General features: G+C 55.3%; 109 protein-coding genes, 1 tRNA gene and 1 pseudogene (2 of these 111 only partly in view). 62 read left to right on the forward strand and 49 right to left on the reverse strand.

The genetic code is table 11. The features are described 5' to 3' along the window. The 3 genes from ACR42C_RS02085 to bsmA all read right to left on the reverse strand — a co-directional run. Positions 1–577, reverse strand: the 5' portion of a protein-coding gene (locus tag ACR42C_RS02085) for a methyl-accepting chemotaxis protein (protein WP_166709862.1). It extends 1,355 nt beyond the left edge of the window; the window shows 577 of its 1,932 coding nt (coding positions 1–577); its start codon is at positions 575–577; its stop codon lies off the left edge, out of view. 171 nt (positions 578–748) lie between these two features. Then, positions 749–1,036, reverse strand: coding sequence for a DUF1471 family protease activator YjfN (gene yjfN, locus ACR42C_RS02090; protein ID WP_045134420.1), 288 nt, complete (start codon positions 1,034–1,036; stop codon positions 749–751). 136 nt (positions 1,037–1,172) lie between these two features. Continuing rightward, positions 1,173–1,502, reverse strand: coding sequence for a biofilm peroxide resistance protein BsmA (gene bsmA / locus ACR42C_RS02095; protein ID WP_028015263.1), 330 nt, complete (start codon positions 1,500–1,502; stop codon positions 1,173–1,175). Positions 1,503–1,639: 137 nt separating this feature from the next. Here bsmA and yjfP point away from each other — a divergent pair, with 137 nt between their 5' ends. Further along, positions 1,640–2,362, forward strand: a complete 723-nt coding sequence (yjfP, locus tag ACR42C_RS02100) for an esterase (RefSeq protein ID WP_192984715.1) — start codon at positions 1,640–1,642, stop codon at positions 2,360–2,362. On the opposite strand, the gene ulaR is transcribed toward yjfP, so the two are convergent. Continuing rightward, positions 2,359–3,114, reverse strand: coding sequence for an HTH-type transcriptional regulator UlaR (gene ulaR / locus ACR42C_RS02105; RefSeq protein ID WP_024907324.1), 756 nt, complete (start codon positions 3,112–3,114; stop codon positions 2,359–2,361). The two genes, yjfP and ulaR, sit on opposite strands and share 4 nt — an antisense overlap. A gap of 110 nt (positions 3,115–3,224) precedes the next feature. Continuing rightward, positions 3,225–4,289 carry an L-ascorbate 6-phosphate lactonase gene (gene ulaG / locus ACR42C_RS02110; RefSeq protein WP_006810379.1) on the reverse strand — a complete coding sequence of 355 codons (1,065 nt, stop codon included), beginning with the start codon at positions 4,287–4,289 and terminating at the stop codon, positions 3,225–3,227. A 359-nt stretch (positions 4,290–4,648) separates the two neighbouring features. Here ulaG and ulaA point away from each other — a divergent pair, with 359 nt between their 5' ends. From ulaA to ACR42C_RS02140, 6 genes are read left to right on the forward strand one after another with little or no spacing between them, the layout of a single operon-like run. After that, a complete protein-coding gene (gene ulaA / locus ACR42C_RS02115; RefSeq protein ID WP_080328803.1) occupies positions 4,649–6,049 on the forward strand; it encodes a PTS ascorbate transporter subunit IIC in 1,401 nt (466 codons plus the stop codon). 12 nt (positions 6,050–6,061) lie between these two features. Then, the gene (ulaB, locus tag ACR42C_RS02120) at positions 6,062–6,367 is read left to right on the forward strand and encodes a PTS ascorbate transporter subunit IIB (protein WP_003856022.1); all 306 of its coding nucleotides are present in this window, start codon (positions 6,062–6,064) and stop codon (positions 6,365–6,367) included. A gap of 9 nt (positions 6,368–6,376) precedes the next feature. Continuing rightward, complete coding sequence (gene ulaC / locus ACR42C_RS02125; RefSeq protein ID WP_061099468.1) at positions 6,377–6,844, forward strand: PTS ascorbate transporter subunit IIA; 468 nt, start codon at positions 6,377–6,379, stop codon at positions 6,842–6,844. Between the two features lie 12 nt (positions 6,845–6,856). Next, positions 6,857–7,507, forward strand: a complete 651-nt coding sequence (ulaD, locus tag ACR42C_RS02130) for a 3-keto-L-gulonate-6-phosphate decarboxylase UlaD (RefSeq protein WP_017694667.1) — start codon at positions 6,857–6,859, stop codon at positions 7,505–7,507. 9 nt (positions 7,508–7,516) lie between these two features. Then, positions 7,517–8,377 (forward strand): L-ribulose-5-phosphate 3-epimerase, encoded by an 861-nt coding sequence (locus ACR42C_RS02135; RefSeq protein ID WP_116343606.1) that lies wholly within the window; start codon positions 7,517–7,519, stop codon positions 8,375–8,377. Next, positions 8,370–9,056, forward strand: coding sequence for an L-ribulose-5-phosphate 4-epimerase (locus tag ACR42C_RS02140; RefSeq protein ID WP_316379809.1), 687 nt, complete (start codon positions 8,370–8,372; stop codon positions 9,054–9,056). The genes ACR42C_RS02135 and ACR42C_RS02140 overlap by 8 nt, the downstream gene beginning before the upstream one ends. Before the next feature lie 141 nt (positions 9,057–9,197). Here the strand turns inward: ACR42C_RS02140 and yjfY are convergent, their stop codons facing one another. Then, positions 9,198–9,473 (reverse strand): DUF1471 family protein YjfY, encoded by a 276-nt coding sequence (gene yjfY / locus ACR42C_RS02145; RefSeq protein ID WP_116343604.1) that lies wholly within the window; start codon positions 9,471–9,473, stop codon positions 9,198–9,200. Positions 9,474–9,813: 340 nt separating this feature from the next. Between yjfY and rpsF the strand changes: the two genes are divergently transcribed. From rpsF to ACR42C_RS02170, 5 genes are all read left to right on the forward strand, one after another. After that, positions 9,814–10,209: a 30S ribosomal protein S6 gene (gene rpsF / locus ACR42C_RS02150; protein ID WP_014068637.1), complete on the forward strand. Its 396-nt coding sequence runs from the start codon at positions 9,814–9,816 to the stop codon at positions 10,207–10,209. A gap of 6 nt (positions 10,210–10,215) precedes the next feature. Continuing rightward, positions 10,216–10,530, forward strand: coding sequence for a primosomal replication protein N (gene priB / locus ACR42C_RS02155; protein WP_028015270.1), 315 nt, complete (start codon positions 10,216–10,218; stop codon positions 10,528–10,530). Positions 10,531–10,534: 4 nt separating this feature from the next. Continuing rightward, entirely contained in the window at positions 10,535–10,762 is a 228-nt protein-coding gene (gene rpsR / locus ACR42C_RS02160) for a 30S ribosomal protein S18 (RefSeq protein WP_000135199.1), read from the forward strand. 41 nt (positions 10,763–10,803) lie between these two features. Beyond that, positions 10,804–11,253 carry a 50S ribosomal protein L9 gene (gene rplI, locus ACR42C_RS02165; protein ID WP_006810372.1) on the forward strand — a complete coding sequence of 150 codons (450 nt, stop codon included), beginning with the start codon at positions 10,804–10,806 and terminating at the stop codon, positions 11,251–11,253. A gap of 151 nt (positions 11,254–11,404) precedes the next feature. Further along, the gene (locus tag ACR42C_RS02170; RefSeq protein ID WP_320720126.1) at positions 11,405–12,334 is read left to right on the forward strand and encodes a DMT family transporter; all 930 of its coding nucleotides are present in this window, start codon (positions 11,405–11,407) and stop codon (positions 12,332–12,334) included. A gap of 46 nt (positions 12,335–12,380) precedes the next feature. Here the strand turns inward: ACR42C_RS02170 and ACR42C_RS02175 are convergent, their stop codons facing one another. Further along, on the reverse strand, positions 12,381–13,025 hold the full coding sequence (locus ACR42C_RS02175) for an OapA family protein (RefSeq protein WP_163330679.1): 645 nt from the start codon (positions 13,023–13,025) through the stop codon (positions 12,381–12,383). Positions 13,026–13,258: 233 nt separating this feature from the next. Here ACR42C_RS02175 and bamJ point away from each other — a divergent pair, with 233 nt between their 5' ends. Both bamJ and cycA read left to right on the forward strand, forming a co-directional pair. Continuing rightward, positions 13,259–13,879, forward strand: coding sequence for a BamJ family beta-barrel-assembly machinery protein (gene bamJ, locus ACR42C_RS02180; RefSeq protein ID WP_008502892.1), 621 nt, complete (start codon positions 13,259–13,261; stop codon positions 13,877–13,879). A gap of 311 nt (positions 13,880–14,190) precedes the next feature. Then, complete coding sequence (cycA, locus tag ACR42C_RS02185; RefSeq protein WP_316379806.1) at positions 14,191–15,600, forward strand: D-serine/D-alanine/glycine transporter; 1,410 nt, start codon at positions 14,191–14,193, stop codon at positions 15,598–15,600. 86 nt (positions 15,601–15,686) lie between these two features. Here the strand turns inward: cycA and ytfE are convergent, their stop codons facing one another. Continuing rightward, complete coding sequence (gene ytfE, locus ACR42C_RS02190; RefSeq protein ID WP_320720124.1) at positions 15,687–16,349, reverse strand: iron-sulfur cluster repair protein YtfE; 663 nt, start codon at positions 16,347–16,349, stop codon at positions 15,687–15,689. 244 nt (positions 16,350–16,593) lie between these two features. Between ytfE and ACR42C_RS02195 the strand changes: the two genes are divergently transcribed. Next, a complete protein-coding gene (locus ACR42C_RS02195; RefSeq protein ID WP_479984687.1) occupies positions 16,594–18,243 on the forward strand; it encodes a methyl-accepting chemotaxis protein in 1,650 nt (549 codons plus the stop codon). A gap of 79 nt (positions 18,244–18,322) precedes the next feature. Here ACR42C_RS02195 and ACR42C_RS02200 read toward each other — a convergent pair whose 3' ends face one another. The 3 genes from ACR42C_RS02200 to ACR42C_RS02210 all read right to left on the reverse strand — a co-directional run bounded on the left by ACR42C_RS02200 (position 18,323) and on the right by ACR42C_RS02210 (position 21,118). After that, a complete protein-coding gene (locus ACR42C_RS02200) occupies positions 18,323–19,288 on the reverse strand; it encodes a DMT family transporter (RefSeq protein WP_479984688.1) in 966 nt (321 codons plus the stop codon). A gap of 75 nt (positions 19,289–19,363) precedes the next feature. Further along, on the reverse strand, positions 19,364–20,188 hold the full coding sequence (locus ACR42C_RS02205) for an AraC family transcriptional regulator (RefSeq protein ID WP_233003404.1): 825 nt from the start codon (positions 20,186–20,188) through the stop codon (positions 19,364–19,366). 81 nt (positions 20,189–20,269) lie between these two features. Then, entirely contained in the window at positions 20,270–21,118 is an 849-nt protein-coding gene (locus ACR42C_RS02210) for an SDR family oxidoreductase (protein WP_479984689.1), read from the reverse strand. Between the two features lie 84 nt (positions 21,119–21,202). On the opposite strand from ACR42C_RS02210, the gene ACR42C_RS02215 reads away from it, so the two are divergent. Next, entirely contained in the window at positions 21,203–21,589 is a 387-nt protein-coding gene (locus ACR42C_RS02215; protein ID WP_116343595.1) for a winged helix-turn-helix transcriptional regulator, read from the forward strand. 86 nt (positions 21,590–21,675) lie between these two features. On the opposite strand, the gene ACR42C_RS02220 is transcribed toward ACR42C_RS02215, so the two are convergent. Then, positions 21,676–23,619 (reverse strand): bifunctional 2',3'-cyclic-nucleotide 2'-phosphodiesterase/3'-nucleotidase, encoded by a 1,944-nt coding sequence (locus ACR42C_RS02220; RefSeq protein ID WP_316379802.1) that lies wholly within the window; start codon positions 23,617–23,619, stop codon positions 21,676–21,678. A gap of 189 nt (positions 23,620–23,808) precedes the next feature. Here ACR42C_RS02220 and cysQ point away from each other — a divergent pair, with 189 nt between their 5' ends. Then, positions 23,809–24,549, forward strand: a complete 741-nt coding sequence (cysQ, locus tag ACR42C_RS02225; protein ID WP_116343593.1) for a 3'(2'),5'-bisphosphate nucleotidase CysQ — start codon at positions 23,809–23,811, stop codon at positions 24,547–24,549. Here the strand turns inward: cysQ and ACR42C_RS02230 are convergent. Continuing rightward, entirely contained in the window at positions 24,543–25,100 is a 558-nt protein-coding gene (locus ACR42C_RS02230; protein ID WP_479984690.1) for a YtfJ family protein, read from the reverse strand. The genes cysQ and ACR42C_RS02230 overlap by 7 nt on opposite strands. Positions 25,101–25,424: 324 nt before the next feature. Here ACR42C_RS02230 and ACR42C_RS02235 point away from each other — a divergent pair, with 324 nt between their 5' ends. Next, the gene (locus ACR42C_RS02235; protein WP_008501430.1) at positions 25,425–25,631 is read left to right on the forward strand and encodes a DUF1107 domain-containing protein; all 207 of its coding nucleotides are present in this window, start codon (positions 25,425–25,427) and stop codon (positions 25,629–25,631) included. 76 nt (positions 25,632–25,707) lie between these two features. Here ACR42C_RS02235 and paeA read toward each other — a convergent pair whose 3' ends face one another. The 6 genes from paeA to ACR42C_RS02265 form a co-directional block, all read right to left on the reverse strand. Next, on the reverse strand, positions 25,708–27,045 hold the full coding sequence (gene paeA, locus ACR42C_RS02240) for a polyamine export protein PaeA (protein ID WP_028015283.1): 1,338 nt from the start codon (positions 27,043–27,045) through the stop codon (positions 25,708–25,710). A gap of 194 nt (positions 27,046–27,239) precedes the next feature. Further along, positions 27,240–28,787 (reverse strand): MFS transporter, encoded by a 1,548-nt coding sequence (locus ACR42C_RS02245; RefSeq protein WP_479984691.1) that lies wholly within the window; start codon positions 28,785–28,787, stop codon positions 27,240–27,242. Positions 28,788–28,865: 78 nt separating this feature from the next. Next, positions 28,866–29,888, reverse strand: coding sequence for a Gfo/Idh/MocA family protein (locus ACR42C_RS02250; RefSeq protein ID WP_116343590.1), 1,023 nt, complete (start codon positions 29,886–29,888; stop codon positions 28,866–28,868). Positions 29,889–29,900: 12 nt separating this feature from the next. Then, on the reverse strand, positions 29,901–30,968 hold the full coding sequence (locus ACR42C_RS02255) for a Gfo/Idh/MocA family protein (RefSeq protein WP_479984692.1): 1,068 nt from the start codon (positions 30,966–30,968) through the stop codon (positions 29,901–29,903). Then, positions 30,965–32,149 (reverse strand): Gfo/Idh/MocA family protein, encoded by a 1,185-nt coding sequence (locus ACR42C_RS02260; protein WP_116343588.1) that lies wholly within the window; start codon positions 32,147–32,149, stop codon positions 30,965–30,967. The genes ACR42C_RS02255 and ACR42C_RS02260 overlap by 4 nt, the downstream gene beginning before the upstream one ends. Positions 32,150–32,165: 16 nt before the next feature. Beyond that, positions 32,166–33,317 (reverse strand): Gfo/Idh/MocA family protein, encoded by a 1,152-nt coding sequence (locus tag ACR42C_RS02265; protein WP_316379799.1) that lies wholly within the window; start codon positions 33,315–33,317, stop codon positions 32,166–32,168. A 193-nt stretch (positions 33,318–33,510) separates the two neighbouring features. Here ACR42C_RS02265 and ACR42C_RS02270 point away from each other — a divergent pair, with 193 nt between their 5' ends. Next, a complete protein-coding gene (locus ACR42C_RS02270; protein ID WP_116343586.1) occupies positions 33,511–34,569 on the forward strand; it encodes a LacI family DNA-binding transcriptional regulator in 1,059 nt (352 codons plus the stop codon). On the opposite strand, the gene msrA is transcribed toward ACR42C_RS02270, so the two are convergent. After that, on the reverse strand, positions 34,570–35,211 hold the full coding sequence (msrA, locus tag ACR42C_RS02275; RefSeq protein WP_116343585.1) for a peptide-methionine (S)-S-oxide reductase MsrA: 642 nt from the start codon (positions 35,209–35,211) through the stop codon (positions 34,570–34,572). 223 nt (positions 35,212–35,434) lie between these two features. Between msrA and tamA the strand changes: the two genes are divergently transcribed. The 3 genes from tamA to ACR42C_RS02290 are packed head-to-tail and all read left to right on the forward strand — an operon-like array spanning position 35,435 to position 41,288. After that, a complete protein-coding gene (tamA, locus tag ACR42C_RS02280) occupies positions 35,435–37,168 on the forward strand; it encodes an autotransporter assembly complex protein TamA (RefSeq protein ID WP_116343584.1) in 1,734 nt (577 codons plus the stop codon). Beyond that, on the forward strand, positions 37,165–40,941 hold the full coding sequence (gene tamB, locus ACR42C_RS02285) for an autotransporter assembly complex protein TamB (RefSeq protein ID WP_479984693.1): 3,777 nt from the start codon (positions 37,165–37,167) through the stop codon (positions 40,939–40,941). The genes tamA and tamB overlap by 4 nt, the downstream gene beginning before the upstream one ends. A gap of 2 nt (positions 40,942–40,943) precedes the next feature. After that, positions 40,944–41,288, forward strand: a complete 345-nt coding sequence (locus ACR42C_RS02290; RefSeq protein ID WP_008501424.1) for a gamma-glutamylcyclotransferase family protein — start codon at positions 40,944–40,946, stop codon at positions 41,286–41,288. A 54-nt stretch (positions 41,289–41,342) separates the two neighbouring features. Here ACR42C_RS02290 and ppa read toward each other — a convergent pair whose 3' ends face one another. Beyond that, complete coding sequence (gene ppa, locus ACR42C_RS02295) at positions 41,343–41,873, reverse strand: inorganic diphosphatase (protein WP_041911466.1); 531 nt, start codon at positions 41,871–41,873, stop codon at positions 41,343–41,345. A gap of 309 nt (positions 41,874–42,182) precedes the next feature. Here ppa and ytfQ point away from each other — a divergent pair, with 309 nt between their 5' ends. The 5 genes from ytfQ to ACR42C_RS02320 all read left to right on the forward strand — a co-directional run bounded on the left by ytfQ (position 42,183) and on the right by ACR42C_RS02320 (position 48,466). Continuing rightward, a complete protein-coding gene (gene ytfQ, locus ACR42C_RS02300) occupies positions 42,183–43,139 on the forward strand; it encodes a galactofuranose ABC transporter substrate-binding protein YtfQ (RefSeq protein ID WP_021240696.1) in 957 nt (318 codons plus the stop codon). A 135-nt stretch (positions 43,140–43,274) separates the two neighbouring features. Then, positions 43,275–44,777, forward strand: coding sequence for a galactofuranose ABC transporter, ATP-binding protein YtfR (gene ytfR / locus ACR42C_RS02305; RefSeq protein WP_233003414.1), 1,503 nt, complete (start codon positions 43,275–43,277; stop codon positions 44,775–44,777). Between the two features lie 10 nt (positions 44,778–44,787). Continuing rightward, positions 44,788–45,813: a galactofuranose ABC transporter, ATP-binding protein YtfT gene (ytfT, locus tag ACR42C_RS02310; protein ID WP_162874996.1), complete on the forward strand. Its 1,026-nt coding sequence runs from the start codon at positions 44,788–44,790 to the stop codon at positions 45,811–45,813. After that, positions 45,800–46,801: a galactofuranose ABC transporter, permease protein YjfF gene (yjfF, locus tag ACR42C_RS02315; protein ID WP_166709927.1), complete on the forward strand. Its 1,002-nt coding sequence runs from the start codon at positions 45,800–45,802 to the stop codon at positions 46,799–46,801. Before ytfT ends, yjfF begins: the two co-directional genes overlap by 14 nt. Positions 46,802–46,894: 93 nt before the next feature. Beyond that, on the forward strand, positions 46,895–48,466 hold the full coding sequence (locus ACR42C_RS02320; protein ID WP_316379796.1) for a methyl-accepting chemotaxis protein: 1,572 nt from the start codon (positions 46,895–46,897) through the stop codon (positions 48,464–48,466). On the opposite strand, the gene ACR42C_RS02325 is transcribed toward ACR42C_RS02320, so the two are convergent. Both ACR42C_RS02325 and fbp read right to left on the reverse strand, forming a co-directional pair. After that, positions 48,438–48,794, reverse strand: a complete 357-nt coding sequence (locus ACR42C_RS02325) for a helix-turn-helix domain-containing protein (protein WP_320720151.1) — start codon at positions 48,792–48,794, stop codon at positions 48,438–48,440. The two genes, ACR42C_RS02320 and ACR42C_RS02325, sit on opposite strands and share 29 nt — an antisense overlap. A gap of 150 nt (positions 48,795–48,944) precedes the next feature. Further along, positions 48,945–49,943 (reverse strand): class 1 fructose-bisphosphatase, encoded by a 999-nt coding sequence (gene fbp, locus ACR42C_RS02330; RefSeq protein WP_023310178.1) that lies wholly within the window; start codon positions 49,941–49,943, stop codon positions 48,945–48,947. Positions 49,944–50,140: 197 nt separating this feature from the next. On the opposite strand from fbp, the gene mpl reads away from it, so the two are divergent. Next, the gene (gene mpl, locus ACR42C_RS02335; RefSeq protein ID WP_479984694.1) at positions 50,141–51,520 is read left to right on the forward strand and encodes a UDP-N-acetylmuramate:L-alanyl-gamma-D-glutamyl-meso-diaminopimelate ligase; all 1,380 of its coding nucleotides are present in this window, start codon (positions 50,141–50,143) and stop codon (positions 51,518–51,520) included. Positions 51,521–51,614: 94 nt separating this feature from the next. Here the strand turns inward: mpl and yjgA are convergent, their stop codons facing one another. Then, positions 51,615–52,166: a ribosome biogenesis factor YjgA gene (yjgA, locus tag ACR42C_RS02340; protein WP_116343576.1), complete on the reverse strand. Its 552-nt coding sequence runs from the start codon at positions 52,164–52,166 to the stop codon at positions 51,615–51,617. A gap of 95 nt (positions 52,167–52,261) precedes the next feature. On the opposite strand from yjgA, the gene pmbA reads away from it, so the two are divergent. From pmbA to ACR42C_RS02400, 12 genes are all read left to right on the forward strand, one after another. Then, positions 52,262–53,614 carry a metalloprotease PmbA gene (pmbA, locus tag ACR42C_RS02345; RefSeq protein ID WP_059354955.1) on the forward strand — a complete coding sequence of 451 codons (1,353 nt, stop codon included), beginning with the start codon at positions 52,262–52,264 and terminating at the stop codon, positions 53,612–53,614. A gap of 40 nt (positions 53,615–53,654) precedes the next feature. Next, positions 53,655–54,041, forward strand: coding sequence for a cytochrome b562 (gene cybC, locus ACR42C_RS02350; protein WP_116343575.1), 387 nt, complete (start codon positions 53,655–53,657; stop codon positions 54,039–54,041). Positions 54,042–54,357: 316 nt separating this feature from the next. Next, complete coding sequence (locus ACR42C_RS02355; RefSeq protein ID WP_116343574.1) at positions 54,358–54,696, forward strand: glycine dehydrogenase; 339 nt, start codon at positions 54,358–54,360, stop codon at positions 54,694–54,696. Positions 54,697–54,706: 10 nt separating this feature from the next. After that, complete coding sequence (locus tag ACR42C_RS02360) at positions 54,707–55,069, forward strand: SFCGS family glycine-rich protein (protein WP_006810339.1); 363 nt, start codon at positions 54,707–54,709, stop codon at positions 55,067–55,069. 2 nt (positions 55,070–55,071) lie between these two features. After that, positions 55,072–55,371, forward strand: coding sequence for a DUF4312 family protein (locus ACR42C_RS02365; protein ID WP_008501409.1), 300 nt, complete (start codon positions 55,072–55,074; stop codon positions 55,369–55,371). 23 nt (positions 55,372–55,394) lie between these two features. Further along, the gene (locus ACR42C_RS02370; protein ID WP_008501408.1) at positions 55,395–56,171 is read left to right on the forward strand and encodes a DUF4311 domain-containing protein; all 777 of its coding nucleotides are present in this window, start codon (positions 55,395–55,397) and stop codon (positions 56,169–56,171) included. Positions 56,172–56,184: 13 nt separating this feature from the next. Continuing rightward, positions 56,185–56,826: a DUF4310 family protein gene (locus tag ACR42C_RS02375; protein WP_024907276.1), complete on the forward strand. Its 642-nt coding sequence runs from the start codon at positions 56,185–56,187 to the stop codon at positions 56,824–56,826. Positions 56,827–56,868: 42 nt separating this feature from the next. Next, positions 56,869–58,002 (forward strand): amidohydrolase/deacetylase family metallohydrolase, encoded by a 1,134-nt coding sequence (locus ACR42C_RS02380; RefSeq protein WP_479984695.1) that lies wholly within the window; start codon positions 56,869–56,871, stop codon positions 58,000–58,002. Further along, positions 57,986–59,104, forward strand: coding sequence for a DgaE family pyridoxal phosphate-dependent ammonia lyase (locus tag ACR42C_RS02385; RefSeq protein ID WP_479984696.1), 1,119 nt, complete (start codon positions 57,986–57,988; stop codon positions 59,102–59,104). Before ACR42C_RS02380 ends, ACR42C_RS02385 begins: the two co-directional genes overlap by 17 nt. Next, entirely contained in the window at positions 59,101–59,841 is a 741-nt protein-coding gene (gene dagF, locus ACR42C_RS02390; protein ID WP_479984697.1) for a 2-dehydro-3-deoxy-phosphogluconate aldolase, read from the forward strand. Before ACR42C_RS02385 ends, dagF begins: the two co-directional genes overlap by 4 nt. A gap of 36 nt (positions 59,842–59,877) precedes the next feature. Then, positions 59,878–61,014, forward strand: coding sequence for a lactonase family protein (locus ACR42C_RS02395; protein WP_479984698.1), 1,137 nt, complete (start codon positions 59,878–59,880; stop codon positions 61,012–61,014). 19 nt (positions 61,015–61,033) lie between these two features. Then, a complete protein-coding gene (locus ACR42C_RS02400; RefSeq protein WP_233003419.1) occupies positions 61,034–62,944 on the forward strand; it encodes a BglG family transcription antiterminator in 1,911 nt (636 codons plus the stop codon). A gap of 32 nt (positions 62,945–62,976) precedes the next feature. Here ACR42C_RS02400 and nrdG read toward each other — a convergent pair whose 3' ends face one another. The 5 genes from nrdG to ACR42C_RS02425 all read right to left on the reverse strand — a co-directional run bounded on the left by nrdG (position 62,977) and on the right by ACR42C_RS02425 (position 70,623). After that, a complete protein-coding gene (nrdG, locus tag ACR42C_RS02405) occupies positions 62,977–63,441 on the reverse strand; it encodes an anaerobic ribonucleoside-triphosphate reductase-activating protein (protein WP_163330704.1) in 465 nt (154 codons plus the stop codon). 96 nt (positions 63,442–63,537) lie between these two features. Further along, positions 63,538–65,676, reverse strand: a complete 2,139-nt coding sequence (nrdD, locus tag ACR42C_RS02410; protein WP_163330705.1) for an anaerobic ribonucleoside-triphosphate reductase — start codon at positions 65,674–65,676, stop codon at positions 63,538–63,540. Positions 65,677–66,046: 370 nt separating this feature from the next. After that, a complete protein-coding gene (locus ACR42C_RS02415) occupies positions 66,047–66,619 on the reverse strand; it encodes a PTS sugar transporter subunit IIA (protein ID WP_116343564.1) in 573 nt (190 codons plus the stop codon). Position 66,620: 1 nt separating this feature from the next. Beyond that, a complete protein-coding gene (locus tag ACR42C_RS02420; RefSeq protein ID WP_479984699.1) occupies positions 66,621–69,215 on the reverse strand; it encodes a glycoside hydrolase family 38 N-terminal domain-containing protein in 2,595 nt (864 codons plus the stop codon). A gap of 10 nt (positions 69,216–69,225) precedes the next feature. After that, entirely contained in the window at positions 69,226–70,623 is a 1,398-nt protein-coding gene (locus ACR42C_RS02425; RefSeq protein ID WP_479984700.1) for a PTS fructose transporter subunit IIC, read from the reverse strand. A gap of 179 nt (positions 70,624–70,802) precedes the next feature. On the opposite strand from ACR42C_RS02425, the gene ACR42C_RS02430 reads away from it, so the two are divergent. Then, positions 70,803–71,462 (forward strand): MurR/RpiR family transcriptional regulator, encoded by a 660-nt coding sequence (locus ACR42C_RS02430; RefSeq protein ID WP_233003423.1) that lies wholly within the window; start codon positions 70,803–70,805, stop codon positions 71,460–71,462. An 8-nt stretch (positions 71,463–71,470) separates the two neighbouring features. On the opposite strand, the gene ACR42C_RS02435 is transcribed toward ACR42C_RS02430, so the two are convergent. From ACR42C_RS02435 to treR, 4 genes are all read right to left on the reverse strand, one after another. Continuing rightward, positions 71,471–72,217: an oligogalacturonate-specific porin KdgM family protein gene (locus ACR42C_RS02435; protein WP_479984701.1), complete on the reverse strand. Its 747-nt coding sequence runs from the start codon at positions 72,215–72,217 to the stop codon at positions 71,471–71,473. Between the two features lie 135 nt (positions 72,218–72,352). Then, on the reverse strand, positions 72,353–74,008 hold the full coding sequence (gene treC, locus ACR42C_RS02440) for an alpha,alpha-phosphotrehalase (protein WP_320720098.1): 1,656 nt from the start codon (positions 74,006–74,008) through the stop codon (positions 72,353–72,355). A gap of 51 nt (positions 74,009–74,059) precedes the next feature. Further along, entirely contained in the window at positions 74,060–75,478 is a 1,419-nt protein-coding gene (gene treB / locus ACR42C_RS02445; protein WP_116343620.1) for a PTS trehalose transporter subunit IIBC, read from the reverse strand. 130 nt (positions 75,479–75,608) lie between these two features. Then, positions 75,609–76,556, reverse strand: coding sequence for a trehalose operon repressor TreR (treR, locus tag ACR42C_RS02450; RefSeq protein ID WP_116343559.1), 948 nt, complete (start codon positions 76,554–76,556; stop codon positions 75,609–75,611). A gap of 391 nt (positions 76,557–76,947) precedes the next feature. Between treR and mgtA the strand changes: the two genes are divergently transcribed. Both mgtA and ACR42C_RS02460 read left to right on the forward strand, forming a co-directional pair. Then, positions 76,948–79,656, forward strand: a complete 2,709-nt coding sequence (mgtA, locus tag ACR42C_RS02455) for a magnesium-translocating P-type ATPase (RefSeq protein WP_320720097.1) — start codon at positions 76,948–76,950, stop codon at positions 79,654–79,656. Positions 79,657–79,822: 166 nt separating this feature from the next. Continuing rightward, on the forward strand, positions 79,823–82,207 hold the full coding sequence (locus ACR42C_RS02460; RefSeq protein ID WP_320720095.1) for a beta-N-acetylhexosaminidase: 2,385 nt from the start codon (positions 79,823–79,825) through the stop codon (positions 82,205–82,207). A 95-nt stretch (positions 82,208–82,302) separates the two neighbouring features. Here ACR42C_RS02460 and gbpA read toward each other — a convergent pair whose 3' ends face one another. The 5 genes from gbpA to ACR42C_RS02485 all read right to left on the reverse strand — a co-directional run bounded on the left by gbpA (position 82,303) and on the right by ACR42C_RS02485 (position 85,898). Further along, a complete protein-coding gene (gene gbpA / locus ACR42C_RS02465; protein WP_316379785.1) occupies positions 82,303–83,754 on the reverse strand; it encodes an N-acetylglucosamine-binding protein GbpA in 1,452 nt (483 codons plus the stop codon). 137 nt (positions 83,755–83,891) lie between these two features. Then, a complete protein-coding gene (gene ridA, locus ACR42C_RS02470) occupies positions 83,892–84,278 on the reverse strand; it encodes a 2-iminobutanoate/2-iminopropanoate deaminase (RefSeq protein ID WP_116343965.1) in 387 nt (128 codons plus the stop codon). Positions 84,279–84,352: 74 nt separating this feature from the next. Then, entirely contained in the window at positions 84,353–84,814 is a 462-nt protein-coding gene (gene pyrI / locus ACR42C_RS02475) for an aspartate carbamoyltransferase regulatory subunit (RefSeq protein ID WP_023310197.1), read from the reverse strand. Between the two features lie 12 nt (positions 84,815–84,826). Beyond that, the gene (gene pyrB / locus ACR42C_RS02480) at positions 84,827–85,759 is read right to left on the reverse strand and encodes an aspartate carbamoyltransferase (RefSeq protein WP_116343964.1); all 933 of its coding nucleotides are present in this window, start codon (positions 85,757–85,759) and stop codon (positions 84,827–84,829) included. 34 nt (positions 85,760–85,793) lie between these two features. After that, entirely contained in the window at positions 85,794–85,898 is a 105-nt protein-coding gene (locus tag ACR42C_RS02485; RefSeq protein WP_116343963.1) for a pyrBI operon leader peptide, read from the reverse strand. On the opposite strand from ACR42C_RS02485, the pseudogene ACR42C_RS02490 reads away from it, so the two are divergent. After that, positions 85,878–85,995: pseudogene (locus tag ACR42C_RS02490) on the forward strand (hypothetical protein). The gene ACR42C_RS02485 and the pseudogene ACR42C_RS02490 overlap by 21 nt on opposite strands. Before the next feature lie 3 nt (positions 85,996–85,998). Here ACR42C_RS02490 and ACR42C_RS02495 read toward each other — a convergent pair. From ACR42C_RS02495 to arcA, 5 genes are all read right to left on the reverse strand, one after another. Continuing rightward, on the reverse strand, positions 85,999–86,478 hold the full coding sequence (locus ACR42C_RS02495; protein WP_003863366.1) for an arginine repressor: 480 nt from the start codon (positions 86,476–86,478) through the stop codon (positions 85,999–86,001). Between the two features lie 80 nt (positions 86,479–86,558). After that, on the reverse strand, positions 86,559–87,962 hold the full coding sequence (locus tag ACR42C_RS02500; protein WP_166709957.1) for a YfcC family protein: 1,404 nt from the start codon (positions 87,960–87,962) through the stop codon (positions 86,559–86,561). Between the two features lie 47 nt (positions 87,963–88,009). Continuing rightward, on the reverse strand, positions 88,010–89,014 hold the full coding sequence (argF, locus tag ACR42C_RS02505) for an ornithine carbamoyltransferase (RefSeq protein WP_193358606.1): 1,005 nt from the start codon (positions 89,012–89,014) through the stop codon (positions 88,010–88,012). A 126-nt stretch (positions 89,015–89,140) separates the two neighbouring features. Beyond that, positions 89,141–90,052, reverse strand: coding sequence for a carbamate kinase (gene arcC / locus ACR42C_RS02510; protein ID WP_063144040.1), 912 nt, complete (start codon positions 90,050–90,052; stop codon positions 89,141–89,143). Positions 90,053–90,062: 10 nt separating this feature from the next. Then, the gene (arcA, locus tag ACR42C_RS02515; protein ID WP_166709959.1) at positions 90,063–91,283 is read right to left on the reverse strand and encodes an arginine deiminase; all 1,221 of its coding nucleotides are present in this window, start codon (positions 91,281–91,283) and stop codon (positions 90,063–90,065) included. 675 nt (positions 91,284–91,958) lie between these two features. On the opposite strand from arcA, the gene ACR42C_RS02520 reads away from it, so the two are divergent. From ACR42C_RS02520 to ACR42C_RS02540, 5 genes are all read left to right on the forward strand, one after another. Next, positions 91,959–92,411 (forward strand): YhcH/YjgK/YiaL family protein, encoded by a 453-nt coding sequence (locus ACR42C_RS02520; RefSeq protein ID WP_479984702.1) that lies wholly within the window; start codon positions 91,959–91,961, stop codon positions 92,409–92,411. Positions 92,412–92,654: 243 nt separating this feature from the next. Next, on the forward strand, positions 92,655–93,563 hold the full coding sequence (gene yagE / locus ACR42C_RS02525) for a 2-keto-3-deoxygluconate aldolase (RefSeq protein WP_479984703.1): 909 nt from the start codon (positions 92,655–92,657) through the stop codon (positions 93,561–93,563). 14 nt (positions 93,564–93,577) lie between these two features. Then, the gene (gene yagF, locus ACR42C_RS02530; protein ID WP_479984704.1) at positions 93,578–95,545 is read left to right on the forward strand and encodes a xylonate dehydratase YagF; all 1,968 of its coding nucleotides are present in this window, start codon (positions 93,578–93,580) and stop codon (positions 95,543–95,545) included. 226 nt (positions 95,546–95,771) lie between these two features. After that, complete coding sequence (locus tag ACR42C_RS02535) at positions 95,772–97,154, forward strand: MFS transporter (RefSeq protein ID WP_192981829.1); 1,383 nt, start codon at positions 95,772–95,774, stop codon at positions 97,152–97,154. Between the two features lie 11 nt (positions 97,155–97,165). Next, positions 97,166–98,776 carry a glycoside hydrolase family 43 protein gene (locus ACR42C_RS02540; protein WP_479984705.1) on the forward strand — a complete coding sequence of 537 codons (1,611 nt, stop codon included), beginning with the start codon at positions 97,166–97,168 and terminating at the stop codon, positions 98,774–98,776. Positions 98,777–98,780: 4 nt separating this feature from the next. Here ACR42C_RS02540 and xynR read toward each other — a convergent pair whose 3' ends face one another. The 3 genes from xynR to argL form a co-directional block, all read right to left on the reverse strand. Next, positions 98,781–99,539, reverse strand: a complete 759-nt coding sequence (gene xynR / locus ACR42C_RS02545; RefSeq protein ID WP_233003434.1) for a DNA-binding transcriptional repressor XynR — start codon at positions 99,537–99,539, stop codon at positions 98,781–98,783. A gap of 138 nt (positions 99,540–99,677) precedes the next feature. After that, positions 99,678–100,682: an ornithine carbamoyltransferase gene (argF, locus tag ACR42C_RS02550; RefSeq protein ID WP_010427327.1), complete on the reverse strand. Its 1,005-nt coding sequence runs from the start codon at positions 100,680–100,682 to the stop codon at positions 99,678–99,680. Then, a complete protein-coding gene (gene argL, locus ACR42C_RS02555) occupies positions 100,652–100,747 on the reverse strand; it encodes a putative translational regulatory protein ArgL (RefSeq protein WP_213375672.1) in 96 nt (31 codons plus the stop codon). Before argL ends, argF (ACR42C_RS02550) begins: the two co-directional genes overlap by 31 nt. A 99-nt stretch (positions 100,748–100,846) precedes the next feature. Here argL and rraB point away from each other — a divergent pair, with 99 nt between their 5' ends. From rraB to ACR42C_RS02615, 12 genes are all read left to right on the forward strand, one after another. Next, complete coding sequence (gene rraB / locus ACR42C_RS02560) at positions 100,847–101,272, forward strand: ribonuclease E inhibitor RraB (protein WP_006810300.1); 426 nt, start codon at positions 100,847–100,849, stop codon at positions 101,270–101,272. Between the two features lie 46 nt (positions 101,273–101,318). Further along, the gene (gene miaE, locus ACR42C_RS02565) at positions 101,319–102,077 is read left to right on the forward strand and encodes a tRNA isopentenyl-2-thiomethyl-A-37 hydroxylase MiaE (protein ID WP_479984706.1); all 759 of its coding nucleotides are present in this window, start codon (positions 101,319–101,321) and stop codon (positions 102,075–102,077) included. A 30-nt stretch (positions 102,078–102,107) separates the two neighbouring features. Next, complete coding sequence (locus ACR42C_RS02570; protein ID WP_479984707.1) at positions 102,108–102,830, forward strand: topoisomerase II; 723 nt, start codon at positions 102,108–102,110, stop codon at positions 102,828–102,830. 106 nt (positions 102,831–102,936) lie between these two features. Beyond that, positions 102,937–103,021: transfer RNA gene (locus ACR42C_RS02575), tRNA-Leu, on the forward strand. A 189-nt stretch (positions 103,022–103,210) separates the two neighbouring features. Then, positions 103,211–104,458 (forward strand): tyrosine-type recombinase/integrase, encoded by a 1,248-nt coding sequence (locus ACR42C_RS02580; protein ID WP_479984708.1) that lies wholly within the window; start codon positions 103,211–103,213, stop codon positions 104,456–104,458. Between the two features lie 111 nt (positions 104,459–104,569). Continuing rightward, on the forward strand, positions 104,570–105,439 hold the full coding sequence (locus tag ACR42C_RS02585) for a DUF6387 family protein (RefSeq protein WP_479984709.1): 870 nt from the start codon (positions 104,570–104,572) through the stop codon (positions 105,437–105,439). 120 nt (positions 105,440–105,559) lie between these two features. After that, a complete protein-coding gene (locus tag ACR42C_RS02590) occupies positions 105,560–105,763 on the forward strand; it encodes a helix-turn-helix transcriptional regulator (RefSeq protein WP_001523831.1) in 204 nt (67 codons plus the stop codon). Positions 105,764–106,145: 382 nt separating this feature from the next. Continuing rightward, positions 106,146–107,351 (forward strand): tyrosine-type recombinase/integrase, encoded by a 1,206-nt coding sequence (locus ACR42C_RS02595; protein ID WP_097410462.1) that lies wholly within the window; start codon positions 106,146–106,148, stop codon positions 107,349–107,351. A gap of 1 nt (position 107,352) precedes the next feature. After that, entirely contained in the window at positions 107,353–108,666 is a 1,314-nt protein-coding gene (locus ACR42C_RS02600) for a tyrosine-type recombinase/integrase (protein WP_479984710.1), read from the forward strand. Then, entirely contained in the window at positions 108,663–110,294 is a 1,632-nt protein-coding gene (locus ACR42C_RS02605; RefSeq protein WP_479984711.1) for a DNA-binding protein, read from the forward strand. Before ACR42C_RS02600 ends, ACR42C_RS02605 begins: the two co-directional genes overlap by 4 nt. Continuing rightward, positions 110,295–110,693: a hypothetical protein gene (locus ACR42C_RS02610; protein ID WP_001052044.1), complete on the forward strand. Its 399-nt coding sequence runs from the start codon at positions 110,295–110,297 to the stop codon at positions 110,691–110,693. 97 nt (positions 110,694–110,790) lie between these two features. Next, a complete protein-coding gene (locus ACR42C_RS02615) occupies positions 110,791–111,204 on the forward strand; it encodes a hypothetical protein (RefSeq protein ID WP_001523821.1) in 414 nt (137 codons plus the stop codon). A gap of 58 nt (positions 111,205–111,262) precedes the next feature. On the opposite strand, the gene ACR42C_RS02620 is transcribed toward ACR42C_RS02615, so the two are convergent. The 3 genes from ACR42C_RS02620 to ACR42C_RS02630 form a co-directional block, all read right to left on the reverse strand. Continuing rightward, the gene (locus ACR42C_RS02620; protein WP_001523820.1) at positions 111,263–111,928 is read right to left on the reverse strand and encodes a hypothetical protein; all 666 of its coding nucleotides are present in this window, start codon (positions 111,926–111,928) and stop codon (positions 111,263–111,265) included. Positions 111,929–112,233: 305 nt separating this feature from the next. Beyond that, positions 112,234–113,511: a relaxase/mobilization nuclease domain-containing protein gene (locus ACR42C_RS02625; RefSeq protein ID WP_117056697.1), complete on the reverse strand. Its 1,278-nt coding sequence runs from the start codon at positions 113,509–113,511 to the stop codon at positions 112,234–112,236. After that, positions 113,511–113,924 carry a hypothetical protein gene (locus tag ACR42C_RS02630; protein WP_479984712.1) on the reverse strand — a complete coding sequence of 138 codons (414 nt, stop codon included), beginning with the start codon at positions 113,922–113,924 and terminating at the stop codon, positions 113,511–113,513. The genes ACR42C_RS02625 and ACR42C_RS02630 overlap by 1 nt, the downstream gene beginning before the upstream one ends. 301 nt (positions 113,925–114,225) lie before the next feature. Here ACR42C_RS02630 and ACR42C_RS02635 point away from each other — a divergent pair, with 301 nt between their 5' ends. Next, on the forward strand, positions 114,226–114,276 hold the start of the coding sequence (locus ACR42C_RS02635; RefSeq protein WP_117054171.1) for an N-6 DNA methylase. Its footprint extends 1,806 nt past the window's final position; the window shows 51 of its 1,857 coding nt (coding positions 1–51); it begins with the start codon at positions 114,226–114,228; its stop codon lies off the right edge, out of view.

The following is a 114,276-nucleotide window of genomic DNA, read 5'->3' on the forward strand; positions in this document are numbered from 1 at the left end:
CGGGCTGGTACTGGGTGATGTAGCGTTTGCCAAACAGGAGCGCCAGGCCGCGGTAGACTTCACCTTTGCTGACGGCGGCAAACGCCGGGCTGCTCGCGTCCAGAACGGTTCCCATGGCGCGATCGCCGTTCTCTTTGCGCAGGGAAGTGGCAACGCGAATGAAGTCGTTACCGCTGCGAACAAACAGCGTGGAGATTGCTCCTGTACGACTCAGAAAGTCATCAGAAAATGTCGTGTTTTCATGGAGTTCAGCGTCGCCCCCTTTCAGCAGGGGAACGGTGAGCCCGTTAATGGTCCGGGTCTGATTAGTATCGACGCTAAACGGCTGAGGCAGAAATGTCGTAAACAGTCTGGTATAGCTTTCGACTTCCTCGCTCAGGCTGGTATTAAACATCTGCACCATGTCGACCATACCGGTGGACTGATTATGCAGATCTTCTACCGCGAGGGCTTCAAGCTGCTGGCTGGCTTTTTGGCTGAGCAGGAAAGTGAAAAGCAGAAACAGCGTGGCGACACTGACGCCCGTCAGCAGCGACAGCTTTGTTCCAAGGCCCGCACGGCGGAAAAAATTGATCATAAATTGCTCATCATTGAAAAGGTATGGTTCTTCAACGGCAGAGCGGAGATTACGTTTACTGAATTAATGTAACAAAATGTTATTTTATTGTTTTTGAGTGGTTTTAAAATAGATAAAAAATTTGCAAAAACGAAAAGCCACTAAAAATAAGTGGCTTTTATCAGGAAGGACTTATACGTAGAGAATGGCCTGTACCCGCCAGTGATCGATATGGTTATCTTCCTGCATCTGGATGATGCGATACCATGACGCGCCCTGTTCATCGGCCTTTAATGCCACGATACGTTCAACGTCTTGCGGGCTCCCCGAAATGTTATTGACGGAGATATGGCCTATTTCATTCAGACCCGTTACGCAATCCGCACTGGCGAATTCTGCTGACTGCGCGGTGGTGCTCACAAGGCCTGCTGAGAGCAACAGAGAGGTCAAAGCAAGAGTTCGTTTCATCGTCAGCTCCATTTCACATATTTCCGGTATCCGCCGGGCAATCCTTCGCGAATAAACTCCCATTCCTTGTCGCTGGCATGGAGTTTATTGTGGACAGGAAAATGTCTATGGACGCAAAGCAGTGTAAATGTCGTTCAAAGGTAAACCATTATTTTCGGTACAAAATGGCTTGTGAATACCACTGTCCCGTTATGATGGTTTCGTCGATCATAATAATGACGTAATAATCTGCTTTGGCGGCGACGGCTTGTGCCTTTATTGCGTCTTCTGCGTCATCCGGCGAACCGCGAACCAGCGCGGAGACGGTGCCCATTCGCTGTAATCCTTCCGTCTGATTACGACGAATCTCCTGCGGATGATCGGCAACCGGGGGAGCGGGTTGCGGTGTACCCTGCAGTGCGCTACAGCCGCTGAGCAGAAACACCAGCAATAAAGCAGCAAACCTGTGCATAACCATATCTCGTTTCCTGTTAGCCATAGTGTAGTTGTCTGCGAATTTAGTTTTGGGGGAATGTTCCCGAAGTGTTATCTGGTACGCTATTTTCGAATGAAAATAGCGTCAAACCGTAACCCAGTTCTCAACATTATGAATCATTCATTCGTACAGGGTCGACAATGATTGAAATTGAAATACGCCATCTCGGTGAACATGAAATTTTACATGCCGTGCCGGCAGGAAAACGTGATAAACCGCTGCCGGTTGTGGTTTTTTATCATGGGTTTACCTCATCTAAACTGGTTTACAGCTATTTTGCGGTGGCGCTGGCGCAGGCGGGTTTTCGCGTGGTGATGCCGGATGCCCCTGACCACGGGGCGCGCTTCACGGGCGATGGACATGCGCGGCTTGGGCAGTTCTGGCACATTCTGCACGGCAGCCTGACCGAGTTTGCCGGGCTGCGCGATGCGCTTTATGAGGCAGGGCTGGTGGCCGATAATCGGCTGGCGGTGGCCGGGGCGTCGATGGGCGGTATGACGGCGCTGGGGATTATGACGCATCATCCTGACGTGATGTCTGTCGCCTGTCTGATGGGCTCGGGCTATTTTACCTCGCTGGCGAAGACGCTTTTCCCCCCTCAGGATTTAACGCAAATTGCGGCGATGCTGGCAGAGTGGGAAGTGACCCGGGCATTGCCGCGCCTTGCCGATCGCCCGCTGCTGCTGTGGCACGGTGATGCGGATGATGTGGTGCCGCCGGACGGAACCTTCCGCCTGCAACAGGCGTTAAAGAATGAAGGACTGGACGCTAATCTGACCTGTTTGTGGGAATCGGGCGTCCGCCACCGCATCACGCCAACGGCGCTGGACGCCACGGTGGCATTTTTCCGCCAGCACCTTTAAACGCGCAGGACTTTGACGCCCTGATCTTCCAGCTTCTGGAGGATCTCGGGGTTCGCCCCTTTGCCGGTGATCACCATGTCGATCTGTTCTGCGCGGCTGAACAGCATGCCTGCGCGTTCACCGACTTTGCTGCTGTCGACCAGCACTACGAGCTTGCCCACAACGTTAAGCATGTTTTGTTCCGCCATTGCGGTCAGCATATCGGTTTTATACAAACCGTCAGCGGTCAGGCCTTTGCCGCTGGTAAACATCCAGTGCCCGGCGTAGAGACTGTTTTCGCTGTCCTGTGGGCTGAGCGTGATGGACTGGCTTTTATTGTACTGGCCGCCCATGATCACCACGCTCTCATGTTCCTGATCGATCAGGTAGTTAGCCAGCGGCAAATAGTTGGTGATGATTTGCACCGGCTTGCCGCACATCTCGCGACCCAGCAAAAACGCCGTGGAGCCGCAGTTGATGACGACGCTCTCACCGGGGTTCACCAACTGCGATGCCGCTCTGGCAATCCGTACCTTTTCATCGTGATTCTGCGCCTGATGGATATTCATCGGCGACCAGCGTGGACGCTGCTGGCTGATGGCTTCCGCGCCGTTGCGGACTTTTTTCAGCTTGCCGCTCTCATCCAGCTTGTTGATGTCCCGCCGCGCGGTAGCGGGGGAGATGCCTAAACGTTCGATCACTTTCTCGACGGTGATAAACCCTGTTTGCGCCAGGAGTTCCAGTAAAATTTGATGCCGTTGCGCTTCCGTCATGAGCTATTCCGATAAGAATTGATTTGAAAAGATGATATTTGAAATAGCGTGAAATTACTAAAATAAATATGAAATCGCCAGACTCAGGGTCTGGCGATGTGGCCTCATAATCAGAGGAAGGACTTGAACGGAAGATCGGGCTCAATGGTGAAGCAATCATCGAAACCGCGTGGGTAGTGATATTCGAGATTGTCTTTGTCCAGAGGCCAGGTGAACTTGCCGCCGACCTGCCAGATAAACGGCTTAAAGCCATACTTCAGGCGGTCTTTTTTCATCTCCCACAGCACGCGGATTTCCTGCGGATCGGCCTGGAAGTTTGACCAGATATCGTGGTGGAACGGAATAACCACTTTGGTATTCAGCGCTTCCGCCATACGCAGCATGTCGGCGCTGGTCATTTTATCCGTAATACCGCGCGGGTTTTCGCCGTACGAGCCCAGCGCTACGTCAATCTGATGTTCGTTGCCGTGCTTCGCGTAATAGTTGGAGTAGTGGGAGTCACCGCTGTGGTACAGGGAGCCGCCCGGCGTCTTGAACAGGTAGTTCACCGCGCGCTCGTCCATGCCGTCCGGCAGTACGCCCGCAGCTTTCTGGTCGGCCGGCAGGGTAATCAGTGCGGTACGGTCAAAGGCATCCAGGGCGTGGATTTCAATGTCTTTGATTTTCACCACGTCGCCAGGCTTCATTACGATGCAGCGCTCTTTCGGCACGCCCCAGCCAATCCAGAGATCTACGCAGGTTTGCGGCCCGATAAAGGGTACGTCGTCCGCGCAGTTTTGCATTACCGCTGCCGCCACGTTCACGTCAATATGATCGTTATGATCGTGGGTAGAAAGCACAGCGTCGATCTGACGAATGGCAAACGGATCAAGCACAAACGGCGTGGTGCGCAGGTTCGGCTGCAGTTTTTCAACGCCGGCCATACGCTGCATCTGGTGGCCTTTTTTCATCAGCGGATTACCGTGGCTCTGCTTGCCGGTGCCGCACCAGAAATCAACGCAGATATTGGCGCCGCCTTCTGATTTCAGCCAGATACCGGTGCAGCCCAGCCACCACATTGCAAACGTGCCAGGAGCAACCTGTTCCTGCTCGATCTCTTCGTTCAGCCAGCTACCCCACTCCGGGAATGTGCTCAGAATCCATGATTCACGGGTGATGGTTTTCACTTTACTCATCGTTTTGACTCCTGGGTTTAATCAAAAGTAATCACATGGTGATTTGTTGTGATTAATGCTGGCACCATTTAACGCGCTTTGCAATGGTAAAAATGAGGAATTTTATCTGCGCGACTTCACGGACTCTCCGCTATTTACTTGTTAGAGTATCGCATATTAAACATTAATCTAATGAATTATAAGGATTAATTTATTTTCGCAGTACGGTAGTGAAAATCATTACTAACAGCATGGAAATAAATTGCGTGATGCGTCACAAATAATCAAATGCAATCTTGTGGTGATTATTTGTGATTAATAGAGTGATGACACCAACCGCACAGGGATTGCCCCTTGTGTTCTCATTTCTGGAGAGAGTTATGGAGATCCTCTACAACGTCTTTACCGTTTTCTTTAATCAGGTAATGACCAACGCCCCGCTGTTGCTGGGTATCGTGACGTGCCTGGGGTACATCCTGCTGCGCAAAAGCGTCAGCGTGATTATTAAAGGCACCATCAAAACCATTATCGGTTTCATGCTGTTACAGGCGGGGTCAGGCATTCTGACCAGCACGTTTAAGCCAGTTGTAGCCAAAATGTCGGAAGTGTACGGCATTAACGGGGCTATCTCTGATACCTACGCCTCAATGATGGCGACCATCGATCGCATGGGCGATGCCTATAGCTGGGTGGGATATGCGGTTCTGCTCGCGCTGGCGCTGAACATTATCTATGTTCTGCTGCGCCGCATTACCGGTATTCGCACCATCATGCTCACCGGGCACATTATGTTCCAGCAGGCGGGGCTGATCGCGGTTTCTCTCTATATCTTCGGCTACCCCATGTGGACCACGATCATCTGCACCGCCGTGCTGGTCTCGCTCTACTGGGGTATCACCTCCAACATGATGTACAAGCCAACGCAGATAGTGACTGACGGCTGCGGCTTCTCCATCGGTCACCAGCAGCAGTTTGCCGCCTGGCTTGCTTATAAAGTTGCGCCGTACCTGGGCAAAAAAGAAGAGAGCGTTGAAGACCTTAAGCTGCCGGGCTGGCTCAATATCTTCCATGACAACATCGTTTCGACCGCGATTGTGATGACCATCTTCTTCGGCGCCATTCTGCTCTCCTTCGGTATTGACGTGGTGCAGGCGATGGCAGGGAAAACCCACTGGACGGTCTATATCCTGCAGACCGGCTTCTCCTTCGCGGTGGCGATTTTCATCATCACTCAGGGCGTGCGTATGTTCGTCGCCGAACTGTCGGAAGCCTTCAACGGTATCTCTCAGCGCCTGATCCCTGGTGCGGTACTGGCGATTGACTGTGCGGCTATCTATAGCTTTGCGCCAAACGCCGTCGTCTGGGGCTTTATGTGGGGCACCATCGGCCAGCTGATTGCGGTGGGCATTCTGGTGGGTTGCGGTTCCTCAATCCTGATTATTCCTGGCTTTATCCCGATGTTCTTCTCCAACGCCACCATCGGCGTGTTTGCTAACCACTTCGGCGGCTGGCGCGCGGCGCTCAAGATCTGCCTGGTGATGGGCATGGTGGAAATCTTCGGTTGCGTGTGGGCGGTCAAGCTCACCGGTATGAGCGCCTGGATGGGTATGGCGGACTGGTCAATTCTGGCACCGCCGATGATGCAGGGCTTTGCCTCCGTCGGGCTGGTCTTTATGGCCGTCATCATCCTGATTGCTCTGGCTTATATGTTCTTCGCTGGCCGTTCGCTGCGAGCAGAAGAAGATGCGGAAAAACAAACAGCAGAAGTTTCTGCTCACTAAGGAGTATCGATTATGACCGTACGTATCCTGGCTGTGTGTGGCAATGGGCAAGGTAGTTCCATGATCATGAAGATGAAAGTGGACCAGTTTCTAACCCAGTCAAACATCGACCACACGGTGAACAGCTGCGCAGTGGGTGAATACAAAAGTGAACTAAACGGCGCGGACATCATCATCGCTTCAACTCACATTGCCGGTGAGATTAGCGTGTCGGGCAACAAATATGTGGTAGGCGTACGCAACATGCTGTCGCCTGCGGATTTCGGGCCAAAACTGCTGGAAGTGATCAAAGAGCACTTCCCACAAGACGTGAAGTAAGGACGCCACATGAAACTACGTGATTCGCTGGCAGAGAATAACTCCATCCTTTTACAGGCCGACGCCAGCACCTGGCAGGAAGCGGTGAAGCTGAGTGTGGATCTGCTGGTTAAGGCGGACGTTGTCGAGCCGCGCTATTACCAGGCCATTCTCGATGGCGTGGCGCAGCACGGCCCCTACTTTGTGATTGCGCCGGGCCTGGCAATGCCGCACGGACGTCCGGAGGAGGGCGTCAAGAAAACCGGCTTCGCGCTGGTGACGCTGAAAACGCCGCTGGTGTTTAACCACGAAGATAACGACCCGGTCGATATTCTCATCACCATGGCGGCCGTTGATGCCAACACCCACCAGGAGGTGGGCATTATGCAGATCGTCAATCTGTTTGATGACGAAGCCAACTTTGACCGTTTACGCGCCTGCCGCACCGCGCAGGACGTGCTGGATTTAATTGATAACGCCACTGCGGCGGCCGTTTAAGAGGAATTGAACATGTCATTACCAATGTTGCAAGTTGCGCTGGATAACCAGACGCTGTCTCACGCTTACGAAACCACCCGCCTGATTGCGGAAGAGGTGGATATCATCGAAGTGGGGACCATTCTGTGCGTGGGCGAAGGCGTGCGCGCCGTTCGCGACCTGAAGGCGCTCTATCCGCACAAAATCGTGCTGGCGGATGCCAAAATTGCCGACGCAGGCAAAATCCTTTCCCGCATGTGCTTTGAAGCCAACGCCGACTGGGTCACCGTGATCTGCTGTGCGGATATCAACACCGCCAAAGGCGCGCTGGACGTGGCAAAAGAGTTTAACGGCGACGTGCAGATTGAGCTGACCGGCTTCTGGACCTGGGAGCAGGCGCAGGAATGGCGCGAAGCGGGCATCCAGCAGGTGGTTTACCACCGCAGCCGCGATGCCCAGGCCGCAGGCGTGGCGTGGGGCGAAGCGGATATCAGCGCGATTAAGCGTCTGGCGGATATGGGCTTCAAAGTCACCGTCACCGGTGGCCTGGCGCTGGAAGATCTGCCGCTGTTCCAGGGTATCCCTATTCACGTCTTTATCGCCGGCCGCAGCATTCGCGACGCGGCCTCTCCGGTCGAAGCGGCGCGTCAGTTCAAACGTTCAATCGCTCAGCTTTGGGGCTAAGGAGCGGGTATGTTGTCAAAACAGGTCCCGCTTGGCATCTATGAAAAGGCACTCCCTGCGGGGGAGTGCTGGCTGGAGCGGTTACAGCTGGCAAAACAGCTGGGTTTCGACTTTGTCGAAATGTCAGTGGATGAGACGGACGAGCGTCTCTCTCGCCTGGACTGGAGCCGCGAACAGCGTCTGGCGCTGGTGAGCGCCATTGCCGAGACCGGCGTGCGCGTGCCGTCCATGTGCCTGAGCGCCCATCGTCGTTTCCCTCTGGGATGTGAAGATGATGCCGTGCGTGCTGAAGGGCTGGAGATCATGCGCAAAGCCATTCGCTTTGCCCAGGACGTGGGTATCCGCGTGATCCAACTGGCGGGTTATGACGTTTACTATCAGGAAGCCAACGATGAAACGCGCCGTCGTTTCCGTGACGGCCTGAAAGAGAGCGTTGAGATGGCAAGCCGCGCGCAGGTTACGCTGGCGATGGAGATCATGGACTACCCGTTGATGAACTCCATCAGCAAAGCGCTGGGCTATGCGCACTATCTGAATAACCCATGGTTCCAGCTTTATCCGGATATCGGCAACCTGTCGGCATGGGATAACGACGTGCAGATGGAGCTGCAGGCGGGCATCGGGCATATCGTGGCGGTGCATGTTAAAGATACCCGTCCTGGCGTATTTAAAAACGTACCGTTTGGCACCGGGGTGGTGGATTTCGAACGGTGCTTCGAGACGCTCAGGCAGACAGGCTATTGCGGGCCTTACCTGATTGAGATGTGGAGCGAAACGTCAGACGACCCGGCTGCGGAAGTAGCAAAAGCGCGGGACTGGGTGCGCGAGCGGATGGTGCGGGCGGGTTTGCTGGAGGTTGAACATGCTTAAGCTGAAACAGCAGGTCTTTGAAGCCAATATGGATCTGCCGCGCTATGGCCTGGTCACGTTCACCTGGGGCAACGTGAGCGCTATCGACCGCGAGCAGGGGCTAATCGTGATTAAGCCGAGCGGCGTGGCGTATGACACCATGAAAGCAGACGATATGGTGGTGGTGGATCTCGACGGAAACGTCGTGGAGGGAAAATGGCGTCCCTCTTCAGATACCGCAACCCATCTGGCGCTGTACCGGCGATATCCGTCCCTTGGCGGCGTGGTGCATACCCACTCCACGCACGCGACGGCCTGGGCACAGGCGGGGCTGCCCATCCCGGCGCTGGGCACGACCCACGCGGACTACTTCTTTGGCGACATTCCCTGCACGCGAGCGTTAACGCAGGCTGAAGTAGAAGGGGAGTACGAACGCAACACCGGCAAGGTGATTATCGAAACACTGGGTGAAACGGAACCGCTGCATACGCCGGGGATTGTGGTGTATCAGCACGGTCCATTCTCCTGGGGTAAAGATGCTCACGACGCGGTACACAATGCTGTCGTGATGGAGGAGGTGGCTAAAATGGCGTGGATTGCCCGCGGCATTAATCCGCAGCTTCAGGGCATTGATGATTACCTGATGAACAAGCATTTCATGCGCAAGCACGGCCCAAATGCCTACTACGGGCAGAAGTGAATAAGTGCTCTGGAATACCAAAAAACAGTTGTAACCGGTGGTATTCCGGAGCCATTCACAAAAAAAAGCCCCCGGGCAGGGGGCAACGTCAACTATGGCTATGTTTTCGTTGTTGGCTTTCCTGGTGCTAGCGTTAAGGCGTTACCGGTAGATATCTGCACTGGCGTGCATATTGCCGTTGCTGCCGGGCTCACGGGTTAACATCACATGGTAATAGGTTGCGCCCTGGGCATCGGTCTCTTCATTTAGTGCCTGATCTGCTTCGCTTTCAGTGGCGAAATTATGATTGATATAGATTACGCCTAAGCTGTGCACATCATCCATGTTTCTGGCCTGCCGGCCGTCTATTTTGATGGCTGCCATCGCGTTTGCACTGAGCAAAAGCGCAGCCATTATGGCTAATGCGATTTTTTTCATGATATGCGCTCCACGACTGCGTGCTGTGAGAGGGGAATGCTCCTTCTTTAATTCAGTGGGTCTCTGATTAAAGTGTAATCACTCATCCGGCGGGGATACGTGACCATTTCTGATGCAGTTGTTCAAAAAAGCAACGCTTCCGGATGCGTTTAATATTAAATCACCCACTTAGACCAGCTTTACGCTTTGTGCGAATTATTTGTGCAATCAGCTTGAGTTTCCAGGGGCGCGCAAGTATTATGACGCGTCAATTTTTCAGCCGACCTTTAACACGTTCCTTGCCTCCCCGGGCCTCGGCTGACCCAGACAGGAGGCTGAATAATCCGTAAGGAGCAATTCGATGCGTCATTACGAAATCGTTTTTATGGTCCATCCTGACCAGAGCGAACAGGTTCCGGGTATGATCGAGCGTTATTCTGCTGCCATCACTGGTGCAGAAGGTACGATCCACCGTCTGGAAGACTGGGGCCGCCGTCAGCTGGCTTACCCGATCAACAAACTGCACAAAGCACACTACGTTCTGATGAACGTTGAAGCGCCGCAGGAAGTGATCGATGAGCTGGAAACTACCTTCCGCTTCAACGATGCCGTTATCCGCAGCATGGTTATGCGTACCAAAAACGCAGTTACCGAAGCATCTCCGATGGTTAAAGCGAAAGACGAGCGCCGTGAGCGTCGCGATGATTTCGCAAACGAAACCGCAGATGATTCTGATGCTGGGGATTCTGAAGAGTAATTTCTGATGACCAACCGTCTGGCGTTGTCCGGCATCGTATGCAGGGCTCCCCTTCGAAAGGTCAGTCCATCAGGAATTCCGCATTGCCAGTTCGTGCTTGAGCATCGTTCTGTGCAAGAGGAAGCCGGGTTTCACCGGCAGGCGTGGTGCCAAATGCCCGTTATTATTAGCGGACACGAAAACCAGGCCATTACTCACAGTTTAACGGTCGGTAGCGCAGTAATCGTTCAGGGGTTCATCTCTTGCCATAAGGCAAAGAACGGCCTGAGCAAAATGGTTCTGCATGCCGAGCAGATTGATTTGATAGATACTGGAGACTAGCCATATGGCACGTTATTTCCGTCGTCGCAAGTTCTGCCGTTTCACCGCGGAAGGCGTTCAAGAGATCGACTATAAAGATATCGCAACGCTGAAAAACTACATCACCGAAAGCGGTAAGATTGTCCCAAGCCGTATCACCGGTACTCGTGCAAAATATCAGCGTCAGCTGGCTCGCGCTATCAAACGCGCTCGCTACCTGTCCCTGCTGCCGTACACTGATCGTCATCAGTAATCGGGCACGGTCCATTAATACGACTTTAAGAGGATAAGGTAATGCAAGTTATTCTGCTTGATAAAGTAGCAAACCTGGGCAGCCTGGGTGATCAGGTAAACGTAAAAGCGGGCTACGCTCGTAACTTCCTGGTTCCACAGGGTAAAGCTGTTCCAGCTACTAAGAAAAACGTAGAGTTTTTCGAAGCACGTCGTGCTGAACTGGAAGCCAAACTGGCTGACGTTCTGGCGGCTGCTAACGCTCGCGCTGAAGCAATCAACGCACTGGGCACTGTTACCATCGCTTCCAAAGCTGGCGACGAAGGTAAACTGTTCGGTTCCATCGGTACCCGCGATATCGCTGATGCAGTTACTGCAGCAGGCGTTAAAGTGGCTAAGAGCGAAGTTCGCATGCCGAACGGCGTTCTGCGTACCACTGGTGAGCACGAAGTTGACTTCCAGGTTCACAGCGAAGTGTTCGCTAAACTGGTTGTTAACGTTGTAGCTGAGTAATTTTACTCTGCTCGCTTCGAAGCGCCGGCCTTGTGCCGGCGTTTTGCTTTTTTAAGGCTACCGACCATTCTCTTTTTATCTTGTATGGTAGCTATTCCTGACGCATTCTCAGATAATAAAATGAAACGCAATTTTATTTATGAGATTTGTCATGGATACCGCTCTGCCCACGCCCGTCTTTGCCCGTCGAAATGTGGCCTATGCCTGCGCCACGCTCTGCTGTTTACTCTGGGGAAGCTCGTACCCGGCCATTAAAAATGGCTATGAACTCTTTCAGATTGCGACCGATGACATCCCATCCAAAGTTGTTTTTGCCGGATACCGCTTTCTGTTTGCCGGTGCGCTGCTGCTGCTGTTTGCTCTGGCCCAGCGAAAACCGATTGGCAGGCTCACGCCCACGCAGTTTGGCCAGCTCACGATCCTCGGACTGACCCAGACGACAATCCAGTACACCTTCTTCTATGTAGGGCTTGCCTACACGACGGGGGTGAATGGCTCAATCATGAACGCCACCGGCACCTTCTTCAGCGTGCTGCTGGCGCACTTTATCTATCACAACGACAAACTCAGCTATAACAAAACGCTGGGCTGTATTCTCGGGTTTGCCGGGGTGATGCTGGTGAACTTCCACAGTGGGTTAAGCGATTTCCAGTTTGTCTGGAAAGGCGACGGCTTCGTGGTGCTGGCGGCCTTTATTCTCTCTGCCGCCACGCTTTACGGGAAACGTATTTCCCAGACCGTCGACCCAACGGTGATGACCGGCTGGCAGCTGGCGATAGGCGGGGCTGCGCTGGTTGCAGGAGGCTATGCCACGGGCGGGACGCTGGAAGTGCACAGCATGAAGGCTGTCGCGGTGCTGGGGTATCTGACGCTGCTCTCATCCGTGGCGTTCGCCCTGTGGAGCGCACTGCTGAAAGTGAACCGGGTGAGCATGATTGCCCCGTTCAACTTTGTCATTCCGGTTGCAGGGACGGTGCTTTCCGCAATCTTTCTCGGCGAAAATATTCTGGATATCAAATATGCGATTGCGCTGGTGCTGGTCTGCTCGGGGATCTGGTGGGTGAATAAACGGAGTGCCTGAGAACAAAAGTGCCGGGTGGTGGCTTCACCTTACCCGGCCTATGCCATTAACGTGCTCTGATGAAACTACCGTCAGGCTGGCGGGTAAACAGTACCTGCTGCCCATTTCCGGTATCAATCGTCAGCCCGGTGACCACGCCGCTGGCATTCTGGCGAATCTGCACCATCTGGCCATTCTGCAGGTTACTGAGCGGCTTACCTGCACCTTCAACCTTAGCCATGGCATACACGTCGGTTGGCGGCAGGTTGTGGTCGCGGAAAAGCTGTGCCAGCGTTTTGCCCGGCTCCACGCGATAGGAACGCCACTGCTGCTCAATGCCGGTAGGCTGCTGGGTTTGCGGCTCAGACGGGGCCGCGGCCTGCTCCTGCGGCTGTTCATCCTGAACGGGTTCAGGTTCAACCGGCGCGACCTGGCCTGGATCGTTAGACGGGGTCACCAGCTGTGTCTGCATGGGCTGCGCGTCAGGCTGCGGCCGCGTTTGCGACTGAATATCCAGCTGTGCATTGCGGGTGACAGGCGCGGTATCGACATCATCACCGCCGGAAGGAAGCAGGAAGCCCACGATGACCATCAGCGCACCAATGATGATCCCCCTGCGGTGCAGAGGAGGCAGCGGGTCCATAATGCGAAAATTGTCCGGCGCCTGCCAGATTTTCGCCAGGGTAGGTTTCAGTTCAAATCGCCCGGGCATGGCTCTCCTCCTGCTCCGCGTCTTTTATATCCTGTGCTTCGAAGTATAGTTCGCTAACTGCCTGAACGACGTAACAAACCCGACTTCCGTGACATCAGTTCGGGATTAATCCTGGTTGCCTCTATTGTTTCTGTTTCGTCGCGGTTTGTCACCCTAACTTAAGACAAAGTTTTACCCATAAGGGCATGGCTGATATGCTGCCCGCTACTTTAAATGTGATGGAAGGAAAACCCATGACCACCCCGACTTTTGACACTATCGAAGCGCAGGCAAGTTACGGTATCGGCTTGCAGGTAGGACAGCAGCTGAGCGAATCCGGCCTGGAAGGTCTGTTACCTGAAGCGCTGGTGGCGGGTATCGCTGACGCGCTGGAAGGTAAACAGCCTGCCGTTCCGGTTGACGTTGTGCACCGTGCGCTGCGTGAAATTCACGAACGTGCTGACGCCGTGCGTCGCGCGCGTTTCGAAGAGATGGCAGCCGAAGGCGTGAAATATCTGGAAGAGAACCGCGAGCGTGAAGGCGTGAACAGCACCGAGTCTGGCCTGCAGTTCCGCGTGATCAACCAGGGCGACGGCGCTATCCCGGCGCGTACCGACCATGTTCGCGTTCACTACACCGGTAAACTGATCGACGGTACCGTGTTCGACAGCTCCGTGGCGCGCGGCGAACCGGCTGAATTCCCGGTCAACGGCGTTATCGCGGGTTGGATCGAAGCCCTGACCCTGATGCCAGTCGGTTCCAAATGGGAACTGACCATCCCGCACAACCTGGCCTACGGCGAGCGTGGCGCTGGCGCGTCCATTCCGCCATTCAGCACCCTGGTATTTGAAGTCGAACTGCTGGAAATCCTGTAATCGACTTTTCTTATTTCCTCTCTCCGCTCGGGGAGAGGAAATAGTGATAAAACCTATAGTTACGACAGAATTAATATTTTATCTTGCAAACGAAACTGTTGCGTGTATTTTTGTGAGCTGTTTCGCGCTGTATGAGTGATATGACACTCACTTTCAACATATTATTAACATAATATCTAAATCATAGTATTCATCCCGCCGATTCTTACCTAATATCGATAAACCCTTACAAAGGGACCGTCATTTATTTGACGTTTTTAAAGGCCAGAAGAGCCTTAACAACACAGACAGGCATAAACAGGAAAAATTACATGGTAGATCAGGTCAAAGTCGCCGCTGCAGAAGAGGCGACGTCTGAACAGTCGCTACGGCGCAATCTCACAAACCGTCATATACAGCTTATCGCCATTGGCGGTGCCATCGGCACCGGGCTGTTTATGGGATCGGGCAAAACCATCAGTCTTGCCGGGCCGTCGATCATTTTCGTTTATATGATCATCGGTTTTATGCTCTTCTTCGTGATGCGTGCAATGGGTGAATTGCTGCTCTCGAACCTCGAATACAAATCCTTCAGCGACTTCGCGTCTGACCTGCTCGGGCCATGGGCGGGCTATTTTACCGGGTGGACCTACTGGTTCTGCTGGGTGGTCACCGGAATGGCGGACGTCGTGGCGATTACCGCCTACGCGCAGTTCTGGTTCCCGGGGCTGTCGGACTGGGTCGCCTCGCTGGCGGTGATTATTCTGCTGCTGAGCCTCAACCTCGCCACCGTGAAAATGTTCGGTGAGATGGAGTTCTGGTTCGCGATGATCAAGATCGTCGCTATCGTGGGGCTGATTGTTGTGGGCCTGGTGATGGTATTGACACACTTCCAGTCGCCAACGGGCGTTCAGGCGTCCTTTACCCATCTGTGGAACGACGGCGGCTGGTTCCCGAAAGGCATCAGCGGCTTCTTTGCTGGCTTCCAGATTGCGGTGTTTGCGTTTGTAGGGATTGAGCTGGTGGGGACTACGGCTGCGGAAACCAAAGACCCGGAGAAATCCCTGCCGCGTGCCATCAACTCTATTCCGCTGCGCATTATTATGTTCTACGTCTTCGCGCTGATCATTATTATGTCCGTGACGCCGTGGAGCTCCGTGGTGCCCAGCAAGAGTCCGTTCGTTGAGCTGTTTGTGCTGGTAGGGCTGCCCGCTGCCGCTAGCCTGATTAACTTCGTGGTACTGACCTCAGCGGCATCGTCTGCGAACAGCGGCGTGTTCTCCACCAGCCGTATGCTATTTGGTCTGGCGCAGGAGGGCGTGGCGCCGAGCGCCTTTGCGAAACTGTCTAAACGTGCGGTGCCGGCGAAAGGGCTGACCTTCTCCTGCATGTGCCTGTTGGGGGGCGTGGTGATGCTCTACGTGAACCCAAGCGTGATTGGCGCGTTCACTATGATCACCACGGTCTCGGCGATCCTGTTCATGTTCGTCTGGACCATTATCCTGTGCTCGTACCTGGTGTACCGCAAACAGCGTCCACACCTGCATGAGAAATCGATCTACAAGATGCCGCTGGGCAAGCTGATGTGCTGGGTGTGCATGGCGTTCTTCGTGTTCGTTCTGGTGCTGCTGACGCTGGAAGATGATACCCGTCAGGCGCTGATCGTCACGCCGCTGTGGTTTATCGCGCTGGGGCTGGGCTGGCTGTTTATCGGTAAGAAACGTATAGCAGGCATGCGTTAAGCATGTTGCCGGGTGGCGCTGACGCTTACCCGGCCTATGTTCGAGGACGTTGTAGGCCCGGTAAGCGCTAGCGCCACCGGGCTTTTTTATTCCCCCGCCAATGCCCGCGGGAACAGAACGTTATTCTCAAGACTGATGTGCTCCATCAGGTCGTCAATCATCTCGTTAATGCCGTTGTACATCGCTTTCCAGGTGGTGCACGCTTCTGGCGGCGGCGTGACGTTGTCGGTGGTGTGTTTGATCACGTCCAGCAGTTCGCCCGCATCATCATGTTCGCTTTCCATCACGCTGATGGGCCCCATCGCCTGGCTGCCCATTCCCTGTTTAATCATCGGGAAGAGGATCTGCTCTTCTTTCATCATGTGGCTGGAAAGCTCTTCGTGCAGCATGGTCAGGTATTTCGCCAGACCGCGCGGTACGGAAGGCTTGTCGGCGTGAACGCGCTCAACTTTCGTCGCCTGCAGGATCAGCTCAGGCAGCTGCTCACGGTGGCGGTCGTGGTAACGCACGATGATATGGTCGATGATTTCCGCGAGCGGGGCGGTGCGCCAGTCTTTGTCGACAGGCTGTTCGGCCAGAAGTGCCAGTTCCGCTTCGATAGCCTCCACGTTCAGCTCTTTACGCGAGGCCGCTCGCGCCAGGGTCTGCTTACCGCCGCAGCAGTAATCCATATCGTATTTACGGAACAGCGCAGAAGCGCGAGGGATGGAGAGCGCCAGCTCGCCAAGGGGTTGGTCGCGAAAGGCCATAGCAGTTACCTCGTCATCAAGAATATAAGGTGCATATTAAATGCATCTTTATGACGACGCTATAACCCTTTAGAGGGAAGGGAGAAAGTGCGACGGGGATCACAAAAAAATGTCCCGTTTAACTCCCTGAATGGACTTAGGAAAGTGGTTTAGAAACTTTTTAAAGGTGGAGAAACAGTAAACAACCCGCCGCGCGTGCCGATAGATACTCGTCAGAGAAACCTGCATATAACAAAGGCAACGTATGTTTAAACGTATAAAAGTCATTACTCTTCTTATTTCGGTGCTGCTTGTGCTCGGCATCATGCAAGTGATTTCCGCGGGTATTTTTATTAACGCGCTGAATAACGATAAAGACAACTTCACCGTGTCGCAGCTCTCCAGTAAAAACGTCGCGGAGTTTACCGATGCGTGGATCAGCCTGAATCAGGCGCGGGTGACGCTGAACCGCGGGATGCTGCGCCTGCAAAGCAGCATGGCCTCTCAGATTAACGGTGGGCAGCTCAATGAGCTGGTCAACACGGCGAAGAATCTGCTGGCCGATGCGCAGGTCCATTACGATAAATACTACGCCCTGCCGAATACGCCGGGGCTGGATGAGAATCTGGCCAAGCGTCTCGAAGAGCAGTACCGCATTTACTCCTCCACGCTGACGCAAATGAACGTCCTGCTGAGCCAGGGCAATCTGGAGGACATGTTCAAGCAGAACGCGGAGCATAAACAGACCGCGATGCAGGCGGTTTACCGCGAGTGGCGCGAAGCGCAGGCAACGCTTACCGATAAAGGCATCCAGGATAATGAAAGCGACTACAAACGCATCCTGTGGATCCTCTCTGCGGTGATGCTGCTGGTGATTGTGGTGATTGTCTCCAGCTGGATCGCTATGCGCCGCGTGCTGCTGCTGCCTCTGGAAGAGGTGATTAACCATATTCGCGCCATTGCGGCGGGGGATTTAACCCAGCCGATTCAGGCTGAAGGTAAGAATGAAATGGCTATTCTGGCGCGCAACGTTCAGGAGATGCAAACCTCGCTGGCGAACACCGTGGGCGTGGTGCGTGAAGGTGCGGATACCATCTACACCGGCGCCGGTGAAATTTCTGCCGGGAGTAACGACCTCTCTTCCCGTACCGAGCAGCAGGCCGCGTCTCTGGAAGAAACGGCAGCCAGCATGGAACAGCTGACGGCAACCGTGAAGCAGAACGCCGATAACGCACGTCAGGCTTCCCGTCTGGCGCTGGATGCCTCCTCAACGGCGAAGAAGGGTGGAAATGTAGTAGAAGGCGTCGTGCGTACGATGGACGAAATCGCGACCAGTTCCAGCAAAATCGCGCAAATTACCAACGTGATCGACGGTATTGCCTTCCAGACCAATATTTTGGCACTGAACGCGGCGGTGGAAGCGGCGCGCGCGGGCGAACAGGGCCGTGGCTTTGCGGTAGTCGCAGGGGAAGTTCGAACGCTTGCCCAGCGCAGCGCACAGGCGGCGAAAGAGATTAAGGCGCTGATCGATGATTCCGGCGAGCGCGTCAACGCAGGCTCGCAGCTGGTGAATGAAGCGGGCGCGACGATGGCGGAGATCGTCAACGCGGTCACCCGCGTGACCGACATCATGGGCGAAATTGCCTCTGCCTCTGACGAGCAGAGCCGCGGTATCGACCAGGTGGGCCAGGCGGTCGCCGAGATGGACCGCGTGACCCAGCAGAACGCCTCGCTGGTGGAAGAGTCTGCGGCTGCTGCGGCCGCGCTGGAAGATCAGGCTGCACGCCTGAACGAAGCGGTGGCGGTGTTCAAAATCACCCGCAACCAGGCGGTCAAAGCGGCACCGGTGAAAACCTATGTGCCAAAAGCGCAGCCCGCAGCGGCGGCGTCAGAAGGGAACTGGGAAACGTTTTAAGGACTTGCCCGGTGGCGGCTACGCCTTACCGGGCCTACGGTTTTGTAGGCCCTGCAAGCGCAGCGCCGCCGGGCAATGCTCACATCTCCGACGCCGGAACGACCCTTGGTTTTTCCGGCTTCGCTCTCACCGCAATCACCACCCCCACGACCAGCAATAATATTCCACAGGCCGTTAACAGCGGCGGCACGCTCTGGCGCATCAGGAAGGTATAAAGCAGTCCCGCAAGGGTTTCGAAGACAATCAGCGGCCCTAAAATCACCGTCGGCAGCTTCTGGCTGGCAATGTTCCAGCACAGCGCACCCACCCAGGAGCACAGCACCGCAATCGCAACCATTAAGCCAATAAACACCCACGGCCTCGGCCCGAAGGGCTGGGCGAAGTCTGGCTGTTGATGGCCTAACCAGAGGCACGCGCCGACATACCCCACCAGTGATACGGGCAAGGTGACCAGCGCCTGCGCCGTCGCCCACATCATCGGGTGCTTGTCCGGGTTTTCCCGCAGCCAGCGCGCATTGCGCAGGGCGTACCAGGCCCAGCACGCCACCGAGACGAACGCTAAAACGATCCCCGAACCGTAACGCCATAAGCTGAAATCGCCCAGCCCGTGGCGCAGCTCGGCGATATTGACGCACACCAGTCCCACTGCGGTGCACATCAGCGCCGGCGCCATTTTTGACCACGCCAGCCTGCCGTCCCGGTGGCTATAGAGCAGATTCGCGAAGATGGGGATGACCACCGGCAGCGTGCCGATAATCATGGTGGAAACCGGCGCACCGGTACGCTGAATGGCGCTTGCCAGACAGACGTAATAGATCAGGTTACCCATCATGGTTAGCGCCAGCGCGGTACCCCAGTCCTGACGGCTGAGCTGACGCAAGCGCGCGCGTCCCAGCCACGCCAGGGGCAGGGCAATCAGCCCCAGCGCCAGGTAACGTCCGGTCGACTGCAGTATGGCCGGATACTCGGGTACGATCAGCGGGCCGACAAAAATCAGCCCCCACACCATCCCTGCCAGCAGGGCATACAACACGCCACTAATCATTTTTCCATCCTGTTTGATTCACGTTGCACTCAGTGTAGGAGGGACAAATACGCGCGTATTGTATGAGATTGCGCTTTAGCGCCGGGTGACCTGCTTCTGGTAGCGAACGGGAGTAATGCCGTAGCGGCGGGTAAACGCGCGGGTTAAATGCGACTGGTCGGTCAACCCGGTCGCGGCGGCGACCTCAGCTGCGGGCATGCCGTGGGTGAGGAACGCTTTGGCACGCCACAGGCGGATGGCCATCAGCATCTGGTGCGGCGTAACGTGGAAATGGGCTTTGAACTGACGCTGAAAATGGTACGGGCTGAGCGAGACAACGTTCGCCAGCTCGTCCAGCGTCAGGGCGTGCATATAGTTGTCGTGCAGATACTCGCGCACGCGTTCGAACCGGTGTGCACCTTCCTGAACTACCGGCGCGTGATGGGCTAACGGCTGAAAGGTCTCAATCAAATCCAGCAATAAGCCTTTTTGCGCCAGCGGGTCGTCCGTATGCCACAGGCCGTAAATCAGCCTGCCGATTTGCTGCGAGCGCAGCGGGTCATAGCGGGTTACGTCGCTGAACCACCAGTGGCGCATGCCGGTTACCTCTTCCAGCAAGTCAGGCTCGATGTAAACCATCCGGTAGCGCCAGCCGTCTTCAGTGGCGGATTCCCCGGTATGGATCTCGTCCGGGTTCATGGTAACAACGGATTTTTCAGGTGCGAGATGCTGGGTGCCGCGATAGCGAAAGCGTTCGGCACCGGTTTCAATCGTGCCGATCCCGAAGGCTTCATGGGTGTGAGGCTCAAAGGCGTAGTCAGAGATATGCGCGTGATAGAGTTCAAGGCCCGGCAGCTGCGCCAGATGGCGAAAGCGCGCGCTGTCTCTCTCATCAATAAACTGTTCCGGTACGCCTTGCACGGTGAGCCTCCTCATGGGTCATCGTTTCATTATCAGAGATGATCCGAGGGGATGCCACAAAAAATAACCAATCCGTAACAATTACAGAATGGCTTTGATGCTCTCCGCCAGCGGCGTGGTTGGACGGCCAATCAGCTTGCTGAGGGTACGGCTGTCGTCAAACAGGCCGCCTTTGGACGCGCCCACATCGGAGTCCGCGAGCATATCTGCCAGCCCGGCAGGCAAGCCGACGCTTTTCAGCGCGCCGGCGAAATCCGCCTCGCTGAGATTCTGATAGGTTACCGGCTTTCCGCTCTGCTTGCTGAGTTCCGCCGCCAGCTCGCTCAGCGTCCAGCCGTGGTCGCCTGCCAGTTCGTATACCTTGCCCGCATGACCCTCTTCAGCGATAACTTTGGCGGCCGCCGCTGCATAGTCTGCACGGGTCGCAGAGGCAATTTTGCCTTCGCCTGCGGCACCGATAAACACGCCGTGTTCCAGCGCGGGCGGCGCGCTCGCCAGGTAGTTTTCGGTATACCAGCCGTTGCGCAGCAGGGCATAAGGAATGCCGGACGCGGCCAGCGCTTTTTCCGTCGCGACGTGTTCAACGTGCAGACCCAGTGGTGATTTGTCCGCATGCAGCAGGCTGGTGTAGGCGATAAATTTCACGCCTGCCGTTTTGGCGGCGTTAATGACGTTCTGGTGCTGGGTTGCGCGCTGGCCTACTTCGCTGGAAGAGATCAGCAGCAGCTTATCCACACCGCTCAGCGCGGCGGTGAAGGCGGCTTCGTCGGTGTAATCCGCCTGACGAACCACAATGCCCTGCTGGCTCAACGCTTCAGCTTTCGCCGGGTTACGCACGATAGCCACAATCTGGCTGGCCGGTACGGTATTTAACAGCTGCTCGATAACGAGATGGCCAAGCTGGCCAGTAGCGCCGGTAATCGCGATCATGATGAATCTCCTTCGTGTTTGTCTGGTGTTGTGGCACACTAGCACCATAGCTAACTTTTAGTAAGTACGTACAAAAAGGTAAGTATGAAAACAACGATACCAACGCTCAGCGAACAAATGCGCGATGGCAATCTTTTCGCGGAACAGTGCCCTTCACGGGAGGTGCTCAAGCATGTTACCAGCCGCTGGGGGGTACTGATTCTGCTGGCCCTGCAGGAGGGAACGCACCGATTCAGCGATCTGCGCCGTAAAATGGGTGGGGTGAGCGAAAAGATGCTGTCCCAGTCGCTTCAGGCGCTGGAGCAGGACGGATTTGTCGATCGCGTGTCGTATCCGGTCGTGCCGCCTCATGTCGAGTATAGCCTGACGCCGATGGGGATTGAGGTCAGTGAGAAAGTGGCCGCGCTGGCAGACTGGATTGAGGTCAATACGCCGAAGGTGATGGCGAATCGGGATGAGCGTGCGGCGTAAAAGCCGGGTATGTGCGGCCTGATGCCCTCTCCCACAAGGAGAGGGAACAAACACCATAAACGGCAACGCGCGTTGCCGTTTTGCTTTTACCTGCTCAAATCCACCTGATAAATCGCGAACCCGATATCATCCGTCGCAACCTTCTTCATCGGATACTGCGCCTTGTCCTTAATGAACCTGGCCGCCTTATCTGACGGTGATGTTTCAAAGCGGATATCCAGTTTTGTCTCGCTATGAATCGGCGCAAGACGCCAGTTGTTATCCACCGCCGGGTGAATTTCGCCCGCCTTCTTCGACTCTGCGCCGATCCACGCCGCCAATACCGAGCGGTTTTCGTCCGGTGACGCAAAAGCGATGTGGCTATCCCCCGTACCGGCAAACTTACCGCCGTAGGCGCGATAGTTATTTGTCACCACCAGGAAGGTGGCATTCGGGTCGATCGCCTTGCCGTTGAAGGTCAGGTTTTTAATGCGCTCTGCCTGCGGATTAATGGCCTGGCACTCGCCGTCATATTTCGCAGGCTGGGTGACGTCAATCTGGTAATTCACGCCGTCGATCACGTCGAAGTTGTAGGTGCGGAAGCCGTCCCAGTTAATCAGCGACTGCGGTTTGCTGCTTGTCGGATCGATCTGGTTAAACTGTCCGGCGGAGCACTCCAGCCACTCTTTCACCTCCTTTCCTGTGGCTTTAACCACCACCAGCGTGTTCGGGTAGAGATAGAGATCGGCGGCGTTACGGAAGGTCAGCTGGCCCTTTTCGACTTCAACATAGCTTGCCGGGTCATTCTTACGCCCGCCCACTTTGAATGGCGCAGCGGCAGACAGGACCGGCAGTTTTGCCAGATCCGGATCGCCCTGCACAAAGTGTTCGGCATAGGCTTTCTGCGCCATGTTGACCACCTGAACGGTTGGGTCGTCCTGCACCAGCGCCAGGAAGCTGTACATATTGTCGGCGGATTTGCCGATCGGCTTGCTGACGAATTCGCGGGTGGCGTCGTGATCGTGCTTCAGCACGTCGACCAGTTTTTTATCTTCAGCCGCCAGAGATTTTTTAGCCGCAGCGTCGTAAATCGGGCGCGCTTCGGCTTTTGACTGCGTCACCTTCCAGCTGCCGCCGTCGTTATTCAGCACCAGGTCCACCACGCCAAGATGGTCGCCCCACATGCCCGGCATCACCGACGGCACGCCGTTGAGCGTCCCTTTCTCAATATCAGCCCCTTTGATACTGGCAAAATCTTTGCCCGGGAAGACGGCGTGGGCGTGGCCGAACAGGATCGCGTCAACGCCCGGAACTTCACTCAGATAATAAACGGAGTTTTCAGCCATGGCCTGGTACGGGTCGGCGGAGAGACCCGAGTGGGCGACAACCACGACCAGATCCGCGCCTTTTTCGCGCATTTCCGGCACGTATTTGCGCGCGGTTTCGGTAATGTCGTTAACGGTCACTTTACCGTCGAGATTGGCTTTATCCCAGGTCATGATCTGCGGCGGTACGAAGCCGATATAGCCGATTTTCAGCGTCTGCTTTTTACCGTCCTGATCGACAACGTCAGTCTCTTTTATCAGGTAAGGGGTAAAGAGCGGTTTCCGGGTCTTAACGTCAATGATATTGGCGTTAACGTACGGGAATTTCGCACCGGCCAGCGCATCGTGCAGGTATGTCAGGCCGTAGTTGAATTCATGGTTGCCCAGGTTACCGACGGCATAATCCAGCGTGTTCATCGCTTTATAAACCGGATGGATCTCGCCTTTCTTAAGGCCTTTCGCCGCCATGTAATCGCCGAGCGGGCTGCCCTGAATGAGATCGCCGTTGTCCACCAGCACGCTATTTTTTACTTCACCGCGCGCGGCGTTAATCAAACTTGCTGTGCGTACCAGTCCGAATTTTTCCGTAGGGGTATCTTTGTAGTAATCGAAGTCCATCATATTGCTGTGCAGATCGGTCGTTTCCAGAATACGCAGATCTACCGTCGCCGCCTGTACGCTTGCTGCAACCAGCGTTGCCAGGAGCGTTGCACTAAACTTAATCATCAGAGGAGTCCTTTTTTCGATGCAGACCACAAAAGAGTATGTATCTATCGCTTGTTGCTTACAGAAATGTGAATCCTGACAGAAAAAGCGTCCTGAAACCGGAATTGCTTCACAGATAGCGGAATTGTTCACATTACGATATAACTAAAACAAAGAGTTAACCTCACTGCGTTAACAAAGAGGTGGAGAATGCTAGATAAAATTTGTCAGCTCGCACGGGATGCGGGAGATGCCATCATGCAGGTGTATGACGGTAGTAAACCTATGGAGGTGGTCAGCAAAGCCGACGACTCTCCGGTCACGGCGGCGGATATTGCGGCGCATAAGGTGATCCTGAAAGGATTACAGGCTTTAACGCCGGAGATCCCCGTTCTGTCAGAAGAAGCGCCGCAAAGCTGGGACGAGCGCCAGCACTGGCAGCGCTACTGGCTGGTCGATCCTCTGGACGGGACAAAAGAGTTCATCAAGCGCAACGGTGAGTTCACCGTCAATATCGCCCTGATTGAGAAGGGCAAAGCGGTGCTCGGCGTGGTCTACGCGCCGGTGATGAACGTGATGTACAGCGCCGCAGAAGGCAAGGCCTGGAAAGAGGAGTGCGGCGTACGGAAGCAGATCCAGGTGCGCGATGCGCGTCCACCGCTGGTGGTGATTAGCCGCTCGCACAGCGACAGCGAGCTGCAGGAGTACCTGCAACAGCTGGGTGAACACCAGACTACCTCGATTGGCTCGTCGCTGAAATTCTGCCTGGTGGCGGAAGGTCAGGCGCAGCTGTATCCACGCTTTGGGCCAACCAACGTCTGGGATACTGCGGCAGGTCACGCCGTGGCTGCGGCCGCCGGGGCGCACGTTCATGACTGGCAGGGCAAGCCGCTGGACTACACCCCGCGCGAATCCTTCCTCAACCCCGGCTTCCGCGTCTCTATTTATTGAGCCAGCAGCTTATGCAGCAGGTCGACAACCTGCTGCACCTCTTCCTGGGTTAACGCCCCGTCTTTCACCCACTGTACGCGACCGTTCTTGTCCAGCACGACAATCGCGGAGCTCTCATCCTCCAGTTGCCAGGCCTTACGGGTGATGCCGTTGCTGTCGACGATAAACTGCGACCACGGGTAGAGCTTTTTATTGCTCTCAAGGCTCGAGCGCACAAACATCCCGGAGCCCGGAATAGCGTCATCGGTGTTCACGATCGTGGTGGTCTGGTAGCGGTCGTGAGGGAATTTTGCGGCCTTGATCGCTTCCACCAGGTTGGCATTTTTCTCTTTTGCGGATGTACGACCGGCAATATGTTGTACAACTCTCACTTTGCCCGCGAGCTGCGCGCTATTCCAGGCTTTATAGCTAAACTTATCATTGTCGAGAATCAATTCTCCCCGGTCTGCAATGCCGACTGGCGGTACACGTTGTCCTTTTTCAATGTTGTGAGCGCAAGCCCACAGGGGCAGCAGCAGGCAGGCTGCTGCAAGGATGTTACGTAGGGTCATGGCGTTTCCTTATTGTTTGCAGGTGATCCGACCACTTGGTCATACGCTTTTAATCATAAGTGCGATCAATGTGGTTTTCCCGCAATCCCGATGCCAGTTTGCGGGCGAACGCACATATCCATGAAAAAACGACGGCTTATACTGCTCTCTATCACGCTTTGCAAAGATTATTCTGAATAATTGTAATCAAACGGTAAATAAACTTATGCACACTGGGTAACACCGTAGTTCTGGTCTATAGTCATTGGGCATCAAAATTTGCGCTCAGGACAGTCGGGCCGATTGTGGCACCGCAAGAGCGTATGATTCGCAGGAGATACAAGAATGAAAATTTTCCAACGCTACAACCCGCTTCAGGTGGCGAAGTACGTGAAGATCCTGTTCCGTGGACGGTTGTACATCAAGGATGTTGGCGCTTTTGAGTTTGATAAGGGCAAGATCCTTGTCCCAAAAGTGAAGGACAAACAGCACCTGTCTGTGATGTCCGAAGTCAACCGTCAGGTTATGCGTCTGCAAACTGAGATGGCTTAACCAACGTGCTATGCAGTAAGTAGTTAGAAAAACGGCTCCCGATGGGAGCCGTTGATGTTTGTGGGGGGCAGGAACGTTACGCCGACACTTTCTCTTCCGCGTCCGGCAGCTTCGGCACCAGCACGGTCGGCTTGTTGTCGATGCGCGTCACCAGTAGCTGGTCGATGCGGTAGTTATCAATATCCACCACCTCAAACTTGTAGCCGGAGAACTTCACCGAGTCGGTACGTTTCGGGATTTTACGCAGCATAAACATCATAAAGCCGCCGATGGTCTCGTAGTTGCCGGACTGCGGGAACTCGTCGATATCCAGCACACGCATCACGTCTTCAATTGGTGTGCCGCCATCAATCAGCCATGAATTATCGTCACGCTGGACAATTTGCTCTTCCAGACCCTGGCCTACCAGGTCGCCCATCAGCGTGGTCATCACGTCGTTCAGGGTGATAATGCCCACCACCAGCGCGTATTCGTTCATGATCACCGCGAAGTCTTCCCCGGCGGTTTTGAAACTTTCCAGCGCTTCTGAGAGCGTCAGGGTGTCCGGCACAATCAGGGTATTGCGGATCTGTACGCCGCTGTTAAGCGCGAGGCTCTGGTTTGCCAGCACTCGGTTCAGCAGGTCTTTGGAGTCGACGTAACCGATGATGTGGTCGATATCTTCATTACAGACCAGGAACTTAGAGTGCGGATGCTGCGCCACTTTGTTCTTCAGGCTCTGCTCATCTTCATGTAAATCGAACCAGATAATGTTTTCACGGCCCGTCATGGAAGAGGGCACGGTACGGGATTCCAGTTCAAACACGTTCTCAATCAGCTCGTGTTCCTGCTTACGCAGCACCCCGGCCAGCGCGCCGGCTTCCACCACCGCATAAATATCGTCAGAGGTGATGTCGTCTTTACGCACCATCGGTAGCTTAAAGATGCGGAAAATCACGTTCGCCAGGCCGTTGAAGAACCACACCAGCGGACGAAACACGTACAGACAGAAGCGCATCGGGTTGATGATACGCAAAGCCACAGCTTCTGGCGCAATCATACCGATGCGTTTCGGGGTCAGGTCTGCAAAAAGGATGAACAGGCCGGTTACCAGCGAGAAGGAGAGAATAAAGCTCAGCTGTTCTGCAAGCTCAGCGGACATGTACTTCACAAAGAGGCTATAAAACGCCGGAGAAAACGCTGCATCCCCTACGATACCGCCGAGGATGGCGACTGCGTTCAGGCCAATCTGCACCACGGTAAAGAACATGCCGGGGTTTTCCTGCATTTTCAGGATGCGGGTGGCATTGATGTTGCCTTCATCGGCAAGCAGCTTAAGTTTGATTTTACGGGACGCGGCCAGCGAGATCTCAGATATCGAGAAAAATGCACTGACGGCAATCAGACAAAGTATTACTAAAATACTGTTTAACATAGTTTATCCGGCTTCACGCCAGATCCTCAGAAGGGGAGTTGATACCATTTGTGTGGAAACACGTAGAACGTCAGCTCGTAGCGTTGAGCCGATTATTTCAGCGGTAGTATAGCGTAAAGAGATGTAAATCTGCCAGAGGTCACATTTTGGCATAAAAACAGACCGGACAGCGGGGTGCTGCCCGGTACGCGAGGTTATTTCACGGGAGATAAGCGGGCGCTTCCCACCGTCCGTCTTGTGGCATCGCCTCCCCACACCTGGTCATATTCATAACCCGTCAACTGCTTGATTATCAGGCGGGTTCTGGCGTCGCAGTCGCGGTAATCTCCGCCCAATTTCCGGCGGGCAATCTCCTTAAGCAGCAGCTTATGCGTCTCGCGGGTGAGCTTAAATTTGTAGGTGGTAAAGAAGCTCACCGCCAGAAGGGCTGCCGTTGCGAAGATCATCAGGCCGATAATTGCCCCCAGCGCGCTTTCTGGCTGTGCGCCGCTGCCCTTCACGAAGCCGGACTCCTGCAGCACAAGGCCAATAATCATGATGGCAATTGCCACGGTGCTTTTGCGGGTCAGAACCATCACACCGGCAAAAATCCCTTCGCGGCGCTGCTGCGTCACCATCTCGTCGATATCCGGAATAAAGCTGTAGATGTTCCAGGGAATATAGTAGAGGCCAGAGCGGGAAGCGCCCAGCAGGATAAAGACCGCCGAGAACAGCAGCGTCGGCACCTGCGTTTTGGTGAGGTAGACCGTAAACAGGAATACCAGCACGCAGAAGATACAGCCGTAGGAGAGGCGCAGAGCGGCCGAAGGGGTAACGTTCAGCCGGTTCAGCAGCAGCATAAACCCGTACGTGCCGGGTACCGAGGCGAAGGCCGCAATGCTCAACCAGCCGGATACCGCAGCTGCATCCTGGCTCAGACAGTACACGACGTAATAGGTAAACACCGAACCGAATACGTCCATCGCCGTAAACGAAAAGATATAAATAATAATATGCAGGCGGAACGCGCGAATGCGGAATGAGGAAAAGAGATCCAGTACCAGATATTTCAGGTGATTAAGTATTCCGCTGCTGCGCTGGTTATCCACCTTAAAATCGGATTCCTGCTGCACATCTTTGGCTTCCCAGGTGGTGTACCAGGTAATAAATACCGCGATGCAAAATACGCAGGAAAATATCAGCCCGGTGAGGGTATAGGTAAACGGATTATCTTTCCCCGTGAACTGCATGATCACGCCCGGGACGGAAACCGCAAGGAAACCGCCCAGCTGGGAGCAGATCATACGCACGCCGGAGAGGCGGCTACGCTCTTCATAGCGGTTTGTCATTTCCGCCGCCAGTGTCTCCCAGGGCACCAGCACCATCGCCGACAGCAATTCGATCGAGAGATAGGTTCCCAGGTAATACCAGTAGCCCATATCCGTCAGCCACAGCAGGGCATACAAAAACATTAATGGGGCGCTGAGTAATAAAAAGAAGCGGCGACGGCCAAATTTACGGCCGAGCCAGGTATTGCCGAAATTATCGGTGATATAGCCCATAATCGGGCTTAAGAGTGCATCAATGACGCGGGCAATCGCGAATATCGAACCCGCTTCAATAACCGAGAGTCCGCAATAGGTGGTGTAAAAAAATAGCAGCCAGGTGCCGATAATGGCGAAAGCGCCTCCGCCAAACAGATCGGTTACGCCGTAGCCAAGCGCTACGCCATAACCAACTCTACGTTCAGTTGGTTTGACCATAATAATATCCAGTGTAGGGTAATAATTAACCTGTTTTCAGGTCGTATTTTTATTTACTGCTGGACGACACATTACGTTCTAATTATTGATATCTATCCATTGTCTCAATTGAGATGAGCGATAAAGGGCCTCCACAAGCGCGAGTGATTTTCCGGCAGAATGGATATCGGTGTAGTCCGTTTCTCCCGAGTGATTAATGGCGTGATAAAAACGGCGGATCGCCTGCTGATGTCCCAGCCCCCAGTAGCTTTTGACCGAGCCGTCAGGGGAGTCATCGCTCACCAGCCTGCGACGCTCGCCGGGGGTGATGCGCCAGAGCACGTTGTCATTCAATAACAGCGAACCCCGTTCGCAGTGGATTTCCAGCCAGAGAGGGGAATCCACGGTATTGCAGTTGCTGGCATAAAACAGGCCGCGCGCGCCGTTGGCAAAGTGCAGCGTCGCCATTGCGCTGTCTTCCCCTTCGGTGACGTCCGCCAGTTCACCGCTATCCACCACGCCTTTCAGACGCGTCACGCCGCCAGTGAACCACTGCATCAGGTCAAGGGTATGGATCGCCTGGTTGATCAGCAGGCTGCCGCCTTCCGTTGCCAGCCGTCCACGCCACGGGCTTTCGGTGTAGTACGCCCCCGAGCGTGACCACGTCAGCACCGCTTTCATACTGAGCATCTTCCCCAGTTCGCCATCGTTCAGCGCCTGACGGATGCGCAGGCTGGTGGGGTTGAGCCGGTTCTGATAGCAAACGCCAAGCAGGCCTGGAGCCTGCTCAACGGCGCGGGCGATGTCGTCGAGTTCGCTGCTGTTCATCCCTACCGGTTTTTCGCAGAACACATGCTTCCCGGCAGAGAGTGCATCCAGGATCATGCGTTTATGTTCGAAATGCGGCGTGCAGATATGGACCACGTCGATGGCATCATCCCGCAGCATTTCCCGGTAATCCTGATAAAAACGGCACTGGTAATCCATCGCCAGCTTCAGTCCTTTGACGCTGTCGATGTCTACCAGCGCGCGCAGCGCGACGTTGGGGATCTGGCGTAAGGCGTTCACATGGCAGCCGTGAATCGCGCCGGCGCCGATAACCGCCGTGTTCAGGATCGTCATCGTTACCTCCCGTTATGCCGTCGCGTTGGCCAGCATCTGTGCCTTCACGCAGAGCTCCGCCGCCTTGAAGGCGTGCGACTGCGTCATGGCGTTTTCGGTACGGTGCAGGCAGTCGAGGATCAGTTCACCAAAGAACGGGAACCCGACCTGCCCAGCCACCGGATAACGGAATTCCCCCTCTTTATTGACCAGGTAAACCACGTCCTGCTCGCCGCGAGTGAGATCGACATATTTACGGATTTCGATATAGCCTTCGGTGCCGAGCAGCGTCAGGCGGCCGTCGCCCCAGGTTGAGAGCCCGTCCGGGGTGAACCAGTCGCAGCGGAAATAGCCGCTGGCGCCGTTTTCTCCTTTCAGCATGGCATCGCCAAAATCTTCAAATGCCGGGTACTGCGGGTGTTTAACGTTGCGAACATGGCTTGCCACCACGGAGGCCTCGCTGTTTCCGGTGTAAAACAGGAACTGCTCAATCTGGTGGCTGCCGATATCGCACAAAATGCCGCCGAAGTAACGACGATCGTAGAACCAGTCCGGGCGACCGGTGCCTTCCCGGTGCGGGCCGGTTCCCAGGGTTTGCACGACGCGGCCAATCGCGCCCTGCTGCACCAGCTGTCCGGCAAAAACCGCACTCTCTACGTGCAGGCGTTCACTGTAGTACACCGCGTATTTCTTCCCGGTTTTCTCCACCATCGCTTTAGCGTCGGCCAGCTGTTCAAGGGTGGTGAGCGGTGCTTTATCCGTGAAGTAGTCCTTGCCCGCCGCCATTGCTTTCAGCCCCAGCGCGCAGCGTTCGGACGGGATGGCCGCACCCGCAACCAGACGCACCTCGTCGTCGTTGAGTATCACCTCCAGCGACTCCGCCACTTTTGCCTGCGGGTACTGCTGGATAAATTTATCTACTTTTGCCGGGTCAGGGTCGTACACCCACTTCAGCGTGGCGCCGGCTTCAATCAGGCCGTTACTCATCCCGTAGATATGGCCGTGGTCGAGCGCGGCGGCGGCAAACACAAACTCTCCTTCCCTGACAACGGGCTGCGGTTTGCCCACCGGGGCGTAGTTCATTCCGTCATTTTTGTTCATGCTGATACTCCTCGATCCAGATCTTTACCCAGAGGGATAGCGCCCACTTCGCTGAAGTTGGCGACGCTTGCAGATTTTTCATAAAAACGGGGGGCGAGGGCGTTGGTCCCGCCGGTGCGATAAAACGGGTCATCGCGCTGAATCGGCAGCGAAACCACGCTCCGGGTAATGGCAGATTTATAGATCGCGGTAATCAGCTCCAGCGAGCGTTTGCCCTGTAACCCATCCACTAACGGCGCCGTGCCGTGTTCGATGGCATAAAGCAGATCGTTAATCTGCCCGGCGTGCAGAGTCCATTCGAGTTTCCGGGTGTCGTGAAAAACGGCGTTGAGCTGCGCTTCTCGCGACAGATCGTTAGTTTCCTGCGGGAAGCCATTATCGGCACTGACGCTGGCGAAGGCCTGCCACGGCGCGGAGATGCGCGCCTTATCGCCCTGAATGACGATCTTCTGATCTTCCCCGTGGTGCACAACGGAGGCGGTAAGCTGCGCGAGCGCGCCGCCGGGGTATTTGAAAATTGCCGCGCTGAGGTCTTCCACTTCGGCGTTGTCGTGCGCCACGTTGGTCATCATCGCCACCACCTCTGACGGAAAGCCGAGCATCCACTGAATGGCGTCGATATGGTGTACCGCGTGGTTCAGGGTGCAGCCGCCGCCCTCTTTTTCCCAGGTGCCGCGCCACCACAGGTCGTAGTAGCAGTGTCCGCGCCACCAGAGCGAATCCACCTGCGCGTGGCAAATCTTCCCGGCGAGCCCCGATTCCAGCGCGGCTTTTAAGCGCCAGAAGGCATCGGTAAAACGGTTCTGGGCAATGATGGAGAGCGTCTTGCCGCTGGCCTTTTGTGCGGCGATCATCGCGTCGCACTCCTCCAGCGAGGCGGCCATCGGTTTTTCGCACAGCACGTGGCAACCCGCGTGCAGGGCATCAATGCTGATTTCTGCATGGACGTAAGGCGGGGTACATACGTCGACGATGTGGATATCTGCCTCTGACGCCAGCATCTGCTGGTGGCTTTCATACACGCGCGCATCCGTCAGGCCGTAGCGCGTTTTTTTCTCGTGGGCTTTTTCCGGGTAGATATCGACCAGCGCGACGATCCGGCAGCGCTGGTCAAACTGCAAATAGCCCTGAATATGGTTATGGGAGATATTCCCTGTTCCCACGATGGCGACATTTAACATCGTTTTATCTCCGAAGTTACCAGGTGCCAGAGGCGTCCAGCGTGACGCTGGCGGTCTCTTTAGCTACTGAGGTGCTGATACGCTGTTGAAGCAGGCGCAGATACTGTTTCTCGTTGAGCGGCAGGTCGACCCAGTCGTCTGTCCAGGTGGAGAGGTGCATGGCGTTGGAGAGCGTCAGCCCGCGGATCCCATCCAGACCCGGCGCAATCAGCGGCTCGCCGCGAAGGATGGCGGCACAGAAGTTGGCGGTAATAACGTGATGATCGCTGCATTCCGGGGCGACGGGGAGCGTCACCTCCCAGCATTCAGGTTCACCGAAGCCGTTTTGCCAGCGGGCGTTGAAGGCGGTTTCGGACTCACGCAGCCGCCAGTAGCGCAGCTTGCCCTCTTCGACGACCACCTTGCCGCGGTCGCCGACGATTTCCAGCCGGTTGGTACCCGGCGTTTCCGCCACGGTGGTGATAAACACGCCGGTCGCGCCGTTGGCATACTCAGCGTAGGCGGTGACCTCGTCTTCCACTTCGATATCGCGATGCTTGCCGAACTGACAGAACGCGCGCAGGCGGACCGGCATCCCCACCAGCCACTGCCAGAGATCGAGCTGATGCGGGTCCTGGTTGAGCAGCACGCCGCCGCCTTCTCCTTTCCAGGTGGCGCGCCAGCCGCCGGAGTTGTAGTAGCTCTGCGAGCGATACCAGTTGGTGATGATCCAGTTGGAGCGGCGGATCTCACCCAGCTCGCCGCTGTCGATAAGATCTTTCACCTTCAGGTAAAGCGGATTGGGGCGCTGGTTGTACATGATGCCAAACACCACGTCGCACTCCCGGGCGCAGGCGTTCATCTCCTGCACCTGCGCCGTATATACGCCTGCCGGTTTTTCACACAGGGTGTGAATGCCGTTGCGCATCGCCAGCATCGACAGGCGCGGATGTTCGTAGTGCGGCGTCGCGACAATCACCGCGTCGATAAGCCCGCTCTGGAGCATCTCCTGCGCGTCGCTGAATAACGGGAGGGTGCCGACCAGTTGGCGAATAGCCGGATGCTTTTCAACGGCATTATCGCAAACTGCCGTCAGGCAGGCGTCGCTGACCGTACCCGCCAGTAAATAGCGTGCGTGGACCGTACCGATATTACCTATTCCAATAATGCCAAAACGTACCTTCTCCATGTCACACCTTAATTTCTGTTGAAAAGAAGTGATGACCGGAAAATAGGAAAGGCGAGCCGCAGCGACAATGTGTTTTTGTGAGAATACTCGCAAGGTGGTTAAGTAATCTCCAGGCTTTTTGAAATTTGGTTTTAAAATCAAAAGGCTGTTTCTGCAAATATTTGCAAAAACTGAATGAGAGCGAGGTCACACTATGCCCGGCAGGTTAAAAATGGAGGAAATTGCGGCCCTGACGGGCTTTTCCGTCAGCACGGTTTCGCGGGTGTTAAGCGGCAAATCGTATACCAGCGATAAAGCCCGGGAGGCGATCGTTCGCACCGCACGAGAATTAGGCGTACTGGAGTCAATGGCGAGCGGAAGGCTATTAATTAACGGTATCGCTGTTTTTGCACCAGAAAGAACCTTTCAGGGACGCGGGGATATTTTTTATCTGGAAGTGACGAAAGGGATTGCTGAAGCCTGCGCGCGGCACAACGTGTGGGTCAGCTGCTGTGGATTAGAAGAGCAGCACGCCGATGTGAAATTATTTATGGAAAAGGCCAGCCAGAAGAATATCAACGCGATAATTATTATTGGGACTGATGATTCCACCATATTTAAACTCGCCAGCACGCTGAATAAGCCCTGCGTATTAATTAATTCCGTTGACCGGGATCGGGAGCTGGATGCCGTTTCGCCCGATCACCGGGCGATTGGCTTTACCGCCATGCAGTATCTTTTTGAGCAGGGACATCGGCGGGTACTCACGCTCACCTGCCTGCGGCGAGAAACGCTGTATGCGCGTCTGGACGGCATTAAAGAGGCGTACCGCCATTTTCACGTGGCCTTTGATCCCCAGCGAGATTTGCTGGTGACGGAGTGGTTTACCGCAGAGGAGGCCGAGCGGGCGCTGGATGCGTGGCTGATGAATCATGACAGATCCCAGTGGCCGGAGGTTATTTTCCCGAACAGCACCAGTATGGTGGAGGGGGTAGTCAGGGCGTTAACCCGCCACGGGCTGCGCATTCCGGAAGACATTTCGCTGATTACGACCGATTTTGCATGGAACCTGGCGCACCGTCTGGAAAAACCGGTCACGGGCGTGACGGTGCCCTGTCGCGAGCTGGGGATTGAAGCCGTACACCTGCTGCAAACGCGGCTCAACCGGCCGCAGGCGCCGGTCTTTAACCTGCTGCTGCAGGGGAAGGTAATGGACTACGGTTCGGTCAGTAACGCCACGCGCCACGCGGCTCGCGTGGCGCTGGAACGCTAATCAGGCCAGCTGTGGCGGCAGACAGACGCCGATGCCCCCGATACCGCAGTAGCCGTACGGATTTTTGTGCAGGTACTGCTGGTGATCGTCCTCGGCATAGTAGAACGGTTTCGCGGCGGCGATCTCTGTCGTCACGTCGCGCGTATCACCCGCTTCACGCATGGCCTGCTGGAAACGCTCAAGGCTGGCGCGTGCGGCGGCGTCCTGCTCAGGCGTGAGCGGATAAATCGCCGAGCGGTACTGCGTGCCGTGGTCGTTGCCCTGACGCATGCCCTGGGCCGGGTCGTGGTTTTCCCAGAAGACCTGCAGGAGCTGTTCGTAGCTAATGACCGCAGGGTCATACACCACGCGGACCGCTTCCGCATGCCCGGTTTCGCCGGAGCAGACTTCGCGGTAGGTTGGGTTCGGCGTGTAACCGCCCGTGTAGCCGGCCGCGGTGCTGTACACGCCGGGCAACTGCCAGAAGAGGCGCTCAACGCCCCAGAAGCAGCCCATGGCGAACAGGGCGATTTCCATTCCATCCGGCACGTTGGTCATTGAATGGTTGTTGACGGCGTGTAAGGTTGCCACAGGCATAGGGGTGTTGCGTCCCGGTAATGCATCAGCTTGTGAAACCAGATGCTTTTTGTCGAATAAACTCACGATGGGGCCTCCCGGGGTGCGATGTTTCGGTTAAGGTTGTCACGAAGCGTTTAATTGAACACAATAAATGCGCTGAATGAGACTAGATTTAATCATAAGAAATATTTGGGTGTTACACCCGTTTTCAACCCACGATTTGGGTTTTTGGCTACCAGGCCGTATTTTGCCGCACAGCGGCGCTTCATTTGCTTCCAGGGTGGAAAAGGGATATTCAGGAGAAAACGTGACAAAAATCCGCCAGTTATGTTTAGTCAGTGTGTTGCTGACAAGCGGGGTTGCCAGCGCGGCGAATGTCCGTTTGCAGGTTGAGGGGTTATCCGGGGCGCTGGAAAAAAACGTGCGTGCGCAGCTGTCGACCATCCAGAGTGATGAGGTGACGCCGGACCGGCGTTTTCGCGCGCGCGTGGATGATGCGATCCGTGAAGGGCTAAAAGCGCTGGGGTATTACGAACCCACCATTGATTTCGATCTCCGCCCGCCGCCAAAGAAGGGGCGTCAGGTGCTTATTGCCCGCGTCTCGCCGGGTGAGCCGGTGCTGATCGGTGGCACGAACGTCATCCTGCGCGGCGGCGCGCGTACCGACCGGGATTACCTGGATCTGCTCAGCACGCGGCCAAAAGTTGGCACCGTGCTCAATCACGGCGACTACGACCACTTCAAAAAAGAGCTGACGAGCGTCTCCCTGCGCAAGGGCTACTTCGACAGCCAGTTCAATAAAAGCCAGCTGGGCATTGCGCTGGATCGACGTCAGGCCTTCTGGGATATCGATTACGACAGTGGAGAACGCTACCGCTTTGGCGATGTGACGTTTGAAGGTTCGCAAATTCGTGAAGAGTACCTGCAAAACCTCGTGCCGTTCAAAAAAGGCGATTACTACCAGTCGAGCGACCTGGCGGAGCTGAACCGTCGTCTTTCTGCTACCGGCTGGTTTAACTCAGTGGTTGTCGCACCGGAATTTGATAAGTCTCGCAAAACCAAGGTGTTGCCGCTGCATGGCGTTGTCTCGCCGCGCACCGAGAACACCATTGAGACCGGTGTTGGCTACTCGACGGACGTCGGCCCGCGCGTGAAGGCCACCTGGAAAAAGCCGTGGATGAACTCTTACGGTCACAGCCTGACCACCAGCGCCAGCATTTCCGCCCCGGAACAGCAGCTTGATTTCAGCTACAAAATGCCGCTGCTGAAAAACCCGCTTGAGCAGTACTATCTGGTCCAGGGGGGCTTTAAGCGTACCGACCTGAACGATACGGAGTCCGACTCCACCACGCTCGCGGTTTCCCGCTTCTGGGATCTCTCCAGCGGCTGGCAGCGCGCCATTAACTTGCGCTGGAGCCTGGACCACTTTACCCAGGCTAACGTCACCAACACCACCATGCTGCTCTATCCTGGGGTGATGATCAGCCGCACCCGCTCGCGCGGCGGCCTGATGCCAACCTGGGGGGATTCACAGCGTTACTCTATCGACTACTCCAATACGATGTGGGGCTCTGACGTCGACTTCACGGTGGTGCAGGCGCAAAACGTCTGGATCCGTACGCTGTATGACAAACACCGCTTTGTCATGCGCGGCAATCTCGGCTGGATTGAAACGGGCGATTTCGAGCGCGTTCCGCCGGACCTGCGCTTCTTCGCCGGGGGCGACCGCAGCATTCGCGGGTATAAGTACAAATCGATCTCGCCTGAAAACGAAAAAGGCCAGCTGACCGGGGCATCAAAACTGGCGACCGGATCGCTGGAGTATCAGTACAACGTCAGCGGCAAGTGGTGGGGCGCCATGTTTGTTGACGGGGGTGAAGCGGTGAACGATATCCGCCGCAGCGATTTCAAAACCGGCGCGGGCGTGGGCGTACGCTGGCAATCACCCGTCGGGCCCATCAAGCTCGATTTCGCCGTGCCGGTCGGCGACAAAGACGAACACGGATTACAGTTTTACATCGGTCTGGGGCCTGAATTATGAGTTTATGGAAGAAAATAAGCCTCGGGGTGCTGATTTTTATCGTGCTGCTGCTCGGTACGGTGGCGTTTCTGGTAGGAACGACGACCGGGCTGCATCTGCTGTTTAACGCCGCGAACCGCTGGGTGCCGGGGCTGGAGATTGGTCAGGTGACGGGCGGCTGGCGCGATCTGCGTCTGAAGAACATCCGCTACGAGCAACCTGGCGTGGCGGTCAACGCCGGGGAATTCCATCTCGCGGTGAAGCTGGGCTGCCTTCGGGACAGTAAGCTCTGCGTGAACGATCTGTCGCTAAAAGACGTCAACGTGGCGATAGACTCAAAGAAGATGCCGCCGTCTGCGCCGGCTGAGGAAGAGGACGGCGGCCCGCTGAATCTCTCCACGCCGTATCCGATTGCGCTTTATCGGGTGGCGCTGGATAACGTCAATATCAAAATCGACGACACCACCGTGTCCGTCATGGACTTCACCTCCGGCCTGCGCTGGCAGGAGAAAAACCTCACCCTGACGCCAACCTCACTGCAGGGGTTGCTGATCGCGCTGCCGAAAGTGGCGGACGTGGCGCAGGAGGAGATCGTCGAGCCGAAGATCCAGAACCCGCAGCCGGAAGAGAAGCCGCTGGGCGAAACGCTGAAAGATCTCTTCTCGAAACCTGTCCTGCCGGAAATGACTGACGTGCATCTGCCGCTGAACCTCAACATTGAGGAGTTCAAAGGCGAACAGCTGCGCCTGACCGGCGATACCGACCTGACGGTCTATAACATGCTGCTGAAAGTCAGCAGCATTGACGGCAACATGAAGCTCGACGCGCTGGATATCGACACCAACCAGGGCTCGGTGAACGCGTCAGGCAACGCCCTGCTGCGCGACAACTGGCCGGTGGATATCACCCTCAACAGCTCGCTTAATATTGACCCGCTGAAGGGCGAAAAAGTGAAGGTTAAAGTGGGCGGGGCGCTGCGCGAGACGCTGGATGTCGGGGTGAATCTCTCCGGCCCGGTAGACATGGCCCTGCGTGCGCAAACCCAGCTGGCGGAAGCCGGGCTGCCTCTCAATCTTGAGGTGGTCAGCAAGCAGCTTTACTGGCCGTTTACCGGCGAAAAACAGTATCAGGCCGATGACCTGAAGCTGAAGCTGAGCGGCAAGATGACCGACTACACGCTCTCGTTCCGCACCGCGGTGAAGGGGCAGGACGTGCCGCCCGCCACTATCACGCTGGATGCTAAAGGCAACGAACAGCAGGTTAACCTCGACAAGCTGACCGTCGCGGCGCTGGAAGGTAAGACCGAGCTGACCGCGCTGCTCGACTGGCAGCAGGCGATCAGCTGGCGCGGCGAACTGAAGCTGAAGGGGATCAACACCGCCAAAGAGGTGCCGGACTGGCCGTCGAAGCTCGATGGTTTGATTAAAACCCGCGGCAGCCTCTACGGCGGTACGTGGCAGATGGACGTGCCGGAAATCAAGCTCACCGGGAACGTGAAGCAGAACAAGGTGAACGTTGAAGGTTCGGTGAAAGGCAACAGCTACCTGCAGTGGGTGATTCCGGGGCTGCACGTGGCGCTGGGCCGCAACACGGCGGATATCAAAGGCGAGCTGGGGGTGAAGGATCTCAATCTGGATGCCACCATCGACGCGCCGAATCTGGATAACGCTCTGCCGGGTCTGGGCGGTACGGCGAAAGGGCTCGTGAAAGTGCGCGGCACCGTGGAGGCGCCGCAGCTGCTGGCGGACATTACCGCCAACAATCTGCGCTGGCAGGAACTGAGCGTTGCCCGCGTCCGCGTGGAAGGGGATGTGAAATCCACCGAGCAGATCGGCGGCAACCTGAACCTGCGCGTGGAGCGCATTTCCCAGCCGGACGTCAACATTAGCCTGGTGACTCTGGACGCCAAAGGGAACGAGAAGCAGCACGATCTCCAGCTGCGTGTGCAGGGCGAACCGGTTTCCGGCCAGCTTCACCTGACCGGCAGCTTCGACCGAAAAGAAGCGCGCTGGAAAGGGACGCTGGACAACACCCGCTTCAACACCCCGGTGGGTCCGCTGGCGCTGTCGCGCTCTATTGCGCTGGACTACCGTAACGCCGAGCAGAAGATCAGCATTGGACCACACTGCTGGACCAACCCGAATGCGGAGCTGTGCGTGCCGCAGACCATTGATGCGGGCGCGGAAGGGCGCGCGCAGATCAACCTCAACCGTTTCGATCTGGCGATGCTTAAACCGTTTATGCCGGATGCCACGCAGGCAAGCGGCGTCTTCAGCGGGAAAGCCGATGTCGCCTGGGACACCACCAAAGAGGGGCTGCCACAGGGCAGCGTTACGCTCTCCGGCCGCAATGTGAAGGTGACGCAGGAGGTGAACGATGCGCCGCTGCCGGTGGCCTTCGATACCCTGAACGTCAGCGCGGACCTGCATAATAACCGTGCGGAGCTGGGATGGCTTATCCGACTGACCAACAACGGCCAGATGGACGGGCAGATACAGATCACCGATCCGCAGGGACGGCGCAATCTGGGCGGTAACGTCAATATTCGGAACTTCAACCTGGCGATGGTGAACCCGATTTTCGCCCGCGGGGAAAAAGCCGAGGGCATGGTGAATGCCAATCTGCGTCTGGCTGGCGACGCGCAAAGCCCTCAGCTGTTCGGCCAGCTGCGGCTCAGCGGTGTGGATATCGACGGTAACTTCATGCCGTTTGATATGCAGCCCAGCCAGATCGCGATGAACTTCAACGGCATGAGCTCGACGCTGAGCGGCTCGGTATTAACTCAGCAGGGGCAAATTAACCTGAGCGGCGACGCGGACTGGAGCCAGCTCGACAACTGGCGAGCCCGTATTGCTGCGAAAGGCAGTAAGGTGCGCATCACCGTACCGCCAATGGTGCGCCTGGACGTCTCGCCGGACGTGGTCTTTGAAGCGACGCCAAGCCTCTTCACCCTGGATGGCCGCGTGGACGTGCCGTGGGCGCGCATCGTGGTTCACGAGGTACCGGAAAGCGCGGTCGGCGTCTCCAGTGATGAAGTTATGCTCAATGAAAATCTGAAACCTGCCGAAGAGAAGAGCGCTGGCATACCGATTAATAGTAACCTTATCGTGCACGTGGGGAATAACGTGCGGTTGGATGCGTTTGGGCTGAAGGCGAGGCTCACGGGCGACCTGAAAGTGGCGCAGGATAAGCAAGGGCTTGGCCTGAACGGGCAGATCAATATCCCTGAAGGGCGTTTCCACGCCTATGGTCAGGATCTGATTGTCCGCAAAGGCGAGCTGCTGTTCTCCGGTCCACCGGATCAACCATTGTTGAACATCGAAGCGATTCGTAACCCGGAAGCGACGGAAAACGACGTCATTGCTGGCGTACGCGTTACCGGCTCTGCCGACGAACCGAAGGCGGAGATCTTCTCTGACCCGGCGATGTCGCAGCAGGAAGCCCTCTCTTACCTGTTGCGCGGACAAGGCCTGGACAGCGGTCAGAGCGACAGCGCGGCGATGACCTCAATGTTGGTCGGCCTGGGGGTTGCACAAAGTGGGCAGGTTGTGGGTAAAATCGGCGAGACGTTCGGCGTAAGCAATCTGGCGCTGGACACCCAGGGCGTGGGTGACTCCTCGCAGGTGGTGGTCAGCGGCTATGTACTGCCGGGTCTGCAGGTAAAATATGGTGTGGGGATCTTTGACTCACTGGCAACACTCACGTTACGCTATCGCCTGATGCCTAAGCTATATCTGGAAGCAGTGTCCGGCGTAGACCAGGCACTTGATCTGCTCTATCAGTTTGAGTTTTAGCAATGCGAATATTTGTCTACGGCAGTTTACGAACCAGGCAAGGCAACAGTCACTGGATGACCAATGCCCAGCTACTGGGGAATTACAATATCGAGAACTACCAGTTGTACAGCCTGGGCCACTATCCAGGCGCGGTTCCCGGCGAAGGAACAGTACAGGGTGAAGTTTATCGTATTGATAACGCGACACTTGCCGAACTTGATGCCTTGCGCACCAGGGGCGGTGAATACGCTCGCCAGTTGATCCAGACGCCGTACGGAAGCGCGTGGATGTATGTCTACCAGCGTCCGGTCGACGGGTTAACGCGGATTGTAAGCGGTAACTGGTTAGACAGAGACCAGTACTGAAAAACGACAACGCCACCGTAAGGTGGCGTTGTTTTTTGTGTCTGGCAGTAAGAATTACTTCTTAGCAGCGCGTTCGAAGGAGGCGATGATTTCTGCTTTCGCCGCTTCTGCGTTGTCCCAGCCGTCAACCTTAACCCATTTGCCTTTTTCGAGGTCTTTGTAGTGCTCGAAGAAGTGGGCGATCTGCGCTTTCAGCAGCTCTGGCAGGTCGTTCACATCTTTAATGTGATCGTACTCTTTGCTCAGCTTGGTGTGCGGTACCGCAACCAGCTTCGCATCTTCACCCGCTTCGTCAGTCATTTTCAGCACGCCAACAGGACGGCAGCGAATGACGGAGCCTGGCTGCAGTGGGTATGGCGTTGGGACCAGCACGTCAACCGGGTCACCGTCCAGAGACAGGGTGTGGTTGATGTAGCCGTAGTTGCACGGATAGAACATTGCGGTAGACATGAAACGGTCAACGAACAGCGCACCGGTGTCTTTGTCGATTTCGTATTTGATTGGATCTGCGTTGGCCGGGATTTCGATAACAACGTAGATGTCTTCTGGCAGTTCTTTACCCGCAGGGACGTTGAGTAAGCTCATGTCGGTGTCCTTAAAAATGGATGGTAAACAAGTGGCAGGTATTATAGCCAACTCACGCCGAATGTCTCCGCCTGTTTTCGCTTTCTCTCCCCGCTAGCCCCACTTTTCAGACCGTTTCCATGACAGAAATATCCATAAACTCAGCCGCATTTTTAATGGTGAAATGAAAGCGATTACAAACTTGTGATTAACGTTTTATTCACTTTTCTGAAGTGTGATGTAACGCAATTCGTTACATATTTCATTGGCTATAGTCATTTCGCAGAACATCTTTTAACCAACAATAAACACCCCTACGAGGACGCTCATATGTGGAAGCGCTTACTTCTTGTCACAGCAGTTTCGGCAGCCATGTCGTCTATGGCGATGGCCGCTCCCTTAACCGTAGGTTTCTCGCAAGTTGGCTCTGAATCCGGCTGGCGTGCGGCAGAAACCAACGTTGCGAAAAGCGAGGCTCAGAAACGCGGTATCACCCTGAAAATCGCCGATGGTCAGCAAAAACAAGAGAATCAGATCAAAGCCGTACGCTCCTTTATCGCCCAGGGCGTGGATGCCATCTTTATTGCACCAGTGGTGGCGACCGGCTGGGAACCCGTCCTGAAGGAAGCGAAAGACGCTGAAATTCCGGTCTTCCTGCTGGACCGTTCCATCGACGTCAAAGACAAATCCCTCTATATGACCACCGTCACTGCCAACAACGTGCTTGAAGGACAGTTAATTGGCGACTGGCTGATTAAACAGGTCGACGGCAAGCCGTGTAACGTCGTTGAGCTGCAGGGCACCGTCGGTGCCAGCGTGGCCATCGACCGTAAGAAAGGGTTTGCTGAGGCCATTGCCAAAGCGCCAAACATCAAGATTATCCGCTCCCAGTCCGGCGACTTTACCCGCAGTAAGGGTAAAGAGGTCATGGAGAGCTTTATCAAGGCTGAAAACAACGGCAAGAACATCTGCATGGTTTACGCCCACAACGATGATATGGCGATCGGCGCAATTCAGGCCATTAAAGAAGCGGGCCTGAAGCCGGGCAAAGACATCCTCACCGGCTCTATCGACGGCGTGCCTGACATCTATAAAGCAATGATCGATGGTGAAGCCAACGCCAGCGTGGAGCTTACGCCAAACATGGCGGGCCCGGCATTCGACGCGCTGGAGAAATTCAAGAAAGACGGCACGATGCCTGAGAAGGTGACCGTCACCAAGTCCACGCTCTACCTGCCGGATACGGCGAAAGAAGAGTTAGAGAAGAAGAAAAATATGGGCTACTAAGCCCCGCCGCGCCCCTCACCCTAGCCCTCTCCCCGGAGGGGAGAGGGAAAAGGCGGGTTGGGCAGAAAATTAAAGACAGGCACGAACATTCCCCTCTCCCCTCCGGGGAGAGGGTCAGGGTGAGGGGCGGACATTATGACCACTGAACAACACCAGGAAATCCTCCGCACAGAGGGCTTAAGCAAATTCTTCCCTGGCGTAAAGGCGCTGGATAACGTCGATTTCAGCCTGCGGCGCGGTGAGATCATGGCGCTGCTGGGCGAGAACGGCGCGGGCAAATCAACGCTGATTAAATCTCTGACCGGCGTGTATCAAGCCGATCGCGGCACCATCTGGCTGGAAGGTAACGCCATTTCGCCAAAAAATACCGCCCATGCCCAGCAGCTGGGGATCGGGACGGTTTACCAGGAAGTGAACCTGCTGCCGAATATGTCGGTGGCGGATAACCTGTTTATTGGCCGCGAGCCACGCCGCTTTGGCCTGCTGCGCCGCAAAGAGATGGAGGCGCGGGCCACGCAACTGATGGAGTCGTACGGCTTCTCCCTCGACGTTCGCGAGCCGCTGAACCGCTTTTCCGTGGCGATGCAGCAGATCGTCGCCATTTGTCGGGCGATCGATCTCTCGGCAAAGGTGCTGATCCTCGACGAACCCACCGCCAGCCTCGATACCCAGGAAGTGGAGATGCTCTTTACCCTGATGCGCCAGCTGCGCGATCGGGGCGTGAGCCTGATCTTCGTCACGCACTTCCTCGATCAGGTGTATGAGGTGAGCGATCGCATTACGGTGCTGCGCAACGGCAGCTTTGTCGGCTGCCGCGAAACCCGCGAGCTCCCGCAGATAGAGCTGGTGAAAATGATGTTGGGCCGTGAGCTGGAAACTAACGCCCTTCAGCGCGCAGGGCGCACGCTGCTGAGCGAGAAGCCGGTCGCCGCGTTCAGCGATTACGGTAAAAAAGGGGTGATCTCGCCGTTTAACCTTGAAGTGCGGCCCGGTGAAATTGTCGGACTGGCGGGCCTGTTAGGCTCAGGACGAACCGAAACCGCCGAGGTGATCTTCGGGATCAAGCCAGCGGACAGCGGCAGCGCGATGATCAAAGGCAAACCGCAAACCCTGCGATCGCCGCATCAGGCGTCGTGTCTGGGCGTCGGCTTCTGCCCGGAAGACCGGAAAACGGACGGAATTATTGCCGCCGCCTCGGTGCGCGAAAATATCATCCTGGCCCTGCAGGCGCAGCGCGGCTGGCTACGCCCGATCCCCCGTAAAGAGCAAAACGCGATCGCCGAGCGCTTTATACGCCAGCTCGGCATCCGCACCCCGAGCGCGGAACAGCCGATTGAGTTCCTCTCCGGCGGTAACCAGCAGAAGGTGCTGCTCTCCCGCTGGCTGCTGACCAAACCCCAGTTCCTGATCCTCGACGAGCCGACGCGCGGTATCGACGTGGGCGCGCACGCCGAAATTATCCGGCTTATCGAAACGCTCTGTGCGGACGGGCTGGCCCTGCTGGTTATTTCGTCCGAGCTGGAAGAGCTGGTGGGCTATGCCGATCGCGTCATTATCATGCGCGATCGCAAACAGGTGGCAGAGATCCCGCTGGATAAGCTGTCCGTTCCGGCAATCATGAATGCCATCGCGGCGTAAGGAGTGAATCGTGATGTCCCGTTCGCTTTCGCAAACCGGTGAGTCAAAGCGCCGCTTTAGCTGGCCAACCGGCACGCCGCAAATTGCGGCACTGCTGGTCGTGCTGCTGGTAGATAGCCTTGTCGCACCGCATTTCTTCCAGATCGTCGTGCAGGATGGCCGCCTGTTTGGCAGCCCGATCGATATTTTAAACCGCGCTGCGCCCGTGGCGCTGCTGGCGATTGGGATGACGCTGGTGATCGCCACCGGCGGGATTGACCTCTCCGTCGGCGCGGTAATGGCAATCGCCGGCGCTACCGCTGCCTCCATGACCGTGGCCGGACACAGCCTGCCGGTGGTACTGCTGGCGGCATTGGGCACCGGGGTGCTGGCCGGACTATGGAACGGCATTCTGGTCGCGGTGCTGAAAATTCAGCCCTTTGTCGCCACCCTTATCTTAATGGTGGCCGGGCGCGGGGTGGCGCAGCTGATTACCTCCGGACAGATTGTCACCTTCAACTCGCCGAGCCTGGCGTGGATCGGCAGCGGCAACCTCCTGTTCTTCCCGACACCGGTGATCGTTGCGCTGATCACGTTAGTGGTGTTCTGGCTCTTCACCCGCAAAACGGCTCTCGGCATGTTCATTGAGGCGGTGGGGATCAACATTCGCGCCGCGCGCAACGCCGGGGTCAACACCCGGCTGATGGTGATGCTGACCTACGTGCTGAGCGGCGTGTGTGCCGCCATCGCCGGGGTCATCGTCGCGGCAGATATCCGCGGGGCCGATGCCAACAACGCCGGGCTCTGGCTGGAGCTGGACGCGATCCTCGCGGTGGTGATCGGCGGCGGGTCGCTAATGGGCGGGCGTTTTAACCTGCTGCTCTCGGTGATTGGCGCGCTGATCATTCAGGGCATGAACACCGGGATCCTGCTTTCGGGGTTCCAGCCGGAACTCAACCAGGTGGTAAAAGCGGTGGTCGTGCTTTGCGTGCTGATCGTCCAGTCGCCGCGCTTTGTCAGCATCATTAAGGGGATCCGTGGCCATGATAAAACGTAATTTACCGTTAACGATCACGCTGGGCGTGTTTGTGCTGGGGTATCTCTACTGCCTCACTCAATTCCCCGGTTTTGCCTCGACGCGCGTGATCTGCAATATCCTGACCGATAACGCCTTTTTAGGCATCATCGCGGTCGGGATGACCTTTGTGATCCTCTCCGGCGGGATCGATCTCTCCGTCGGCTCGGTGATCGCGTTTACGGGCGTATTCCTCGCGAAGGCGATCGGCTTCTGGGGCATCTCTCCGCTGGTGGCGTTTCCGCTGGTGCTGGCGATGGGCTGCGCGTTTGGCGCTTTTATGGGGCTGCTGATCGACGCGTTAAAAATCCCGGCGTTTATCATTACCCTCGCGGGAATGTTCTTCCTGCGCGGGGTGAGCTATCTGGTGTCGGAAGAGTCGATTCCGATTAACCATCCGGTGTATGACACGCTCTCCAGCCTGGCGTGGAAAATTCCCGGCGGCGGTCGCCTCAGCGCAATGGGGCTGCTGATGCTGGGCGTGGTAGTGATTGGCATCTTCCTCGCTCACCGCACCCGGTTCGGCAATCAGGTTTACGCCATCGGCGGCAACGCTACGTCGGCAAACCTGATGGGGATCTCGACCCGCAGCACCACCATCCGCATCTATATGCTCTCGACAGGCCTGGCGACGCTGGCGGGTATCGTCTTCTCGGTGTATACCCAGGCGGGCTATGCCCTTGCAGGCGTAGGCGTGGAGCTGGATGCGATTGCTTCTGTGGTTATCGGCGGCACGCTGCTCAGCGGCGGGGTAGGAACGGTGCTGGGGACGCTGTTCGGCGTGGCCATCCAGGGACTGATACAAACCTATATCAACTTCGACGGCACGCTCAGTTCCTGGTGGACGAAGATCGCCATCGGCATTCTGCTGTTTATTTTTATCGCGCTCCAGCGCGGCCTGACGGTGCTCTGGGAGAACCGACAAAGCTCGCCTGTTACCCGTGTAAACACATCGGTAACAGAGCGATAACACGCTGAATTTACTTAAAGTCTAAACATTTACCGGTAGCGGCCGATACTCTTCTTTTATGTCCAGAAATATCTCGCTACCGGAAATAATATCATGCTTAAAACGCTATCGATTCGTACCGGCTTGCTCTCTTTACTGGCCGTTATGACCCTTCTGCTGCTGATTGTCAGCGGCATCGGCATTTATGCCCTCACACAGAGTTCTTCTTCACTGCAGCGCATTAATCACCTTCAGGGTGAGCAGATGGTGCAGCTTAATTCAGGCTATACGCTGATCCTGCGCGCCCGCAATGAGGCGGGTCAGGCCGTCCGGATGATGGAAATCGGCATGCTGGACGATGCGGCCAAAGCGGTAAAAAACATCAATCAGGAAGTTGCCCTGGCCCAGAAAACGCTGAAAGGCGTGATTGACGGCGGCGTGGCTGACGAGCAGGGGCAGCAGCTCCTCGATAAAGTCGCGGCCAGCCTGGCGACGTATAACCAGCAGGGGATCGGCCCGATGCTGAAAACCCTGAATGACCAGAGCGCGGACAGCTATTACGATCTGCTGGAGAACACGCTGATCCCGGTAGCGAAGCAGTTTGATAACGATATGCAGGCGTTTCAAAAATGGAGCGAAGCGCGAGGTCAGGCGGAAGTGAGCGCCGTGCAGGCGAGCAAAACCCGCGTGCTGATCCTGATTATCGTCGCCGCGCTGCTGACGGCGGGCATTATCGTGCTCGCCTGGCTGGTGCTGCGCCATATGCTGCTTAAGCCGCTGTCGGCCTCCATTGCGCAGCTGGAGAACGTGGCGGCGGGGGACTTAACCCATACGCTGAATGCGCCGGCGAGCCAGGAGTTTAACCGCCTCAACGCGGCGATAGAGGAGATGCGCCAGTCGCTGATGAGCTCGGTTATGCGGGTACGCGATGCCAGCTCGCAAATTGACACCGGCAGCCGCGAGCTGACGGCGGGGAACCGGGATCTTGCCGAGCGCACCGAATCTACCGCCACGTCGCTGGAGCAGACCGCCGCCAGCATGGAGCAGATCACCGCGACGGTGAAGCTCAACGCCGATAATGCCGAGCAGGCGCACCAGCTGGCGAAGTCCGTTTCCGACACCGCCGATCACGGCAGCGAAATGGTCTGCTACGTGATTGAAAAAATGCGCGATATTTCAGGCAGCTCGGCGCGCATCGCCGACATCCTGAGCGTGATCGACGGTATTGCCTTCCAGACCAACATTCTGGCGCTCAACGCCTCCGTGGAAGCGGCGCGCGCGGGCGAGCAGGGACGCGGGTTTGCCGTCGTCGCGGGTGAAGTCCGCAACCTTGCCAGCCGCAGCGCCGACGCGGCGAAAGAGATCCGCTCGCTTATCAGTGATTCGCAGACCCACGTTAACGAGGGCAGCGAGCTGGCCCAGCAGGCGGGTGAAACGATGGATGAGATCGCAACAGAAGTGCTGCGCATGACCAAACTGATGCGCGAAATTGCCACCGCGTCTCAGGAGCAGAGCCGCGGCATTGAGCAGGTGAATATTGCGGTGAACCAGATGGACGAAACCGCGCAGCAGAATGCGGCGCTGGTGCAGCAATCCTCCGCCGCGACCCGCTCCCTTGAGGAGCAGTCACGTCAGCTGATGGAAGCCATGTCATCGTTCAAAGTAACGGCTCAGACTGCGGCATAATATTCCCCGGCCCCGGTGCATTCTGTGCCGGGGTTTTATTTCTCGCGGAATTTACCGCCGCAATATTATCGTGAATATCACCCATTAATATTTCCAGCGAACTGGTTAAGGCTAACGCTTTTTCCGTCGGCTCAAGATATAAACCTTTGCGGGAAAATAAAGGCTCATCAAACAGTTGATTAAAGCGTTTCAACGCCAGGCTCACCGCAGGCCGGGACATCTCCAGGCGCAAAGAGGCTTTTGCCATACTGCCGCAGCGGACGACTTCAATAAATACAGGAATAAGGTTTAAATCAATGCCGGTATTAGCCCGGGAATAATTTTTCATTGCAATTCTGCTCCAGGAAATAATTGTCAAACTGTTATGGAAATAATGCAGGAGCAGGGGTGAATATTAAAGCGTGTTTTTTATAAACACTTATACGGTAAAATATATAAATGTGTCGGGGAGCCAGACTGGCTCCCCGGGGGAGTGGGATTACGCGTCCGGATACTCACGGATAAAACGTTCAACGTCTTCAACCATGTGGTTGTTGCCGACGAAGAATGAACGGCGCTGGTGAAGGCTTTCCGGCACGATATCCAGAATACGCTCTTTACCGTCGCTCGCCTTGCCGCCCGCCTGTTCGGCCAGGAACGCCATCGGGTTGCATTCGTACAGCAGACGCAGCTTCCCGTCCGGGTGGCTGGCGGTGCTTGGGTAAAGGTAGATACCGCCTTTCAGCAGGTTACGGTGGAAATCCGCGACCAGAGAGCCAATATAGCGGGACGTGTAAGGGCGCTGGGTCGCTTTATCTTCTTCCTGACAGAATTTGATGTACTTCTTCACGCCGTTCGGGAAGCGGATGTAGTTGCCTTCGTTGATGGAGTAGGTGTTGCCTTTCTCCGGGAAGCGCATGCGTTCCTGGCTCAGGCAGAAAACGCCCAGTGACGGATCGTACGTAAAGGCGTGAACCCCGCACCCGGTGGTATACACCAGCATGGTGGAGGAGCCATAAACGACGTAACCGGCTGCAACCTGATTAATGCCAGGCTGCAGGAAATCTTCTTCGGTCACCGGCGTGCCAACAGGCGTGACGCGGCGGTAGATGGAGAAAATGGTACCGACAGAAACGTTAACGTCGATGTTGGAGGAGCCGTCGAGCGGATCCATCAGAACAACGTATTTAGCGTGTTCACACCCTTCGAAAACAACAATTTCATCTTCTTCTTCAGAGGCGATACCCGCAACGATGTCGCGCGCGCGCAGTGCAGCTTTCAGTTTTTCATTGGCGAACAGATCGAGTTTCTGCTGAACCTCGCCCTGAACGTTTTCGGCACCGCTGGCACCCAGGATATCGACCAGACCGGCCTTGTTGATATCACGGTGGATGATCTTAGCGCCCAGCTTTATTGCCGACAGCAAAGCAGTGAGTTCACCCGTAGCATGAGAGAACTCGTGCTGCTTTTCGACAATAAATTCACCTAACGTTTTCATAACACTTTCCCTGCATCTTTGTGAGTAGAGCGATTGTATGTTCACTAAAACGACTAAAGCCCAACAATCTTAACAAATATTCAAATAGTAGCGCAGAGGTGAATCGCGCCAGCAACATACGGATTTACCTGAAATGCGTTTCACAGCCGCTAACATGTGAGTAAAATGTGCGCCACATTGAAGAAGGATAGTGACGTATGCGCATTCATATATTGGGGATTTGTGGCACTTTCATGGGCGGACTGGCAATGCTGGCGCGCTCGCTGGGCCATGAAGTGACAGGTTCGGACGCCAATGTGTATCCGCCGATGAGCACGCTTCTGGAAAAACAGGGCATCTCGCTGATTCAGGGCTACGATGCCAGCCAGCTGGATCCCGAGCCGGATCTGATCATTATTGGCAACGCCATGACCCGCGGTAACCCGTGCGTTGAAGCGGTGCTGGAACGCAATATTCCGTTCATGTCCGGCCCGCAGTGGCTGCATGACTTCGTGCTGCGCGACCGCTGGGTAGTTGCCGTGGCCGGTACCCACGGAAAAACCACTACCGCCGGCATGGCGACCTGGATCCTCGAAGCCTGCGGCTACAAGCCGGGCTTTGTGATCGGCGGCGTGCCGGGTAACTTCGACGTCTCTGCGCGTCTTGGCGACAGCCCGTTCTTTGTGATTGAAGCGGATGAATACGACTGCGCATTCTTCGACAAGCGCTCCAAGTTCGTGCATTACTGCCCGCGCACGCTGATCCTCAACAACCTTGAGTTCGATCACGCGGACATCTTTGACGATCTGAAAGCGATTCAGAAACAGTTCCACCATCTGGTGCGCATTGTTCCGGGTCAGGGCCGCATCATCCTGCCGGAGAACGACATCAACCTGAAGCAGACCATGGCGATGGGCTGCTGGAGCGAGCAGGAGCTGGTGGGCGAGCAGGGCCACTGGCAGGCGAAAAAGCTCAACGCGGATGCCTCCGAGTGGGAAGTGCTGCTCGACGGTGAAAAAGTGGGCGAGGTGAAGTGGGGCCTGGTGGGCGAGCACAACATGCACAACGGCCTGATGGCGATTGCTGCGGCGCGCCACGTGGGCGTGCTGCCTGCGGATGCCGCTAATGCGCTCGGCTCGTTCATTAACGCCCGCCGCCGCCTGGAACTGCGCGGCGAAGCGAATGGCGTGACGGTCTATGACGATTTCGCGCACCACCCGACCGCCATTCTGGCGACGCTTGCCGCGTTACGCGGCAAGGTTGGCGGTACCGCGCGCATTCTGGCGGTGCTGGAACCGCGCTCAAACACCATGAAAATGGGCATTTGCAAAGACGACCTCGCACCGTCCCTGGGACGTGCCGACGAAGTCTTCCTGCTGCAGCCGCAGCATATTCCGTGGCAGGTGGCTGAAGTGGCGGATGCCTGCATTCAGCCTGCGCACTGGAGTGCGGACGTGGATGTGCTCGCGGATATGGTGGTGAAAGCCGCTCAGCCTGGCGATCACATTCTGGTGATGAGCAACGGCGGGTTCGGTGGGATCCATCAGAAGCTGCTGGACGGTCTGGCGAAGAAAGCGGAAGCGGCGGCTGCAGAGTAAAAAAAAGCCCGGTGGCGCTAGCGCTTACCGGGCCTACTTTCCCGTGTTTTCTCCCTCGCCCCTCCGGGGAGAGGGCTGGGGTGAGGGGAAGAGATTACTCGCCGTTCTCAGACAGCTCGCGCAGATACTGGAAAATCAGGCGCGCGGACTTCGGCGGCTTATTCCCTTCTTTCTCTTTCTTCGCGTTGCGGATCAAAGAACGCAGCTGCTGGCGGTCGGCATCCGGCCACAGGTTCAGTACTTCCGGTACTGCATCATCACCCTGTTCAATCAGACGATCGCGGATCTGCTCCAGCTTATGGAACAGCGCAACCTGCTGGTTGTGGCGGTTTTTCAGCTTGTCCAGCGCCTGACGGATCGGATCCACGTCGCGCTGACGCAGCATTTTACCGATAAGCTGAAGCTGGCGACGACGGCCTTCTTTTTTGATTTTCTGTGCCAGTTCAATGGCATCACGCAGATCCTGGTCGAGCGGGATCTTGTCCAGCGCGTTTTTACCCAGTTCTACCATTTCTGCGCCAAGCTGTTTTAACTCTTCGGCGTCACGTTTAATTTCACTTTTACTGACCCAGATGATCTCATCATCTTCGTCTTCGATGTCATCACCGGGAACGTCGTCGAGCCAGTCTTCGGGCTGCTTAGTCATGTCAGGCTCCTTAAAAAAAGAGGCTAATGTTACCAGTTAAGACGCGCACTGAAAAACGGTTCTCTGTTAGACTTCACTTAACTCTCTCTTACAGTATGGCATTTGCGATGAAAGTAACCTCACAAGTTGAAGCGCAGCGTAAGATTCTGGAAGAAGCCGTCTCCACCGCGCTGACGCTCGCTTCAGGTAAATCAGATGGCGCCGAAGTGGCGGTCAGCAAAACCACCGGCATTAGCGTGAGCACCCGCTATGGCGAAGTGGAGAATGTAGAATTTAACAGCGATGGCGCGCTTGGGATCACGGTGTATCACCAGAATCGCAAAGGCAGCGCGTCATCCACCGATCTCAGCCCGGATGCCATTGCCCGTACGGTGCAGGCGGCGCTGGATATTGCCCGCTATACCTCTCCGGATCCTTACGCAGGCGTGGCGGATAAAGAGCTGCTGGCGTTTGACGCGCCGGATCTCGATCTTTTCCACCCGGCGGAAGTGACGCCGGATGAAGCCATTGAACTGGCCGCGCGCGCCGAGCAGGCGTCATTGCAGGCTGACAAGCGCATCACCAATACCGAAGGCGGCAGCTTCAATAGCCACTACGGCATCAAAGTGTTCGGCAACAGCCACGGCATGCTGCAGGGCTACTGCTCTACCCGCCACTCGCTCTCCAGCTGCGTCATCGCTGAAGAGAACGGCGACATGGAGCGCGACTACGCCTACACCATTGGCCGCGCGCTGGGGGATTTGCAGTCTCCTGAGTGGGTGGGTAAAGAGTGTGCCGAACGCACGCTGTCGCGCCTGTCGCCGCGTAAACTCTCCACCATGAAGGCCCCGGTGATCTTTGCCAATGAAGTGGCGACCGGCCTGTTTGGCCATCTGGTGGGCGCTATCGCGGGCGGCTCGGTGTACCGTAAATCGACCTTCCTGCTCGACTCGCTGGGCAAGCAGATCCTGCCGGAATGGCTGACGATTGAAGAGCACCCGCACCTGCTGAAAGGGCTGGCCTCCACGCCGTTCGACAGCGAAGGCGTACGCACGGAACGCCGCGATATCGTTAAAGACGGCATTCTGACCCAGTGGCTGCTGACCAACTACTCCGCGCGCAAGCTGGGGCTAAAAAGCACCGGTCACGCGGGCGGCATCCACAACTGGCGCATTGCCGGTCAGGGCCTTAACTTCGAGCAAATGCTAAAAGAGATGGGCACCGGTCTGGTGGTCACCGAGCTGATGGGGCAGGGCGTGAGCGGCATCACCGGCGACTACTCGCGCGGTGCGGCAGGCTTCTGGGTCGAAAACGGCGAAATTCAGTATCCGGTGAGCGAAATTACCATCGCCGGCAACCTGAAGGACATGTGGCGCAATATCGTTACGGTCGGTAACGATATTGAAACACGTAGCAATATACAGTGTGGTTCTGTATTACTGCCGGAAATGAAAATCGCCGGCCAGTAATACCCGAAAAGCGTTTTAATAATAAAAAAGGAAGTGAGCAATGCGTAAACACCTGTTAGCGATCGTCGCGGCTTCAACGCTGGTTCTTGGCTCTTCTGCGTTTGCTGCCGATCTCGAAGACAACATGGACATCCTCAGTCAAAACCTGAAGATAGTGCAGAAAACGGACAATGCGGCCGAAATGAAAGGCGCACTGACCAAAATGCGTGAAGCGGCGCTGGACGCGCAAAAAGCGACCCCGCCAAAGCTGGAAAGCAAAGCGGCAGACAGCGCAGAGATGAAAGACTATCGCCACGGCTTTGACGTGCTGGTCGGTCAGATCGACGGTGCGCTGAAGCTGGCTAACGAAGGCAAAGTGAAGGAAGCCCAGGCGGCGGCTGACCAGTTTGTGGCGACGCGTAACACGTATCACAAGAAATATCGTTAATCGATCGCGCATCTGACAAACAACCAGCGGGGGCCAGTGGCTCCCGTTTTTTTTACGCGGTAATAAGTAAACCCTATCGCCATCACATTTTTGCGTCACCACGCCTGAACGTTTTCGTTTCCCCGGCGCGCGTTTTGCCGCTGGAATACGTGATATTCATCACGCAAATACCGTTATTAATCCAGATTCACCGCATTTATGTGGCACAGATCACTGCTGCGGCTCGCCTTTCCACTTCGAAGTGGAAAACAACTCGCTACAAACAATTCCCCCCCAACGTTAGTTTTATTCCAGAGCCATTAACGGGGTAAGACCAGTGATTAACGGAGCGGTAATGAACGACGTTGGGGAACAGGCGGAGCAAACAGAACAGCTCGCGACCACCATGCTGCAGCAGGTTTATGCCCTGCTGGCCCGAAACAACATCATCCCCAATGCGGTACAGGAGCAGATGCTCACCTCCCACGTGCGCGCAATGGCGCACCGGTCCGTGACCGGCGAGCCGCTGCCGGAGGTAGAAGCAGAGCTGTTTGACGAAATTTCACCAGATTCAATGCAACTTGCCCGTGAAGTGGTAGCGCAGTTTGGCAATCTTCCTGATGAAGAGGCCTGGCTGCTCTCCGTTCACTTTGAAGTCGCGAAAGACAACCTTTAAGGAGCAACACATGGAACAGATTACAGTCGTGATTGGCGATCGCCTGGGCAAAGGTCAGAAAGTGGCTGCCGGTGTGGAAAAAGCAGGCGGACGCGCGGTGGTTGTGCCGGGCATGGCGGCTGACATGAAGCTCGGCGACGTGATGAAAGCGGAAAATGCCACTTTCGGCATCTCCTTCTGCGGTAGCGGCGGCGCGGGTGCCATCACCGCCCAAACCAAATATGGCTACAAAGCCAAATACGGCATGCGTTCCGTGGATGAGGGCGTGACCGCCATCAACGAAGGCTGCAACGTGCTGGGCTTCGGCTTTATGGATAAAGAAGAGCTGGGCGAGCGTCTGGTACAGGCGTGGCAGAAGAAATACGGCGCATAAGCATGAAAGAACAGTTCACAACCACGGTGAGAGTGAAGGGCAAAGGCGACGCCAAAGCGCGCGCCTTTGCTGACGCGCTCAACCACGTTCAGGCCGCGGTGATGAAAGCCTCACCGCATATCTTACTGCGTATTGAGCCACAGGATGTGCAGGTTGTTCAGGCGCAAGAAGCGGTGCGTAAAGAAGCGTTTCTGTTCTTCTTTTTGCGCCGGGAGAGACGCACCTACAGCGTGGAGCTGGATGTGACCGTCAACGTGACCGCCATCAATCTCGACCGGGTGGATTTCGTCACGCAACGCTGATTATTCATAAAAAGGGCAGACTGATGTTCTTAATTATATTAATAAAATCGCTCATCATCGGCGGCCTGGTAGGCGTCGGTGTTGGCGCCGGGGCTGCACGCATGTTTCATGCGCCTACCACTCAGGGTATGGGCGCGTTTCGTACGTTGGGGGAACTGAACTCCTGCGAAGGGGATCCGGCTTCTCACTTCTCCTTTGGGTTAGGTTTCTTCTTTAACGCCTGGGCCTCTTCCGTGGCTGCAGGCGCCTTCACACAGGACGTTGACCACCGCATCATCCCGAACTGGGGTGCTGCTGCACTGATGATCAAAAACCGTAACGTCGGCGAAACGCTGCACGATCCCCGCAAAATGGCGATTGCCTGCGGCGTGATCGGCATGATCGTCGTGACCTTCCTGAACCTGACCGCCTCCTCCGTTCCGGCCGCGCTTCAGGTCACCGCCGTGAAGGTACTGGTGCCTGCCGCGAACCTACTGGTGAACACCGTCATGCCGGTGATCTTCTGGCTGGCGGCTATCGACGCGGGTAAAAAATCGGGCTTCTGGGCCACCATCTTCGGCGGCGCGGCGCAGCTGATTATGGGCAACGCCGTACCGGGCCTGGTGCTGGGGATCCTGATCGGTAAAGGCGTGGAAGAGAGCGGCTGGAACCACGTCACCAAAGTGATGATGGCGGCTATCGTCCTGCTCTTCGTGCTGAGCGGCTTCTTCCGCGGCTTCGACATGAAGATGATCGAATCCTTCCATCTGACCGTGCCGAACTGGCTCGATATGATCCACAACTCGCTCAGCGGTAAATAACAGGAGCCTCTACATGGAACAGAATAAAGGTTTTTGGTATGCCGACTGGTCGTTCCCGATCTTCGTTGGCCTGCTCTCCTCCGGCGTTTTCGCCGGGACGCACATGTACTACCTCTACGGTATCGGCGCGTTTAACGAAGTGGCCTTCGTGGCGATGCTGAAAGCGGGGATTGATACCGGCGTCTACGGCGCGGTGGCGGCGTTCGGCGCAAGCTTCCTGTTCGCCCGCATTATCGAAGGGTCGCTGGTCGGTATTCTTGATATCGGCGGTGCGATCCAGACCGGCGTGGGCCTCGGCGTTCCGGCGCTGCTGCTGGGCGCGGGGATCATGTTCCCGGTGACCAACTTCATCGCCTCGCTGATTACCGGCCTGGTGATTGGTCTGGCGATCGGCTACGTCATCATCCTGGCGCGTAAGTTCACCATCAACCAGAGCAACTCTACCTACGGTGCAGACGTGATGATGGGCGCGGGCAACGCCTCCGGCCGCTTCCTCGGGCCGTTGATTATCCTCAGCGCCATGACCGCCTCCATTCCTATCGGCGTCGGTTCCCTGCTGGGCGCGCTGGTGTTCTACATCTGGCAGAAGCCGATTACCGGTGGCGCCATCCTCGGCGCAATGCTGTTGGGCTGGCTGTTCCCGGTCGCCCTTTAATACCCGCGGGCGCTCCGGCGCCCGCCTTATCAGGAGATCCTCATGTTTGATTTACTCCTGCGCCGTGCGCGCCTCGCCGACGATACCCTGACCGATATCGCCATTCAGGACGGAAAGATCGCCGCGACGGGCGACATTGATGCCCCTGCGCATAAAACGGTTGAGCTGAATGGCGACGTGTTCGTCAGCGCAGGCTGGATTGACTCCCACGTTCACTGCTACCCGAACTCCCCGATTTACCACGACGAGCCGGACAGCGTGGGCATTGCCACCGGCGTTACCACCGTGGTGGACGCGGGCAGTACCGGGGCCGACGACGTGGACGATTTCTACGACATCACCCGCAAAGCTTCCACAGAAGTCTTTGCCCTGCTGAACATCTCCCGCGTGGGGCTGATTGCCCAGAACGAGCTGGCCAACATGGCGAATATTGACGCCGAGGCGGTGAAGCAGGCGTTGAAGCGCCACCCTGATTTTATCGTCGGCCTGAAGGCGCGCATGAGCAGCAGCGTGGTCGGTGAAAACGGCATTACGCCGCTGGAGCGCGCCAAAGCCATTCAGAAAGAGAACGGCGACTTGCCGCTGATGGTGCACATTGGCAACAACCCGCCGAACCTCGACGAAATTGCCGAGCTGCTGAGCTCGGGCGACATCATCACCCACTGCTACAACGGCAAGCCAAACCGCATTCTGACGCCCTCCGGCGAGCTGCGCGCCTCCATCATCTCCGCCCTGAAGCGCGGGGTGCGTCTGGACGTCGGCCACGGCACGGCGAGCTTCAGCTTTGAGGTGGCGAAACGCGCCATCGCCATGGGCATTTTGCCGCACACCATCAGCTCGGATATCTACTGCCGCAACCGCATCAACGGCCCGGTGGGCTCGCTGGCGAGCGTGATGTCGAAATTCCTCGCCATCGGCATGTCGCTGCCGCAGGTGATTGACTGCGTGACCGCCAACGCCGCCGACGGCCTGCGCCTGACGCGCAAGGGTCGCATCCAGCCGGGTCTCGACGCCGACCTGACGCTGTTCACGATTAAACGCCAGCCAACGGTGCTGACGGACGCTGAAAACGACAGCCTGCAGGCTGAACACATTCTGGTGCCGCTTGCCGCGATCCGCGCGGGCAAGGGCTACATGACCGAACAAGGGAGCACGGAACATGCCTTCGATTTATGAGAAGTATAATTTAAAGCAGGTTATCAACACCTCTGGCCGCATGACGGCGCTGGGCGTCTCCACGCCGCGCCCGGAAGTGGTGCAGGCGGCGATGGACGGCATGAATCACTATTTCGAGATGAAGGATCTGGTTAACAAAACCGGGGAGTACATCGCGAAGCTGCTGGACGTGGAGGGCGCGACGGTGGTCTCCTGCGCGTCGGCGGGCATTGCCCAGTCCGTGGCGGCGGTGCTGGTGAAAGACAGCGACTGGCTGCTGGAAAACCTGCACGTGACCCCGATTGAGAACAACGAAATCGTCCTGCCGAAAGGCCACAACGTGAACTTTGGCGCGCCGGTGGGCACCATGGTGGCGCTGGGCGGCGGCAAGCTGGTGGAGGCGGGCTACGCCAACGAATGCTCTGCCGATCAGCTGACGGCGGCGATCACCCCGCGCACCGCGGCGATCCTCTACATTAAATCGCACCACTGCGTTCAGAAAAGCATGCTCAGCGTCGAGCAGGCGGCGGTCGTGGCGCGCAAGCACGATCTCCCGCTGATCGTCGATGCGGCGGCAGAAGAAGATCTGCACGCCTACTACCGCTCCGGCGCGGATCTGGTGATCTACAGCGGCGCGAAGGCGATTGAAGGGCCAACCAGCGGGCTGGTGATCGGCAAAACCCAGTACGTTGAGTGGGTGAAGCGCCAGACTGCGGGCATTGGCCGTGCGATGAAGGTCGGGAAAGAGGGCATTCTTGGTCTGACCTGCGCCATCGAACACTACCTGACGGCGACCAAAGAGAGCGGGGCCGAGATGGTGGCGAAGATGACGCCGTTTATCGAGGCGCTCAACACCCTGAACGGCGTGACCGCGCGCGTGGTCTGGGACAGCGCCGGTCGCGATATCGCGCGCACCGAGATTAAGTTCGACGAAGCCGCAACGGGCGTCGGCACGGGCGATCTGGTGGCGAAACTCAAACAGGGCGAATACGCCATTTACTTCCGTGGCTACAAGGCCAACGAAGGGATTATCGAGGCGGACGTGCGCAGCGTGAGCGCTGACCAGCTGAATATCGTCTACCGCCGCATTAGCGAAGTATTAGGACAGGAGAAAAACGCATGAAACTGACCCCCAACTTTTACCGTGACCGCGTCTGTCTGAACGTGCTGGCCGGCTCAAAGGCTAACGCCAGCGCCATTTACGAGGCGGCGGAAGGCCACGTGCTGGTGGGCGTGCTCTCCAAAAATTACCCGGACGTAGCGAGCGCCGTTGCCGATATGCGTGAATACGCCGCACTGATTGATAACGCGCTCTCCGTCGGCCTCGGCGCGGGGGATCCGAACCAGTCGGCGATGGTGAGCGAAATCTCCCGTCAGGTGCAGCCGCAGCACGTCAACCAGGTCTTTACCGGCGTGGCCACCAGCCGCGCGCTGCTGGGGCAGAATGAGTCTGTGGTCAACGGTCTGGTCTCTCCAACCAGCACCGTCGGCATGGTAAAAATCTCCACCGGTCCGCTGAGCAGCGCAGCACCGGACGGCATCGTGCCGGTTGAAACGGCGATTGCCCTGCTGAAAGATTTCGGCGGCAGCTCCATCAAATACTTCCCGATGGGCGGCCTGAAGTGCCGTGACGAGTACAAAGCGGTGGCGGAAGCCTGCGCCCGTCACGACTTCTGGCTGGAGCCAACCGGAGGTATCGATCTGGAAAACTATGAGGAGATCCTGCAGATCGCCCTCGACGCGGGCGTGAGCAAAATCATCCCGCATATCTACAGCTCGATTATCGACAAGGCCAGCGGCGACACGCGCCCGGAAGATGTGCGTACGCTGCTGGAAATGACGAAGAAGCTGGTTAAGTAGAACAAAACCTTACCGCACACACCTGAAGGAGCCACCATGCACACCCGTACCCTGCTTGTTGCTTCACTCTCAATGTTCGCCACTGCCGCTGTCGCCCAGACGCAATACGCCTGGGTGGGCACCTACAACCCCAACGGTGAAGGGCTGTACCGCTTTACCGTTGACCCACAAAGCGGCGCGCTGGCGAATAAAACGCTGGTGAGCAAGCTGCCGAACGCCGCGCAGCTGACCGTCTCGCACGACGGCAAAACGCTCTATCTGGCAAGCGAAGTGGAGCAGGGCGTGGTGCAGGCGCTGCGGGTGGGGGATAACGGGGAGCTGAGCGAGTTGAATCAGGTGGCCTCCGGCGGTGCCGGACCGGTGTATCTCTCCCTGACGCCGAATGGCCAGCATCTGCTGGTGGCGAACTATGTCAGCGGATCGATTGCCGTGTTGCCCGTCAACGCGGACGGCAGCCTGGTTGACGCTACGGACAAACATCAGGATCAGGGGGAACCGGGCGCGGCGAAGCCGGAAGCGGCTGTCGAAGGTAGCTTTGCCATCAGCGATCACAACGGCCCCCATGCGCACATGATCGCTGCCGATCCGAGCGGGAAATATGTTTTTTCTACCGATCTGGGGCTGGATCGTATCTATCAGTACCGCTTTGACGATCGAACCGGAAAGCTGACGCCGAACGATCCGCCGTTTATCAGCGCCTCCTCAAAAGGCGCCGGCCCGCGCCACTTTGTCTTTACGCCAAAGGGGGACGCCCTGTGGCTGATTAACGAAGAGGCGTCTACGCTCACCCATTATGCGCTGGACAGCAGCGGCAGGCTGAAAGAGGGCAAAACGGTCTCTGCCCTGCCGGACGGCTATAAAGGCACCAGCTTTGCAGCCGGGCTCGCATTAAGCGCCGACGGTAAGCAGCTGTATGTGGCTAATCGTTTGCATAACAGCATCGGGCACTTTACCGTAACAGCGGAGGGCACGCTGGCCCATCAGGACGACGTGTGGACCCGCGGCGACTACCCGCGCACCCTGACGCTCGATAAACAGGGACGCTGGCTGTACGTCATGAACCAGCGCAGCGACAACATTACCCGTTTCCGCGTGGCGCAGGATGGCAAGCTGAGCTTCGAGCCTGACTATACCCCGGTCGGCAGCCCATCCCAGATGGTCATTTCACCTTAAGCTGTAAGAGGACAAACCCGTGCGATTTCCGAACCAACGTTTAGCGCAACTTTTCGATCTGTTGCAAAACGAGACGCTGCCACAGGACGAGCTGGCGCAGCGGCTGTCGGTCTCCACGCGAACCGTCCGCGCCGATATCACCGCCCTGAACGCGCTGCTGGCAAGCCACGGCGCGCAGTTTATTCTGAGCCGGGGCAACGGCTACCAGCTAAAAATTGATGATGCCGAGCGCTATCAGCAGCTGCAGGCATCGCACCCGCGCGCGCTGCGAATTCCCCGAACGGGACCGGAGCGCGTGCACTATCTGGTGGTGCGTTTTCTGACGTCGGCGTTTTCGCTTAAGCTTGAAGATCTGGCTGACGAGTGGTTTGTCAGCCGCGCCACGCTGCAAAGCGACATGGTGGAAGTGCGCGAGTGGTTTCAGCGCTATAACCTGACGCTGGAAACCCGCCCGCGCCACGGCATGAAGCTGTTTGGCAGCGAGATGTCGGTCCGCGCCTGCCTCACCGATCTCCTGTGGGAACTGGCGCAGCAGGACAGCCTCAACCCGCTGGTGACGGAGGTCGCGCTCAACGCCGGGGTACCGGAGCAGATGGTAGCCGTGCTGCACGACGCGCTTACCCGGCACCACATCCGCCTGACTGACGAAGGCGAGCTGTTCCTGCGTTTGTACTGTGCGGTGTCGGTGCGTCGTATCAGCGAAGGCTTTCCGCTGCCGGAATTTCATGCGGAAGACGTGGAAGAGAACGTGCGCGAGGCGGCGAAGGATATCGCGGTGGTCATTCAGGAGCTGGCGGGCAAAGCGCTGTCGCCGTCCGAAGAGAGCTGGCTGTGCGTGCACATTGCGGCGCGGCAGATTCAGGAGATCGCCCCAAGCGCGATTAACGCCGACGACGACGAAGCGCTGGTCAACTACATCCTGCGCTACATCAACACCCACTATAACTACAACCTGCTCAGCGACGTGCAGCTGCACGCGGATCTGCTCACGCACATTAAAACCATGATCACCCGCGTGCGGTATCAAATCATGATCCCCAATCCGCTGCTGGAAAACATCAAACAGCATTACCCGATGGCATGGGATATGACGCTGGCGGCGGTGTCGAGCTGGGGCAAATACACGCCGTATGCGATCAGCGAAAACGAGATTGGCTTTCTGGTGCTGCATATCGGCGTCGGGCTGGAGCGCCACTACAACATCGGCTACCAGCGCCAGCCGCGCGTGCTGCTGGTGTGCGACGCCGGTAACGCGATGGTGCGCATGATCGAGGCGGTGCTTCAGCGCAAGTATCCGCAGATCGAGGTGACGCGCACGCTCACCCTGCGCGAGTACGAGCTGGCGGATGCCATCGGCGAGGACTTTGTTATCTCTACCGCCCGCGTCAGCGAAAAATCCAAACCGGTGGTGACGATCGCCCCGTTCCCGACCGACTATCAGTTAGAGCAGATCGGCAAGCTGGTGCTGGTGGACCGCACCCGTCCGTGGATGCTGGAGAAATACTTCGACGCGGCCCATTTCCGCATTCTCGACAAGCCCGTTGACCAGCAAACGCTGTTCCGCGAGCTGTGTGACCAACTTGAACGCGAAGGTTTTGTTGGCGCGGAGTTTCTGGATTCGGTCGTGGAGCGTGAGGCTATCGTCAGCACCATGCTCGGCGACGGCATCGCGCTGCCGCACTCCCTCGGCCTGCTGGCGCAGAAAACGGTGGTCTACACGGTTCTGGCTCCGCAGGGCATCCCGTGGGGGGATGAAACCGCGCACGTTATCTTCCTGCTCGCCATCAGCAAAAGCGAGTACGAAGAGGCGATGGCGATTTACGATATCTTCGTCACCTTCCTGCGTGAACGGGCGATGGCGCGCCTGTGCCAGTGCGGAGATTTTGCCGGGTTTAAGGCGGTGGCAATGGAGAGTTTGAGCCGGTTTTGAGGTAAGGGCGGACGGATAACATCCGCCTTTTATCAACGCAAATGATGCACAACCTGGTTGCTGCTGCCGCGCCAAATCAGCGCCGGGTCTTTTAAATCCTGTACGAACTTGCCGTCGACCAGCACGTTAATCAGTTCCACCACTTCCATTTGCTGCGCGTTCAGCTCATCCAGCTTATAGCCTGTCCAGACCCAGATATCTTTTCCCGTACACTCTGCCCGAATGCGCTTCACCAGCTTCAGGATATCCGGCACGTTTTGCGGGTGCAGGGGGTCGCCACCGGAAAGTGAGATCCCCTGACGGTGAATGCGCGTGTCGTTCAGGTCGTTGACGATCTTGTCTTCCATCTCAGCGGTAAACGGCATGCCGGAGTTCAGACGCCAGGTGCTTTTGTTGTAGCAGCCGGGGCATTCGTGGACGCAGCCTGAAACGAACAGGGTGCAGCGGGTGCCGGGGCCGTTGACGATGTCGACGGGGTAGTATTGATGGTATCGCATAGAAAATGTCCAGAGAATGTGCGCGCTGATGCCCTCACCCCGGCCCTCTCCCTTGAGGGAGAGGGGTAGGGTGAGGGGGAGAACCCTGCGCAGAACTTACCCGATCTGCCCATTCCCCAAATGCTTCACGCGGCGCTTCACCTCTTCCTGCTTGCCAGCGTTAAACGGACGCGCGTCCGGGCTGCCGAGATAGCCGCACACGCGACGGGTCACGGAGACGCGGGCCGCATCGTGGTTGCCGCATTTCGGGCAGGTGAAGCCTTTACTCGTACACTCGAACTCACCGGTAAAGCCGCACTCGTAGCACTCGTCGATTGGCGTGTTGGTCCCGTAATACGGCACGTGCTGATAGCTGTAATCCCATACGTCTTCCAGCGCCTTCAGGTTGTGCTGAATGTTCGGGTACTCGCCGTAGCAGATGAAGCCGCCGCTGGCGATCGGCGGATAGGCCGCTTCGAAGTCGATCTTGTCGTACGGATTCACCTTTTTCTCCACGTCGAGGTGGAAACTGTTGGTGTAGTAACCTTTGTCGGTCACGCCTTCCACAATCCCGAACTCGGCGGTATCCAGACGGCAGAAGCGGTCGCACAGGTTCTCGCTCGGCGTGCTGTAGAGGCTAAATCCGTAGCCGGTTTCCTCTTTCCACTGGTCAACCGCGTCGCGCAGGCGTTGAACAATCGCAATGCCTTTTTCGCGCAGGGCCTCGCTGTCGTACATATGCGTATCGCCAGCCAGTGCGTTGATGGTCTCGTGGATGCCGATATAGCCCAGCGAAATCGACGCGCGGCCGTTTTTGAAGATCTCGGACACGTCATCGTCCGCCTTCAGGCGCACGCCGCAGGCCCCTTCCATATAGAGGATTGGCGCGACGCGGGCTTTCACTCCTTCAAGGCGAGCAATACGGGTCATCAGCGCCTTACGCGCCAGCTGCAGGCGTTCATCCAGCAGTTTCCAGAATTCAGCTTCATTGCCTTTGGCCTCCAGCGCGATGCGCGGCAGGTTCAGGCTGATCACCCCCAGGTTGTTACGCCCGTCGTGGATCTGCTCGCCGTTTTCATCTTCGTACACGCCGAGGAAGCTGCGGCAGCCCATTGGCGTTTTAAACGAGCCGGTCACTTTAACGACCTGATCGTAGTTCAGGATGTCCGGGTACATGCGCTTGCTCGCGCACTCCAGCGCCAGCTGTTTGATGTCGTAGTTCGGGTCGCCAAACTTGTGGTTCAGGCCGTCGCGAATCGCGAACACCAGTTTCGGGAATACCGCCGTTTTGCGGTTCTTGCCGAGGCCGGAAATACGGTTGCGCAGGATGGACTGTTGAATCAGGCGTGATTCCCAGCTGGTGCCCAGGCCAAAACCGAAGGTCACAAACGGCGTCTGGCCGTTGGCGGTGTGCAGCGTGTTCACCTCATATTCCAGCGACTGGAACGCGTCGTAGCACTCTTTTTCGGTGCGGGAGTGCGCGTAGCCGTCCGCGTCCGGGATCTGCCACTCTTCGGCGGTTTTACGGTGCTTGTTGAAGCTCGCCGTTACGAACGGGGCCAGCACTTCATCAATGCGGTTAATGGTGGTCCCGCCGTAAATATGGCTCGCCACCTGGGCGATGATCTGTGCCGTAACCGCGGTGGCGGTGGAGATGGATTTTGGCGGTTCAATCTCGGCGTTACCCATTTTAAAACCGTGGGTCAGCATGCCTTTCAGGTCGATCAGCATGCAATTGAACATCGGGAAGAACGGCGAATAGTCGAGATCGTGATAGTGGATCTCGCCGCGCTCGTGCGCAGACACCACGTCGCGCGGCAGCAGGTGCTGACGGGCATAGTGTTTGGCGACGATACCGGCCAGCAGGTCGCGCTGGGTCGGGATCACTTTACTGTCTTTGTTGGCGTTTTCGTTGAGCAGGGCAGAGTTGGTCTGCTCCACCAGGCCACGGATCTCCTGGTTCAGGCGACCGCGCTTCTCACGCTGCACGTCACGATCGTGGCGGTACTCAATGTAGGCGCGCGCCAGCTGCTTGTAAGGCCCCGCCATCAGCTGGTTTTCAACCGCGGTCTGGATCTCGTTGATATCGACCTGGCTGCGTTCAGTCATCTGGCTGCTAACGACTTCTGCGACGGTGGCGCAGTAATCTGCGTCATCGACTCCCGCTGCTTTAGCTGCACGCAGAATGGCTTCCTGGATGCGCTCTGATTTAAACGGCACTTTACAGCCATCACGTTTCATCACATGCGGTGTCATGATCACTCCATTTTTTGAAAACAGGTTATCCACAGAGGTGGAGAAGTATTCACCGGGCGTATTCCCCGCCGGGCCAAAGACTTCCCGCGTTCCCAGCTCGTGTTATCCACAGTTCCGGCCAGCGTCAGCGCCGTCTTGTTGTTGGAATAGTAGACGAAAAATACAAGATGTTGGGTCGGCGTGCATTTTAAGTGCTACATATAGTGATTTGCATCAAACAAGTTTGCGATTTATTTGACGCAGAACAAAGTAAAAAGACGAGAGTACAAACGGCGGGCGCTTCAGCCTTTGTAAAGACGCAGAGGAAAAATCTGATTAATTATTCAACAAAAACAAGCGCTCAGCACGGTACGTGCTGAGCGCTGTTCGGTTAACTCATTCCGCAGGCCCAGCTCAATCCTGCCTGTATAAAGGCTGCGGTAGCGATACTGCCCAGTATCACCGGAATGAGAAGGGAGCGGTCGAGGGACGCAGCCTGTTTTTGCGGTTCTTTAGCACTCAGGGCTGACATCGCCTCTTCCCGGGTGCGCGACGCCAGAAGCTGCTCACGTACCCGATCTTCCGTCAATAAACTGGTCAGCGTCGTCAGCAGCTGCATATGGGTACTGCCTGCTTCTGCGGGCGGAATGGCGAGCAGAAAAACCATTCTCACCTCTTCATCCCCTTCCAGACCCGGCCAGCGTATCGGGTCGTCAAAGAGCGCCAGACAAAACGCCGCCTGCTGCACCGCCTCGGTTTTACCGTGCGGAACGGCGAGCGCTTCACCCAGCGCGGTAGGGCCTTCGCTTTCGCGTTGTAAAACGCTCTGGATAAACGTTTCTTGATCGCTGATGATTTTCCGCCCGGCGAGCGGTTCGGCGAGCCAGCGGATCAGCGCTTCAGGCGTACGGTGCGGCGGGTTGATAAAAACCAGATCGGGGTGCGTCAATGCAAGCAAGTTCATATTAAGCCTCCATTAAAAAATCGCAGGTCGCGGAAGGGGGGATCGCCGTTACCGACTGCACTGGCTCTTCCAGATAGTTGATCTGACGGAGCTCTGCCAGACTTTCTGGGACGGGAACCGGCTGCGTCCCGGCGTTAAACACCCGGACGATCGTGCCGCGGGACTGCTGCGCATGGGGCAGGGCAGAAAGGATGAGCGGTTCCGGCAGGGTCAATAGTGAGAATTGTGCCGGAAGCTGGCGGTCGGGCAGGCGCAACGAAAATCGCTCAAGACGGTGATCGAGCGTGTGCAACGATTGCCGCTGATAGGTGAAGGGCTGCCCGGCGGCCTGATTTTCCAGCCGACGAAGCGTGAGATGGTCGGCGCTGTCGGCCAGCGCGACGGTGAATGAAAAGTGCAGCGGTTTCAGCAACTGGGCATCGGGGGTTTCAACCACCGTATTATTAATGCCGGACGCCCGGCCTGGCCGCCAGTCGAGATCGTTGCGCCCGAGCACGCCCGTCGCTTTAAACAATGTCAGGGCAATCGCCGCCGGTTCGCTGCCGATAATCTGAAACTCTTTCATACCTCGGCTATTCACCACCAGCGCTTTGCCCGCTTCCGCGACGGCAATAATGCCTTCGGTGGTTTCGATATCCACGGGATTCTCGCGATAGCGCTCCTGCCAGTTTTCTCCGGCACATCCCGTTTCGCGCTCGATTATCGCGAAGGGCTGGGAGGCGATAGCGTGACGGGTGTGAATATCGCTGCCGATCAGTAAACGTAGCCGGTGATCGCAGTGGCTGTTTTCAAGCGTACTCTCGACATACAGGTTCGGATCGTCGTGGCGTAATTCGCACACCAGACGAATGGATAGCGGCGTTCGGTCCGTATTCTGACGGCCTGCGAGATCCTGCGGAAGAAGCATCGTGGCCTCAACGATCAGCTTTTCAACAAGTGGCGTTTTCAGGCTGTCGACGAGCGTAAAATGCGAACAGCGCGTCGGTACGTCGCCCGCAAGCGGCGAGAAATCGTAGCTGTCGCCCGCATCCGCGCAGTCTTCAAGGGTAAAGAGAGAGGGGATACGCCTGCCGCTGCGTTTGTCTTCCAGGGTTAGCGTTCCGGCGTCCAGCGACAGTCGATAGTGCGCATTCACTATCTCGCTTCCCTTTGTCTGTACATGCTGGCGGAACGGCGCAGGGTCATCTTCCACGTTAACCGTGATGTAGCCGACCGACGGCAGAACCGGGGTTTGCAAAGCAACCTGCCAGCGGAAATAAGGGGGAAGGGGCGTTTCACACTCGCCTTCAGCGGTAAGGGAGATCGCCGTTCCGCCGGGCAACACGTCTCTTTTCAGGACGTCGAAGGGGATAGGCTGGCCCTGATACGTCAGCGCGATATTGTCAGCGCGGCTGTAGAGAGTGGTTTTCACCACGCGTTGCGTTTGCGCGGCCAGCGGGTTGAAAATCAGCAGGTCGCCGTCCTGAATGCAGGCGGCCAGGGTTTTCACCACCAGATTCCACAGGCTGTGGCACAGCTGTTCGGTTTGCTCCAGCCGATGCAGGATGTCGCGGTTGGTGGCATCACTGTTACAGCCGCCAATAGAGTCGTGGGCGTGGCTTCGCAACAGCTTCTTCCAGAGGGTATCGACCACTGAGAGGTTGACCGGGATGCCCTGATGACGCGCCATGGCGATTGTCGGCTCCAGCTGTCGCAGGATGAACTGCTCAACCTCATCATTTTTCTTTTTGATGTCGTAGCGCACGGAGCCGATCGTTTTATGAATGCGGGTGTAGCGCGGTGATTTCAGCTCTCCTTCCCATAGTTCAAACTGCTCACGCTGCGCGCGCAGGGTGTCGACGTAGCGCTCCAGCGAACTGAGGACGTAACGGTCCTCGTCGGGGGAGCGTGCGCTGGCGAGCTCCAGGATTTTCGGCAGCGCCGGGTCGATGCTGACCTGATCGCCGCCGCAGGGCAGGAGCAGGTCGTTGATACCGGCGCGTGAACGCAGGTGATTGACCATCGGAAAGATTTTGCCCTCCAGATGGCTCGCTTCTGACCCTATGTTTTTCGCCGCGCCATAACCGAACGCCATCGCGCAGGCGATAACGGTCGCCCCTGACGGCGCGCGCCAGAGGAACTGGCTGCTTTTGGCGTGCCTGTCATGATCGATACCGCGCCAGAAGACGATGCTGTCGAGATTGCAGCCCTGCAAAATCGTCGGCATCTGCGCATTGTGGCCGAAGGTATCCGGAAGATAGCCAACCTGCATGGCGTGCCCCAGCGTCCGGGCGGCGAAGATGCCGTATTTGAGGTTGCGGATGATGGATTCGCCATGCACGTTGTAGGTGTCCGTCTGGGTATACCATGGCCCCACGAAGATCCTTTTGTCTTTGACCAGCGTTTCCAGCCTGGCGCGATAATCGGGATTGATGGCGAGAAAGTCCTCCACCACCGCCATCTGGCCGTCAAGGTGATAGCAGCTGTATGCTGGGTCCTGCTCCAGCGTGTCGATGACTTCCGCAAAGTTATATGACGCCAGCACCATGCTGTCCTGACGGGTGAAATACCACTCCTGATCCCAGTGCGTGTGGGCAATGACGTGGATCTGATTCATGACGTTCCCCTTACCTGGCGTTCTTTGGGCTGACGTAAAGCACGCCCAGGGCGCAAATCAGTGCGCCAATAAAGACGCTCGCCAGGTAGCCCGCCACGTTGGTTGCCAGCGGCCAGCCCCAGATGGCCGGTAGCGGCAGCGTCTGCTTCACGCCGAGTGCAATGGCGACCAGCGCGCCAGCGACGGCACCGGTCATGAACACCGGGATCAGGCGTGGGTTTTTCAGGATGAACGGGATCGCACCTTCCGAGATCCCAATAACGCCCAGCAATAGCGAGGTGCTGCCAACGGTCTTCTCTTCCCGGCTGAAGACATCCGGTAGTCCAAAGCGGCCGTTAAGGAACGCGGCAAAGCCGACGCCAATAGAGGGGATGACAATGGAGAGTTCACGGGCGGTTAAATCAAACGTCTCGCTCATGCCATTCAGGCCGAGTGCGACCGAACCTGCCGCCTTGTTGACCGGGCCGCCCAGGTCGAACGCGGTGCCTGCGGCGATCATCGCAGAATAGAATCCGCGCCCGGTGTCACCTGCCGAGGTAAAAAAGACCACCATCAGCTGGTTAAGTGAGCCAAAAATCGGGTTAATCAAATACTCCATGACCATCACCAGCGTAATGCCGGTGATCAGCGGGACGAGCAGCATAGTCTTAATGGTGGTCAGCTGCTGGCGGACGTGAATAGCATCGTTCAGCCAGCGCACCAGATAGCCCACAAAAAAGCCGATGCCGATCGCGCCGAAAAAGCCGGACGGCATAAAGCCTTCGATATCAAAGAAGCGCTTGTAGACTTCGTCGGACATAATGCCGCCGATAAGCCCGGGGATCAGCGCCGGTTTGCCGGCAATGGAAAATGCCAGATACATAGCGAAAACCGGATACATGAACTTGATGGTCATAAAGCCCACTTTATCCAGCACGCTGAACGGCGAATGTTCGATGTTAATAAACTGGCCGGTAATTTTAGCCGTCGCCATCATCAGCCCGCCCATGACCACCACCGGCAGCATATAGCTGATGGCTGCCATGATATGGCCGATAAAAATCTGGTAAGCCGAACGCTGAAGATCGTCTTCATGTACGACAGTGGTGACGCTTTTTTCCATGGCCAGCGCCTGACGCAGATAGCGATCGGTATGCTTGATCAGCTCTTGCGTACGGGTCTGAAGGTGAGGAATGTTTTCAAAGCGCTCGGCATCCTGAATGGGGACGTCGGTTGCCAGAATAATGGCCGTGGCGGAGGCGATGTCCTGCTTCGTTAAGCGGTTTTTAACGCCGTCGCTGCCCTGCGTTTCGACCTTAACCTCAATATTGTGCGCTTTAGCCCATGCAATAATTTTATTCGCCGCCATAAAGGTATGTGCAATGCCCGTCGGGCAGGCTGTTACCGCGACAACTTTTTGTTTCGTCATTGTCATAATTCCCTGGATGTGAAAACAGGGAAAGTATAAAGAGAACCTAAAACAGTTTTTAACGTTTGCTAATACTAATTACGTATCGTGATACGCGTAAATGCAATGTGTGAAGCGCCTTCCAGAGACTATTTTTCCGTTGTGTTAATATCATGTCGGGATTAAACAGGGCGTAATTTATGAATTCATTTCAGGGAAGTGAACGTTTGATATTTGAATACATTCAGCATCACGCGTGTAATATTTCTAATATATCGGCAAAAGAGATTGCCCGTGATACCTTTACAACGACAACATCCGTTAATCGTGTGTGTAAAAAAATGGGGTATAAAAGTTATACCGAGCTCCGGTACCGTTTTTTGCGCGATCATTTTACCCCTGCGCCAGTAGCGCCCGACGTAGGGCCACAGGCGGACGATATTGTGGCGGAGGTGTCCAGGTTGCTCGCCCATTCCAGCCATATCTATCTGTATGCACGCGGCGCCTCGCTCACCAGCCTCAACTACCTGTCGCGCTTTTTATCGCTGGCGAGCCTGCCGCACCTTATTTTGAATGACATGCACCAGCTGACACGGGTATCGAAGGGGACGCTGGTGCTGATCAGTAAATCCGGGGAGACGCAGTCGCTGATTGAAATGGCGCGTAACGCGCTGCGTAAAGGCTTAAAGATTATTGCCATTACCCGCGAGGGGTCGGCACTGGCGGCAATTTCAACGCTATGCTGGCCGTTACCGATCGACATTAACGCGGTGTCGCTGTATCAGCGGGAGGGCCAGCTTGAACTGTTAAGCGCCGTGGACCGTATCGGCTGCAGGCTGCTGCAGCACGATACGGTGTAGTCAGGTCGTCAGAGCTGCTTCACTATCCCCAGACGTACGGCATAATCATTTTCATGGTTGCCGTCATCGTTGATATAGGTTTTATCCAGTGATACCAGCTCGACGTATGGCGTCCAGCCATCGTCGAGCTTGTAGTTGAATGCGACGGTATGTTCCCAGTAGGTATCATCCCCGGTTCCCTGATCGACATTATCCTGCCAGCGGAAGCGCGGGTTGTAGGACATGCCGAATTTGCCAATGTTGTACGCGAACCAAATGTCGAACTGGTGTGACTGGCGGCGGGTGTAGCCGCTGCCGTCGAGTTCTTTGTCGCTGTGCGCGTCATTGACGGTGTTATAGCGATAACGGGCGGAGAGATTCAGACCATTATCGAACGCTTTCCACCCCTGAATGAAGGGGCGGTAATGGGTATTGCTGGCGGTGAAAACCGTCACCATGCCAGGCGCAACGGCGAAGCCATTTCCCAGATCGAAGCGCCAGCGCGTTTCAATCTCCTGCGCCGCTTCCGTTAACCCCTTGTCGTCGGAATTATAACGGTCGGTATCACCAAAAAAGGTATCGTTGTGGTTTTGTGCGGCTTCAACGGAGAAGTAAAAGCCGTTATTCGCCTGGTGCATCACTTTAATACGTGAATCATTGACGTCTGAGCGCGTATTATGCCCAAAACGAAGGTCGACGGACGTATTTCCGCACCATCCCTGCGTACTTAATAATAATGTGCTAATACACGTTGCTTTAATAATTGTCTTTTTCATAATGTCCTGCCGAGGTTATTTAATTGGCAGGGCTATTTTTATTTTGGGTACGTCGTGATGTAAAAGTTATCGTCGTACATTTAGCGTATCGCTAAACATAAAAAAGGAGATACAGCATGCTGTATCTCCTGACGTTTATTCCTGCACCCACCAGATGGCTTCAAACGGGCGCAATAGCAGCGTATCGGGACGGGAGGGGACGTCCTCATAGTTGCTAAGGGCGACCCGCCATGCGCCCTGTACCGGGTCCGGCTGCCACTGCTGGCGCTCGCCGCTCAGGTTCGCCACTACCATCAGCGTCTGGCCCTGCCACCGGCGGCGATAGCACCACAGGGAAGGGTGTTCCGGGAGCAAATCGTCATAGTCTCCCCACGTCAGCACCGGCAGGGTTTTACGCAGGCTAATCAGCGACCGATAGGTGTAGAACACCGAATCAGGGTCGTCCAGCGCCGCGCGGGCGTTCACGGTTTCGTAGTTGTCGCAGACACCAATCCACGGCTCGCCCTCGGTAAAGCCCGCATTGTGCGACGCGTCCCACTGCATTGGCGTGCGCCCGTTATCGCGGGATTTGCTCGCCAGAATCGCCAGCAATTCATCCGGCTCGCGGCCGCTGGCCCGCAGTTCCGCGAACATGTTCAGACTCTCCACGTCGCGGTAGTCGGTGATGCGGCTGAAGTGCGGGTTGGTCATCCCCAGCTCTTCGCCCTGATAGATATACGGCGTGCCCTGCATGCCGTGCAGCACCATGCCGAGCATCTTCGCGGCAGCCACACGATGTTCCCCTTCGTCACCAAAGCGCGACACGATGCGCGGCTGGTCGTGGTTACACCAGAACAGCGCGTTCCAGGCTTTGTTGTGCATCCCCTGCTGCCAGTGGCGGAAGAGGGTTTTCAGCGCCACGAAGTCAGGCTTCGCCTTCGTCCACTTTTCGCCGCCGGGGTAGTCCACCTTCAGATGATGGAAGTTAAAGGTCATCGACAGCTCGCGCCCGTCGAGCGACGCGTACTGCTGGCAGTTCTCCAGCGAGGTCGAGGACATCTCGCCCACCGTCATCAGGTTGCGCGGGGTGAAGACGTCGCGGCTCATCTCCTGCAGATATTCGTGGATGCGCGGCCCGTCGGTGTAGAAGCGGCGGCCGTCGCCGATGCTGTCGTCCGGGAAATCCTGATCTTTAGAGATGAGGTTAATCACGTCCAGGCGCAAGCCGTCCACGCCGCGATCGGCCCAGAACTCGCACACCTTTTTCAGCTCTTCGCGCACCGCCGGGTTTTCCCAGTTGAGATCCGCCTGCTCTGGGGCAAAAAGGTGAAGGTAGTACTGCTCGCTCTCGGCGTGCCAGCGCCAGGCGTTGCCGCCAAACTTGGATCGCCAGTTGTTAGGAAGCTGCTCCGGCGTGCCGTCGCGCCAGATGTAGAACTGGCGGTACGGACTCGCTTTGTTCAGCGACTCGCGGAACCAGGCGTGCTGCGTGGAGGTGTGGTTAAACACCATATCGAGCACAATGCGAATGCCGCGCTCGTGCGCCCGGGCAACCAGCTCGTCAAAGTCATCCAGCGTGCCATAGGACGGGTCGATGGCGGTGTAATTCGCCACGTCGTAGCCGTTATCCACCTGCGGGGAGATATAAAACGGCGTCAGCCAGATGGCGTCGATGCCGAGGGATTTCAGGTAATCCAGGCGCTGGGTCACGCCGCGCAGATCGCCGGTGCCGCTGCCGGTGGTGTCCTGGAAACTCTTTGGGTAAATCTGATAGATGACGCCGTTCTGCCACCAGTGAGGAAGGGTATTCATAGTGCGTTCCTGCAAATGCGAAGGGGCGCAACTGCGCCCCGAAAGATGAAGTTAAACAATCTGCAGCGTGCCCTGACGGAACTTACGCTGGTAAACCACGGTGGTGAGCGCCATGGGGACGATAATCGCTACCGCCATCGCCAGGGCAAACACCTGCCAGAAAGCGGGCTGGATGGAGAGGATGCCCGGCAAGCCACCGACGCCAATCCCGTTTGCCATCACGCCGTTCAGGCCGCACAGCAGGCCCGCCAGACCGGAGCCGATCATCGCGCAGAGCATCGGGAAACGGTATTTCAGGTTGATACCGTACATCGCCGGTTCGGTGACGCCGAGGTAGGCAGAGATGGCCGCCGGAACGGAGATCTCACGCTCGTTGTGCTTACGGCTGACGATGATGATGCCCGTAACCGCCGACGCCTGCGCAATGTTAGACAGGGCGATAATCGGCCAGACCGGCGTGCCGCCGAGGCTCTGGATCATCTGCATATCAATAGCCAGTGTGGTCTGGTGCACCCCGGTGATCACCAGCGGGGCGTACAGGAAGCCAAACAGCGCGGCACCGACTGGCGCGAAGCTGCCAGTCATCAGGTGACGGACCGCGAAGGCCACGCCGTCGCCGATCATGCGGCCAAACGGACCGATAAAGGCGTGCGCCAGGAACACCGCCAGAATCAGCGAGCAGACCGGCACCACCACCAGATAGAGGTAATCCGGCACGATGCGCTTCAGGCGCGTTTCAATAAAGCCCAGCGCCAGACCGGCCAGCAATGCCGGAATGACCTGCGCCTGATAGCCCACTTTGGCGATGGTAAACAGGCCGAAGTTCCACACCTCAGGCACCTGCTGACCAAGTAAGTAAGCGTTCATTAACTGCGGAGAGACCAGCGTGACGCCCAGCACGATACCGAGAATCGGCGTACCGCCCATCTTGCGCACCGCGGACCAGCAAATCCCGACCGGCAGATAGAAGAAGATCGCCTCGCCAATCAGCCACAGGAAGTCGTAAATGGTTTTCAGCGCCGGATACATCTGCGCCAGGGTTTTGCCGTCGCTCATCGGCACATCGCCGATGACGTTACGGAAGCCTAAGATTAAGCCCCCGCTGATCAGCGCTGGCAGCAGCGGGAAGAAAATTTCCGCGAAGTGGGAAATCAGCTGCTCGTGCCATTTCATATTCTGGCGCGCGGCCTTCTTGGCCTGCTCTTTATCCGCCGCGCTGTGCCCGGTGGTCGCCAGCAGAGCCTGATAGTAATCGCCCACTTCGGTACCAATAACCACCTGGAACTGTCCGGCGTTGGTGAAGCAGCCTTTAACCATGGAAAGCTCTTCAATGGCTTTCGGATTGGCTTTGGCCGGATCGTTCAGCACGAAGCGCAGGCGGGTAATGCAATGGCTGACGGTTGCGATGTTCTCGCGGCCGCCGACCAGGACGATCAGCCGATCGATATCTGCTTGTTTGACTTTACTCATCATGAAACCTCATGACAGATGGTGAGAGGGGTGTAATGACCTGAGCGCAAGCCTACTCCTTCAGCGTGACGGCGAAAATGGGAACGTTCCCGAAATCGGGCGAAGATCACAATAATCCGTTTTAGAGGGGTTACGAAAGGTGAGCGGGAATAACGATCTGACGCGGCTCGCTCCGCCCGTTGATCTGCTCGATCAGCTGCGCGGCGGCCTGTCTGCCGGACTCGGCGTAGCCTGGATCGACGGTGATGATCTCCGGATGCAGGAACTTCATCAGCGGCGTGCTGCCCACGCTCGCCACCTGCAGGCTATCGATGCGCTGCTCCTGCAGATATTTGCTGGCGCCCAGCGCCAGGGTATCGGTGGCGCACACCAGCGCGGTGGTCTGCGGCGTCAGAACGCTGGCGACCTGCTCGTAGCCCTGCTTCATGCCCAGCCCCGGCAGGGAGGCCACGGCCGGGAGATTGTGCTTTTTGCAAAAGGCCAGGTATGCCTCGTGACGGCGCTTGCCGGTGGTGACGTCTGCGTGCGGTACCCCAAGGAAGCTGATGTGGCGATGGCCTTCGTCAAACAGGCGCTGCATCAGGGTGATAATCGCGCCCTCGTCGTCATAACAGACGGAGGCAAAACCGTGGGCATCGCGCGCCAGCAGCACCAGAGAGGGCTGCCAGTGTTTCAGCATCTCTTCGTTGATGCCGGTAAAACCAAACAGCACCACGCCGTCAATGTTGCGTCGCTGGAGCATGCCCAGATGTTCTTCCACCAGCTGCGGCGAGAACTGGCTCTCCATCATGATCGGGTCATAGCCCTGCTCGTAGAAGGCGGGCAGCATGGTCTGCACAGCGAGGTTCTCTGAGAGTGAATCCAGACGCGAAACAATGATCGCGACCACTTTATCGCTCTGCCCGCGCATGGCGCGCGCGGAGCGGGAAGGGGAAAAACCGTGCTGATTCATGACCGCCTCAACGCGTTCGCGGGTGCGTTCGCTGACACCACTTTCGTTGTTCAGCACGCGCGACACGGTGGATTTCCCCACACCGCTTAAACGCGCGATGTCTTTAATCGTAAGGCGGTTCTGCATGCTGTTTTCCCTGTAACAACGACAAAATGGTCAATTGAGCCTAATGCTATAGCGCGATTTCGCTATGGGCAAAGTCTGGTTTACGTACTGTTTATTTGCAGGCGGGTATAATATCGCCCGAATCGCCACAAAGGGTACGCTTAAATCCTTATACTGCGCGGCGACACCCTGTTTTTTTACTTACCGGAGGCTTTATGGATCCCGATCCCACACCTCTCCTGAACGGGAGAACACGTTCTTTCCGGTAAGCCAGCTTTTGCTGTCTCACCGGTAATGTGAGGCAGCAACGTCCCAAACGTTCCTGCTTGAAAAATTGAGTGCCTGACAGGTACGGCTTTGCCACGCCTGAAGGGAATGCTGCGTCCGCCCAGGCGGATGCGGAGGAATGTCTATGTTTAAAAATATCACCCGGCAGCTGCAGGCGCTGCTGAGCCGCCACCTGCCACACCGTCTTGTTCAGCGCGACCCGCTGCCCAATGCTAAAAACATGGCGGGGGCGGCGATCCCCGCGTCCCTGACCGAACGCTGCCTGAACGTGGCGGCGATGGATGAAAACGAAGTCTGGCGCGCCTTTGGCGGTCATCCTGAAGGGCTGAACGCGTCTGAAGTGGAAAAAATCCGCGCCGTGCACGGCGATAACCAGATCCCGGCGCAGAAGCCCTCTCCGTGGTGGGTGCACCTGTGGCTCTGCTACCGCAACCCGTTCAACCTGCTGCTGACCGTGCTCGGCATTATCTCCTACGCGACGGAAGATCTGTTCGCCGCGGGCGTCATCGCCCTGATGGTAGGCATCTCCACGCTGCTGAACTTCATTCAGGAAGCCCGCTCCACCAAAGCGGCGGATGCCCTGAAGGCGATGGTCAGCAACACCGCGACCGTCTCGCGGGTGATTAACGATCTCGGCGAAAACGCCTGGGTGGAGCTGCCTATCGACCAGCTGGTGCCGGGCGATCTGGTGAAGCTGGCGGCGGGGGACATGATCCCGGCGGATTTACGCATCATCCAGGCGCGCGATCTGTTCGTGGCGCAGGCCTCGCTGACCGGGGAATCCCTGCCCGTTGAAAAGGTGGCGCGCAGCCGCGACCCGCAGCAGATGAACCCGCTCGAGTGCGATACCCTGTGCTTTATGGGCACCACGGTTGTGAGCGGCACCGCGCAGGCGATTGTCACCGCCACCGGGGGCAACACCTGGTTTGGACAGCTTGCCGGGCGCGTCAGCGAGCAGGAGAGCGAGCCGAACGCCTTCCAGAAAGGGATTGGCCGCGTCAGCATGCTGCTGATCCGCTTTATGATGGTGATGACGCCGATTGTGCTGCTGATCAACGGCTACACCAAGGGCGACTGGTGGGAGGCGGCGCTGTTTGCGCTCTCCGTGGCCGTTGGCTTAACGCCGGAAATGCTGCCGATGATTGTCACCTCCACGCTGGCGCGCGGGGCGGTGAAACTCTCTAAACAGAAAGTGATCGTCAAGCACCTGGACGCCATTCAGAACTTCGGCGCGATGGACATCCTCTGCACCGATAAAACCGGCACCCTGACGCAGGACAAAATCGTGCTGGAGAACCACACCGATATTGCCGGTAAAACCAGCGAGCGCGTGCTCCACAGCGCGTGGCTGAACAGCCACTACCAGACGGGGCTGAAAAACCTGCTCGACGTGGCGGTGCTGGAAGGCGTGGACGAGGAAGCCGCCCGCACGCTCTCCGGCCGCTGGCAGAAGGTGGACGAAATTCCGTTCGACTTCGAGCGCCGCCGCATGTCGGTGGTGGTGAGCGAGCAGACAGACGTGCACCAGCTGATCTGCAAAGGGGCGCTGCAGGAGATCCTCAACGTATCGACGCAGGTTCGCTATAACGGTGAGATCGTCCCGCTGGACGACACCATGCTGCGCCGCATTAAGCGCGTCACCGATAACCTGAACCGTCAGGGGCTGCGCGTGGTGGCGGTGGCGAGCAAGTTCCTGCCCGCGCGTGAGGGGGACTATCAGCGTATCGACGAATCCGATCTGATCCTTGAGGGTTACATCGCATTCCTCGATCCGCCGAAAGAGACCACCGCGCCGGCGCTGAAGGCGCTGAAGGCAAGCGGTATTACCGTCAAAATCCTCACCGGCGACAGCGAGCTGGTGGCCGCCAAAGTGTGCCACGAGGTCGGCCTTGACGCGGGCGACGTGGTGGTGGGGAGCGACATTGAGCACCTCACCGACGACGAACTGGCGCAGCTTGCCCAGCGCACCACGCTGTTTGCCCGCCTGACCCCGATGCACAAAGAGCGCATCGTCACCCTGCTGCGTCGCGAAGGGCACGTGGTGGGCTTTATGGGCGACGGCATCAACGACGCGCCCGCGCTGCGTGCGGCGGACATTGGCATCTCCGTAGACGGCGCGGTGGATATCGCCCGCGAAGCGGCGGATATCATCCTGCTGGAAAAGAGCCTGATGGTGCTGGAGGAGGGCGTTATCGAAGGGCGTCGCACCTTCGCCAACATGCTCAAGTACATCAAAATGACCGCCAGCTCCAACTTCGGTAACGTCTTCAGCGTGCTGGTGGCGAGCGCGTTTCTGCCGTTCCTGCCGATGCTGCCGCTGCATCTGCTGATCCAGAACCTGATGTACGACGTGTCTCAGGTAGCGATTCCGTTTGATAACGTGGACGACGAGCAGATCCAGAAGCCGCAGCGCTGGAACCCCGCCGATCTGGGGCGCTTTATGCTGTTCTTTGGGCCGATCAGCTCCATCTTTGACATTCTGACCTTCTGCCTGATGTGGTTTGTATTCCACGCCAACACCCCGGAACATCAGACGCTGTTCCAGTCCGGCTGGTTCGTGGTGGGGCTGCTGTCGCAGACGCTGATTGTGCATATGATCCGCACCCGCCGCATTCCGTTCATCCAGAGCCGTGCCGCGTGGCCGCTGATTGTGATGACGGGGATTGTGATGGCGCTCGGCATCGCGCTGCCGTTCTCGCCACTGGCAGGCTACCTGCAGCTGCAGGCGCTGCCGCTGAGCTACTTCCCGTGGCTGGTGGCGATCCTCGCGGGCTATATGGTGCTGACGCAGATGGTGAAAGGAGTCTATGCGCGTCGGTACGGGTGGCAGTAAGTTTTTCACCCTCTCCCCTTTGGGGAGAGGGCCGGGGTGAGGGGACTGGCTTTCCTCCCAAATTCAACAACCTGTGATCTCCATCGGCGCATTCGCTTGACGACAAATTGAGCGCATGTTAACAGAATGTTTTGCCTTTATTTGGCCCGTCAGATAAGGAACATTCATGTTACGGTACAGTCTCTTAACCGCCGGGCTGATGCTCGGCGCCTCTGCCTTTGCTGCTCCGGCAGGCGATCTCCCTTTGATGCCCTGGCCTGCTAAGGTCGAACGCCCGACCACCCAGGGCGCGCTGGTGCTCAGCAACAACGTATCCATTAGCGTCACCGGGGACGATCTCGGTGACGCCGTCAACCGCCTGCGCCAGCGCATTGCCCTGCAAACCGGCTGGACGCTGCAGCCTCAGGCTGAAAAGCCAGACAAATCGACCATCCGCATCGCGATTGCCAAAAAGGTCAAGCCGCAGCCGCTGCCGGACAGCGATGAAAGCTATAGGCTCACGGTGGACGCCAACGGCGTCGATATCTCCGCAAACACCCGCTTCGGCGCGCTGCGCGCCATGGAAACGCTGCTCCAGCTGATGCAGAACGGCGCGGAAAACACCTCGCTGCCGTGGGTCACCATTGAAGATTCGCCGCGCTTCCCGTGGCGCGGACTGCTGCTCGACTCGGCGCGCCACTTTATCCCGCTGCCGGATATCAAGCGCCAGATCGACGGTATGGCCGCGGCGAAGCTCAACGTCCTGCACTGGCATCTGACCGACGATCAGGGCTGGCGCTTCAGCTCGAAGCGCTACCCTAAGCTGACGCAGCTTGCCAGCGACGGGCTGTTCTACACCCCTGAACAGATGCGCGAGGTGGTGCGATACGCCACCGAGCGCGGCATTCGCGTGGTGCCGGAGATCGACATGCCGGGCCACGCCTCGGCGATTGCCGTGGCCTATCCGGAGCTGATGAGTGCGCCGGGGCCATACAGCATGGAGCGCAGCTGGGGCGTGCTGAAGCCGGTGCTGGATCCAACAAAAGACGCAACCTACGCCTTTGCCGACGCGATGGTCAGCGAACTGGCGGCGATCTTCCCCGATCCCTATCTGCACATCGGCGGTGATGAGGTGGACGACAGCCAGTGGAAAGCGAACCCGGCCATTCAGCAATTTATGCGCGATAAGAAGCTTGCCGACAGCCACGCGCTGCAGGCGTATTTCAACCGCAGGCTGGAAACGATCCTTGAGAAGCATCACCGGCAGATGGTCGGCTGGGACGAGATCTACCATCCCGACCTGCCGAAAAGCATTCTGATCCAGTCCTGGCAGGGGCAGGACGCGCTGGGGCAGGTGGCGCAGAACGGCTACAAAGGCATTCTCTCGACGGGCTTCTATCTCGATCAGCCCCAGTCCACTGCCTACCACTACCGCAATGAAATCGTCCCGCAGGGGCTGAACGGCGTGGATGTGATAGCGGACACCGACAGCGTCCAGAGCTGGGCCTTCACCATGCCTCGCCTGAAGGGCAAGCCGGTAGAGGGGAGCTTTACGCTGGTAAAAGGGGATGCCGGCTGGCGCGGATTTATTGATTTTGCCGGGAAATCCCGCCGCGCGGTGCAGGACATTGAATGGCGTGACGACAATCAGGTGACCTTCACCGTCGACACCTGGATGGGCGAGACGCGCCCGGTCGTCAACGTTGATAACGACAAGCTTTCCGGTTACTTCCTGGTGGGGAATACGCGCTACCCGATTAGCGGCTCGCGTCTGGACGAGGTACCGAAAGGCATTCCGCCCGTCGTACCGGACGTGGCGAATCAGGCCAACCTGCTCGGCGGTGAAGCCGCGCTGTGGGCGGAGAACGTGGTCGCACCGGTGCTGGATATCCGCCTGTGGCCGCGCGCCTTTGCAGTGGCGGAGCGGCTATGGTCCGCGCAGGACGTCAACGACGTCGACAACATGTACACCCGCCTGCAGGCGATGGACAGCTGGTCGACGGTGTCAGTCGGGCTGCAGCAGCATACCCAGCAGCAGGTGCAGTTCACGCGCCTGGCGAACAATGCCGATACTCTGCCGCTGCAGATCCTCGCCCAGGCGGTGGAGCCCGCGCAGTATTACACCCGCCAGCACCTGAAGTTCCAGGCGGGAAATTATCATCAGTTCGAACCGCTCAATCGCTTCGCGGATGCGCTGAACGCCGAAAGCGCCACGGTGCGGCAGATGAACAAATGGGCCGACAGGCTGGTGAGCGATGCGGAAGACACGGAAAGCGCCGATGCGCTGCGCCACGTCTTTAACCGCTGGCAGAGCAACACCAGCGACGCGCTGGCGCTAAGCGAAAACAGCTATCAACTGAAGGCGATGAAGCCAGTGATTCAGGAGGTGGATAAGCTGGCCTCCATTGGCCTGAGGCTGACGGATCTGGTGGCGCGCCAGGGCACGCTGGATGATAAAGAGATTGCGTCGATTCAGAGCGAGCTGGATAACGCGGCGAAGGTGCAGGACGAGGTGGTGATTGCGGCGGTGTATCCGCTGGAGACGCTGCTGCGCGCGACGCGGAATCAGTAACCCCTCACCCCAACCCCTCTCCCCATAGGGGCGAGGGGCTCGATCGGTCCCCTCTCCCCTATGGGGAGAGGGTTAGGGTGAGGGGAAAAGACTACTCAGTTCTTCAAAATCCACGCCTCTTTCCAGTGTGCGCCAACGCCTGGCTCATACTGGTTTGCGGTTGGGCTGTACTGCACGCAGTAACCGCTGTATGGGAACGGCTTGCACTCGTAGGTCTTACCGTCTTTAGGCTGCAGTACCACGGTACCCGCTTTGTAAGACGCAATGCTGTCCGGGAAGATAAAATCGTGCTGACCGGTGCCGTCTGCGGCTGAATCGCCTTCCAGCATCAGGTTCAGCACGTCCTGGGCGAACATCGTGCCGTCTTTGTTGGTCGCGTAGTATTTCAGCATGTGGTGACCCGCCGTCACGTCATTCAGGGTCATGGTCACGTCCTGGTTGGCGTTGTTCATGTCCTGCTTCAGGTAGCCTTTTTCCGCACCGCTGTGGTTCATCACGTGTGCTTCAAGGTTCACGTCACCTTTGGTGTTTACGTGGAAGGTGACGGTTGCCTTGCCGTTCTCGATTTTGCTGTACTGCAGGTTAGAAACGGCAATGGTTTCATGCACTTCCGCCTTCTGCTCTTCATACGAGATCGCAACGGACTGCAGGGCGCTGCCGTCTTTGACGAAGACGCTGTTCGCGCCGTGGACCGGGCTGATTTCACCCGCTTCATCCTTCACGCCGACGCGTACGTCGCTGTGCGCCGCGTTGATTTTCTGCGCCAGATCGTATGCCCACTGGTTTGCATCCCCCTGGGCTGCTGAACTAATGGTCATCTCGGTGCGCATGGCGGCAACTTCGCCGTTGGCATCGAAGAATCGCGCGATGACTTTATCGCCTGCATTCAGGTTATTACCGGCAATCTGGCCGCTCAGCGTTTTGTTCCATTCGGACACCACCGCAGGCGTGTCGTCCGGCGTAACGTTGCCGCCGTTGCCGAAATCGACGTCAATGGCCTGATAGAAACTGTTTGCGGTATCCGCAATTTCCCATACGCCGTAAATAACCTGATAGCCCGTGCGTGCGGGCACATTACAGGTCATGGATTTCGTCATCGCCGGTGCCTGACCATTCCCGTTAATGGTACAGAACGGGGTTAATTCAAACTGGTCGCGGGTCAGAGGCTTATTTGGGTCCCAGTTTTGTTTGGTGATGTAATAACGCCAGTTGGTGGTTTTATGCGGCGCGGTATGGTGCCAGACAAATTCATGCGGCCCCGCCGTCATGGGGGTTTTGGTCCAGGCGTTCAGGCTCTGCTTATCAAGCTGGGAGTAGTTGGCAATGCCTGCGCTGGCGAGCTGGCCGTCAGGGGGCATGGCGCCGGTCGGGAATCCGGAAGCTTTTTCTACGCTCTGCGGTTCGTACTGAACGGAGCCGCAGTCAATATTCTGGCCTAGCTTACACATATAAGCGCGGCTGGCAGGAGATTCTATGTATCCGTGTGCAAGTGCTGAAGACGCAGCCGTTAGTGTGGCAACGGCCAACGCAATTTTTGAGAGTTTCATTCTTTGTCCATTAATTAGAATATAACAAGGCAGCGTCAGTCTATTAATGGAGTGGGGGATGCGTCATTTCCTGCAGAGAGTAAAAATGGTCGAAATAAAAAAGGCAGCCGGAGCTGCCTTCTCTTTATTGAAATAAATTAGCGACGTACGGCAATCGCTTCAATTTCAATTTTCACGTCTTTTGGCAGACGGGCCACTTCAACGCAGGAGCGCGCCGGGAAGGAGGCGTTGTGCTCGTTGAAGAAGGCTTCATACGTGGCGTTAACGGTCGCGAAATCGTTCAGATCTTTCACGAAAACGGTGGTTTTCACGATATCGCCCACTTTCAGACCGGCAGCTTCAACGATCGCCTGCACGTTTTCCAGCGACTGACGCGCCTGTGCCGCTACGTCGGCCGGCACTTCACCAGTTTTCGGGTTCACCGGGATCTGCCCAGAGGTGATGATCATGCTGCCCAGATCGACGCCCTGAACGTAAGGGCCGATAGCCGCTGGTGCACTTTCCGTCGCGAGTACTTTGGTCATGATTTCTCCAGAATAACAGCTGATTAAATGTTCCCGGCCATTATAGGGAGGCCGGGATCCTTTACCAACCTCAATTAGTTGGCCAGCACCACATAATGAGAAAACTCTTTTTCGCAGTATTTGCATTTGAGTGCGATGTCATCGGCGCGTTTTTTCACTGCAAAACTGGAGGAAACCGGCTCAGCGTGACTGATGCAGTTGCTGTTCGGACAGACCAGCACGCTTTCGATGCGATCCGGCAGGCTCGGGCGGGATTTGCCGACCACTTCATACTCGTCGATGCGGTTGACCGTGGCGTCCGGCGCGTACAGCGACAGCTGGTTAACCTGCTCGTCGGTCAGGAAGGTGTTCTCAATTTTAATCAGGTCCTTGCGGCCCATTTCACCCGACGGCAGGTTCAGGCCGATGGTGATGCGCTGGTCGGTTTCGGTCAGTTTGAACAGCGTCAGCAGCTTAAAGCCCACCTGTGCAGGGATGTGGTCAATCACGGTGCCACGCTTGATGGCTTCAACCTGGAGTTTGTTATCGTGTGTCATTGTCGTTTCCCCTTACAGTGCCAATTCGCGATTCAGAACCAGTGCCAGTAACGCCTGGCGGGCGAAGATGCCGTTTCCGGCCTGCTGGAAGTACCAGGCGTGCGGCGTTTTGTCCACGTCTGTGGCGATTTCATCGATGCGCGGCAGCGGATGCAGCACCTTCATGTTGTCGCGGGCACCGTCGAGGTCGCTGGCGCGCAGCACGAACTGCGCCTTCACGTTGGCGTATTCGGACGGATCCAGACGCTCTTTCTGCACGCGGGTCATGTAGAGAATATCCACGTGGCCCACCACCTCTTCGATGCTGGCGTGCAGGCTCCACTGAATGCCTTTTTCGTCCAGCATGTCGAGAATGTACTGCGGCATCGCCAGCGCGTCCGGGGCGATGAAGAAGAAGCGGTTGCCGTTAAATTTCGCCAGCGCCTGGGTCAGGGAGTGGACGGTGCGGCCGTACTTCAGGTCGCCGACCATGGCGATGTTCAGGTTCTCGAGCGTGCCCTGCGTCTCCTGAATGGTGAACAGATCCAGCAGAGTCTGCGTCGGATGCTGGTTGGCACCGTCACCGGCGTTCAGCACCGGAATGCCGCCGGAAAATTCCGTCGCCAGACGCGCCGCGCCTTCCTGCGGGTGGCGCATCACAATCGCGTCCACGTAGGTACTGATGACTGAAATGGTGTCCGCCAGGGTCTCGCCTTTTTTACCCAGCGACGTATTGCTGCTGTCCGAGAAGCCCACCACGCTCGCGCCCAGGCGGTGCATGGAGGTTTCAAAGGAGAGGCGGGTACGGGTTGAAGCTTCGAAGAAGCAGCTCGCAATCACCTTGTGCTTAAGCAGCTCCGGTTGCGGATTGGCCTTCAGTTTTGCCGCGGTTTCCAGAACCAGTTCCAGCTCTTCGCGGCTGAGGTCGTTTATGGAAATGATGTGTTTTTGATAAAGCGGATTCATGTTTATCTCCTGACGCCGGGCAAAAAAAAGCCCCTCAAATGAGGGGCTCTGGGAATAGGTTTAGCAACGGGAAGAAAAACGGCAGGCCAGCGTCTGAATTCAGACGCGGTAAGACGTTATGTCGTACACGCTTGACCATGCTTCCTCCCGGCAAATTGTCGGGCATTATACGCAGCTCGCTTTGCGGATCAAGCGATTTAATGCACGCTTTACTCAATGCAAACGGTTCTTTATGAATATTAATGCGTTCTGAGTAAATAATTAATTTGCTTATGCACCAGCGCGGTGCGCTTCACGACCCTGGGTGCGACCCAGACGATACTGCTTCCGGCCACCACGCCTAAAATTTCCGGTAACTGGTGATAATCCAGAATACGCGCCACCGCGCGGCCATATCCGGCAACGGTATGGATAAGGATAAATTCGCTATTGTGCTCCACGCTCACCACCATTTCGGATACGGTGCGCGCGGCATCGGGGGCAGGGCGCAGCTGGGGATTCAGCGAATAAATTTTTAGACCTTTGGCATTTCGAATTTTTATGACACCAAGCAACTTGAGCAGACGTGAAACGGTGGACTGGCTGATGGTCTCAAAACCCCGCTCCTGCAAGTCGCGGCGGATCTCCTCCTGAGAGAGATAGCTCTTTTCCGCGATCAGACGCTGGCAGACCGTTAGCTGTAGTTGCTCTTTGGGAGAGTACTCTTCGTAATCCATCATAGTTCCCATATCAGTTCCCGAAATAACCGGTGGCACTGCACCGATCCGTAGGCCGGATAAGCGCAGCGCCATCCGGCAAATCACAACATGGCACCCAGGCTTAACGCCACCATAATCACCACCGTTAATATCCCCAGCAGCGGCGCAACCCATTTCAGATAGCGCACGTAGGGCACGCGGGCAATAGCCAGCCCGCCCATCACAACGGCAGAGGTGGGAGTGACAAGGTTAACGATGCCGGACGCCGACTGGTAAGCCGTTACCACCAGGTCGCGGTTGACGTTAGCGAAATCGGCAAGCGGCGCCATGATCGGCATCGTCAGAACGGCCAGGCCGGACGAAGATGGCACAAGAAACGACAGCACCACTTCCAGCCAGTACATCACGTTGATAAACGCCACCGTCGACAACCCGGTGACCATCCCCTCGGCGCTGTGCAAAATGGTGTGGGTAATCATGCCCTTATCCATGATCACTACGATACCGCGCGCGATACCGATAATCAGCGCGACGCCCAGCAAATCTCGCGCGCCGTTGATAAAGGTTGAGGTCAGCTCCTCTTCGCTCATCCGCGCAATCAGCCCGACGATAATCGCGCTGGCGAGAAACACCGCCGAGATCTCCGCCATCCACCAGCCCAGCACCGCCACGCCGTAGATCATCACCGCGAAGGCCAGGGCGAAAATCACCAGGATGAGTTTGCGCACCGGGGTAAATTCCAGCGACTGCTCGCCCTTGTTGCCGAGGAAATGGGCGAGGTTTTCTTCCTGCTTATCCGCCACGATCGACAGCGACGGATCCTTGCGGACCTTGCGGGCGTAGCGCATCACCCACGCCACGCAGATAACCCAGCCAATCACCAGCAGCGCGATGCGCAACATGATGCCGTTGGTGAAGGGGATCCCGGCGGCGTTGGCGGCGATCACCGTGGCGAACGGGTTAATAGTAGAGCCGAGTGTGCCGATCCCCGCCCCGAGCAGGACGGTGGACGCGGCGACGACCGGATCGAACCGCGCCGCCAGCATCACCGGCACCAGCAGGGTGTAGAACGGCAGCGACTCCTCGGCCATGCCGTAAATTGTGCCGCCGGCGGCAAACAGCGCCATCAGGATCGGGATCATCCACTCCTCGCGGCCACGCAACTTAGTGGTGACGCGCTCGATCCCGGCGTCAATCGCCCCGGTTTTGGTGACGATCCCGAGGAAGCCCCCGATGATCAGAATAAACAGCGCCACGTCGATCGCCCCGGCCTGGCCGGATTCCGGATCGTAGAGCCCGGCAATCGGCGCCATCAGCACCGAAACCAGCCCCTGCGGATGCGCCGCCACGTGCGCGTAGGTGCCGGCAACCGGCACGTCCTTGCCGAGCGCCTCGTTCATCGCCATATGATACTGCCCGGCTGGCACAATCCACGTCAGCACGGCAACCACGGCAATCAGAAAAAAGAGAATGGTGTAAGCGGAGGGAAACTTAAACTTGCCCATGATGTTCTCCTGAAACCCGGCGCACCCCGCGGCGCGCCGGGCGGTGATTAGTCGCCGAGTGTCGCCACCATGACCGCTTTAATGGTGTGCATGCGGTTCTCTGCTTCGTCGAAAACAATGGAGTTTGGTGATTCAAAGACCTCTTCCGTCACTTCCAGCCCCTTCAGGCCGTACGCCATCTCGATCTCGCGGCCCACTTTGGTGTGCTCGTTGTGGAACGCCGGGAGGCAGTGCATAAACTTGACGTTCGGGTTGCCGGTGGCCTTCATCACGTCCGCGTTAATCTGATACGGCTTCATCAGGCTGACGCGCTCGGCCCAGGCTTCCTTCGGCTCGCCCATGGAGACCCACACGTCGGTGTAGAGGAAATCGGTCCCCCGCACGCCTTCTTCCACGTCGTCGGTGAGGGTAATGCGCGCGCCTGTTTCTTTGGCGATGGCGCGGCACTGCTCAACCAGCCCGGCTTCCGGCCAGAAGGATTTTGGTGCGACGAGGCGAATATCCATCCCCATCTTGGCCGCGCCGACCATCAGCGAGTTGCCCATGTTGTTGCGCGCGTCGCCGAGATAAGCAAAGCTCAGCTCCGGCAGGGTTTTGCCCGGTGAATGCTCCAGCATGGTCATCAGGTCGGCGAGGATTTGCGTTGGGTGGAACTCGTCGGTCAGGCCGTTCCATACCGGTACGCCCGCGTACTCGCCCAGCTCTTCGACGATGGCCTGGCCGTAGCCGCGGTATTCAATGCCGTCATACATACGGCCCAGAACGCGGGCGGTGTCCTTCATCGACTCTTTATGGCCGATCTGCGAGCCGCTTGGGCCGAGGTAGGTGACCTGCGCGCCCTGGTCGAACGCGCCCACTTCGAAGGCGCAGCGGGTGCGGGTGGAAGTCTTTTCAAAGATCAGGGCGATGTTTTTCCCGACCAGGGTTTGCTTCTCACGTCCGGCTTTTTTGGCGGCCTTCAGCTCGATGGCGAGGTCGATCAGGTACTGGATCTCCGCCGGGGTGTAGTCCAGCAGTTTCAGGAAGTTGCGGTTTTTCAGGTTGATGGTCATGGGTAAATCCTTTTGAAAATTATAAAAACCTTTCCCCTCACCCCGGCCCTCTCCCCAAAGGGGAGAGGGTGTAATCGTCCCCTCTCCCCTTTGGGGAGAGGGTTAGGGTGAGGGGTGCGTGTGTTCTCAGTTACGAATCAACGTGCCTTTCTCGCCCGCCAGGATCTCTGCGCCGTCGGCCAGCGCGCCGATCCCGGCAATGCCGTTGCAGGCTTCAACAAACTCGCGGCAGGCGGCCACTTTCGGCCCCATCGATCCGGCGTCGAACTGCATGCCTCTGAGCAGCTCCGGCGTGACCTGCGCCAGCGGGCGCTGGGTCGGCTTGCCCCAGTCGAGGTACACCGCGTCGGCATCGGTCAGGATCAGCAGGGCGTCGGCCTCGATCTGCCTCGCCAGCAGCGCGGCGGAGAGGTCTTTGTCGATCACCGCTTCAATCCCGCGATAGCCGTTGGCATTTTCCACCACCGGCACGCCGCCGCCGCCGTTGCAGATCACCAGGTGGTCACGCTGAATCAGCGCGGTGATGGCGTCGCTCTCGACGATGCGCTTCGGCTGCGGCGACGGCACCACGCGGCGGACGTAGCTCCCGTCGGCCTTGAACACCCAGCCTTTTTCCGCGGCCAGCGCTTTCGCCTGGGCTTCGCTGTACACCGGGCCGATGTACTTGGTCGGGTTGCTGAAGGCCGGGTCGGCGGCGTCCACTTCGACCTGCGTGAGCAGGACGCTCACCTCGCGCTGCGGCAGATTATTTTTCAGCGCCTGCTGGAGCATGTAGCCGATCATTCCCTGGCTTTCGGCGCCGAGAACGTCCAGCGGGTAGGGCGTCACTTTGTCGTAGGCGCTGTTCTGCAGCGCCAGCAGCCCGACCTGCGGGCCGTTGCCGTGCACTAGCACCACTCGCCACTGCGCCGTCAGTCCGGCGATGGTGCGGGCGGCCTGCTCGATGTTCTGGCGCTGGATCTCCGCTTCCAGCGGCTCGCCGCGCTTGAGCAGCGCGTTGCCGCCCAGGGCCACAACCAGAGTGGGTTTTCGTTCCATGATGGCTCCTTTAAATTCCGTCGCGTTCCAGCGGGCAGCTCATGCAGCGAGCGCCGCCGCGGCCGCGTCCGAGCTCGTCGCCAGGGATGGGCAGCACGGTGATGCCCGCTTTGTCGTACTTCTCGTTGGTCCAGACGTTGCGCTCGTAGCCGATTACCACGCCCGGGCGGATGGTCAGGACGTTGTTAGCGTCGTTCCACTGCTCGCGTTCGGCTTCAAAGGCGTCGCCGCCGGTGGTGATCAGGCGCACCTGGCTAATGCCGAGCGCTTTCTCGATGGCGTGCAGCAGGTCGGTTTCCTGGGTGCGCAGCAGGCCGCCGCGTCCGTCCGGGGTGAGCGTCCAGCACTGGGCGTCTTTGCGCACCACTTCCGGATAAACGGAGAAGGTATCCACGTCGATGTGGGTCATCACGGTGTCGAGGTGCATGCAGGAGCGGTGTTTGGGCAGCTCAACGGCGATCACGCGCTCGGCCTGACGGTGTTTGAACAGGCTGTTGGCGAGGAACTCCACGCCCTGCGGCGTCGTGCGTTCGGACATGCCGATCAGTACCGCGCCGCGGCCAATTACTAATACGTCGCCGCCCTCTAAGGTGGCGTGGTCGTAATTAATATTCTCGTCGCCGAAATACTTAATAAAATCGCCGTCGGCAAACGCCGGGTGCCAGCGATATATTGCCCGCAGGTTATTGGTTTCACGCTGACGGGCCGGTTTGGCCATGGGGTTAATAGAGACGCCGTTATAAATCCAGCACGAGGTGTCGCGGGTAAATAAATGGTTCGGCAGCGGCTTCATAATAAAATCATTCGCCGTGTGGGTATCCACCACCATATTTTTAATGGCCGCCGGAATTTCACCGTAGGTTAATCCGCCGCTCAGTCTGCGCGCCAGTTCGCGGTGCGGCATATCCGCCAGCCAGCCGCGCACGTCGCCGGCAAAAGTGGGGCCCAGGCGATAGTCGGAGATCTGCGTATCCAGCAGCCAGGCTTTCGCCTCTGCAATATCAAGGGTTTGTGTCAGAAGGTCGGTCAACAGCAGGACTTCCACACCCTGATCGCGCAGCGTGTTTGCGAAGATATCATGCTCCTCACCCGCCCGCTCAACCGAGAGCACGTCATCGAAAAGCAGCTCCTGACAGTTCGATGGCGTTAAACGTTTCAGACTTAAATTTGGGCGGTGCAGCATAACGCTACGCAATTGACCAATTTCAGAACCGACATAATGCTTTTCCATAATTATTCCTTTAACTGTTTTTCAGAATAAAAAGGGCATGCGCCATGCGTTGTGTTTAATTACATGGCGGCTAAGCTCAATTGATTTCGTGATTTATACTAGGCGGTTAAATAATCCATAATGTGACATCGCTCACGCGAAAATGGATATTAAGAGGTTTGTTTTCATTTGCATGATTCGCATCAGATAATGATTAATTTCATATTATTCAGGGATGAATAGCTAAGCAGGATTCGGTGGCATTATTTTAGGTTGTTATTGTTTTGTAGAATTTCACACTTTGCAATAATTGGTTATCTGTTTGATTTTAAAGAATTAAATAAATTTGAAAGAATGGCTATGCAATAATGGCAATTAACTATTTTTTACTTAAGTAAAATCCATAAATAATTATGGATTTATAACGGGAATTAGCAAAGTTGTAAAATGTGATACGGCAATGGGTTTTGTGATTAAGCGCTTTATTTCAGTGGGTTATGTTAGCGTCTTAACGCGCGTGAAATGAGGTTATGCATAACCCCTGCATAAATGCCTGGGCAGGATTAACAGCGGGTTAACACTTTTCCCGATAAACATGCGCTCGCGCAAAGGTCATCGAAAAAGGGCTGGTATGGCAGGCTTAACTCTCGTATAAAAGACGAAAATGAAACACTGTTTTACATCGAGGGATTTCTCATGATTATCGGCAATATCTACCACCTGCAGTCCTGGCTGCCTGACGATCTGCGCCAGGCCATTGAGCACGTTAAAGCCCACGTCACTGACGCCACGCCGCTCGGGAAACACGACATCAACGGCAACAGCCTGTTTTATCTGGTCTCGGAAGACATGACCCAGCCGTTCGCCGAGCGCCGCGCCGAGTACCACGCGCGCTATCTGGATATCCAGATCGTGATGAAGGGTCAGGAAGGGATGACGTTTAGCACCCTGCCGCACGGCGCGCCTGACACCGACTGGCTGGCGGACAAAGACATCGCGTTCCTGCCAGAAGGCGAGCAGGAGAAAACCGTGGTGCTGAGCGAAGGGGATTTTGTTGTGTTCTGGCCGGGCGAAGTGCATAAGCCGCTGTGCGCGGTGGGGGCGCCTGCTAAGGTCAGGAAAGTTGTGGTTAAGATGTTAATGGAGTAACCCCACACCCCTCACCCTAACCCTCTCCCCACAGGGGAGAGGGGACTGCACCGAGCCATCTTTTCCCCCTCGCCCCTTTGGGGAGAGGGCCGGGGTGAGGGGCAATATGTGATCCAGCTTAAATTTCCCGCACTCCCTCTTCCCTTCCCATTTACCTCTCCTTTTTCTGCGTCATAGTATGATCGTTAAATTAATGAACACTGTTCTATAATGTAGAACAAAATGATTCAGCAAGGAGATCTCATGCCGCAGTCCGCGTTGTTCACGGGAATCATTCCCCCTGTCGCCACCATTTTTACCGCCGACGGTCAGCTCGATAAGCCGGGCACCGCCGCGCTGATCGACGATCTGATCAAAGCAGGCGTTGACGGCCTGTTCTTCCTGGGCAGCGGCGGCGAGTTCTCCCAGCTCGGCGCCGAAGAGCGTAAAACCATTGGCCGCTTTGCTATCGATCATGTCGATCGTCGCGTGCCGGTCCTGATCGGCACCGGCGGCACCAACGCCCGGGAAACCATTGAGCTCAGCCAGCACGCGCAGCAGGCGGGCGCGGACGGCATCGTGGTGATTAACCCCTACTACTGGAAGGTGTCGGAAGCGAACCTGATCCGCTATTTCGAGCAGGTGGCGGACAGCGTCACGCTGCCGGTGATGCTCTATAACTTCCCGGCGCTGACCGGGCAGGATCTGACCCCGGCGCTGGTGAAAACCCTCGCCGACTCGCGCAGCAATATTATCGGCATCAAAGACACCATCGACTCCGTCGCCCACCTGCGCAGCATGATCCACACCGTCAAAGCGGCGCATCCGCACTTCACCGTGCTCTGCGGCTACGACGATCACCTCTTTAATACCCTGCTGCTCGGCGGCGACGGGGCGATCTCGGCGAGCGGCAACTTTGCCCCGCAGGTGTCGGTGAATCTTCTGAAAGCGTGGCGCGACGGGGACGTGGCGAAAGCGGCTGAGTATCATCAGACCTTACTGCAAATACCGCAGATGTATCAGCTGGATACGCCGTTTGTGAACGTCATTAAAGAGGCGATTGTGCTCTGCGGCCGCCCGATTTCCACCCACGTTTTGCCGCCCGCCTCGCCGCTGGACGAGCCGCGCAAGGCGCAGCTGAAAACCCTGCTGCAACAGCTCAAGCTCTGCTGAGCCGGACGATAACGATGACCATTGAGAAAATTTTCACCCCACAGGACGACGCGTTTTATGCGGTGATCACCCACGCGGCGGGGCCGCAGGGCGCGCTGCCGCTGACCCCGCAGATGCTGATGGAATCCCCCAGCGGCAACCTGTTCGGCATGACGCAGAACGCCGGGATGGGCTGGGACGCCAACAGGCTGACCGGCAAAGAGGTGCTGATCATCGGCACCCAGGGCGGCATCCGCGCCGGAGACGGGCGCCCGGTCGCGCTGGGCTATCACACCGGCCACTGGGAGATCGGCATGCAGATGCAGGCGGCGGCGAAGGAGATTACCCGCAGCGGCGGGATCCCGTTTGCGGCCTTTGTCAGCGATCCGTGCGACGGGCGCTCGCAGGGTACGCACGGCATGTTCGACTCCCTGCCGTACCGCAACGACGCGGCGATCGTGTTTCGCCGCCTGATCCGCTCCCTGCCCACGCGGCGGGCGGTGATCGGCGTGGCAACCTGCGATAAAGGGCTGCCCGCCACCATGATTGCGCTGGCCTCGATGCACGACCTGCCGACCATTCTGGTGCCGGGCGGGGCGACGCTGCCGCCGACCGTGGGGGAAGACGCGGGCAAGGTACAGACCATCGGCGCGCGCTTCGCCAACCACGAACTCTCATTGCAGGAGGCCGCCGAGCTGGGCTGTCGCGCCTGCGCGTCGCCGGGCGGTGGGTGTCAGTTCCTCGGCACGGCGGGCACCTCGCAGGTGGTCGCGGAGGCGCTGGGCCTGGCTTTGCCGCATTCCGCGCTGGCGCCGTCCGGGCAGGCGGTGTGGCTGGAGATCGCCCGTCAGGCGGCGCGCGCGGTCAGCGAGCTGGATAACCGCGGCATTACCACGCGCGATATCCTCACCGATAAAGCCATCGAAAACGCGATGGTGATCCACGCGGCGTTCGGCGGCTCCACCAATTTACTGCTGCACATTCCGGCCATCGCCCACGCGGCGGGCTGCACGATCCCGGACGTTGAACACTGGACGCGCGTCAACCGCAGGGTGCCGCGCCTGGTCAGCGTGCTACCCAACGGCCCGGACTACCACCCGACCGTGCGCGCCTTCCTCGCGGGCGGCGTGCCGGAGGTGATGCTCCACCTGCGCGATCTCGGCCTGCTGCATCTGGACGCCATGACCGTGACCGGCCAGACGGTGGGCGAGAACCTCGACTGGTGGCAGGCGTCCGAGCGCCGTGAGCGCTTCCGCCAGTACCTGCGCGAGCAGGACGGCGTAGATCCGGATGACGTGATCCTGCCGCCGGAGAAGGCAAAAGCGAAAGGGCTGACCTCGACGGTCTGCTTCCCGACGGGCAACATCGCGCCGGAAGGCTCGGTGATCAAGGCCACGGCGATTGACCCGTCGGTGGTGGGCGAAGATGGCGTATACCGCCACACCGGCCGGGCGCGGGTGTTTGTCTCGGAAGAGCAGGCGATCAAGGCCATCAAGCGGGAAGAAATTGCGCAGGGCGATATCATGGTGGTGATCGGCGGCGGGCCGTCCGGCACCGGCATGGAAGAGACCTACCAGCTTACCTCCGCGCTGAAGCATATTTCGTGGGGCAAGACGGTATCGTTAATCACCGATGCGCGCTTCTCGGGCGTGTCGACGGGCGCCTGCTTCGGCCACGTGTCGCCGGAGGCGCTGGCGGGCGGGCCGATTGGCAAGCTGCGCGATAATGACATCATCGAGATCGCCGTCGACCGCCTGACCCTTACGGGCAGCGTGAACTTCATCGGCACGGCGCACAACCCGCTGACGCCGGAGGAGGGCGCGCGCGAGCTGGCGCGGCGGCAGACGCACCCGGACCTGCACGCCCACGACTTTTTGCCGGACGATACCCGGCTGTGGGCGGCGCTGCAGTCGGTAAGCGGCGGCACCTGGAAAGGCTGTATTTATGACACCGATAAAATCATTGAGGTAATTAACGCCGGTAAAAAAGCGCTCGGCATTTAATTATTTTCAGAGATAAAACCGTCTGCGGAAAATATTCCGCGGACGGCTTTTCCATTTCTGTTATTTAATAATATAAACAATAAGTTGAGATATATCGTTGGCGTCACAAAAGCAAAATAACGTAATTCGGAAATAAGATATGACCATTGCTGGTTAATTGAACAGCTCATTACACTCCATTAACACGATGTTGTAATTCAGCACACTACATAAGGGTGTAATTCTGATGACGCAATTAACCATGAAAGACAAAATTGGCTACGGGCTGGGTGACACCGCCTGCGGCTTCGTCTGGCAGGCCACGATGTTCCTGCTGGCCTATTTTTACACCGACGTCTTCGGCCTGTCGGCGGGGATTATGGGCACGCTGTTTTTAGTCTCCCGCGTGCTCGACGCCGTCACCGACCCGCTGATGGGGCTGCTGGTGGACCGCACCCGCACGCGGCACGGCCAGTTCCGCCCGTTCCTGCTGTGGGGCGCCATCCCGTTCGGCATCGTCTGCGTGCTGACCTTCTACACGCCGGACTTCTCCGCGCAGGGCAAAATCATCTACGCCTGCGTGACCTACATTCTCCTGACCCTGGTCTACACCTTCGTTAACGTGCCGTACTGCGCCATGCCGGGCGTCATCACCGCCGACCCGAAAGAGCGTCACGCCCTGCAGTCCTGGCGCTTCTTCCTGGCGGCGGCGGGCTCGCTCGCCATCAGCGGCATCGCGCTGCCGCTGGTGAGCATCATCGGCAAAGGGGACGAGCAGGTGGGCTATTTCGGCGCCATGTGCGTGCTGGGGCTTGTTGGCGTGGTGCTGCTCTACGTCTGCTTCTTTACCACCAAAGAGCGCTACACCTTTGAGGTGCAGCCGGGCTCGTCGGTGGCGAAAGACCTTAAGCTGCTGCTGGGCAACGGACAATGGCGCATCATGTGTGCGTTCAAGATGATGGCGACCTGCTCCAACGTGGTGCGCGGCGGGGCGACGCTCTACTTCGTGAAATACGTGATGGATCACCCGGAGATGGCGACCCAGTTCTTACTCTACGGCAGCCTCGCCACCATGTTCGGCTCGCTCTGCTCCTCCCGCCTGCTGGGCCGCTTCGACCGCGTCACCGCCTTCAAGTGGATCATCGTCGCCTACTCGCTGATCAGTCTGCTGATTTTCGTCACCCCGGCTGAGCACATCGCGCTGATTTTTGCCCTCAACATCCTGTTCCTGTTCGTCTTCAACACCACAACGCCGCTGCAGTGGCTGATGGCCTCTGACGTGGTGGATTACGAGGAGAGCCGCAGCGGTCGCCGCCTCGACGGGCTGGTGTTCTCCACCTACCTGTTCAGCCTGAAGATTGGCCTGGCGATTGGCGGGGCGGTGGTGGGCTGGATCCTGGCGTACGTGAACTATTCCGCCAGCAGCAGCGTGCAGCCGGTTGAGGTGCTGACCACCATCAAAATTCTGTTCTGCGTGGTGCCGGTGGTGCTCTACGCGGGCATGTTCATCATGCTGTCGTTCTACAAGCTCACCGACGCCCGCGTGGAGGCCATCAGCCAGCAGCTGATCAAGCATCGCGCGGCGCAGGGCGAGGCCGTTCCCGACGCCGCGACAGCCGCATCCCATTAACCGGAGGCAATATGGAAATCACTAACCCGATACTCACCGGCTTCAACCCGGACCCGTCCCTGTGCCGCCAGGGCGAGGACTACTACATCGCCACCTCCACCTTCGAGTGGTTCCCGGGCGTGCGCATTTACCACTCCCGCGACCTGAAAAACTGGTCGCTGGTCAGCACCCCGCTGGACCGCGTGTCGATGCTGGACATGAAGGGCAACCCGGACTCCGGCGGCATCTGGGCGCCGTGCCTGAGCTACGCCGACGGCAAATTCTGGCTGCTCTACACCGACGTGAAGATTGTCGACTCACCGTGGAAAAACGGCCGCAACTTCCTGGTTACCTCGCCCTCCATTGAGGGACCGTGGAGCGAGCCGATCCCGATGGGCAACGGCGGGTTTGACCCGTCCCTGTTCCACGACGACGATGGCCGCAAGTACTATATCTACCGCCCGTGGGGGCCGCGCCACCACAGCAACCCGCACAACACCATCGTGTTGCAGGCGTTTGACCCGCAGACCGGCACCCTCTCGCCCGAGCGCAAAACCCTGTTTACCGGCACGCCGCTCTGCTACACCGAAGGCGCTCATCTGTATCGCCACGCGGGATGGTACTACCTGATGGTCGCCGAGGGCGGCACCAGCTACGAGCACGCGGTTGTGGTGCTGCGTTCAAAAACCATCGACGGGCCGTACGAGCTGCACCCGGACGTGACGATGATGACCAGCTGGCACCTGCCGGAGAACCCGCTGCAGAAGAGCGGCCACGGCTCGCTGCTGCAGACCCACACCGGAGAGTGGTACATGGCCTACCTCACCAGCCGCCCGCTGCGCCTGCCCGGCGTGCCGCTGCTGGCCTCCGGCGGACGCGGCTACTGTCCGCTGGGGCGCGAGACCGGTATCGCCCGCATTGAATGGCGCGACGGCTGGCCGTACGTGGAAGGCGGCAAGCACGCGCAACTGACCGTGCCCGGCCCGCAGATAGCCGAGCAGCCTGCTGCCGTTCAGGCCACCTGGCGGGACGATTTCGACGGCAACACGCTTGATCCAGAGCTGCAGACCCTGCGTATTCCGTTCGACGACTCCCTCGGCTCGCTCACCGCGCGCCCGGGCTACTTACGGCTCTACGGCAACGACTCGCTCAACTCGACCTTTACCCAGTCGACCGTGGCGCGCCGCTGGCAGCACTTCGCCTTCCGGGCGGAGACGCGGATGCAGTTCTCGCCGGTTCACTTCCAGCAGAGCGCGGGGCTGACCTGCTACTACAACAGCAAAAACTGGAGCTACTGCTTTGTGGACTACGAGGAGGGGCAGGGTAGAACCATTAAGGTTATCCAGCTCGACCACAACGTGCCGTCATGGCCGCTGCACGAGCAGCCCATTCCGGTGCCGGAACATGCGGAGAGCGTCTGGCTGCGGGTGGACGTGGACAGGCTGGTCTACCGCTACAGCTATTCGTTCGACGGCGAGACGTGGCACGCCGTGCCAGTCACGTATGAGGCGTGGAAGCTGTCGGACGACTACATCGGTGGGCGCGGCTTCTTCACCGGCGCGTTTGTGGGGCTGCACTGCGAGGACATCAGCGGCGACGGCTGCCACGCAGACTTCGACTACTTCACCTACGAGCCTGTCTAGCGGCTCAGGCCGGGTAGCCCAGCGCGCGTGAGAGCGCGAGTCCGGCCTGCTGAAGCTGCTCGCGGAAGCGGGCCAGCTCGGCGTCGTCCACGCGTGAGGTCAGCGTCGACAGGCTCAGGGCGGCGATGACGCGGGACTCGTGGTTCCACACCGGCACCGCCACGCAGCGCACGCCCTGCTCGTTCTCTTCGCGGTCCAGGGCGTAGCCCTGCTCGCGAGTCTGCGTCAGGGCGGTCATTAATGCTTCGCGAGAGGCGAGGGTAGCGGGCGTAAAGGTGGTGTACTGATAGCCTTCCAGCAGGGCGTTCAGCTCGGCCTCGCCCAGCCAGGCAATCAACACCTTGCCAATGGCGGTGGCGTGAACCGGCAGACGGCGGCCGATGCGCGAATAGGCGATGGCGGCCAGCTTGCCTTCAATCTTCTCGATATAGACCCCTTCACGCCCGTCCAGGATCCCCAGATGGGTGGTCTGCCCGGTACGTTGGGACAGCTCCGTCAGCCAGCCTTTCGCCTTCTGACGAATATCGATGGAGCCCACGACAAAATGGCCGCGCTCGACCAGCTTCATGCCGAGGCGATACTTGCCGTTCTCCGGGTTCTGATCGATATAGCCGTGAAGCTGCAGGGTTTTCAGCAGCGAGTGGAGGGTACTCTTGCTCAGCCCCATCAGTTTGCTGATGTCGGTGATCTTAAGCTCGGTGGCCTGCTCGTTGAACAGGTCGAGGATCTGCAACGCACGTTCAACAGACTGAATAATCGGCATAATGCTGGCATGTCCACGCTGGAATTAAGGCGAAAACGTACCTTTTTCGGGGTGAAAAATCAATGAAATGGAGCCGATGTTCTCCCTCTCCCTGTGGGAGAGGGCCGGGGTGAGGGCACCAACGCGCAGAGGACCCAATCACTCCCCAAGCGTCGCCACCATCACCGCCTTAATCGTATGCATCCGGTTTTCCGCCTGGTCGAACACGATGCTTGCCGCCGACTCAAACACCTCGTCCGTCACTTCCATCCCGCCGTGCAGATCGAACTCTTTCGCCATCTGCTTGCCGAGCGTGGTCTGGTCGTCATGGAACGCAGGCAGACAGTGCAGGAACTTCACGTCCGGGTTGCCGGTCAGCGCCATCATCTGCGCGTTCACCTGATACCCGCGCAGCAGCGCGATCCGCTCCGCCCACTTCTCTTTGGCTTCGCCCATCGACACCCACACGTCGGTATAGATAAAGTCCGCGCCCTTCACGCCCGCCGCCACGTCTTCGGTCAGGGTGATCTTCCCGCCGTGCTTCTCCGCCAGCGCGCTGCACTCCGCCACCAGGCTCTCTTCCGGCCAGCAGGCTTTCGGGGCCACCAGACGCAGATCCAGCCCGGTCAGCGCCGCCGCTTCCAGCATCGAGTTGCCCATGTTGTTGCGCGCGTCGCCCGCGTAGACCAGCGTCATCTCGTTAAACGCCTTGCCCGGCAGGTGCTCCTGCATGGTCAGCAGGTCCGCCAGCAGCTGGGTCGGGTGGAACTCGTTGGTCAGCCCGTTCCACACCGGCACGCCCGCGTACTGCGCCAGCGTTTCGACCACTTCCTGGCCGTGGCCGCGATACTGAATGCCGTCGTACATCCGCCCGAGCACGCGCGCGGTGTCTTTAATTGACTCTTTATGCCCAATCTGGCTGCCGCTCGGCCCTAAATAGGTGACGCGCGCGCCCTGGTCAAATGCGGCAACTTCGAAAGAGCAACGTGTACGGGTCGAGTCTTTTTCGAAGATGAGCGCGATGTTTTTACCGGTAAGCTTCTGTACTTCCTTGCCATTTTTTTTATCGGCCTTGAGCTGTGCGGCAAGGGTCAGCAGAGAAGTGAACTGTGCAGGGGTAAAGTCGAGCAGTTTCAGAAAGTGTTTTTTGTATAAATCGGACATTTTATCCTCACATGGCGAACGCCACTTATTGAATTAAAATTCACTTTATATGTGTAATTATTCATTTGCAACCCCGTTTCACAAATCTTTCCAACAAAGGTGGAGGCAAACCCGTCCGTGTGTGAAAATAGAAGTATCTGCCGCACTTTAAAGAGGATTGAGCCATGGCAAACCCGGAACACCTGGAAGAGCAACGCGAAGAGACGCGTCTGATTATTGAAGAGCTGCTGGAAGACGGTAGCGATCCGGACGCGCTGTACACCATCGAGCACCATTTCTCTGCGGATGATTTCGACGCGCTGGAAAAAATGGCCGTGGAAGCCTTCAAGCTGGGTTACGAAGTGACCGAGCCGGAAGAGCTGGAAGTGGAAGAGGGCGACACCGTCATCTGCTGCGACATCCTGAGCGAAGGCGCGCTGAAGGCGGAGCTTATCGACGCGCAGGTAGAACAGCTGATGAACCTGGCCGAGAAGTTTGACGTGGAATACGACGGCTGGGGAACCTACTTCGAAGATCCGAACGGTGAAGACGGCGAAGAAGGCGACGACGAAGATTACGTCGACGAAGACGACGACGGCGTGCGTCACTAAGCGTTTCAGGCGGTGGCCCGCGCCACCGCTTTTTCAAGGCAGAACCATGGATTACCCGCAGATACTCGCCCCCGTACTCAACTTCCTCCAGTGCCCGACCCCGCAAGCATGGATTGATAAAGCCCGCGACCCGGCGAACCTGCCGCTGCTGCTCACCGACCACATGGTGTGCGAGCTCAAGGCCGCCCAGACCGCGCTGCTGCTGGTGCGCAAATACGTCGCCGACGAAAGCGGTGCCGACGCGCTGCTCGACTGGCTCAAACCCTACGAACAGTTCACCTTCCGCGACGGCCCGGAGCCGGACTTCATCGCCCTGCACAGGCAGATTGGCAAAAGCGTGATGCTCAAAACCGACGACCCGTGGGGCCAGGCGCTCATCGACAGCATGGTGTTGCTGATTAAAGAGGAACTGCACCATTTCTGGCAGGTGCGCGAGGCGATGCTGGCCCGCGACATTCCGTACGTCAAAATTACCGCCAGCCGCTACGCCAAAGGGATGCTGAAGGAAGTGCGCACCCACGAGCCGCTGACGCTGATTGACAAGCTCATCTGCGGTGCCTACATCGAAGCCCGCTCCTGTGAACGCTTCGCCGCGCTGGCCCCGTTCCTCGACGACGACTTACAAAAGTTCTATCTCTCGCTGCTGCGCTCGGAAGCGCGCCACTATCAGGACTACCTGACGCTGGCTCAGCAGGTGAGCGACGACGATATCTCACCGCGCATACAGCATTTTGGCGAAATTGAAGCCACACTTATCTCGACACCGGACCACGAGTTTCGCTTCCACAGCGGCGTGCCGGTGTAAACCGGCATAACGCAAGGATAAGGATGCGAGATGAAAAAAACGTGGATCAGTACGGTCATTGTTATTGTCGCGGTCGCCGCCGTGGCGTTCTGGGTGTTCTTCGACAGGCAGCGCGCTCCTGAACAGCAGATGGATAACGCCCTTAACGCGATGCCCGCCTGGCAGGTGATTAAGGAGCAGGAGCCTGTGCTGCATCAGCGCATTCTCGACCAGATGGCCGCCCTGCAAAAAGCGGGCGAGCCGGAGCAGCAGATTATCGACACCATCCAGCCGCAGATCCTGCATCTGCAGATGTCGCGCCTGCAAAACGCCCCGGACGCCAACGTGGTGAACTACATGACCATCAACATGGAGCAAACCGCCGCCATCCAGAAGGTGAGCGACGACGCCTGCTTCCGCTTCCTCTACCCGATGGTGAAGGGCGGCGTGAACCCGATGCGCATGCTGGATAAAGACCTAATGGCGCGGCGCATGCAGGCCGACGCAGACATGATGCGCGCGGCCTACGGTAAAAACCGCCACACCGTGACCCCGGCTGAACGCGAGGCGGCTGTCGAGGACGTGCGGCCGATTATGAAGGCGCTTGCCGATAAGTACGGCGAGGACATCCAGCTGCTGCAGATGTCGGAGAAGGCGGCGGGCAAAGAGAAGCTCTCCTGCGATATGGTGCAGGAGATGTGGGCCAAGGTGTTGGCGCTGCCGGAGCAGAAGGCGGCGGGGGTGATTCGCCTGGCGGTGTCTGAGCTGGAGTAAGGAAGGGCGCTGGTTTTTTGGACACTTAGCGTAGGTTTAGCGCGTCGTCGCTTGCATGGCGGCGCGCGACAGGTATAATCCACAACGTTTCCGCATCCCCTTCAGTGCCGAAGTGGCGAAATCGGTAGACGCAGTTGATTCAAAATCAACCGTAGAAATACGTGCCGGTTCGAGTCCGGCCTTCGGCACCATACAAAGTTTTTTTCAAGTCTACTAACGTCTACTTTAGTCCATAAAAACAGTAAGTTAAGCAGTTTTCTAGCTTTTCTGAGTCTATCTACGTCTACTCAATTCTTTGAACATATACCAACTGATGATGGTATAACTGATGGTATTCCCGGTTCGATTGATTTTGGTACCAACACTGGAGGTATCAACTGATGGCTCTCACCGATATCAAAGTTAGGACTACCAAGCCCTCTGACAAACCCTTCAAACTTACTGATGGGCAGGGTATGCACCTGCTGATCAACCCCAATGGTTCAAAGTACTGGCGACTCCAATACCGTTTCGGGGGCAAACAGAAAGTTTTAGCGTTGGGTGTTTATCCAATGGTCTCTCTTGGTGAAGCCCGCAGGAAGCGAGATGAAGCCAAAAAGTTGGTATCTGATGGTATCGATCCTTCTGAAAAGAAAAAAGCAGATAAGATTGAGCAAAGCGAAGCCCTGACATTCGAAGCTGTTGCAAGGGACTGGCATACTGCCTGTAAAAGGAAATGGTCAGATTCTCACAGCGAAAGAGTTCTAAAAAGCATGGAAGATGGTCTCTTTACTGCTATTGGTAAAAGAAAAATATCCGAGCTTAAAACCAGAGATCTTATTGCCCCTATCAAGGCTGTTGAAGCTTCTGGACGACTAGAAGTAGCTGCTCGTCTGCAACAACGAACCACAGCAATCATGCGATATGCCGTCCAGAATGGCTTAATTGACTACAATCCAGCACAAGATATGTCTGGGGCAATTACAGTTGCGAAACGAACCCACAGACCAGCCTTACCATTTGATAGGTTCTCAGAGCTTTTAGAGCGCATTGAAAGCTTTAAAGGTAGGAAACTTACTAAATTAGCTGTGAAGCTGACATTGCTCATTTTTATCCGTTCCAGTGAACTCCGATTCGCAAGATGGTCGGAGATCGACTTTGAAAATGCGATGTGGACTATCCCTGGAGAACGCGAGCCATTGCCAGGGGTCAAACATTCTCATCGAGGCTCAAAAATGAAGACCCCACACCTCGTGCCGTTAAGTCGTCAGGCCTTAGAACTTCTAAAAGCCATCAGAGAAATCAGCGGTGAATGCGAACTTGTATTCATTGGCGATCATGATTTCAGAAAACCTATGAGCGAGAATACAGTGAACAAGGCACTAAGGTCGATGGGTTATGACACAACCGTTGAGGTATGTGGGCATGGATTCAGGGCGATGGCTTGTAGCGCCTTAATCGAATCGGGAAAATGGTCAAGGGATGCTGTTGAACGGCAGATGAGCCACCAAGAGCGAAACTCCGTTCGTGCTGCCTACATTCATAAAGCAGAACACCTCGATGAGAGAAGGCTTATGTTGCAGTGGTGGGCTGATTATCTTGATGAAACAACTAAGCGAAGAATTGCACCTTTTGATTTTAATAACTAACTGATTTTTATAAGTAAAATGGCGTATTCAATAACCAATTGATACGCCATTTTTTTATTTGCGATTTATGTGCTATTACGAAGTAAAACTTTTTACAACGGAGTGGCATTAATGAAATCTTGGGTAAAAATAAATAGTTGGACATCAAATGACACCAAAGCAGTGAAAACGTGGTTTGATTTGGACAAATATCGAGAGTTTGAAAACATTTCTATTAATATGCTTTACCATGAAATATGGGCGAGAACCTATTTTTTCAAACCAGTAATAGAAGAAGGAATGCAGAAAACAGTATTGAAAAATTATATGCAGATATTGGATGGTGATCCTTTTCTTATCAAAGAGAAGCACTTAAATTATATGGATGCCGAAAATAAATTATATCAACCCCCATACTTTTTTATTACTACTGTTGATCGAATAGCAAATATCAGTTTTGATTGTATGAGAAAGGCTTTATTCATTAGAGCAAATACAGAACAATATAAAATTGATTCCACTATTGAAAATGAATATATTTCCGAAAAAATTCCTGAACAGTTTCCTACTACGATTATGTTAGAAATCGATCTTGCGGGTGGAAGCGATGATGAGATAGCTGAGGCCCTGCGAGTATCATTACCACAATGGCGAAAAGTAAAAGGCGTTAAACCTGCACCACTTGATGCAGTCAGATTTGGTTATGGGGCAATAAAAAAATTAATTAGCTATCGAATTATCCCTATGCTTGATTTGCTCGCATGGTCAGAAAGAAAAAAAGTACTTCTGTCAGACGACAGATTATCTCGATTGCTATACACGGATGAAGATGATGATAAGGCGATTCGCCAAGGATATCATATAAGAGATGCTGATCGGCCTTTCGCAATGAAAACTGTAGAAATTGATTTTTTAAGGCAATTTAACTTTTTTATCAATAAAAATCAGCATGTTAAAGAAATGAGGGTTTCGGATGTTATGAAACTCTCAGACTCTGAATGATATGAATCTCCAGAGACTCATAGTTTCGAGCCAGGGATGGCTCTGATGTTCGTAATCTCGCTTCATCCATTCGAAATTCATTTGTACTGTAGCCCTGTAGACACAACAGAGGACATACATATGGAAAATCAAGCTCGTCTCATCCGTTTACCAGAAGTCATGAAGAAAACTGGATTTGGTAAAGCGTGGATCTATCGTCTTATCAGCCAAAATCGGTTCCCACAGCCAGTAAAGATCGGTATTCGTGCTACCGCTTTTGTAGAAAGCGAAATCGATGAATGGATTCAATTAATTATCGAAAATTCAAGAAAGCATGTCGCTTAACAGGAATGCTGCTTCATGGATTTTTTAACTTTTGATAATGTATTAAGAAAAAGGAATTTAGAGATCTTTTGAGTTTACTTAGTGGCTTTGAAAAAAAAGAGGCTTTGTAAAGTTTGTATCTGAAAAATAAGTATATTTGACGTAATTCTTTACCTTTTTTCTAGCAGAGCTTTTGCTATAAGGGTTGAAGATGGTTTTCTTAATATCGGGTATGGATACACTTTACTAGCCGTACGTGTTTATTTGACGTCAAATAAATTTCTTCAAGCCATTAATATATATACCAAATAAACTAAAGCCATTGTAAAAAATTTGAATTATTTTGAATTGGAATATATTTAATAAGTGAGAGTGATATTAATTTGTAAAGAATGAGGTCAAAATGGGATATAAAGTAAAGAAATTCATCATGAGTAATGGGGAGCGAGGATGCCTGATCCTTGATAAAAATAGTAATCTACCAGCTTACTATCAAAATCTATTTCTTACTACAGACATAAGAAATAGAGGCGCAACCGCCTCAACTATGGAAATAGTTGCAACTAACTTACTTATTTTTAGTAATTTCTTAGATAGTAGGAAAATTAATATAGTTGAGAGAATTGAGCTTAAAAAGTATCTCAGCGTTGCAGAAATAGATGATCTGGTAAGATATGCGAAACAAAGATTCGATAGACAAAAAATTATAAATATAAAATCAGCAAGTAATAGGTTTATTGCAAAGAGAACCTTTAGTTATAGAGTACACGTTTTTTCACGCTACCTTAAGTGGTTATGTGGATTAGTTCATTCGTCAAAGGGGATTCATGCAAAGTATGAAGTAGAAGTATTTATTGAAAGTATCAGAGCACATATTCCAAGAAACAGTTCATTGAATATGAATGAAATATCTGAAAAATCGTTAAATGAAGAAGAGATCAATGTGCTTTTCCGTCTATTGGAAATTGGTGGGATTGAAAACCCTTTTCATAAGGAAGTACAGGTCAGGAACAGACTCATATTTACCTTGCTCTTAAATTTAGGTTTAAGGGCTGGAGAGTTGCTCAATCTTAAAATAGATGATTTTGATCTCAGAGACAACACTTTAAGTGTAGTCAGAAGACATGATTCAAAAGAAGATGGAAGAGCTTATCAGCCATTAGTAAAGACTGGAGAAAGGGTTATTCCGTTATCTGATGAGTTAGCCAGTGAAATTTTTGATTACATAAGCAATAGCAGGGAAAAAATGACAAAAAGGAAAAAACATAATTTCTTATTCGTGGCTCATTGCACCGGAAAAAACGCAGGAGAACCCTTAAGCATTTCAGCTTATGAGAAGGTGATATCAACACTGAAACGAGCAAGTCCAAAGCTATATAATCTTTCAGGTCATAGGTTAAGGCACTCTTGGAATTATATGTATTCTAAAGGAATTGAAGGCGCTGAATTAGAATATAGTAGAAGGAAAGATTTAAGGAATTATCTAATGGGTTGGTCAAAGGAGTCAATCATGTGTAATAGATACAATTTTAAATATATATCCCAACAAGAGAAGGATGTCGTCCTAAAGGTCTATAAATCAGTAAGTAAAATAATTAGTGGGGTTTAATGTGGAAATAAAATGTATTGAAAGTGAGCAAATTTTTTTTGCTAAGATGAATAGATATAGTTTCAAACTGTCAGATAAGAAATGGCAACTTGATAAAGAAAACTGCGTATACCCTCATAAAGTTGTAGATAGAATGCCTACAAAAATGAAACTTAGCTACTTAAAAACATTAGCTTACTATGCGTCTGAATATAGTTCTTTTTATATACAAAATATTAACAATCTATTTTATAAGTGGTTTGGTGCAATGACCATCGATACTATTGATGACAAAGCAATATATCAATTGAATGTTTATTTAGGTTCAGAAAGAAACTACAAACTAAACTTAATTAAGGCTTTCATCACTAAATGGAAAAATCTCAATTACCCTGGGGTAGATGCGACTGCCATTAGAATGCTGGAGAAAATAAAAATCATTCCAAACCAAACAGGAGATGCAGTTAAAAGACGAGATCCAAATAAAGGACCTTTAACTGAAACGGAATTCAATAACATTATTAACGCCGTTGGAAAATTTTATCATGAGAAGAAAATTCAATGCTTTTTGTATTGTTATATCCTTTTGCTGGCAATAACAGGAAGAAGGCCATTACAATTGATATCTCTAAAAGCTAAAGATCTCATTAAAAATGAGAGAGGGTGCTTTTTGAATGTACCAAAAGTAAAACAAAGAAAATGTTTCAGAAAAGAATTTAACATGGTAATGATAGAACCGTTCTTATATGACAGTTTATCAATGCTAATTAATCAAAATCAGGCGTTTGTTGAAGATAAATTCAGTGTTGGGATTAATAACTATAGAGGCGAATTACCAACCTTCATGAATTTAGATAAGATTACGGAAACAAAAAGGATTGAGGATTTTTTATCTGATTTAACAACAGATTTTTTCCATATGAAAAATTCAGTTATGTCAAAACTATTAAAACACTTTCCGTCAAAATTCGATGTTAGGTCAGAAAGGACTAACAGCTATATAGAACTTAATGCTAGAAGATTCAGATATACGTTAGGAAGTCGACTGGCTAACGAAGGAGCCTCAATTGAGGTGATTGCTAAAGCCTTAGATCATAAATCAGTAAACTTTTCTATGATATATATAAAAAATAATCCTGACAACGTTTATGACATCGATAAGAGACTAAGTGCGTTTTTTAACCCCTTATCTAATATACTTATGGGCATAGAGATTGAAGAAAACAAGAACTTTTTTATCAAGTGTGTTTCAGATGCATTTTTCTTATTAGAAGATACGAAAGAGGATTTGAAATGTTTAACGTGTAAAAAATTCAATCCCTGGAGAGCATTATGAACAATATATTTATTTTTGAACCAAGCAATAAAAACAACCCTCACGATAATGTTATTAAGTTCATCGAGTTTTGTAAGAGTGCTATTTCTAATAATAATTTAACAACTTCTTGGGAAACCAATAAATGGAAAGGTTTATATAGGTTTACTAAGTTTAACTCAAAAAACAACCTAAACAGCAAAGAATGCTTAGATGATAGCTTTATTAATTTTGCTAAAGCATATATGTTGCATGTGCATTCATTTAATAAATCTAAGACGAAACACTCAACATTATCAATGTTGAAGATTGTCGAATTTGTTTTACTTAAAATCAATATGGAAGCTAATGTAAACTATTGCAACAATTCAATCTTTGATGAATGCATAAGGATAGCCTCTGAAAAGTATTCTAAAGCACATGCATTTGCTATTGGGAAAGAACTTGAGAAATTGAGTTCATTTTTAAATGATAATAGGATGACTAACTCATCTTATTTATTTTGGATAAGTCCAATTAGGTATAGGATTACTCAGTCTTGGACTGGTTATGATTCTTCACTGGAAGGCCATTCTAGATTGCCTGATATCAAATCAGTTATTGCGATTGCTGAGATTTTTTCAAAGCGGGATGAACAATTATCGTCAAGAGATATATTTACTACATCTGTGCTTGCTTTACTTATGTGTGCACCGAGTAGGATATCGGAAATTTTAGCTTTGCCAGCGGATTGTGAAATTACAGAATGTGATGGAAAGGGCATTCAAAGATACGGTTTAAGATTTTTTTCAGCAAAAGGGTATGAAGGCAATATAAAATGGATTCCAACTTTAATGATACCTGTAGCTAAAAAGGCTATTAGCAGATTAAAAGAATTATCAAGTCAAGCGAGGTTGTTGGCTGCTGAAATTCAAAAGAATTACTCTAATTCAACGATGGGAACCCTTAAAGAAAATATACCTCCAGATCTCTTTTGGTATGATAGAGAGAAGAAAATCAAATATTCTAATGCGCTTTGCTTGTTAACTGAAGGACAGTTAAATCAAAATAAAAAGGAAATGTTAGATAAGTTATTCAGACCTACAACGAATTTTTTTAAAACTGATATCGTTGATTCTGATTATATAAAAGGATATTTAAATGTATTTAAAAGACATGGTTATATAAATGATGATGGTAGCCCATATTTGCTAAGAACACATCAACTGAGGCATCTTCTCAACACTTTTGCTCAAATAAATGGTATGGATGAGTTTAGTATTGCTCGCTGGTCTGGACGTAAGCTTATTTCTCAAAATTTTTCTTATGACCACAGATCGCATCTTCAAATGTCTAAAGCAATAAGAGAACAAAAGTTATCAGTGTGTGTTAATGAGCACAGAATAAAGGATATTCCAGTGGTGGATCTTAATGAGTTTGATTCACTTAGTAGTGGTGCAGTACTTGTATCAAAACATGGCTACTGCAAGCACTCATATGCGTTTAAGCCGTGTGAACATTATCCGATTGAGAATTCTGGTTTAGATAACGAAACGATTTCAAACATTCACGATAAAATTTCAAAAAGAACACTGTATGATAAAAATGATGGGAACATAAATGCTGATAGATGGTATGAATTCCATAAGAGAATAAAAAAAGGAGAATAAATGGCTAAGCATATAAATGGTTATCATGAGAAGAAGATTGTAGATGTTATTAACACATGGTCTATAGATGAAAAACTAACTTGGGATGCTTTGTGCGACAGGCTAGTAAGGATTATTGGGAAAAGACCATCAAGACAATCCTTAAGTAGTCATGTAAGGATTGCAGAAAGCTTCAGTGTGAAAAAAGCCACTATCAAATCTGGTGCAATACACACTGTAAAACCTGCTAATTTAAAAGTGGCTTCTCAACGAATTAGAAGACTTGAAGCAGAAAATGAAGCTTTGAAGGCATTAAATGAACGCTATTTAGAACAGTTCAAAGTATGGCTTTATAATGCTCACCTTAAACAAATAACGATTGAAGAACTTAATAATCCGTTACCTGCAAAATACCTTTAATAGAATTGATAGGTTTTAGCTATTGACATGGTAAAATATTATGTTATTTATTTTCTTGTCAGGACGACAAAATTTCACTATTGCAAGGATGCATATTATGGATAAAACAAATATTAATTTAATGGAAAGGTATCTACTTCTGCTTGATCGATTCGTTGATAAACTTACGGAATCGGGCTTTGAAGAACAGGAGATTATAGAGCAATCATACCTGTTTTGTGCCGGATTTTACATTAAATACCAGCCTGAAATAGAAAAGCTAACGTTTTCAAACAGGGAAGTTGTTCTAACCTTTCTGCTACTTTCATATTATAGTCATATAAACAAACTGGATGATGATTTGATCAACAAAGAGCGTATGAAGCATGTATGTTCTTCATTGATTAACTTTATAGCCAGTAATGGTAGCCGAACAGAGAAAGTCTATATCAACGAGAGGAAAAAATATGAGGCTTCTACCCTAAAAAGAGGGTTGTCCATCAAAGAGAAGAAAAGAAAATATGGATTGTGATTGTTTTAAAAGCCCGTAGTAGGAATCTACGGGCTAACTCTTTGTTGCTTATGATTTTTTATTTTTTTACTGAATCGATAAGATTTCTGATTTCATGATCAAATCTAGAGCTTCTTCTTTTAATCCAATTGATACAAACGAAGCTTCCGATCCTTGATAGGAAATATGTGAGCCACATATACTTGTGCTCATCCCACACATATCCATCTTTAAAGCCCCAAGGCAATGTGAGAAATGAAATAAGTGCAGCAGCACAAAGTAAAATGAAAACAATAGAGAATAGTTTCGAAACAGGCATTGCTCTGTAATACGATGCTGTAGAAGCATTATGGAACAGCATTGTCAGAAAAGCGGGGATGACAACTTTTTTCCTGTTTAAGTTTACTTCATGTTCTCCCGTGTTCTTATTAACGATAAGTGCATCTTTATACACGTTATACGAACCATCCTCACTATACTGGCGCAGCTCGTATTTATAAATAGTGTGTGAACTTCTGAAGGGGATACCATAGTCGGAAATCTGCTTCTCATCCCCTGCGTCGGTTTTTACCCAGATCTGATTATTGCTTGGGTTGGAATTAATTACAGTGCCAGAGAAAGTCTTAACAAACGTGTAAGTTTCACCAAACAGATCAAACGTTGGGGCTGTAATCTCTGCTTTTCGACGATCAGAAATACCTACGTTGACTTCTTCATTGCGGCGTTTCGTGGTGGAGATGCTCATACAAGTTCCTTTGTGTTAGATGTTAAATTCATATTCGATGTATGAAGAAATCAGGGACTACAGATGAGATGGTATCTGCCATTTCAAAACCTGCATGTTAGTTGAATACGTAAATAGGCTAGTTAAATCAGTCTGTTATATTCTTTGATGTGAAATCACATTTTGACTGGGTTTACAGGAAAGGCAAATCACTTGTACCGATCGATTAAAGATTAATGATATATGCTGGCTATCAACGATGGTGTATCGATCGGTATAAACGATCAAATAATTGGTCTGTACCTGTCAAAAAAGGCTTGCCAGCCCTACATTGAAAGCGAAGCTCTGTGCGATTTATGTGGTGTTTCAATGGCAGTTTTGGGGGGTGATGATGTTATCTCTATCATTCTCACGCCAGTGATGGTTTTGTGTTTTCGAGGACGTTTGAGGGTTGGGATTTTGAGGTTTTTGAAGATGGTAATGATGGTATTGAGATAGGGGATGGTCTCTAACCATCTGAACGTTGAAGCCCTATAGCTTCGCTTGGGCGCTACTTTTAACGTTTCGGTTGCTATCGCTTCTTTGTTAGTTGCAACAGCTTCTGGGAGAAGCGCTTCGACAGAAGCGATAGAGTATTCGTCCTGACCAGCAGCTCGTTTATCGAGGATAAGTGCTTCTATGGGGCGGTTAACGTATTCTGTCGTGGTTTCAGGAGCATCTATAGTTATGACCATATCATGAGTTGCACCAACAGATGTTTCTCTGACAGATGATTTCAGTTTAAACAGGAAAGCATTATCACGTTCCTGTTGGTAGTCGATTCTGCTTTGCAAGGCAGACCAGGAATACCCTTTTCCCAATTGAGATGCTTTGAAAGCAATCCCGTTGTATTCGAATGAGAAGCCGTTTATGCGTCCAGTAGAGGCAATGTTAGGGATTGGCCTGATATTTTGTGCCACAAGCTGTTGCACGAAGTCGGTAATCGATTGCCTAGTATCAAGCAGTTCGTTAAGGGCGTTTTGGATGATTCCTTTTGGGCATAGCTCACCAGTTCTCTTTTCTATCATCATCTCATTACGGGATTTTTTGAGCTTAGGTTTAGGTGAGGGCGCTGCTGGAGATGCTTTCGGTCCTTTGGTTCTTGTCAGATTGTAATCTCTTTCAAGTTGCTGGATTATTCTCGTACTTGCCAGGTTCTCATTCCTACCGAGGTAGAGCTTTCCGGCATCAAGAGACACTCTGCTGGCGATGATATGGATGTGCTGGCCGTTTTCGTCGTCATGTAGGATGTAGCATCTGAGATGCGTTTCAGAGAACCCCATTCTTGTCATGTAGTCATCTGCGATGCAGGACCACTGTTTAGCCGTAAGTGATTCACCTTTAGGTAAGCGAAGCGAGTTGTGCCAAACAGCCTTTTGCACGTCAGGGCGAAGCTGTTTGGTGCTATCAAATTCAGCGATCAGATCTTTAGTGGCATTGCCAACTATCGTTATATTTCCACCGATCACGATAGGGTCTTTTTTATGATGAGAACCGGGCTTTAATGCATAGAGGACGATACCAGCGAAACTCTTTCCTCTGCGGATTTTCTGCATCCCTTTCATTATTTATCACTGACAGATTGATTTGCTGACAGAAGGGCATCTCTTAGTGCTTTTATTCTTTTTTGCACCGTATAAATTTCGGTGATAGTAAAATGACTATCGTGTGATTTAGTGTTGAGATGCTGAACAAGGTTGTTCAGATCCCGAGATACCTTGGCAAGGTCTTTCCAGACAGTTAGATTTATTTCAGGAATTTTGGGAGGGAGACGATTCAATGCTGACATACGTATCCAAACAGCACGGTTAAGATCCTCTCGTAAACCATCAACGTAGGATAACTCGGCATCATTTAATCTGATACTAATACAATGAGAACGTGTCTTCTGAGAGGCTAATTCAGCAGAAGCGAAATTTTCATAGCTACAGATTCTGAATGGCTTGATATTATTAAAAGTATGATTTCTATCATTCATATGAACTCCTTTCATATAGGTAAGTAAAATAAGCATGTCCGTTATGCTTATTTTACTTATATGATAGATGCTGAAAATGTCAATGTATGCAGTTGACTTTGGTTTTGATTTTTTCAACCAAAGGGCGAAAAAACAAGGAGCAACTCAAAGTATCACCGAAGGAGATGCTGAGAGTTAGCCCTTGCTTTTTCATTTCGGAATATTGAGTGGAATTTTTAGTAGTGATATGAGAAACTATAGTGGTTGTCATTAATGACATAAATTAAAATTACTTATTTTTCATAGTGATGGGTGGTTAGTGATGGGTGGTGAGACAAAAAAAATACAGGTGTCTGTGACTCTTCCCCATAAG

The organism is Enterobacter sp. MG-EB028, assembly GCF_056673305.1.

What these genes read in the sequence shown, in the direction of transcription:
- ACR42C_RS02425 (WP_479984700.1), bottom strand. Translation starts at nt 70,623, where the DNA reads ATGACGAAACAAAAAGTTGTCGCGGTAACAGCCTGCCCGACGGGCATT.
- yjfN (WP_045134420.1), bottom strand. Translation starts at nt 1,036, where the DNA reads ATGGAGCTGACGATGAAACGAACTCTTGCTTTGACCTCTCTGTTGCTC.
- ACR42C_RS02460 (WP_320720095.1), top strand. Translation starts at nt 79,823, where the DNA reads ATGTTACGGTACAGTCTCTTAACCGCCGGGCTGATGCTCGGCGCCTCT.
- cycA (WP_316379806.1), top strand. Translation starts at nt 14,191, where the DNA reads ATGGTAGATCAGGTCAAAGTCGCCGCTGCAGAAGAGGCGACGTCTGAA.
- ACR42C_RS02415 (WP_116343564.1), bottom strand. Translation starts at nt 66,619, where the DNA reads ATGAACTTGCTTGCATTGACGCACCCCGATCTGGTTTTTATCAACCCG.
- ACR42C_RS02570 (WP_479984707.1), top strand. Translation starts at nt 102,108, where the DNA reads ATGAAAAAAACGTGGATCAGTACGGTCATTGTTATTGTCGCGGTCGCC.
- rpsF (WP_014068637.1), top strand. Translation starts at nt 9,814, where the DNA reads ATGCGTCATTACGAAATCGTTTTTATGGTCCATCCTGACCAGAGCGAA.
- dagF (WP_479984697.1), top strand. Translation starts at nt 59,101, where the DNA reads ATGAAACTGACCCCCAACTTTTACCGTGACCGCGTCTGTCTGAACGTG.
- ACR42C_RS02610 (WP_001052044.1), top strand. Translation starts at nt 110,295, where the DNA reads ATGGCTAAGCATATAAATGGTTATCATGAGAAGAAGATTGTAGATGTT.
- pyrB (WP_116343964.1), bottom strand. Translation starts at nt 85,759, where the DNA reads ATGAATCCGCTTTATCAAAAACACATCATTTCCATAAACGACCTCAGC.
- xynR (WP_233003434.1), bottom strand. Translation starts at nt 99,539, where the DNA reads ATGCCGATTATTCAGTCTGTTGAACGTGCGTTGCAGATCCTCGACCTG.
- ACR42C_RS02580 (WP_479984708.1), top strand. Translation starts at nt 103,211, where the DNA reads ATGGCTCTCACCGATATCAAAGTTAGGACTACCAAGCCCTCTGACAAA.
- ulaR (WP_024907324.1), bottom strand. Translation starts at nt 3,114, where the DNA reads ATGACGGAAGCGCAACGGCATCAAATTTTACTGGAACTCCTGGCGCAA.
- treR (WP_116343559.1), bottom strand. Translation starts at nt 76,556, where the DNA reads ATGCAGAACCGCCTTACGATTAAAGACATCGCGCGTTTAAGCGGTGTG.
- ACR42C_RS02495 (WP_003863366.1), bottom strand. Translation starts at nt 86,478, where the DNA reads ATGATGGATTACGAAGAGTACTCTCCCAAAGAGCAACTACAGCTAACG.
- ACR42C_RS02590 (WP_001523831.1), top strand. Translation starts at nt 105,560, where the DNA reads ATGGAAAATCAAGCTCGTCTCATCCGTTTACCAGAAGTCATGAAGAAA.
- ACR42C_RS02215 (WP_116343595.1), top strand. Translation starts at nt 21,203, where the DNA reads ATGAAAACAACGATACCAACGCTCAGCGAACAAATGCGCGATGGCAAT.
- ACR42C_RS02255 (WP_479984692.1), bottom strand. Translation starts at nt 30,968, where the DNA reads ATGAACAAAAATGACGGAATGAACTACGCCCCGGTGGGCAAACCGCAG.
- ACR42C_RS02135 (WP_116343606.1), top strand. Translation starts at nt 7,517, where the DNA reads ATGTTGTCAAAACAGGTCCCGCTTGGCATCTATGAAAAGGCACTCCCT.
- ACR42C_RS02435 (WP_479984701.1), bottom strand. Translation starts at nt 72,217, where the DNA reads ATGAAAAAGACAATTATTAAAGCAACGTGTATTAGCACATTATTATTA.
- ACR42C_RS02140 (WP_316379809.1), top strand. Translation starts at nt 8,370, where the DNA reads ATGCTTAAGCTGAAACAGCAGGTCTTTGAAGCCAATATGGATCTGCCG.
- ACR42C_RS02365 (WP_008501409.1), top strand. Translation starts at nt 55,072, where the DNA reads ATGAAAGAACAGTTCACAACCACGGTGAGAGTGAAGGGCAAAGGCGAC.
- ulaC (WP_061099468.1), top strand. Translation starts at nt 6,377, where the DNA reads ATGAAACTACGTGATTCGCTGGCAGAGAATAACTCCATCCTTTTACAG.
- cybC (WP_116343575.1), top strand. Translation starts at nt 53,655, where the DNA reads ATGCGTAAACACCTGTTAGCGATCGTCGCGGCTTCAACGCTGGTTCTT.
- yagF (WP_479984704.1), top strand. Translation starts at nt 93,578, where the DNA reads ATGACCATTGAGAAAATTTTCACCCCACAGGACGACGCGTTTTATGCG.
- ACR42C_RS02380 (WP_479984695.1), top strand. Translation starts at nt 56,869, where the DNA reads ATGTTTGATTTACTCCTGCGCCGTGCGCGCCTCGCCGACGATACCCTG.
- ACR42C_RS02270 (WP_116343586.1), top strand. Translation starts at nt 33,511, where the DNA reads ATGCCCGGCAGGTTAAAAATGGAGGAAATTGCGGCCCTGACGGGCTTT.
- ACR42C_RS02195 (WP_479984687.1), top strand. Translation starts at nt 16,594, where the DNA reads ATGTTTAAACGTATAAAAGTCATTACTCTTCTTATTTCGGTGCTGCTT.
- argF (WP_193358606.1), bottom strand. Translation starts at nt 89,014, where the DNA reads ATGACCATCAACCTGAAAAACCGCAACTTCCTGAAACTGCTGGACTAC.
- ulaD (WP_017694667.1), top strand. Translation starts at nt 6,857, where the DNA reads ATGTCATTACCAATGTTGCAAGTTGCGCTGGATAACCAGACGCTGTCT.
- rpsR (WP_000135199.1), top strand. Translation starts at nt 10,535, where the DNA reads ATGGCACGTTATTTCCGTCGTCGCAAGTTCTGCCGTTTCACCGCGGAA.
- ACR42C_RS02230 (WP_479984690.1), bottom strand. Translation starts at nt 25,100, where the DNA reads ATGACCCTACGTAACATCCTTGCAGCAGCCTGCCTGCTGCTGCCCCTG.
- gbpA (WP_316379785.1), bottom strand. Translation starts at nt 83,754, where the DNA reads ATGAAACTCTCAAAAATTGCGTTGGCCGTTGCCACACTAACGGCTGCG.
- pyrI (WP_023310197.1), bottom strand. Translation starts at nt 84,814, where the DNA reads ATGACACACGATAACAAACTCCAGGTTGAAGCCATCAAGCGTGGCACC.
- yagE (WP_479984703.1), top strand. Translation starts at nt 92,655, where the DNA reads ATGCCGCAGTCCGCGTTGTTCACGGGAATCATTCCCCCTGTCGCCACC.
- ACR42C_RS02175 (WP_163330679.1), bottom strand. Translation starts at nt 13,025, where the DNA reads ATGCCCGGGCGATTTGAACTGAAACCTACCCTGGCGAAAATCTGGCAG.
- argL (WP_213375672.1), bottom strand. Translation starts at nt 100,747, where the DNA reads ATGAATAATTACACATATAAAGTGAATTTTAATTCAATAAGTGGCGTT.
- ppa (WP_041911466.1), bottom strand. Translation starts at nt 41,873, where the DNA reads ATGAGCTTACTCAACGTCCCTGCGGGTAAAGAACTGCCAGAAGACATC.
- ACR42C_RS02620 (WP_001523820.1), bottom strand. Translation starts at nt 111,928, where the DNA reads ATGAGCATCTCCACCACGAAACGCCGCAATGAAGAAGTCAACGTAGGT.
- ACR42C_RS02420 (WP_479984699.1), bottom strand. Translation starts at nt 69,215, where the DNA reads ATGAATCAGATCCACGTCATTGCCCACACGCACTGGGATCAGGAGTGG.
- rplI (WP_006810372.1), top strand. Translation starts at nt 10,804, where the DNA reads ATGCAAGTTATTCTGCTTGATAAAGTAGCAAACCTGGGCAGCCTGGGT.
- cysQ (WP_116343593.1), top strand. Translation starts at nt 23,809, where the DNA reads ATGCTAGATAAAATTTGTCAGCTCGCACGGGATGCGGGAGATGCCATC.
- ACR42C_RS02630 (WP_479984712.1), bottom strand. Translation starts at nt 113,924, where the DNA reads ATGAATGATAGAAATCATACTTTTAATAATATCAAGCCATTCAGAATC.
- ACR42C_RS02535 (WP_192981829.1), top strand. Translation starts at nt 95,772, where the DNA reads ATGACGCAATTAACCATGAAAGACAAAATTGGCTACGGGCTGGGTGAC.
- ACR42C_RS02540 (WP_479984705.1), top strand. Translation starts at nt 97,166, where the DNA reads ATGGAAATCACTAACCCGATACTCACCGGCTTCAACCCGGACCCGTCC.
- ACR42C_RS02430 (WP_233003423.1), top strand. Translation starts at nt 70,803, where the DNA reads ATGAATTCATTTCAGGGAAGTGAACGTTTGATATTTGAATACATTCAG.
- ACR42C_RS02385 (WP_479984696.1), top strand. Translation starts at nt 57,986, where the DNA reads ATGCCTTCGATTTATGAGAAGTATAATTTAAAGCAGGTTATCAACACC.
- mpl (WP_479984694.1), top strand. Translation starts at nt 50,141, where the DNA reads ATGCGCATTCATATATTGGGGATTTGTGGCACTTTCATGGGCGGACTG.
- ulaG (WP_006810379.1), bottom strand. Translation starts at nt 4,289, where the DNA reads ATGAGTAAAGTGAAAACCATCACCCGTGAATCATGGATTCTGAGCACA.
- ACR42C_RS02370 (WP_008501408.1), top strand. Translation starts at nt 55,395, where the DNA reads ATGTTCTTAATTATATTAATAAAATCGCTCATCATCGGCGGCCTGGTA.
- paeA (WP_028015283.1), bottom strand. Translation starts at nt 27,045, where the DNA reads ATGTTAAACAGTATTTTAGTAATACTTTGTCTGATTGCCGTCAGTGCA.
- ACR42C_RS02360 (WP_006810339.1), top strand. Translation starts at nt 54,707, where the DNA reads ATGGAACAGATTACAGTCGTGATTGGCGATCGCCTGGGCAAAGGTCAG.
- ACR42C_RS02585 (WP_479984709.1), top strand. Translation starts at nt 104,570, where the DNA reads ATGAAATCTTGGGTAAAAATAAATAGTTGGACATCAAATGACACCAAA.
- fbp (WP_023310178.1), bottom strand. Translation starts at nt 49,943, where the DNA reads ATGAAAACGTTAGGTGAATTTATTGTCGAAAAGCAGCACGAGTTCTCT.
- ACR42C_RS02210 (WP_479984689.1), bottom strand. Translation starts at nt 21,118, where the DNA reads ATGATCGCGATTACCGGCGCTACTGGCCAGCTTGGCCATCTCGTTATC.
- ytfE (WP_320720124.1), bottom strand. Translation starts at nt 16,349, where the DNA reads ATGGCCTTTCGCGACCAACCCCTTGGCGAGCTGGCGCTCTCCATCCCT.
- nrdG (WP_163330704.1), bottom strand. Translation starts at nt 63,441, where the DNA reads ATGCGATACCATCAATACTACCCCGTCGACATCGTCAACGGCCCCGGC.
- ACR42C_RS02235 (WP_008501430.1), top strand. Translation starts at nt 25,425, where the DNA reads ATGAAAATTTTCCAACGCTACAACCCGCTTCAGGTGGCGAAGTACGTG.
- mgtA (WP_320720097.1), top strand. Translation starts at nt 76,948, where the DNA reads ATGTTTAAAAATATCACCCGGCAGCTGCAGGCGCTGCTGAGCCGCCAC.
- yjfP (WP_192984715.1), top strand. Translation starts at nt 1,640, where the DNA reads ATGATTGAAATTGAAATACGCCATCTCGGTGAACATGAAATTTTACAT.
- tamB (WP_479984693.1), top strand. Translation starts at nt 37,165, where the DNA reads ATGAGTTTATGGAAGAAAATAAGCCTCGGGGTGCTGATTTTTATCGTG.
- ACR42C_RS02605 (WP_479984711.1), top strand. Translation starts at nt 108,663, where the DNA reads ATGAACAATATATTTATTTTTGAACCAAGCAATAAAAACAACCCTCAC.
- yjfY (WP_116343604.1), bottom strand. Translation starts at nt 9,473, where the DNA reads ATGAAAAAAATCGCATTAGCCATAATGGCTGCGCTTTTGCTCAGTGCA.
- ACR42C_RS02245 (WP_479984691.1), bottom strand. Translation starts at nt 28,787, where the DNA reads ATGGTCAAACCAACTGAACGTAGAGTTGGTTATGGCGTAGCGCTTGGC.
- yjgA (WP_116343576.1), bottom strand. Translation starts at nt 52,166, where the DNA reads ATGACTAAGCAGCCCGAAGACTGGCTCGACGACGTTCCCGGTGATGAC.
- ACR42C_RS02325 (WP_320720151.1), bottom strand. Translation starts at nt 48,794, where the DNA reads ATGAAAAATTATTCCCGGGCTAATACCGGCATTGATTTAAACCTTATT.
- ACR42C_RS02320 (WP_316379796.1), top strand. Translation starts at nt 46,895, where the DNA reads ATGCTTAAAACGCTATCGATTCGTACCGGCTTGCTCTCTTTACTGGCC.
- arcA (WP_166709959.1), bottom strand. Translation starts at nt 91,283, where the DNA reads ATGGAAAAGCATTATGTCGGTTCTGAAATTGGTCAATTGCGTAGCGTT.
- ACR42C_RS02250 (WP_116343590.1), bottom strand. Translation starts at nt 29,888, where the DNA reads ATGACGATCCTGAACACGGCGGTTATCGGCGCCGGCGCGATTCACGGC.
- priB (WP_028015270.1), top strand. Translation starts at nt 10,216, where the DNA reads ATGACCAACCGTCTGGCGTTGTCCGGCATCGTATGCAGGGCTCCCCTT.
- yjfF (WP_166709927.1), top strand. Translation starts at nt 45,800, where the DNA reads ATGATAAAACGTAATTTACCGTTAACGATCACGCTGGGCGTGTTTGTG.
- argF (WP_010427327.1), bottom strand. Translation starts at nt 100,682, where the DNA reads ATGTCCGATTTATACAAAAAACACTTTCTGAAACTGCTCGACTTTACC.
- ridA (WP_116343965.1), bottom strand. Translation starts at nt 84,278, where the DNA reads ATGACCAAAGTACTCGCGACGGAAAGTGCACCAGCGGCTATCGGCCCT.
- ACR42C_RS02220 (WP_316379802.1), bottom strand. Translation starts at nt 23,619, where the DNA reads ATGATTAAGTTTAGTGCAACGCTCCTGGCAACGCTGGTTGCAGCAAGC.
- rraB (WP_006810300.1), top strand. Translation starts at nt 100,847, where the DNA reads ATGGCAAACCCGGAACACCTGGAAGAGCAACGCGAAGAGACGCGTCTG.
- nrdD (WP_163330705.1), bottom strand. Translation starts at nt 65,676, where the DNA reads ATGACACCGCATGTGATGAAACGTGATGGCTGTAAAGTGCCGTTTAAA.
- ACR42C_RS02500 (WP_166709957.1), bottom strand. Translation starts at nt 87,962, where the DNA reads ATGGGCAAGTTTAAGTTTCCCTCCGCTTACACCATTCTCTTTTTTCTG.
- ytfR (WP_233003414.1), top strand. Translation starts at nt 43,275, where the DNA reads ATGACCACTGAACAACACCAGGAAATCCTCCGCACAGAGGGCTTAAGC.
- ytfQ (WP_021240696.1), top strand. Translation starts at nt 42,183, where the DNA reads ATGTGGAAGCGCTTACTTCTTGTCACAGCAGTTTCGGCAGCCATGTCG.
- bsmA (WP_028015263.1), bottom strand. Translation starts at nt 1,502, where the DNA reads ATGGCTAACAGGAAACGAGATATGGTTATGCACAGGTTTGCTGCTTTA.
- ACR42C_RS02485 (WP_116343963.1), bottom strand. Translation starts at nt 85,898, where the DNA reads ATGGTCAAGCGTGTACGACATAACGTCTTACCGCGTCTGAATTCAGAC.
- ACR42C_RS02200 (WP_479984688.1), bottom strand. Translation starts at nt 19,288, where the DNA reads ATGATTAGTGGCGTGTTGTATGCCCTGCTGGCAGGGATGGTGTGGGGG.
- treB (WP_116343620.1), bottom strand. Translation starts at nt 75,478, where the DNA reads ATGAGTAAAGTCAAACAAGCAGATATCGATCGGCTGATCGTCCTGGTC.
- ACR42C_RS02595 (WP_097410462.1), top strand. Translation starts at nt 106,146, where the DNA reads ATGGGATATAAAGTAAAGAAATTCATCATGAGTAATGGGGAGCGAGGA.
- bamJ (WP_008502892.1), top strand. Translation starts at nt 13,259, where the DNA reads ATGACCACCCCGACTTTTGACACTATCGAAGCGCAGGCAAGTTACGGT.
- miaE (WP_479984706.1), top strand. Translation starts at nt 101,319, where the DNA reads ATGGATTACCCGCAGATACTCGCCCCCGTACTCAACTTCCTCCAGTGC.
- ACR42C_RS02615 (WP_001523821.1), top strand. Translation starts at nt 110,791, where the DNA reads ATGGATAAAACAAATATTAATTTAATGGAAAGGTATCTACTTCTGCTT.
- ulaA (WP_080328803.1), top strand. Translation starts at nt 4,649, where the DNA reads ATGGAGATCCTCTACAACGTCTTTACCGTTTTCTTTAATCAGGTAATG.
- treC (WP_320720098.1), bottom strand. Translation starts at nt 74,008, where the DNA reads ATGAATACCCTTCCTCACTGGTGGCAGAACGGCGTCATCTATCAGATT.
- pmbA (WP_059354955.1), top strand. Translation starts at nt 52,262, where the DNA reads ATGGCATTTGCGATGAAAGTAACCTCACAAGTTGAAGCGCAGCGTAAG.
- ACR42C_RS02375 (WP_024907276.1), top strand. Translation starts at nt 56,185, where the DNA reads ATGGAACAGAATAAAGGTTTTTGGTATGCCGACTGGTCGTTCCCGATC.
- ACR42C_RS02520 (WP_479984702.1), top strand. Translation starts at nt 91,959, where the DNA reads ATGATTATCGGCAATATCTACCACCTGCAGTCCTGGCTGCCTGACGAT.
- ACR42C_RS02265 (WP_316379799.1), bottom strand. Translation starts at nt 33,317, where the DNA reads ATGGAGAAGGTACGTTTTGGCATTATTGGAATAGGTAATATCGGTACG.
- ulaB (WP_003856022.1), top strand. Translation starts at nt 6,062, where the DNA reads ATGACCGTACGTATCCTGGCTGTGTGTGGCAATGGGCAAGGTAGTTCC.
- arcC (WP_063144040.1), bottom strand. Translation starts at nt 90,052, where the DNA reads ATGGAACGAAAACCCACTCTGGTTGTGGCCCTGGGCGGCAACGCGCTG.
- ACR42C_RS02170 (WP_320720126.1), top strand. Translation starts at nt 11,405, where the DNA reads ATGGATACCGCTCTGCCCACGCCCGTCTTTGCCCGTCGAAATGTGGCC.
- ACR42C_RS02625 (WP_117056697.1), bottom strand. Translation starts at nt 113,511, where the DNA reads ATGAAAGGGATGCAGAAAATCCGCAGAGGAAAGAGTTTCGCTGGTATC.
- ACR42C_RS02395 (WP_479984698.1), top strand. Translation starts at nt 59,878, where the DNA reads ATGCACACCCGTACCCTGCTTGTTGCTTCACTCTCAATGTTCGCCACT.
- ACR42C_RS02290 (WP_008501424.1), top strand. Translation starts at nt 40,944, where the DNA reads ATGCGAATATTTGTCTACGGCAGTTTACGAACCAGGCAAGGCAACAGT.
- ACR42C_RS02260 (WP_116343588.1), bottom strand. Translation starts at nt 32,149, where the DNA reads ATGTTAAATGTCGCCATCGTGGGAACAGGGAATATCTCCCATAACCAT.